This is a genomic window from Rhodococcus sp. DMU1 (genome assembly GCF_012272955.1).
In the GTDB taxonomy this organism is placed as follows: domain Bacteria; phylum Actinomycetota; class Actinomycetes; order Mycobacteriales; family Mycobacteriaceae; genus Rhodococcus; species Rhodococcus aetherivorans.
The window spans coordinates 4,391,403-4,505,298 of the sequence record NZ_CP050952.1; the positions used below are offsets into that span (position 1 = coordinate 4,391,403).

The 113,896-nt window shown below is 71.0% G+C and carries 113 protein-coding genes (2 of these 113 only partly in view); 63 read left to right on the forward strand and 50 right to left on the reverse strand.

Annotation, left to right across the window (positions count from 1 at the left end):
* The 3 genes from HFP48_RS20050 to HFP48_RS20060 form a co-directional block, all read left to right on the forward strand.
* On the forward strand, positions 1-240 hold the end of the coding sequence (locus HFP48_RS20050; protein ID WP_006946535.1) for a DUF2505 domain-containing protein. Its footprint begins 264 nt before the window's first position; the window shows 240 of its 504 coding nt (coding positions 265-504); its start codon lies beyond the left edge, outside the window; its stop codon occupies positions 238-240.
* Positions 241-304: 64 nt separating this feature from the next.
* Positions 305-811 (forward strand): DUF2505 domain-containing protein, encoded by a 507-nt coding sequence (locus tag HFP48_RS20055; protein ID WP_006946528.1) that lies wholly within the window; start codon positions 305-307, stop codon positions 809-811.
* Between the two features lie 6 nt (positions 812-817).
* Positions 818-1,651, forward strand: coding sequence for a hypothetical protein (locus HFP48_RS20060; protein WP_029545190.1), 834 nt, complete (start codon positions 818-820; stop codon positions 1,649-1,651).
* Here the strand turns inward: HFP48_RS20060 and HFP48_RS20065 are convergent.
* Entirely contained in the window at positions 1,597-2,214 is a 618-nt protein-coding gene (locus HFP48_RS20065) for a type IV toxin-antitoxin system AbiEi family antitoxin (protein WP_029545192.1), read from the reverse strand. The genes HFP48_RS20060 and HFP48_RS20065 overlap by 55 nt on opposite strands.
* 103 nt (positions 2,215-2,317) lie before the next feature.
* Between HFP48_RS20065 and HFP48_RS20070 the strand changes: the two genes are divergently transcribed.
* Positions 2,318-3,055: a DUF2993 domain-containing protein gene (locus HFP48_RS20070; protein ID WP_043803277.1), complete on the forward strand. Its 738-nt coding sequence runs from the start codon at positions 2,318-2,320 to the stop codon at positions 3,053-3,055.
* A 39-nt stretch (positions 3,056-3,094) separates the two neighbouring features.
* Here HFP48_RS20070 and deoC read toward each other — a convergent pair whose 3' ends face one another.
* Positions 3,095-3,760, reverse strand: a complete 666-nt coding sequence (gene deoC, locus HFP48_RS20075; RefSeq protein ID WP_006946525.1) for a deoxyribose-phosphate aldolase — start codon at positions 3,758-3,760, stop codon at positions 3,095-3,097.
* 64 nt (positions 3,761-3,824) lie between these two features.
* Here deoC and HFP48_RS20080 point away from each other — a divergent pair, with 64 nt between their 5' ends.
* Entirely contained in the window at positions 3,825-4,349 is a 525-nt protein-coding gene (locus tag HFP48_RS20080) for an N-acetyltransferase (RefSeq protein ID WP_072635778.1), read from the forward strand.
* Between the two features lie 74 nt (positions 4,350-4,423).
* Here HFP48_RS20080 and HFP48_RS20085 read toward each other — a convergent pair whose 3' ends face one another.
* A complete protein-coding gene (locus HFP48_RS20085) occupies positions 4,424-7,843 on the reverse strand; it encodes a serine/threonine-protein kinase (protein ID WP_168579920.1) in 3,420 nt (1,139 codons plus the stop codon).
* 488 nt (positions 7,844-8,331) lie between these two features.
* Between HFP48_RS20085 and HFP48_RS20090 the strand changes: the two genes are divergently transcribed.
* From HFP48_RS20090 to purU, 5 genes are all read left to right on the forward strand, one after another.
* Positions 8,332-8,949, forward strand: coding sequence for an MBL fold metallo-hydrolase (locus tag HFP48_RS20090; RefSeq protein ID WP_006946520.1), 618 nt, complete (start codon positions 8,332-8,334; stop codon positions 8,947-8,949).
* Complete coding sequence (locus tag HFP48_RS20095; RefSeq protein ID WP_246872441.1) at positions 8,946-11,357, forward strand: FdhF/YdeP family oxidoreductase; 2,412 nt, start codon at positions 8,946-8,948, stop codon at positions 11,355-11,357. Before HFP48_RS20090 ends, HFP48_RS20095 begins: the two co-directional genes overlap by 4 nt.
* Positions 11,345-12,169: a formate dehydrogenase accessory sulfurtransferase FdhD gene (gene fdhD / locus HFP48_RS20100; RefSeq protein WP_006946513.1), complete on the forward strand. Its 825-nt coding sequence runs from the start codon at positions 11,345-11,347 to the stop codon at positions 12,167-12,169. Before HFP48_RS20095 ends, fdhD begins: the two co-directional genes overlap by 13 nt.
* A 293-nt stretch (positions 12,170-12,462) precedes the next feature.
* Complete coding sequence (locus HFP48_RS20105; RefSeq protein WP_168579922.1) at positions 12,463-13,323, forward strand: class I SAM-dependent methyltransferase; 861 nt, start codon at positions 12,463-12,465, stop codon at positions 13,321-13,323.
* A gap of 43 nt (positions 13,324-13,366) precedes the next feature.
* The gene (purU, locus tag HFP48_RS20110) at positions 13,367-14,254 is read left to right on the forward strand and encodes a formyltetrahydrofolate deformylase (protein ID WP_006946510.1); all 888 of its coding nucleotides are present in this window, start codon (positions 13,367-13,369) and stop codon (positions 14,252-14,254) included.
* Positions 14,255-14,277: 23 nt separating this feature from the next.
* Here the strand turns inward: purU and HFP48_RS20115 are convergent, their stop codons facing one another.
* The 7 genes from HFP48_RS20115 to HFP48_RS20145 all read right to left on the reverse strand — a co-directional run bounded on the left by HFP48_RS20115 (position 14,278) and on the right by HFP48_RS20145 (position 21,059).
* Positions 14,278-15,822: a molybdopterin-dependent oxidoreductase gene (locus HFP48_RS20115; RefSeq protein ID WP_168579923.1), complete on the reverse strand. Its 1,545-nt coding sequence runs from the start codon at positions 15,820-15,822 to the stop codon at positions 14,278-14,280.
* Between the two features lie 61 nt (positions 15,823-15,883).
* Positions 15,884-16,921, reverse strand: coding sequence for an alpha/beta hydrolase (locus tag HFP48_RS20120; RefSeq protein WP_006946508.1), 1,038 nt, complete (start codon positions 16,919-16,921; stop codon positions 15,884-15,886).
* Positions 16,922-16,991: 70 nt separating this feature from the next.
* On the reverse strand, positions 16,992-17,894 hold the full coding sequence (locus HFP48_RS20125) for a diiron oxygenase (protein WP_050035632.1): 903 nt from the start codon (positions 17,892-17,894) through the stop codon (positions 16,992-16,994).
* A gap of 82 nt (positions 17,895-17,976) precedes the next feature.
* Complete coding sequence (locus HFP48_RS20130; RefSeq protein WP_006946506.1) at positions 17,977-18,270, reverse strand: DUF2516 family protein; 294 nt, start codon at positions 18,268-18,270, stop codon at positions 17,977-17,979.
* A gap of 76 nt (positions 18,271-18,346) precedes the next feature.
* Complete coding sequence (locus tag HFP48_RS20135) at positions 18,347-19,177, reverse strand: hypothetical protein (protein WP_006946505.1); 831 nt, start codon at positions 19,175-19,177, stop codon at positions 18,347-18,349.
* 1 nt (position 19,178) lies between these two features.
* Positions 19,179-19,727 (reverse strand): helix-turn-helix transcriptional regulator, encoded by a 549-nt coding sequence (locus HFP48_RS20140; RefSeq protein WP_006946504.1) that lies wholly within the window; start codon positions 19,725-19,727, stop codon positions 19,179-19,181.
* A gap of 60 nt (positions 19,728-19,787) precedes the next feature.
* Complete coding sequence (locus tag HFP48_RS20145) at positions 19,788-21,059, reverse strand: DUF445 domain-containing protein (protein ID WP_029545205.1); 1,272 nt, start codon at positions 21,057-21,059, stop codon at positions 19,788-19,790.
* A gap of 139 nt (positions 21,060-21,198) precedes the next feature.
* Between HFP48_RS20145 and HFP48_RS20150 the strand changes: the two genes are divergently transcribed.
* Genes HFP48_RS20150 through HFP48_RS20160 form a run of 3 tightly spaced genes read left to right on the forward strand, consistent with a single transcriptional unit; the run spans position 21,199 to position 23,220 of the window.
* The gene (locus HFP48_RS20150) at positions 21,199-21,939 is read left to right on the forward strand and encodes a TetR/AcrR family transcriptional regulator (RefSeq protein WP_006946502.1); all 741 of its coding nucleotides are present in this window, start codon (positions 21,199-21,201) and stop codon (positions 21,937-21,939) included.
* Positions 21,940-21,980: 41 nt separating this feature from the next.
* Complete coding sequence (locus HFP48_RS20155) at positions 21,981-22,328, forward strand: DUF4873 domain-containing protein (protein ID WP_029545207.1); 348 nt, start codon at positions 21,981-21,983, stop codon at positions 22,326-22,328.
* 31 nt (positions 22,329-22,359) lie between these two features.
* Positions 22,360-23,220: a PPK2 family polyphosphate kinase gene (locus tag HFP48_RS20160; protein WP_006946498.1), complete on the forward strand. Its 861-nt coding sequence runs from the start codon at positions 22,360-22,362 to the stop codon at positions 23,218-23,220.
* A gap of 21 nt (positions 23,221-23,241) precedes the next feature.
* On the opposite strand, the gene HFP48_RS20165 is transcribed toward HFP48_RS20160, so the two are convergent.
* Entirely contained in the window at positions 23,242-23,463 is a 222-nt protein-coding gene (locus HFP48_RS20165) for a hypothetical protein (protein ID WP_006946496.1), read from the reverse strand.
* A 133-nt stretch (positions 23,464-23,596) separates the two neighbouring features.
* Here HFP48_RS20165 and HFP48_RS20170 point away from each other — a divergent pair, with 133 nt between their 5' ends.
* On the forward strand, positions 23,597-24,088 hold the full coding sequence (locus HFP48_RS20170) for a DUF6328 family protein (protein ID WP_029545210.1): 492 nt from the start codon (positions 23,597-23,599) through the stop codon (positions 24,086-24,088).
* Between the two features lie 6 nt (positions 24,089-24,094).
* On the opposite strand, the gene HFP48_RS20175 is transcribed toward HFP48_RS20170, so the two are convergent.
* Positions 24,095-24,991: an SDR family oxidoreductase gene (locus HFP48_RS20175; protein ID WP_050035634.1), complete on the reverse strand. Its 897-nt coding sequence runs from the start codon at positions 24,989-24,991 to the stop codon at positions 24,095-24,097.
* 85 nt (positions 24,992-25,076) lie between these two features.
* Here HFP48_RS20175 and HFP48_RS20180 point away from each other — a divergent pair, with 85 nt between their 5' ends.
* Entirely contained in the window at positions 25,077-26,090 is a 1,014-nt protein-coding gene (locus HFP48_RS20180) for an iron-containing redox enzyme family protein (RefSeq protein WP_168579924.1), read from the forward strand.
* 60 nt (positions 26,091-26,150) lie between these two features.
* Here the strand turns inward: HFP48_RS20180 and HFP48_RS20185 are convergent, their stop codons facing one another.
* A complete protein-coding gene (locus tag HFP48_RS20185; protein ID WP_044476524.1) occupies positions 26,151-26,567 on the reverse strand; it encodes a DUF5709 domain-containing protein in 417 nt (138 codons plus the stop codon).
* 166 nt (positions 26,568-26,733) lie between these two features.
* On the opposite strand from HFP48_RS20185, the gene HFP48_RS20190 reads away from it, so the two are divergent.
* Positions 26,734-26,889 carry a DUF6131 family protein gene (locus HFP48_RS20190; protein ID WP_003937495.1) on the forward strand — a complete coding sequence of 52 codons (156 nt, stop codon included), beginning with the start codon at positions 26,734-26,736 and terminating at the stop codon, positions 26,887-26,889.
* A gap of 133 nt (positions 26,890-27,022) precedes the next feature.
* On the opposite strand, the gene HFP48_RS20195 is transcribed toward HFP48_RS20190, so the two are convergent.
* The 6 genes from HFP48_RS20195 to HFP48_RS20220 form a co-directional block, all read right to left on the reverse strand.
* Complete coding sequence (locus tag HFP48_RS20195) at positions 27,023-27,232, reverse strand: CDGSH iron-sulfur domain-containing protein (protein ID WP_210432841.1); 210 nt, start codon at positions 27,230-27,232, stop codon at positions 27,023-27,025.
* A gap of 76 nt (positions 27,233-27,308) precedes the next feature.
* A complete protein-coding gene (locus HFP48_RS20200; protein WP_072635791.1) occupies positions 27,309-27,950 on the reverse strand; it encodes a HemK2/MTQ2 family protein methyltransferase in 642 nt (213 codons plus the stop codon).
* A gap of 102 nt (positions 27,951-28,052) precedes the next feature.
* Entirely contained in the window at positions 28,053-28,433 is a 381-nt protein-coding gene (locus HFP48_RS20205; protein WP_006946487.1) for a hypothetical protein, read from the reverse strand.
* An 89-nt stretch (positions 28,434-28,522) separates the two neighbouring features.
* Positions 28,523-30,118 (reverse strand): NAD(P)/FAD-dependent oxidoreductase, encoded by a 1,596-nt coding sequence (locus HFP48_RS20210; protein ID WP_029545221.1) that lies wholly within the window; start codon positions 30,116-30,118, stop codon positions 28,523-28,525.
* Positions 30,115-30,573: an SRPBCC family protein gene (locus tag HFP48_RS20215; RefSeq protein WP_006946482.1), complete on the reverse strand. Its 459-nt coding sequence runs from the start codon at positions 30,571-30,573 to the stop codon at positions 30,115-30,117. Before HFP48_RS20215 ends, HFP48_RS20210 begins: the two co-directional genes overlap by 4 nt.
* A gap of 35 nt (positions 30,574-30,608) precedes the next feature.
* Positions 30,609-31,688: an NAD-dependent epimerase/dehydratase family protein gene (locus HFP48_RS20220; protein WP_168579925.1), complete on the reverse strand. Its 1,080-nt coding sequence runs from the start codon at positions 31,686-31,688 to the stop codon at positions 30,609-30,611.
* A gap of 71 nt (positions 31,689-31,759) precedes the next feature.
* Here HFP48_RS20220 and HFP48_RS20225 point away from each other — a divergent pair, with 71 nt between their 5' ends.
* The 3 genes from HFP48_RS20225 to HFP48_RS20235 all read left to right on the forward strand — a co-directional run bounded on the left by HFP48_RS20225 (position 31,760) and on the right by HFP48_RS20235 (position 34,244).
* Entirely contained in the window at positions 31,760-32,398 is a 639-nt protein-coding gene (locus tag HFP48_RS20225; RefSeq protein ID WP_152104020.1) for a DUF2231 domain-containing protein, read from the forward strand.
* Positions 32,399-32,473: 75 nt separating this feature from the next.
* Positions 32,474-33,448, forward strand: coding sequence for a PfkB family carbohydrate kinase (locus HFP48_RS20230; RefSeq protein WP_168579926.1), 975 nt, complete (start codon positions 32,474-32,476; stop codon positions 33,446-33,448).
* Between the two features lie 4 nt (positions 33,449-33,452).
* Positions 33,453-34,244, forward strand: coding sequence for a 5'/3'-nucleotidase SurE (locus HFP48_RS20235; protein WP_006946475.1), 792 nt, complete (start codon positions 33,453-33,455; stop codon positions 34,242-34,244).
* Between the two features lie 15 nt (positions 34,245-34,259).
* On the opposite strand, the gene HFP48_RS20240 is transcribed toward HFP48_RS20235, so the two are convergent.
* The gene (locus tag HFP48_RS20240) at positions 34,260-35,441 is read right to left on the reverse strand and encodes a zinc-dependent alcohol dehydrogenase (protein ID WP_102799235.1); all 1,182 of its coding nucleotides are present in this window, start codon (positions 35,439-35,441) and stop codon (positions 34,260-34,262) included.
* A 194-nt stretch (positions 35,442-35,635) separates the two neighbouring features.
* Between HFP48_RS20240 and HFP48_RS20245 the strand changes: the two genes are divergently transcribed.
* The 3 genes from HFP48_RS20245 to HFP48_RS20255 all read left to right on the forward strand — a co-directional run bounded on the left by HFP48_RS20245 (position 35,636) and on the right by HFP48_RS20255 (position 38,575).
* Positions 35,636-37,123 (forward strand): FAD-dependent oxidoreductase, encoded by a 1,488-nt coding sequence (locus HFP48_RS20245; protein WP_168579927.1) that lies wholly within the window; start codon positions 35,636-35,638, stop codon positions 37,121-37,123.
* A gap of 68 nt (positions 37,124-37,191) precedes the next feature.
* Positions 37,192-37,764, forward strand: coding sequence for a type 1 glutamine amidotransferase domain-containing protein (locus HFP48_RS20250; protein WP_043803302.1), 573 nt, complete (start codon positions 37,192-37,194; stop codon positions 37,762-37,764).
* A 61-nt stretch (positions 37,765-37,825) separates the two neighbouring features.
* A complete protein-coding gene (locus HFP48_RS20255) occupies positions 37,826-38,575 on the forward strand; it encodes a PAS and ANTAR domain-containing protein (protein WP_168579928.1) in 750 nt (249 codons plus the stop codon).
* Here HFP48_RS20255 and HFP48_RS20260 read toward each other — a convergent pair.
* The 3 genes from HFP48_RS20260 to HFP48_RS20270 all read right to left on the reverse strand — a co-directional run bounded on the left by HFP48_RS20260 (position 38,532) and on the right by HFP48_RS20270 (position 39,427).
* Positions 38,532-38,729, reverse strand: coding sequence for a hypothetical protein (locus HFP48_RS20260; protein WP_029545235.1), 198 nt, complete (start codon positions 38,727-38,729; stop codon positions 38,532-38,534). The two genes, HFP48_RS20255 and HFP48_RS20260, sit on opposite strands and share 44 nt — an antisense overlap.
* Positions 38,730-38,838: 109 nt before the next feature.
* On the reverse strand, positions 38,839-39,078 hold the full coding sequence (locus HFP48_RS20265; protein ID WP_006946464.1) for a CsbD family protein: 240 nt from the start codon (positions 39,076-39,078) through the stop codon (positions 38,839-38,841).
* Between the two features lie 85 nt (positions 39,079-39,163).
* Complete coding sequence (locus HFP48_RS20270) at positions 39,164-39,427, reverse strand: DUF6480 family protein (RefSeq protein WP_072635798.1); 264 nt, start codon at positions 39,425-39,427, stop codon at positions 39,164-39,166.
* 159 nt (positions 39,428-39,586) lie between these two features.
* On the opposite strand from HFP48_RS20270, the gene HFP48_RS20275 reads away from it, so the two are divergent.
* The 4 genes from HFP48_RS20275 (at position 39,587) to HFP48_RS20290 (ending at position 41,437) form a co-directional block, all read left to right on the forward strand.
* Positions 39,587-40,054 carry a DUF4383 domain-containing protein gene (locus HFP48_RS20275; RefSeq protein ID WP_161994999.1) on the forward strand — a complete coding sequence of 156 codons (468 nt, stop codon included), beginning with the start codon at positions 39,587-39,589 and terminating at the stop codon, positions 40,052-40,054.
* Between the two features lie 66 nt (positions 40,055-40,120).
* Complete coding sequence (locus HFP48_RS20280; protein ID WP_168579929.1) at positions 40,121-40,363, forward strand: hypothetical protein; 243 nt, start codon at positions 40,121-40,123, stop codon at positions 40,361-40,363.
* Positions 40,364-40,372: 9 nt separating this feature from the next.
* Positions 40,373-40,735, forward strand: a complete 363-nt coding sequence (locus HFP48_RS20285; RefSeq protein ID WP_006946456.1) for a hypothetical protein — start codon at positions 40,373-40,375, stop codon at positions 40,733-40,735.
* 240 nt (positions 40,736-40,975) lie between these two features.
* A complete protein-coding gene (locus tag HFP48_RS20290) occupies positions 40,976-41,437 on the forward strand; it encodes a DUF4383 domain-containing protein (RefSeq protein WP_168579930.1) in 462 nt (153 codons plus the stop codon).
* Positions 41,438-41,480: 43 nt separating this feature from the next.
* On the opposite strand, the gene HFP48_RS32120 is transcribed toward HFP48_RS20290, so the two are convergent.
* Positions 41,481-41,903: an STAS domain-containing protein gene (locus tag HFP48_RS32120; RefSeq protein WP_049904240.1), complete on the reverse strand. Its 423-nt coding sequence runs from the start codon at positions 41,901-41,903 to the stop codon at positions 41,481-41,483.
* Between the two features lie 282 nt (positions 41,904-42,185).
* On the opposite strand from HFP48_RS32120, the gene HFP48_RS20300 reads away from it, so the two are divergent.
* Positions 42,186-42,617, forward strand: coding sequence for an ATP-binding protein (locus HFP48_RS20300; RefSeq protein ID WP_006946452.1), 432 nt, complete (start codon positions 42,186-42,188; stop codon positions 42,615-42,617).
* The gene (locus HFP48_RS20305; RefSeq protein ID WP_006946451.1) at positions 42,614-43,411 is read left to right on the forward strand and encodes a SigB/SigF/SigG family RNA polymerase sigma factor; all 798 of its coding nucleotides are present in this window, start codon (positions 42,614-42,616) and stop codon (positions 43,409-43,411) included. The genes HFP48_RS20300 and HFP48_RS20305 overlap by 4 nt, the downstream gene beginning before the upstream one ends.
* Before the next feature lie 22 nt (positions 43,412-43,433).
* Here HFP48_RS20305 and HFP48_RS20310 read toward each other — a convergent pair whose 3' ends face one another.
* From HFP48_RS20310 to aceA, 5 genes are all read right to left on the reverse strand, one after another.
* The gene (locus HFP48_RS20310) at positions 43,434-43,700 is read right to left on the reverse strand and encodes a DUF4235 domain-containing protein (protein ID WP_006946450.1); all 267 of its coding nucleotides are present in this window, start codon (positions 43,698-43,700) and stop codon (positions 43,434-43,436) included.
* Between the two features lie 70 nt (positions 43,701-43,770).
* Positions 43,771-44,811, reverse strand: coding sequence for an NAD(P)-dependent alcohol dehydrogenase (locus tag HFP48_RS20315; protein WP_168579931.1), 1,041 nt, complete (start codon positions 44,809-44,811; stop codon positions 43,771-43,773).
* An 84-nt stretch (positions 44,812-44,895) separates the two neighbouring features.
* On the reverse strand, positions 44,896-47,181 hold the full coding sequence (metE, locus tag HFP48_RS20320) for a 5-methyltetrahydropteroyltriglutamate--homocysteine S-methyltransferase (protein WP_006932986.1): 2,286 nt from the start codon (positions 47,179-47,181) through the stop codon (positions 44,896-44,898).
* A 108-nt stretch (positions 47,182-47,289) separates the two neighbouring features.
* Positions 47,290-48,186: a 3-hydroxybutyryl-CoA dehydrogenase gene (locus HFP48_RS20325; RefSeq protein WP_006932984.1), complete on the reverse strand. Its 897-nt coding sequence runs from the start codon at positions 48,184-48,186 to the stop codon at positions 47,290-47,292.
* Between the two features lie 120 nt (positions 48,187-48,306).
* Positions 48,307-49,596 (reverse strand): isocitrate lyase, encoded by a 1,290-nt coding sequence (gene aceA / locus HFP48_RS20330; RefSeq protein ID WP_006932982.1) that lies wholly within the window; start codon positions 49,594-49,596, stop codon positions 48,307-48,309.
* Between the two features lie 533 nt (positions 49,597-50,129).
* Between aceA and HFP48_RS20335 the strand changes: the two genes are divergently transcribed.
* The 13 genes from HFP48_RS20335 (at position 50,130) to atzF (ending at position 66,271) form a co-directional block, all read left to right on the forward strand.
* Complete coding sequence (locus HFP48_RS20335; RefSeq protein WP_029545254.1) at positions 50,130-51,278, forward strand: globin domain-containing protein; 1,149 nt, start codon at positions 50,130-50,132, stop codon at positions 51,276-51,278.
* Positions 51,279-51,337: 59 nt separating this feature from the next.
* Positions 51,338-52,750, forward strand: a complete 1,413-nt coding sequence (ramB, locus tag HFP48_RS20340) for an acetate metabolism transcriptional regulator RamB (protein WP_006932979.1) — start codon at positions 51,338-51,340, stop codon at positions 52,748-52,750.
* 188 nt (positions 52,751-52,938) lie between these two features.
* Positions 52,939-53,853 (forward strand): hypothetical protein, encoded by a 915-nt coding sequence (locus tag HFP48_RS20345; RefSeq protein ID WP_168579932.1) that lies wholly within the window; start codon positions 52,939-52,941, stop codon positions 53,851-53,853.
* A gap of 262 nt (positions 53,854-54,115) precedes the next feature.
* Complete coding sequence (gene urtA, locus HFP48_RS20350; protein WP_006932975.1) at positions 54,116-55,384, forward strand: urea ABC transporter substrate-binding protein; 1,269 nt, start codon at positions 54,116-54,118, stop codon at positions 55,382-55,384.
* Positions 55,385-55,421: 37 nt separating this feature from the next.
* Entirely contained in the window at positions 55,422-56,306 is an 885-nt protein-coding gene (gene urtB / locus HFP48_RS20355) for an urea ABC transporter permease subunit UrtB (protein WP_006932965.1), read from the forward strand.
* On the forward strand, positions 56,306-57,424 hold the full coding sequence (gene urtC / locus HFP48_RS20360; RefSeq protein WP_006932963.1) for an urea ABC transporter permease subunit UrtC: 1,119 nt from the start codon (positions 56,306-56,308) through the stop codon (positions 57,422-57,424). The genes urtB and urtC overlap by 1 nt, the downstream gene beginning before the upstream one ends.
* The gene (urtD, locus tag HFP48_RS20365) at positions 57,421-58,203 is read left to right on the forward strand and encodes an urea ABC transporter ATP-binding protein UrtD (RefSeq protein ID WP_006932961.1); all 783 of its coding nucleotides are present in this window, start codon (positions 57,421-57,423) and stop codon (positions 58,201-58,203) included. The genes urtC and urtD overlap by 4 nt, the downstream gene beginning before the upstream one ends.
* A 1-nt stretch (position 58,204) precedes the next feature.
* Entirely contained in the window at positions 58,205-58,897 is a 693-nt protein-coding gene (urtE, locus tag HFP48_RS20370; protein WP_029545260.1) for an urea ABC transporter ATP-binding subunit UrtE, read from the forward strand.
* Positions 58,897-59,586, forward strand: coding sequence for a GntR family transcriptional regulator (locus HFP48_RS20375; protein ID WP_006932958.1), 690 nt, complete (start codon positions 58,897-58,899; stop codon positions 59,584-59,586). The genes urtE and HFP48_RS20375 overlap by 1 nt, the downstream gene beginning before the upstream one ends.
* Positions 59,587-59,591: 5 nt before the next feature.
* Complete coding sequence (locus tag HFP48_RS20380; protein ID WP_043803327.1) at positions 59,592-60,122, forward strand: carboxymuconolactone decarboxylase family protein; 531 nt, start codon at positions 59,592-59,594, stop codon at positions 60,120-60,122.
* Positions 60,123-60,192: 70 nt separating this feature from the next.
* Entirely contained in the window at positions 60,193-60,888 is a 696-nt protein-coding gene (locus tag HFP48_RS20385; protein ID WP_029545262.1) for a GntR family transcriptional regulator, read from the forward strand.
* Between the two features lie 53 nt (positions 60,889-60,941).
* Positions 60,942-64,547, forward strand: coding sequence for an urea carboxylase (gene uca / locus HFP48_RS20390; protein WP_168579933.1), 3,606 nt, complete (start codon positions 60,942-60,944; stop codon positions 64,545-64,547).
* Positions 64,544-66,271: an allophanate hydrolase gene (gene atzF, locus HFP48_RS20395; protein ID WP_168579934.1), complete on the forward strand. Its 1,728-nt coding sequence runs from the start codon at positions 64,544-64,546 to the stop codon at positions 66,269-66,271. The genes uca and atzF overlap by 4 nt, the downstream gene beginning before the upstream one ends.
* Before the next feature lie 53 nt (positions 66,272-66,324).
* Here atzF and HFP48_RS20400 read toward each other — a convergent pair whose 3' ends face one another.
* Together HFP48_RS20400 and HFP48_RS20405 are read right to left on the reverse strand one after the other, a co-directional pair.
* Positions 66,325-67,218, reverse strand: coding sequence for a hypothetical protein (locus tag HFP48_RS20400; protein WP_050035652.1), 894 nt, complete (start codon positions 67,216-67,218; stop codon positions 66,325-66,327).
* Positions 67,219-67,377: 159 nt separating this feature from the next.
* Entirely contained in the window at positions 67,378-68,226 is an 849-nt protein-coding gene (locus HFP48_RS20405; protein WP_050035653.1) for an SDR family oxidoreductase, read from the reverse strand.
* 115 nt (positions 68,227-68,341) lie between these two features.
* Here HFP48_RS20405 and HFP48_RS20410 point away from each other — a divergent pair, with 115 nt between their 5' ends.
* Positions 68,342-68,722, forward strand: a complete 381-nt coding sequence (locus HFP48_RS20410) for a helix-turn-helix domain-containing protein (protein WP_006932945.1) — start codon at positions 68,342-68,344, stop codon at positions 68,720-68,722.
* Positions 68,723-68,731: 9 nt separating this feature from the next.
* On the opposite strand, the gene HFP48_RS20415 is transcribed toward HFP48_RS20410, so the two are convergent.
* From HFP48_RS20415 to HFP48_RS20440, 6 genes are all read right to left on the reverse strand, one after another.
* The gene (locus HFP48_RS20415) at positions 68,732-70,141 is read right to left on the reverse strand and encodes an acyl-CoA desaturase (protein ID WP_006932943.1); all 1,410 of its coding nucleotides are present in this window, start codon (positions 70,139-70,141) and stop codon (positions 68,732-68,734) included.
* Positions 70,142-70,157: 16 nt separating this feature from the next.
* On the reverse strand, positions 70,158-71,255 hold the full coding sequence (locus tag HFP48_RS20420; RefSeq protein ID WP_050035655.1) for a ferredoxin reductase: 1,098 nt from the start codon (positions 71,253-71,255) through the stop codon (positions 70,158-70,160).
* 150 nt (positions 71,256-71,405) lie between these two features.
* Positions 71,406-72,809: a dihydrolipoyl dehydrogenase gene (lpdA, locus tag HFP48_RS20425; protein WP_044475707.1), complete on the reverse strand. Its 1,404-nt coding sequence runs from the start codon at positions 72,807-72,809 to the stop codon at positions 71,406-71,408.
* A gap of 214 nt (positions 72,810-73,023) precedes the next feature.
* On the reverse strand, positions 73,024-73,863 hold the full coding sequence (locus HFP48_RS20430) for an SDR family oxidoreductase (RefSeq protein ID WP_006932938.1): 840 nt from the start codon (positions 73,861-73,863) through the stop codon (positions 73,024-73,026).
* A gap of 105 nt (positions 73,864-73,968) precedes the next feature.
* Positions 73,969-75,285: a wax ester/triacylglycerol synthase domain-containing protein gene (locus HFP48_RS20435; protein ID WP_065922276.1), complete on the reverse strand. Its 1,317-nt coding sequence runs from the start codon at positions 75,283-75,285 to the stop codon at positions 73,969-73,971.
* A 123-nt stretch (positions 75,286-75,408) separates the two neighbouring features.
* Positions 75,409-76,569 carry an RNA-guided endonuclease TnpB family protein gene (locus HFP48_RS20440; protein WP_065922275.1) on the reverse strand — a complete coding sequence of 387 codons (1,161 nt, stop codon included), beginning with the start codon at positions 76,567-76,569 and terminating at the stop codon, positions 75,409-75,411.
* Between HFP48_RS20440 and HFP48_RS20445 the strand changes: the two genes are divergently transcribed.
* Positions 76,506-78,701 carry a prolyl oligopeptidase family serine peptidase gene (locus tag HFP48_RS20445; RefSeq protein ID WP_255326775.1) on the forward strand — a complete coding sequence of 732 codons (2,196 nt, stop codon included), beginning with the start codon at positions 76,506-76,508 and terminating at the stop codon, positions 78,699-78,701. The two genes, HFP48_RS20440 and HFP48_RS20445, sit on opposite strands and share 64 nt — an antisense overlap.
* Positions 78,702-78,711: 10 nt before the next feature.
* On the opposite strand, the gene HFP48_RS20450 is transcribed toward HFP48_RS20445, so the two are convergent.
* Both HFP48_RS20450 and HFP48_RS20455 read right to left on the reverse strand, forming a co-directional pair.
* Complete coding sequence (locus HFP48_RS20450) at positions 78,712-79,563, reverse strand: alpha/beta fold hydrolase (protein WP_006932928.1); 852 nt, start codon at positions 79,561-79,563, stop codon at positions 78,712-78,714.
* Positions 79,564-79,572: 9 nt separating this feature from the next.
* A complete protein-coding gene (locus tag HFP48_RS20455; RefSeq protein ID WP_029545286.1) occupies positions 79,573-80,604 on the reverse strand; it encodes a patatin-like phospholipase family protein in 1,032 nt (343 codons plus the stop codon).
* A gap of 174 nt (positions 80,605-80,778) precedes the next feature.
* Here HFP48_RS20455 and HFP48_RS20460 point away from each other — a divergent pair, with 174 nt between their 5' ends.
* The 3 genes from HFP48_RS20460 (at position 80,779) to HFP48_RS20470 (ending at position 81,890) form a co-directional block, all read left to right on the forward strand.
* On the forward strand, positions 80,779-81,102 hold the full coding sequence (locus HFP48_RS20460) for a PASTA domain-containing protein (protein ID WP_168580617.1): 324 nt from the start codon (positions 80,779-80,781) through the stop codon (positions 81,100-81,102).
* Between the two features lie 112 nt (positions 81,103-81,214).
* Positions 81,215-81,598, forward strand: a complete 384-nt coding sequence (locus tag HFP48_RS20465) for a phage holin family protein (RefSeq protein WP_029545290.1) — start codon at positions 81,215-81,217, stop codon at positions 81,596-81,598.
* Between the two features lie 85 nt (positions 81,599-81,683).
* A complete protein-coding gene (locus HFP48_RS20470) occupies positions 81,684-81,890 on the forward strand; it encodes a PspC domain-containing protein (RefSeq protein ID WP_029545293.1) in 207 nt (68 codons plus the stop codon).
* A gap of 81 nt (positions 81,891-81,971) precedes the next feature.
* On the opposite strand, the gene HFP48_RS20475 is transcribed toward HFP48_RS20470, so the two are convergent.
* Complete coding sequence (locus tag HFP48_RS20475; protein WP_029545295.1) at positions 81,972-82,829, reverse strand: LysR substrate-binding domain-containing protein; 858 nt, start codon at positions 82,827-82,829, stop codon at positions 81,972-81,974.
* 84 nt (positions 82,830-82,913) lie between these two features.
* Here HFP48_RS20475 and HFP48_RS20480 point away from each other — a divergent pair, with 84 nt between their 5' ends.
* Positions 82,914-83,903 (forward strand): bile acid:sodium symporter family protein, encoded by a 990-nt coding sequence (locus tag HFP48_RS20480; RefSeq protein WP_029545298.1) that lies wholly within the window; start codon positions 82,914-82,916, stop codon positions 83,901-83,903.
* 1,182 nt (positions 83,904-85,085) lie between these two features.
* Here HFP48_RS20480 and groL read toward each other — a convergent pair.
* The 4 genes from groL to htpG form a co-directional block, all read right to left on the reverse strand.
* Positions 85,086-86,711 carry a chaperonin GroEL gene (gene groL, locus HFP48_RS20485; RefSeq protein ID WP_006932397.1) on the reverse strand — a complete coding sequence of 542 codons (1,626 nt, stop codon included), beginning with the start codon at positions 86,709-86,711 and terminating at the stop codon, positions 85,086-85,088.
* 249 nt (positions 86,712-86,960) lie between these two features.
* Positions 86,961-87,488: a DUF6764 family protein gene (locus tag HFP48_RS20490; RefSeq protein WP_006932398.1), complete on the reverse strand. Its 528-nt coding sequence runs from the start codon at positions 87,486-87,488 to the stop codon at positions 86,961-86,963.
* Between the two features lie 109 nt (positions 87,489-87,597).
* Complete coding sequence (locus tag HFP48_RS20495; RefSeq protein ID WP_006932403.1) at positions 87,598-88,374, reverse strand: HAD-IIA family hydrolase; 777 nt, start codon at positions 88,372-88,374, stop codon at positions 87,598-87,600.
* A gap of 106 nt (positions 88,375-88,480) precedes the next feature.
* Positions 88,481-90,412, reverse strand: a complete 1,932-nt coding sequence (htpG, locus tag HFP48_RS20500) for a molecular chaperone HtpG (RefSeq protein WP_006932404.1) — start codon at positions 90,410-90,412, stop codon at positions 88,481-88,483.
* A gap of 211 nt (positions 90,413-90,623) precedes the next feature.
* On the opposite strand from htpG, the gene hutU reads away from it, so the two are divergent.
* The 4 genes from hutU to HFP48_RS20520 are packed head-to-tail and all read left to right on the forward strand — an operon-like array spanning position 90,624 to position 95,763.
* Positions 90,624-92,306 carry a urocanate hydratase gene (gene hutU, locus HFP48_RS20505; protein WP_168579935.1) on the forward strand — a complete coding sequence of 561 codons (1,683 nt, stop codon included), beginning with the start codon at positions 90,624-90,626 and terminating at the stop codon, positions 92,304-92,306.
* Positions 92,307-92,310: 4 nt separating this feature from the next.
* Positions 92,311-93,495 carry an imidazolonepropionase gene (hutI, locus tag HFP48_RS20510; protein ID WP_168579936.1) on the forward strand — a complete coding sequence of 395 codons (1,185 nt, stop codon included), beginning with the start codon at positions 92,311-92,313 and terminating at the stop codon, positions 93,493-93,495.
* The gene (hutG, locus tag HFP48_RS20515) at positions 93,492-94,487 is read left to right on the forward strand and encodes a formimidoylglutamase (protein ID WP_161995923.1); all 996 of its coding nucleotides are present in this window, start codon (positions 93,492-93,494) and stop codon (positions 94,485-94,487) included. Before hutI ends, hutG begins: the two co-directional genes overlap by 4 nt.
* Positions 94,488-94,524: 37 nt before the next feature.
* Positions 94,525-95,763: an FAD-dependent oxidoreductase gene (locus HFP48_RS20520; RefSeq protein WP_065922271.1), complete on the forward strand. Its 1,239-nt coding sequence runs from the start codon at positions 94,525-94,527 to the stop codon at positions 95,761-95,763.
* 3 nt (positions 95,764-95,766) lie between these two features.
* Here the strand turns inward: HFP48_RS20520 and hutH are convergent, their stop codons facing one another.
* Together hutH and HFP48_RS20530 are read right to left on the reverse strand one after the other, a co-directional pair.
* Positions 95,767-97,314, reverse strand: a complete 1,548-nt coding sequence (gene hutH, locus HFP48_RS20525; RefSeq protein ID WP_029545310.1) for a histidine ammonia-lyase — start codon at positions 97,312-97,314, stop codon at positions 95,767-95,769.
* 165 nt (positions 97,315-97,479) lie between these two features.
* Complete coding sequence (locus HFP48_RS20530) at positions 97,480-98,028, reverse strand: PadR family transcriptional regulator (RefSeq protein ID WP_029545315.1); 549 nt, start codon at positions 98,026-98,028, stop codon at positions 97,480-97,482.
* 111 nt (positions 98,029-98,139) lie between these two features.
* Here HFP48_RS20530 and HFP48_RS20535 point away from each other — a divergent pair, with 111 nt between their 5' ends.
* The 6 genes from HFP48_RS20535 to HFP48_RS20560 all read left to right on the forward strand — a co-directional run bounded on the left by HFP48_RS20535 (position 98,140) and on the right by HFP48_RS20560 (position 104,248).
* Positions 98,140-98,652 carry a DUF1707 domain-containing protein gene (locus HFP48_RS20535; RefSeq protein WP_029545317.1) on the forward strand — a complete coding sequence of 171 codons (513 nt, stop codon included), beginning with the start codon at positions 98,140-98,142 and terminating at the stop codon, positions 98,650-98,652.
* Positions 98,653-98,704: 52 nt separating this feature from the next.
* Complete coding sequence (locus HFP48_RS20540; RefSeq protein ID WP_006932414.1) at positions 98,705-99,172, forward strand: SRPBCC family protein; 468 nt, start codon at positions 98,705-98,707, stop codon at positions 99,170-99,172.
* 74 nt (positions 99,173-99,246) lie between these two features.
* Positions 99,247-99,960, forward strand: coding sequence for a phosphatidylserine decarboxylase (locus tag HFP48_RS20545; protein ID WP_006932415.1), 714 nt, complete (start codon positions 99,247-99,249; stop codon positions 99,958-99,960).
* Positions 99,961-100,019: 59 nt separating this feature from the next.
* Positions 100,020-100,871, forward strand: a complete 852-nt coding sequence (locus HFP48_RS20550; RefSeq protein WP_080688673.1) for a phosphatidylcholine/phosphatidylserine synthase — start codon at positions 100,020-100,022, stop codon at positions 100,869-100,871.
* A 21-nt stretch (positions 100,872-100,892) separates the two neighbouring features.
* Positions 100,893-103,073: an AAA family ATPase gene (locus HFP48_RS20555; RefSeq protein ID WP_006932419.1), complete on the forward strand. Its 2,181-nt coding sequence runs from the start codon at positions 100,893-100,895 to the stop codon at positions 103,071-103,073.
* A 2-nt stretch (positions 103,074-103,075) separates the two neighbouring features.
* A complete protein-coding gene (locus HFP48_RS20560) occupies positions 103,076-104,248 on the forward strand; it encodes a hypothetical protein (RefSeq protein WP_168579937.1) in 1,173 nt (390 codons plus the stop codon).
* Between the two features lie 11 nt (positions 104,249-104,259).
* On the opposite strand, the gene HFP48_RS20565 is transcribed toward HFP48_RS20560, so the two are convergent.
* Positions 104,260-104,682: an NUDIX domain-containing protein gene (locus HFP48_RS20565; RefSeq protein ID WP_006932425.1), complete on the reverse strand. Its 423-nt coding sequence runs from the start codon at positions 104,680-104,682 to the stop codon at positions 104,260-104,262.
* A gap of 229 nt (positions 104,683-104,911) precedes the next feature.
* Here HFP48_RS20565 and HFP48_RS20570 point away from each other — a divergent pair, with 229 nt between their 5' ends.
* From HFP48_RS20570 to mnhG, 6 genes are read left to right on the forward strand one after another with little or no spacing between them, the layout of a single operon-like run.
* On the forward strand, positions 104,912-107,749 hold the full coding sequence (locus HFP48_RS20570) for a Na+/H+ antiporter subunit A (RefSeq protein ID WP_168579938.1): 2,838 nt from the start codon (positions 104,912-104,914) through the stop codon (positions 107,747-107,749).
* A complete protein-coding gene (locus HFP48_RS20575) occupies positions 107,746-108,354 on the forward strand; it encodes a Na(+)/H(+) antiporter subunit C (protein ID WP_006932433.1) in 609 nt (202 codons plus the stop codon). The genes HFP48_RS20570 and HFP48_RS20575 overlap by 4 nt, the downstream gene beginning before the upstream one ends.
* Complete coding sequence (locus HFP48_RS20580; protein WP_168579939.1) at positions 108,351-109,937, forward strand: Na+/H+ antiporter subunit D; 1,587 nt, start codon at positions 108,351-108,353, stop codon at positions 109,935-109,937. Before HFP48_RS20575 ends, HFP48_RS20580 begins: the two co-directional genes overlap by 4 nt.
* A gap of 41 nt (positions 109,938-109,978) precedes the next feature.
* On the forward strand, positions 109,979-110,479 hold the full coding sequence (locus HFP48_RS20585; protein ID WP_044475672.1) for a Na+/H+ antiporter subunit E: 501 nt from the start codon (positions 109,979-109,981) through the stop codon (positions 110,477-110,479).
* Positions 110,479-110,739: a monovalent cation/H+ antiporter complex subunit F gene (locus HFP48_RS20590; protein WP_006932436.1), complete on the forward strand. Its 261-nt coding sequence runs from the start codon at positions 110,479-110,481 to the stop codon at positions 110,737-110,739. Before HFP48_RS20585 ends, HFP48_RS20590 begins: the two co-directional genes overlap by 1 nt.
* Positions 110,736-111,071, forward strand: a complete 336-nt coding sequence (gene mnhG, locus HFP48_RS20595; protein ID WP_006932437.1) for a monovalent cation/H(+) antiporter subunit G — start codon at positions 110,736-110,738, stop codon at positions 111,069-111,071. Before HFP48_RS20590 ends, mnhG begins: the two co-directional genes overlap by 4 nt.
* Here mnhG and HFP48_RS20600 read toward each other — a convergent pair.
* From HFP48_RS20600 to HFP48_RS20610, 3 genes are all read right to left on the reverse strand, one after another.
* On the reverse strand, positions 111,037-112,353 hold the full coding sequence (locus HFP48_RS20600; protein WP_029545326.1) for a phosphatase PAP2 family protein: 1,317 nt from the start codon (positions 112,351-112,353) through the stop codon (positions 111,037-111,039). The genes mnhG and HFP48_RS20600 overlap by 35 nt on opposite strands.
* Positions 112,354-112,417: 64 nt before the next feature.
* The gene (locus HFP48_RS20605) at positions 112,418-113,539 is read right to left on the reverse strand and encodes a glutamate--cysteine ligase (protein ID WP_102799057.1); all 1,122 of its coding nucleotides are present in this window, start codon (positions 113,537-113,539) and stop codon (positions 112,418-112,420) included.
* A gap of 78 nt (positions 113,540-113,617) precedes the next feature.
* Positions 113,618-113,896, reverse strand: partial view of a superoxide dismutase family protein gene (locus tag HFP48_RS20610; protein WP_006938245.1) — the final stretch only. Its footprint extends 369 nt past the window's final position; 279 of the gene's 648 nt are visible here — the last part of the coding sequence; its start codon lies off the right edge, out of view; the stop codon is at positions 113,618-113,620.

The window sequence follows — 113,896 nt, forward strand, 5'->3', positions numbered from 1 at the left end:
ACCGGGGACCGCGCGACGGGCCGCTTCTCCGCGCACGTGGACGGGCTGCCGGGGAAGGTGGACGGCACCTCCACGATGGCGCCGGACGGCGCGGGCACCATCGTCGAGATCGACGGCGAGGCCGAGGTGCGGATCCCGTTCCTCGGCGGCAAAATCGAGGGCATCATCGTCGAGCAGATCGTCGAACTGTTCGACGTGGAGCGCACCTTCACCGCGAAGTGGCTGTCCGAGCCGCACTGACGAGGCCGTTGCGGGACGGTGACGATTTCCGTCGTTCGGTAACGAACCGGTAACCTCGCGTGTCATGGCCCGGCGAATCGACTACTCCGCCCGCTATCCGTACAGCCCGGAGCAGGTGTACGAGGCGCTCTCGGACCGCGCGCACTGGGAGGCGCGCATCGTCGAGATGCGCAAGTACTCCGAGAACCACCTCGCGGAGTTCGAGGTGTCGGACGACGGCATCGACCTGGTACTGCACCACGTCCTGCCGCGCACGGAACTGCCCGAGATCGCCCAGACGGTGATGAAGAAGGACATGGTCATCACCCGTAAGGAGACGTACACCCCCTTCGGCGACACCATCACCGGCAGCTACCAGGCCTCGGTCCCCGCGGGTCCCGGCAGCCTCACCGGCACTATGGAACTGTTCGCCTCGGACGGCGGCAGCACCCTGCGCACCACCTCGGAGGCCAAGGTCTTCCTGCCGTTCATCGGCGGCAAGCTCGAGCAGCTCATGCTCGTCAACCTCGTCGACCTGTTCCGCACCGAGGCGGAGATCACCGCCGGCTGGCTCGCGCGCCGGTTCGGATAGTCCCCTGTGCGCGCCCCGCGCCCGGAAGGTGTCGTCACCCGCGGCACCACGGGCATCAACCGCCTGCGCCGCAGCGACCGCTGGCTGATGCACCACCCCGACGTCGCCCGCGTCCTGCACTCCCGGGACGACGCGCTCGTCGTCGACCTCGGCTACGGCGCGATGCCGGTGACCACCCTCGAGCTGGCCGCGCGGCTGCGCACGGTGCGTCGCCGCCTCCGGGTGGTGGGTCTCGAGATCGATCCCGACCGGGTGGTGCCGGGGCGGGACGGCGTGGAGTTCGCCCGCGGGGGCTTCGAGCTGGCCGGGCTCCGGCCGGTGCTGATCCGCGCGTTCAACGTGCTGCGCCAGTACCCGGAGGAGGCGGTGGCTCCCGCGTGGGATCGGCTGCGGTCCGGGCTCGCGCCCGGCGGGTTGCTGCTCGACGGCACGTGCGACGAACTGGGCCGGCGGTGCGCGTGGGTGCTGCTCGACGAGCACGGCCCGCGCACGCTCACGCTGGCGTGGAGCCCGTTCCACTCGGACACCCCGTCGGACCTGGCCGAGCGTCTGCCGAAGGCGCTGATCCACCGCAACGTGCCGGGGGAACGGATCCACGAGCTGCTGCAGGCGGCGGATCGGGCCTGGGCGTCGGCGGCACCGCACGCGGCGTTCGGACCGCGCGTGCGCTGGCGCGCGACGCTGGACCTGTTGCGCGCCCAGGGCGTGCCGGCGGCATCGCAACGCCGGCGGCTGCGGGACTGCGTGCTGACCGTGCCGTGGGACTTCGTCGCCCCGGCGCAGGCTCAGCCGGCCGCGAGCAGTGCCAGCTCGATGCGGTCCGCGACGGCCGCGGGCTGATCGGCGACCGCGGCGTGCAGCTGCGCCGAGGTCACCCGCCCGATGGCGATGGCGTCGCCGACGAGTTCGTCGAGGACCTCCTGGGAGACGCCACCCGCGGCGAGGTCGACGGCGGTCCGCGCGGGGGTGGTGATGCGGAAGCACCCGACCTGCTCGCAGTCCTGTGCGCGCAGCTGCCGGTGGTGCAGGGCGAGCCGGTTGCTCGGCACGGTTCGCTGGTCGGCCGTCGACAGGTGCAGGAAGCGGGGTTGCAGGTGCCCCATGCCGTGCAGGTCGGCGGCGCTCTGGTGCGAGACCACCGCCGCGCCCTCGTACCAGGCGCACCACTGCGCGAACTCGTCGAACTTCGTGTGCGGGCTGTCCCCGAGCCGGAACAGGTCCGATTCGATCCGGACCCAGTGCCCGGCCGCGATCCGGCCGACGAAGTCGATCGTGGCGATGCCGTGGGCAATGGCCTGTCGCGCGGTGAAGAAGCCCGCCTGCGCGAGCGCGGTATGTCGCAGGGCCTCGTCCGGATCCACCCGGCCGGAGGCGTCGTGTTCAGGTTCCGTCCAGCCCGTCATGCCGCCACAGTACCCGAACAACTGTGTCCCACCTCACACTTTCTGGTAGTGGGACCGCATCTTCACAGACCTTCCTCAGAGTTCTTCGGAACAATCCCGAACCATGACGAACCGGAAGCGCATCCCCTTCGCCACCATCGGCATCGCCCTCGCCGTCGCGCTGGTCGCGGTGCTCGTCGGCGCCGAGGTGTACGTCCGCAACCGTGCCACCAACTGCCTCGCGCAGTCGTTCGAGAGCGAACTCGGCACGAACGTCGACGTGGATCTCGGGTGGAAGCCGGTGCTGCTCTCGCTCGTGGACAAGCAGGTCTCGTCCGTCACGCTCGACAGCGACGACACGGCGTTCGGCCCCGCCCAGGAGATGCAGGTGCACGCCGTGGTCCGCGACGTGGATCTGCGGGAGAGCGCCGCCGGGGCCGGGACCATCGGCAGCTCGAGCGCCGACGTGGTGTGGCCGTCGTCGGGCATCCTCGCAACGGTGCAGACCCTGCCGCTCGGCTCGCTGATCACCGACGTCACCCCGGACGCGAACGCCGGCACCCTCCGCTTCACCGTGGGCGGCGCGGACCTGGTGGAGCTGACCGTGCGGCCGGAGGCCCGGAACGGGGCGATCGCCGTCGAGACGGTGGACGCGTCGCTGTTCGGCATCGGGTTGCCCACGGCACTGGTCGACGGCATCGTCCAGATCCTCACCGAGAGCCTGCAGCAGTACCCGCTGGACATGCAGGCGACGGCGGTGTCGGTCACCGACTCCGGTATCGCGGTGACGCTCGAGGGCGGCGCCTACACGATGCCGGAGGCCCCGGCCGGACAGCAGTCGCAGAACCAGCTCGACTGCTGAGGCCGCGGCCCGATACTCGCTGAGGCCGCGGCCCGGTGCTCACTCCGGCAGGTCGTCGAGCACCGCGCGGGTGCCGGACAGGCCGAGCCGGGTGGCGCCGGCCTCGATCATGGCCAGCGCCGCCTCGGCCGTGCGGATGCCGCCGCTGGCCTTGACGCCGAGCCGGCCGCCCACCGTCTCGGCCATCAGCCGCACCGCGTGCACCGACGCACCCCCGGCGGGATGGAACCCGGTGGACGTCTTGACGAAGTTCGCGCCGGCCCGCTCGGCGGACCGGCACGCCTCGACGATCGCCTCGTCCGACAGCGCCGCCGACTCGATGATCACCTTGAGCACGGGCTCGAACCCGATCGCCTCCCGGACGGTGAGGATGTCGGCGAGCACGGCGTTGAAGTCCCCGGCGACGGCCGCTCCGATGTCGATCACCATGTCGATCTCGGCGGCGCCCTGATCCACGGCGAGCCGGGCCTCGGCGCCCTTGATCAGCGAATGGTGCTTGCCCGACGGGAAGCCCGCCACGGTGGCGACGACGAGTCCGTCCGCCCGCAGCGGCAGCATCGACGGCGACACGCACACCGACCAGACGCCGAGCTCGCGGGCCTCGTCGACGAGCGCGCGCACGTCGGCCCCCGACGCCTCGGGCTTGAGCAGGGTGTGGTCGACCATCGCGGCGACCCGGGCACGGGTGAGGGTGGTCTCCGGCATACCCGTCAGCTTTCCACAGCGATATTCCGTTGCCCGGCCCGACGCCGGTGTCCACACTGCTCTCGTGTTCATCCGACGAGAACTTCCCGCCGACGTCCCCGCGATCGGCGACGTGCACCGCGCCGCATTCGCGCCGCTCACCCCCGCCGGCGCGGAGCCGGTCGAGCCCGGCCTGGTCGAGGCGCTGCGCGCCGGCCCGGCGTGGCTGCCCCGGCTGTCACTGGTCGCAACGGACGCCGAGGGCACGGTCGTCGGGCACGTGTGCGTCACCCGCGGCACGGTCGACGGCGAGCCGGCGCTGGCCCTCGGGCCGATCGGGGTGCTGCCGGAGTTGCAGCGCGCCGGCGTCGGGGGCGCTCTGATGCACGCGGTGCTCGGCGCGGCGGACGCCCTCGACGAACCGCTCGTGGTGCTGCTCGGGCACCTGGACTACTACCCCCGTTTCGGGTTCGTCCCGGCCGCCGAGCTCGGTGTCGAACCCGACGTGCCCGAATGGGCGTCACACCTGCAGGCCCGCGCGCTCACCGCCCATCGGCCGCAGCTGCGCGGGGTCTTCCGCTACGCGCCTCCGTTCTACGAGATCGGCTAGCCCGAGCGGGCCGTCGGGGCGGCAATCGCGGTGTCGCGATGCGCTCGATTCGGCGCTGCCCGGGGTGGGAGGACTCACGTGTTCTCCGGTGTTGCGGACGGCTGTGGTGCTGTGTGCAGCCGATCGAGGAAGTGGGCGAGGGCGGGGCTGATGCTGCGGCCGTGTCGTTCCGAACCGACCCGCCGAACGAGTTCTCGCACAACGGGTCCGGTATCGAGCACCGGCTGAACCAAACCCGACCGTGCACACTGCTCGAGGACGGGCAGTAACACTCGTTCCGCTTCCGGGAGTGAGCCGACCGTGACAAGGCACTCGGTCAGCAACAAGCGGGCATAGAGGGATGCTCTGGGCCGGTCGGTGGCGCTGATCGACTCGGTGAGGATTCGGGCGCGCCGGCACGCGTGTGTCCGGTCACTGTCGGAGCCGGCGGCGAGCAGCAGCCGGATTGCCGCCTCTTCCGTGGTCTCGGCCGTGACCTGGGCGATCCCGTCAGGAACGTCGCTCGGAAGCCCGGGAGGAAAGGTGTCCGGGGAGACCTGCGATATCTTGATGCCCGTCCGGATACGCTCGTTGGTGATGTACACCGCCAGGCGGGGCAGTTGCAGTGACAGCGCCAGCCGTTCCCCTTCAGCCAGTCGCTCGGCGGCCTGTTCGTGCTGCCCCAGGCGATGCTTCAGGCGAGCGCCGATGACGTACGTGGCGAGCATGAACTCGACGGTTCCGCCTTCGGCGCCGAGGCTGTAGCTCTCGTCGAGCAGGCCTTCGGCCTCGGCGAGGTTTCCCTGTTCGTACAGCAATTCCCCGAGGAGGGCACCGGTGAGCCGGGAGCTGTAGGAATTGTCTTCGTCGGAAGCGGTGGCCAGGTGCATGGCGTGGCGCAGGCTCGTCTCGGCGCCGTCGAGATCGAGTTGTTCCCGTGCGGCCACTGCATCGAGGCAATAGCCGTAGATGACACTGAACGGCCCGGAGGCGCGGCGGTGATGCGGGCGTGCCCATTGCTGCCAGCGCCGGGCCTCGTCGAAGTCGAACCGCTGGATCTCGCGGAACGAGGCCACATCCGCGACACCGCACAGAATCCACGGGCGGAGTCTGTCGGCGCGGGCGATACACGCCTCGAGTGCCTCGTCGAGGTGGTCGAGACGGTCGTCGAAGACGGTGATGGTGGCCCGGATGAGATCGGCCTCGGCTCGGGCGTCAGCCTCTTCGTCGCCGGGCACGGTCGGCAGCACTGCCTCGAGGCGGCTGAGGGCGTCGTTGGCCGCAGCGCGGTGGTGCAGCAGTGCGTGTGCCCAGGCCACCGCCAGCTGCAGGCGTGGCCGCATCGCGCCGGCGGTCGTCGGTAGCTTGGTCTCCAACCCGAGCAGAGTGTTCATCCGGGATTGTTCGAGCAGTGGGATTGCTTCCCGCTCGACCACGTCGATCGCTGCGTCGTCGTCGCCGGCAGCGTGGAAATGATCGACCGCCGCGCTCAACAGGTGTTGATCGGCGAACCATCGGGCCGCGGTCCGGTGCAGCTCGTGCAGGCGTTCCGGGTCGCCTCGTTCGAGCCGGCGGCGTAGATAGTCGGTGAACAGGTGGTGGTAGCGGAACCACTGTCCCTCCTCGTCGAGCCGGGTGAGGAACAGGTCCCGGTCTTCGATGTCTTCGAGCACGGCCTGGGCGTCCCGGCGGCCGGTGAGGGCGGTGGCCAGGGCAGCGCACGTGCGTTCGCTGACCGCGGTGGCCAGCAGGAAGTCGAGCAGGTCCGGTTCGAGACTGTCGAGGACGTTCTCGGCGAGGTACTCGCCGAGAACGCGATGCCGGCCCGACAGCTGGCGGATGACCGTCCGGGGGTCACGGTGTTCGCGTATTGCCAGCGAGGCCAGCTGCAGGGCCGCCGCCCACCCGTCGGTTGTTTCCTCGAGCTCGGCAACATCCTTGTCCTCCATGGTCAATCCGGTGGTACCGGTGAGCAGCTGGCGGGACTCGTCGACGTCGAAGCGCAGTGCGGCGGCGTCGATCTCGATCAGCTCGTTGTGCACGCGCAGGCCGCTCAGCGGCAGACCCTGCCGGGCCCGGCTGGTGACGACCAGCTGCAGGTGGTGGCACCCTTGCTCGAGCAGGAACCGGGCGATGGCCCGGCTGGCGGGGTTGGTCACTCGGTGCCAGTCGTCGAGGACCACCGCGATGTGCTGCCCGCCCGTGTGTGTCCGGTTGATCAGGGTGGTCAGCACGAACCGCTCGGCGCCCTCCCCGTGTGCCTCCAGGACACGGGTCAGCTCTCTGCCGAGCCGGGGCAGGGTCACCGTGACCGCATCGACGAGATGCGCGAGAAACCAGGCGGGGGTGTTGTCGTCTTCGTCGATCGACAACCAAGCGGTCTTGCCGCCGTCGTGCTCGAGCATCCGCACGTACTGGGTGGCCACGGTGGTCTTGCCGTATCCGGCCGGGCCGTGGATCAAGATCAGCCGTGCCCGGGTCGCGGTACTGAGCCGGTCGAGCAGCCGGGTGCGCTGCACCATCGCGTGAGCCGCGACCGGGGGGCGGTACTTGGTCGCCACGGCGGGCGGGCGAGCAGGCACGGACGCACCGGCCGAAGGGTCGAGGCGCAGATACGCCGCGGTCGCGGGGGATTCGCGACTTTCCGGCTGCGGTGGGCTCTCCTCGTCCCAGACCAACGGCAGCGGCAGGTCGGCAACGGTGTAACCGAGGTCCGCCCCGGCGCTGCGCAGCGCCTCCCCCAACCCCGCCGCCGTGCCGAAGCGGTGGGCGGGCTCACGGGCCATCGCCTGCTCGATCACCGCACACACACCCTCCGGAACATCCCGCTCGCGCAGATCCGGGATCGGTTCGGTGCTGATCCGCAGCAGCTGCGCCACCAGTTCCTCCCCGCGGCGCCGCGCGTAGGCCGGCCGGCCGGCCAGCGCGGTGAACAAGGTGGCGCCGAGTCCGTAGACGTCCGAGGCGACCGACGGAGACTGCCCGTGCAGCAGCTCCGGCGCGGTGTAGGCGGGAGAGCCCACCACCAAGCCTCGCGTGGTGTCCTGCCGATCCGACAGCCGGGCGATCCCGAAATCGGTCAGTTGCGGTTCGCCGTACTCGGAGATCAGGATGTTCGCCGGTTTGACGTCGCGGTGCAGGACACCCGCCCGGTGTGCCGTCTCGAGCGCCCCGGCCATCTTGATGCCGATGTCGAGAACTTCGGCAACCGTGCGGGCCCCGCGCCGGTTGATCCAGGCCTCGAGGGAGTCCCGGCGGTGGAACGGCATCACGATGTAGGGACGCCCGGTACGGGTGACGCCGGCCTCGAGCACGTGCACGATGTTCGGATGCCCCGACAGCCGGCCCATCGCCTGCTGCTCGCGCAGAAACCGCACCCGGTCGGTCTCGTCCGGACTGGGGCTCATCACCTTGACCGCGACCACCCGGTCGAGGGCGGGCTGACGACAGCGGTAGACGATGCCGAAACCTCCCTGCCCTGCCACCCGCGGCTCGACGAAACCGGCCGCGCTCAACTCGTCCGCAAGCTCCCTCGGAGGCGGATCAGCGGGACGTTCGGCGGCGTCACCGGACACCGTGCACCCGGTCTTCGGACCGAGTCCGGCACGGCAGCAGGTGCACCACGGCACTCCCGGGAGCCGGTTCTGCCGGCCGGTGCTCTGCGGACTTGATCATGACGCCACCTCGGATTGCTTCCGATTCTAGGCGCCACCCGCAGAAATTCACTGGCGGTGGGGAGCGCGAGGGCCTGGGCGCACTGCCCATCGGGACAGGCCGATCTGATCGTTCGGCCAGTTCGTCGGCAAGTCGGCGGACTTTACGGTGGATCCGGCAACGACCGTTGACGGTCGGGCAGGACCAGCTGTGTTCGATGAAGATGCGAGGGACCACGTGTGCGATCGGAAGGCCTACCGCGGTGCGCGTTCCTGTGGTGCAGGCTCACGCCCAGAGGTATTCGGGTCGGGGACACGTGCAGTGAGCCGACCGACGGTACGAGCCTGACGTGAGTGAGGGTTTTCGGATCGACCGCGTCTGCGTTCGACGAGCACGGCCCCCGGGGCCGTTCTTCGCCGATCCCGGAGAAACGAACGTCTGGCTGGTCGGCGACGACCGGGACGTGGTGGTCGTCGATGCGGGTGGTCGAGCCACCGACATCGCCGACGCGGTCGGTGACCGATGTGTCACCGCGGTGATCTGCACCCAGGGTGGCCGGGCCCACGTCTCGGCCGCGGTCGACGTGGGCGTGGGACTGTGTGCTCCGATCCTGCTGCATCCGGCCGACCACGCGTTGTGGCAGGCGGTGCACGGGCAGCGTCGCTATTGGCGACTCGACGACGGGCAGCGCATCGCCGTCGCCGGTGACGAGATCCGGGTGCTGCACACTCCGGTCGCCACGCCCGGGTCGGTGTCGTTGCATCTTCCGCACCTGGGCGTGGTGTTCACCGGCGACGTCCTCCGGCACGGGTGTGAAGCGCCCGGACACACCCCGACGCCGAGCACGGCGCCCGGGCCACTGTCGGCGTTACCGGCCGACACCCGAGTGCACCCCGGCCACGGCGACAGTTTCCTTCTCGGCGAGGCGTTCTCGTCGACCGATCGATGGGTGCGACACAGCGCATGACGAACACCACGGACCGGCACGTCTTCGACGAGAACGACATCCAGATCACCGACCCCAAGTCCTACGCGGCCGGGGTGCCCGCGGTGCTGGTGTCGCTGCGTCGTGGTCTCGAGCAGATGGGCCCGCTTCGCACCGCCCGCACCCTGGCCCGGCTGAACCAGCGGCACGGCTTCGACTGCCCGGGGTGCGCCTGGCCGGAGAGCCCGGGGCATCGCAAGGCCGCGGAGTTCTGCGAGAACGGCGCCAAGGCCGTCGCCGAGGAAGCCACCACCCGGAAAGTCGGCCCGGCGTTCTTCGCCGCCCATTCGATTCCGGAGCTGCTCGCGCAGACGGACTTCTGGCTCGGGCAGCAGGGCCGGCTGACGCATCCGATGATCATCCGACCGGGCGGGGCGCACTACGAGCCGATCGGCTGGGACGAAGCCTATGCGGTGATTGCCGAGCACCTGCGTGCCCTGCCGAGCCCGGACGAGGCGATCTTCTACACCTCCGGCCGCACCTCCAACGAGGCGGCATTCGTCTACCAGCTGATGATCCGGTCCTTCGGCACCAACAACATGCCGGACTGTTCGAACATGTGCCACGAATCCTCCGGCACCGCCCTGACCGAGACCATCGGCATCGGCAAGGGCTCGGTGTCGGTCACCGACCTCGAAGACGCCGACCTGATCCTCATCGCCGGCCAGAATCCCGGCACCAACCATCCCCGCATGCTCTCCGTGCTCGAGAAGGCCAAGGCCAACGGCGCCACGGTGATCGCGATCAACCCCCTGCCCGAGGCCGGGTTGCTGCGGTTCAAGGACCCGCAGAAGGTGAACGGCGTGCTCGGTGACGGCGCACAGATCGCGGACGAGTTCCTGCAGATCCGCATCGGCGGGGATCAGGCCCTGTTCCAAGGCCTGGCCAAGCTGCTGCTCGAGGAGGAGGACCGTCGGCCGGGCACCGTGCTCGACCGCGAGTTCCTCGACAGCCGGTGTGCCGGGTTCGAGCAGTGGGCCGAGCACATCCGGGCCGTCGACCTCGCCACGGTGCTCGAGGCGACCGGCCTGACGCGCGAGCAGATCGAACAGACCGCCCGCGCCCTGATCGCCTCGAACGCCACCATCGTGTGCTGGGCGATGGGCCTGACCCAGCAGACCCACGGTGTGGCCACCATCGAGGACGCGGTGGCCTTGTTGCTCATGCGGGGGATGATCGGCAAACCCGGAGCGGGGGTGTGCCCGGTGCGCGGGCACTCCAACGTCCAAGGCGACCGGACGATGGGGATCTGGGAGAAGATGCCCGAGTCCTTCCTGCAGGCTCTGGACGACGAGTTCGGCATCCGGAGTCCCCGCAGGCACGGCCTCGACGCGGTCGATTCGATCCGCGCCATGCGCGACGGCGCCGCGCACGTGTTCATGGCGATGGGTGGCAACTTCCTCTCCGCGACCCCGGACACCGACGTCACGGCCGCCGCGCTGCGCAACTGCGCGCTGACGGTGCAGATCTCGACCAAACTCAACCGCAGCCACCTCGTGCACGGGCGCACCGGGATCATCCTGCCCTCGCTCGGCCGCACCGACAAGGACGTCCGCAACGGCCGCAAACAACTGGTGTCGGTGGAGGATTCGATGTCGGTGGTGCATCTGTCCCGCGGTGGCCTGACGCCGGCCGGCGAACAGTTGCGCAGCGAGGTCGCCATCGTCTGCGAGCTCGCGCAGGCATTGTTCGGGCCGGATCACCCGGTGCCGTGGCGCGCGTTCGCCGACGACTACGACGCCATCCGCGACGCCATCGCCCGCGTCGTGCCCGGGTTCGAGAACTTCAACACCCGGGTCCGCCGACCGGACGGGTTCGTCCTGCCGCACCCACCCCGCGACGAGCGCCGCTTCCACACCGCCACCGGAAAGGCGAACTTCGTCGTCAACGACCTCGACTGGGTACCGGTGCCCGAGGGCCGGCTGATCCTGCAGACCCTGCGCTCCCACGATCAGTACAACACCACCATCTACGGCCTCGACGACCGCTACCGCGGCGTCAAGGGCGGCCGGCGGGTGCTGTTCGTCAACGACCGCGACCTCGAGTCGTTCGGCTTCGCGGCGGGCGACCGGGTGGACCTGATCTCCGAATGGCCCCGCCCCGACGGCACCGTCGAAGCGCGCCGCGCCGACGACTTCCGGCTCGTCCCCTACCCCACCCCGGTCGGCAACGTCGCCGCCTACTACCCCGAAACCAACCCCCTGATCCCGCTCGACCACGTCGCCCGCAAGTCCAACACCCCCGTGTCCAAGGCCGTCACCATCCGCCTCGAAGCCCACACCCCTCGGCACGAGGGCGCCGCGGCACCGGGCACGGCGCCCGGCCGGCCTTCCCCCGGATCACCCGGGCGAGGCGAACTGGTGCACCGGAGCGTCGCATGGGACGAGTAACCACCCGCACCCGCATCACCCGCATCCACGCGAACCGACAGTCGACACGCCCGGACACCGTGGTCGTCGAAGAACCCCTCGAACTCCGGGTGAACGGCACCGCGCTGGCGGTGACCATGCGCACCCCCGGCTCCGACATCGAACTCGCCCAAGGCTTCCTGCTCACCGAAGGCATCGTCGGCGACCGCGGCGACATCGCCGCGATCCGCTACTGCCACAGCACCGACGAAAACGGCCGCAACACCTACAACGTCCTCGACATCGACCTCGCCCCCGGCGTCGCCCTGCCCGAGACCGGCATCGAGCGCAACTTCTACACCACCTCCTCCTGCGGGGTGTGCGGCAAGGCCTCCCTCGACGCGATCCGCCAACGCACCCGCCACGCCCCGGCCGACGACCCCGTCGTCGTCGACCCCACCGCCCTGTCGGGCATGCCGCACACCCTGCGCGAGGCGCAGAAGGTGTTCGACCGCACCGGCGGCCTGCACGCCGCCGGCCTGTTCACCGCCACCGGTGACCTGCTCGCCCTGCGCGAGGACGTCGGCCGGCACAACGCCGTGGACAAGATCGTCGGCTGGGCCACCGAAAACCACCGCATCCCCGCCCGGGGAACGGTCCTGCTCGTCAGCGGCCGCGCCTCCTTCGAACTCGCCCAGAAGACGGTCATGGCCGGCATACCCGTCCTCGCCGCCGTCTCCGCACCGTCCTCACTCGCCATCGACCTGGCTGACGAATCCGGGCTGACCCTGGTCGGTTTCCTGCGCGAGGACACCATGAACATCTACACCCACCCTCATCGAATCGGGGTGTGAGCAATCCGCAGGGTGCCCGTCCCCTCCGGGGAGCACGTGAAGGCCGCCGCGCCGCGCTCGTCGCACGGGCGCGAGCGGGCTGTTGTGGTGGCGAGCGGGCGGTTCCTGAGCCCTCCCCTCGCGGTTCGCCGCGAAATCCACCCGCTCGACGCGGGATGTACCCGCTCGACGTCCCGGGTGCTCGCCATTCAGCATTCGGAACTGAAACGTTCGGAACTGCAATAAGGTATCGGCTGCACTCCCGCTGGGCATCCGAGGTTCCGTCCTCGGATTCGAGAACCCGAGGACGAGGCATGACCGACGCAGTGGACGAGACGGCACGGCTCGCGAGCACCTTCGACGACGCGAGCGGCGACTTCGACCGGCTCACCCCGACGGTGTGGGGCCCGGCGGGGCAGGCGCTGGTCTTCCAGCTCGGGCCCGGTCCCGGCGCGACGGTGCTGGACGTGTGCTGCGGCGCCGGCGCCTCGGCGCTGCCCGCCGCCGCGGCGGTGGGACCGACCGGCCGGGTCCACGCGATCGACGTCGCCGACGAACTGCTCGAGCTCGGCCGGCTCGTCGCCGCCGAGCGGGCGCTGCAGAACATCGACTTCGTGTGCGCCGACGCCACCACGTGGGAACCGCCGTCCGCGGTCCCGGAGGCCGGGTACGACGCGCTCGCCATCTCCTACGGCGTGTTCCTGCTGCCCCACATGGACGCCACGTTCGACCGCCTGGTCGGCCTGGTCCGGCACGGCGGCCGGATCGGCGTCACCGTGTGGCGGGCCGGCGCGATGGAGGAGATCAGCGCGACGCTGTTCGACGTCGTCGGCCGCCGCAACCCGGCGGTGGCGGGCCGGCCGTCGCTGCGCGACCGGACACCGCTGCACGCGATCGATCTGCCACGCACCCTCGAGGCGTGGCTCGCGGCCGCCGGCACCCACTCGGTGGAGGTACGCACCCTGTCGAATCTGCTGCCCGCCACCGAGGAACTGTGCTGGACGCTGGTGACCGCGACGGGCCTGCGGGCAGCCCTGGCCGGGCTCGACGCCGACGCGGTCGCCGCGGTGCGCGCCGAGTTCATGGCGGCCGTCACCGAGCGCGGCATCCACACGATCGACGCGACGACCCTCGTCGGGACCGCCACCGTCCGGCGGCCCCCGGCGACGGTGTGACCGGCCGGAACGACCCGGATGCACACCTGAGACACTGGACGGCATGACCTCCGCTGCCTCGTCCGACGACCGTCGGTATGTACTGTCACTGGGCTGCCCCGACGCCACCGGCATCGTCGCCCGCATCTCGACCTTCCTCGCGGACGTGGGCGGCTCGATCGTCGAAGCCGGCTACCACGCGGACCCCGACAGCGGCTGGTTCTTCACTCGTCAGGCGGTGCGCGCCTCCTCCATCCCGCTCGGCCTCGACGAACTGCGCGAGCGGTTCGCGACCGTCGCGGCGGAGCTGGGCCCGGAGACCGAGTGGACGCTGCAGGACACCGGCGAGACCAAGCGGGTGGTGCTCCTCGTCAGCAAGGAGGGCCACTGCCTGCACGACATCCTCGGCCGGGTGGCCGCCGGCGAGCTGAACGCGGAGATCTGCGCGGTCGTGGGGAACCACCCCGACCTCGAGCGGGTGACCCGCCGGCACGGCATCGACTTCCATTACGTGTCCTTCCCCAAGGACCCGGAACAGCGCGGGCCCGCGTTCGAGCAGGTGCGCAAGCTCGTCGACGTGCACGATCCGCACGCCGTCGTGCTGGCGCGGTTCATGCAGATCCTGCCGCCCGAGCTGTGCGAGCACTGGGCGGGCCGGGCGATCAACATCCACCACAGCTTCCTGCCGTCGTTCATCGGCGCACGCCCCTACCATCAGGCCTTCGCGCGCGGCGTGAAGCTGATCGGCGCGACGTGCCACTACGTGACCCCCGAGCTGGACGCCGGCCCGATCATCGAGCAGGACGTGGTGCGCGTCGGTCACGCCGACACGGTCGGCGACATGGTGCGCCTCGGCCGCGACGTCGAGAAGCTGGTGCTGGCCCGCGGTCTGCGCTGGCACCTCGAGGACCGGGTGCTGGTGCACGGCAGCAAGACCGTCGTCTTCAGCTGACGTCCCGTTCCGGGGCGCGCCCGTCACCCGACCGTGACGGTGCGGCTGTGCCAGCCGGTGGCGCCGTCGGGGATGGGCGGGCGACGCTGCTCGTCCTGCACCCGGCCCTCGCCGTCCGTCGCCCGCACCTCGAGCACGTGCGTACCGGGCGTCGCGTCCCACCGCCACGTCCACTGCCGCCACGTGTCGAGGGAGTACTCCTCGGCGAGCACGGCGTCGTTCCAGGGGCCGCCGTCGACCCGGACCTCGACGCGGTCGATGCCGCGATGCTGCGCCCACGCGGTACCGGCGACGATCACGGGCCCGGGTTCGAGCCGGCCGAACGCGGCGGGGACGTCGATGCGCGAGGCCGTCCGGACGGGGGCCTTCTCCGCCCAGCCGCGCCGCGTCCAGTAGGCCTCGGCCCGGTCGAAGCGGGTCAGTTCCCAGTCGACGACCCACTTGGTGGCGGAGACGTACCCGTACAGGCCCGGCACCACCTGCCGGGCCGGGTATCCGTGTTCGAACGGCAGCGGCTCGCCGTTCATCGCGACGGCGAGCAGGGCGTCGCGGCCGTCAAGGACCGCGTCGACGGGGGTGCCGCAGGTGAAGCCGTCGACGCTGGTGGACAGGAGCATGTCGGCGTCGGGGCGGACCCCGGCGCGCGCGAGCAGGTCGCTCATCCGGTATCCGATCCAGCGGGCGTTGCCGGCCAGGTCGCCGCCCACCTCGTTGGACACGCAGGTGAGCGTGAGGATCCGTTCGACGGGTTCGAACGCGGCCAGGTCGTCCCAGGTGAGCGTCACCTCCCGTTCCACCATCCCGTGGATGCGCAGGCGCCAGTCGGCGGTGCGCAACCGCGGCACCCGGAGCGCGGTGTCGATGCGGTAGAACTCCGCCGGTGAGGTGAGGAAAGGGGTGGCCCCGGGGACCGTCACCTCGGTGCCGGCCGGCACGGATGCGGCGGGCCGGGCGGGCCGCGGGATCAGGAACCGGGCGCGGTCCTCGACGGCCCGCGTCAGCCGGTCGGTGAGGTATCGGCCGGTCGCGCCGGCGGCCACGGCCACGGCGGCCGCGGAGCCGACCACCGTGAGGAACCGCCGGCGCGGCCACCGCGACGCCGGGGTCTCCGGCACGCCGTCGCGGACGTCGGATCGGGCGAGCAGCCGGATGGAGTACTGCAGCAGCGCCGCGCCCGCGACGGCGCCGGCGACCGTCGGCAGCGCGGCGACGGCCGTGGCGCCCGGCCGGCTCAGCGCCGCGTACACGCCCACCGCGGCCAGGGCGAGGATCACGAGGCCACCGCGCGGGCGGCCGGGCTGCTCGAGCAGCCCCGCCCCCACGGCGAGTACGGCCAGGATCACCGACATGCCGATGAACAGCGCCGGCTTGTCGGACGTGCCGAAGGTGTCGATCGCGAACTCGCGGGCCCACGCCGGGGCTCGGTCGACCGTGGTGGCGCCGACGGCGTAGAACGGCGACGAGGCGGGCCCGATCAGCACGGCCAGCAGTTCTCCGATGCCGAGGACCACTCCGAACGCGACGAGGCCGGCGAAGGCGCGGGCCGCGCGGTGGCGGGCCACTGTCATGGGTCTCCTCCCGGTGGACTACACCGAGGGTTCGGCGCCGCACCCGCCGCGGATGGGACCCTCAGGCGCCGGCCGGCATGCGATCGCGTTCGGCCAGGTGCAGCAGTTCGTCGTCGAAGGCGTCGATCGCCTCGACCGAGCTCATGTGCCCGATCCCGTCGAGCACCACGAGCCGCTCGAGGTGCCCGCAGGTCTTCAGGGTCTCGGCGAGCTTGCGGGCGTGCACCGGCGGTGTGAGCCGGTCCGCGGTGCCGACGAGCACGGTCGTCGGGACCGTGAGGTGGTCGAGCCCGTCGCGGATGTCGAAGGCGCTCAGCGCGGTGCCCCAGTTGCCGCGGGCCCGCGGCGTGCAGCCGAGCACGATCTTCTCGCAGAAGGCGACCTCGGCGGTGCTCGAACCGGGCGCGAGCGCGACGTACTTCAGGGCCCGGGTGGTGACGGGTGAGGCGACGAGCGGAAGGGCGGCGCCGAGGAGCCGGCGCGCGACGGGCTCCTGCACCCGCCCCAGCCGGGACGGCAGCAGCGCGGCCTCGGCGAGCAGGCTGTCGGTGCCGGTGCTCGCGAGCAGCACCCCGGAGGCCTTCTCCCGCACCTGATCGGGGTGGCGGCCGGCCCACGCGATGATGCTCATGCCGCCCATGCTGTGACCGGCGAGGACTGCCTTGCGGCCGGCCGGCACCGTCGCCTCGAGGACCGCGGCGAGGTCGTCGGCGAGGACGTCGGGGCCGAAGGTCCGGGTACCGAGGTCACTGCGGCCGTGTCCGCGCTGGTCGTAGGTGATCACCCGGTAGCGGCCGGCGAGGGCGTTGATCTGCGGGATCCAGTAGTCGGCGTTGCAGGTCCATCCGTGGCTGAGCACGATCGGGTCGGCGTCAGGGTCGCCGTACGCGCGGACGTTGAGGTGGGCACCGTCGTCGGTGGTGAGGTCGATGACGTCGGGTTCCACCGTCGGCGGCGCGAGCAGCGCGTGCGGTGGCCGGTCGGCGGCGCGCACCACGGCGCGGCGTCGGCGGGCGCGGTAGGCCACGAGGCCGGCAACGGCAGCGGCGCCGGCCACCCCGGCGATCGCCAGGGTGGTCCTGCGGGACGGCTTCTTCACCTGTGTTGTTCTCCTGGTTGCTGGAACGACGGCCGTCGCGACGTGCGGCGGCCGGGGGACGGTCGCGCGGTCACAGGACGTGGGCGCGGCGGAGCAGCAGGGTGGACGGTCCCCCGATCAGGCCGACGTCGTCGAGGAACTCGATCGTCCGTCGTGCGCCCTCGCGGAGCCGGTCGTGGTAGTGGGTGTTGGCGCGGACCGCGGCGGTGGCCTCGGCGACGTCGAGTCCCGCGGCGGCGTAGACGTCGTCGTGGACCAGGCTCGTGACGACGAAGTACGCGGAGATGCCCAGCTGCAGCCGGACGCGTGCGCGGTCGGCGCGGGAGAGGTGGCGCGTGCGGCGGATGATCTCCTCACGCGCGTACCGGATGTGGCGGGACTCCTCGATCACATGGATGCGGCTGACGGTGCGGGTGACGGGCTGGACCCGCTCGTCGCGCATGAAGTCGCGCTGCATCATGTCGAGGATCTCCTCGGCGAACAGGGTGCCGCCGAAGGCGAGCGCTCCGCTCGCGGTGGCCTTGAACAGCCGGCCGCTCTCCCGGATCCAGCGCTTCGGCCGGTAGGACGGGATCCCGAAGTGCTGTGCCGCGCGCGCGAACATCGTCGAGTGCCGGCACTCGTCGGCGATCTCGGTGAGCCCGAACTGGACGTAGGGGGTGGCGGGGTCGCGGCGGTAGAGGTCGCGCACGAGCATCTGCATCAGGATCATCTCGAACCAGATGCCGGTGCCGGCGATGCTGGCGGCCTCGTGCTGGGTCAGTACGATCCGCTGCCGCTCGGTCATCGACTCCCACAGGGCGGTGCCGTAGAGGCTGCTCCACTCGGGGGTCATGCCGTACTTGTCGGCAGGGACGGGGGCGTCCCAGTCGATCTCGAGGGCCGGGTCGTAGGAGGAGCGCGCCGCGGACGCCAGCAGGCGTTCGGCGGTGTCCTGACGGTCGGCGGTGCGGAAGGTCCGGGTGAGCGCCATCGTCGATCACCTCGTCTCGGTTGTTACCCGTTACTCGAAGTGTCACCAACCTGTCGGCGCTTGTCAAGGCTCCCGGGGAGAGCTACCACCGGCGCCGTTGCACCTCGTCCACCCGCGGCCGCACGTCGACGAGGTACACGCACACGGCGATGACCGCGATGATCCCGAGCATCATGAAGGTGCCCCAGAAGACGAAGATCACCAGCAGCGAGGCGGCGAGGATGCCGAGCCACACCGGCTTGGTGAGCTTGTCGACCGCGGGGAACGCCTCGGCCGGCTGCCGCACGGCATGCAGCAGCGCGAAGCCCGCCCCGGCGAGCGCGACGATCTGCAGAGCGAAGATGATCAGGGCGGCGAGAGAATCGACGTTGGGCACGTCCCCATGGTACGAGCAACGGCCCCCACGCGGAGGTCGCGTGGGGGCCGTCGGCGGTTCTACCGACCGGTCGAGATCAGGCGCCGGTGGTCTTGCGCGGCGCGGCCTTCTTGGCGGGCGCCTTGGCCGGAGTCTTGGCCGGAGCCTTGGCCGCAGCCGGGGCGGGCGCCTTGGCCGGGGTCTTCGGCGCGGCGGCCTTCTCCGCGGCCTCCTCGACCTTGGTGGCGGCCTCGTCGAGCTCGAGCGCGGCGGTCTCGACCCGGTCGGCGGCCTCCTCGGCGGCCTCCTGGGCCTGGCCACCGAGATCGAGCACCCGCATACCGGCCTCCTCACCGGCACCGGAGATGGCCTCGCCGACATCGCCGGCGGTCTCCTCGATCCGGCCGGCGGCGCGACCGGCGAGCTTGGCGGCCTGCTCGCCCACGGCGCGGGTCTGCCGCGCCACGGTGCCGAGAGCATCCTCGGTGAGCTCGACGGCGTCACCGAACGCGGCCTCGGCGCGGCCGATGCTCTCCTCGACGACCGGCTGCTTGCGCAGCCGCTCGATGGTCTCCTCGCCGCGCTCGGCGAGCGCGGTGTAGATGTCGGAGGCCACCTTCAGGTATGCCTCGGCCACCTTGCGCAGCTCCTCGGCAGTGAACTTCTCGCGCAGCTCGGCGAGATCCTCGGGCAGCTCGGCCGGCAGGCCCGCGAGACGCTCGCGCAGGGACTCGACGTTCTCGGTCAGGTCCTCCTGGAAGTCGGCGAGACGGCCCCGGGCGCTGTCGACCCGGTCGGTGACGTCGGTCTGGGTGGTCTCGGCGCGACGGCGGGTCCGGGCCACCACGTCGGCCACGGCCTGGACCACGGCGTCGCCGGCGCCGACGGCGGCATACAGCGGGGTGGCGAAGGTCTTCGGATCGGTCATGTCAGTTCTCCTGTTGGTCGGGGTCGGTCGCGCCCTTCGGGGCGGCGGCCTCGGATGCGGACGTCTCGGATGCGGATGCCTCGGGGGCAGATGTCCCCGGTGCGGATGCCGCCCCGGACGGGCGGGAACCGTTCTCGCGGCAGAACGATTCGTAGATGTCGAGCAGGACCTGCTTCTGCCGTTCGGTGAGGACGGCGTCGGCGAGCAGCGCGTCGCGCACCGCGCTCTGCGGACGTTGCTCCAGGATCCCGGCCCGGACGTAGAGGACCTCCGCGGACATCCGGAGACCCTTGGCAATCTGACCGAGCACCTCGGCCGAGGGCTTGCGCAGCCCTCGCTCGATCTGGCTCAGGTAGGGATTGCTGACGCCGGCGAGCTGGGACAGCTGACGCAGGGACACCTGCGCCGCCTCGCGTTGCGAGCGGATGAAACTGCCGATGTCCTGGGCGGCAGTGCTGACTACCCGGGTAGCGATCTCGGTGGCGCCGGACGCGTCGTCCTTGTCACCGTCCCCCCCGTCGGCGGGTTCACCCGATTCCTTCGTGGACACAACCTCAGCGTACGCGCAAGTGCTAGCTGTAGCAAGCACTCTGCTAGCAGGTGTGGCACGTCACGCGAACAGCAGGTTCGACAGGGTGTAGATGGCCAGGCCGGCGAGCGATCCGACCACCGTGCCGTTGATGCGGATGAACTGCAGATCGCGTCCCACCTGCAGCTCGATCTTGCGGCTCGCCTCCTCGGCGTCCCAGCGCTCGACCGTCTCCCGGATCACCGCGGTGATCTCGTCGGCGTAGTTGGCGGCGATGTACCGGGCCCCATCCAGCAGCCAGCGGTCGAACTTGCCGCGTAGCTCGTGGTCCTCCATCAGCCGCACGCCGAAGTGGATGACGTTCTCGGTGACCTTCGTCCGCAGCGTGCTGTGCGGATCATCGACCGACTCGAGGATCATCCGCTTGGCCGCCCGCCACGTCGCGGAAGCCAGCTGCGTGACCTCCTCGCGGCCCATGATCTCCGCCTTGACCTTCTCCGCCTTGGCGATGGTGACCGGGTCGTGCTGCAGGTCCCGCGCATAGTCGGCGAGGAACCGGTTCGCGGCCACGCGCACCTCGTGGTCGGGGTTGGAGCGCACCTTCCAGGTGAACTCGACGAGCTCGCGATGGATCCGCTCCCCGAGCAGCAGGTCCACGAACTTCGGCGACCACGACGGCGAGTCGCGGCTGATGATGCGGTCGATCGTCTCCTGGCTGCCGAGGGCCCATTGATGGGCCCGCTCGGCCAGCATGTCGATCAGCGGCATCTGCCGGTTCTCGGCGAGGAGCTCGGACAGCACCCGGCCGATGGGCGGCCCCCACTCCGGCTCGGCGATGCGCTTGACGATGGTGTTGTCGATGATCTGCTGGATGTCCTCCTCGCGCAGGACCGTCACGAGGCCCCGCAGCACCGTCGACGTCTCCTGCGCGATCCGCTCGGCGTGGTCGGGCTCGGCCATCCAGGTGCCCAGCCGCAGCGGGATCCGGGCGTTCTCGACCTTCTCCGACACCACCTCGGGGGCGAGGAAGTTGGCGCCGACGAACGAACTCAGGCTCGCCCCGAGCTGATCCTTCTTCCGCTTGATGATGGCCGTGTGCGGAATGGGGATCCCGAGCGGATGCCGGAACAGCGCGGTGACGGCGAACCAGTCCGCGAGCGCGCCGACCATCCCGGCCTCGGCGGCCGCCCGCACGTACCCCACCCATTCGCCGGCCCCGCGCGACTCCTGCCAGCGGCAGAACAGGTAGACCGCGGTCGCCGCGAGCAGAAAGCCGGTGGCGACCGCCTTCATCCGCCGCAGATCCCTGCGCTTGGCGTCATCGTCGATGCTCATCAGCTGCACCTCCACCATTGTGCCGAACCCGCGACCCGCAGGGGCGCGACGCGGGTTCGGCACACCGTCCCCCCTGGGAACGGGACATCCGCACGGGGTGCGGCACACCCCCTTATAAACTGGGCGGACGATCGACAGCGAACGGATGTGCCACCCAGTGCCGAACCACCGAGTTCCCCAGCCCCTGCCCCCGACCGACACGCCGGTCCCGACAGCCGCCGCGCCGACCAAGCAGGACGGGCGCAAGCGCCGCTGGCACGAGCACAAGATCGCCCGGCGCGAGGAACTGGTCGACGGCACGATCAAGGCGATCCGGTCCCGCGGGCGCGACGTCGGGATGGACGAGATCGCCGCCGAGATCGGCGTGTCCAAGACGGTTCTCTACCGGTACTTCACCGACAAGAACGACCTGACCACGGCGACGATGCTCCGGTACGTGGAGACGATCCTCGCTCCGCGCATCTACGCGGCGGTGGCGGAGGATCTCGACGAGTACGACCTGACCCGGGTCGCGATCGCCACGTACGTCGAGACCGTCGCCTCGGATCCCGAGGTGTACCTGTACGTGATGACCAACAGCGCCGCGGCCGGGCGCGATGTCGTGGCGAACTCGGAGCGGATGATCGCCGAACTCGTCGCGACGGTGATCGGCGAGCGGCTCCGGAATCTGGAGATGGACTCGGGCGGTTCCGTGCCGTGGGCGTACGCGATCGTGGGCGCGATCCAGCTCGCCACCCACTGGTGGATCTCCAACAAGTCGATGTCGGCGGAGGACCTGACCGACTACCTCACCATGATGACCTGGGGCGGGATCTCCGGGATCGCCGCCGTCGGCGGCTCGCCGGCGCGGTTCAAGAGCCGGCCGCACCCGCTGCTCCCGGAGGCCGGCACGCCGTGACCAGATTTATGTAACTGGCGTTTACATGTAAAGTCGCGGGCATGTCCGACCCACACGACGACGAACCCGACGGCTACCGCGGCCCCGCCGAGGTCACCGTCGGCGAGCAGCACGCCACCACGGAGGTGCAGCTGGCCGGAGCGTTCGACCCCATCAGCGGGCGCTACCGCTGGCGCGGCCGGATCCGCGGCCTCGCGGCAGCCCTGCCGCCGGGCACCGACCTCTCCCCCGGCACCGACCTCCACCTGACCGTGCCCGGGCCCGGCGGCCCCGCGCCGGCGACCGTCCGGATCAGCGAGACGGACCTGTGGGGCAGCCACATGGTCGACGGCGTCTCGGCCCCGCCCTATCCCACCCGCCCCGACGACACCGAGCTCGAACCCGGCTGATCCGGTCGCCGGATGTGGCACCCTCGGCATCATGACCGTCAAGAGCACCGACCCGTGGCAGACGCCGGCCGTCGAGGTGCTGCGCGCCCACGCCGGGACCAGGGTCGCCGAGATCGACACCAACGGCACCCCGGGCTTCTCCGGCGACAAGGCCACCGGCGAACTGCTCATCGAGGAACGCGGCGCGGTGCTCTCGCGGCTACAGGAGATGCTCTTCGCCAACGGGCGCTCGGGCGACCGCCGGTCGATCCTGCTGATCCTGCAGGGCATGGACACGGCCGGCAAGGGCGGCATGGTCCGCAACGTGATCGGCCACGTGGATCCGCAGGGCGTCGACCACACCTCGTTCGGCGTGCCCACCCCCGACGAGAGGCGCCACCACTACCTATGGCGCATCAACAAGGCACTGCCGCGGGCCGGGCAGCTCGGCGTGTTCGACCGCTCACACTACGAGGACGTCCTCATCGTACGGGTCCACAACCTCGTACCGGAGAGCGTGTGGAGCGCCCGGTACGACGAGATCAACCAGTTCGAGCGTGAGCTCGTCGACAACGGGACCACGCTGATCAAGGTCGCGATGTTCGTCTCGCTCGAGGAGCAGAAGCGGCGCCTGGCAGAACGGCTCGAGCGGCGGGACAAGCACTGGAAGTACAACCCGGGCGACGTCTCCGAACGCAAGCTGTGGCCGGCCTACCAGGAGGCGTACCAGGCGATGCTCGACAGAACGTCGACGGATCACGCCCCCTGGTACGTCGTGCCCTGCGACCGCAAGTGGTACAGCCGCATCGCCGTCATGGAACTGCTCATCGACGCGTTCGAAGGCCTCGACCTGGACTGGCCGCTCGCCGGGTTCGACGTGGAACTCGAGAAGCGGCGCCTGGCCGAGGCGTGAGGCGGCGGCGGGACCGGACCGTCAGAACAGGTGCGGCGTCTCGCGATGCAGACGGTGGTCGTGATGGACGGTCGTGCCGATCATCGCGATCGCCGACGCGACCGCGACGACGCATACTATGCCGGCGACAAGCGCCCACCCGCCGTTGCCGGAACCCGCGGCGTAGAGGAAGGCCGCAAGACTCACGATCGAGAGCAACGCGAGCATGTACCCGGTCCATGCGACGAACAGATTGAGCTTCATGACCGCTCTCCTTCCTCAGAGCGCCGTTGTCCCTGGTGGAGCCGACAGTACCCCCACAGTGACACAGGTCACAAGTGGGCTGCCGTCGTCGCCGCGGAGGTTTGACGGGCGCCGTACGGGGCATGTCACAACCGTGCAGCCCGCAGCGGTGCCGAACGAGGAGTGGAACAGGCAGGTCCGGCACGAGACCCCCGTGCAGCGGCTGGACCGGAACTGGTCGAGCCTGCTGCAGGAGCTGCGCGTAGTGCAGACCGGCGTCCAGCTCCTCACAGGCTTCCTGCTCACCCTGCCGTTCCAGAGCCGGTTCGACGCACTCACCGACTTCCAGCGCGGCGTCTACCTCGTCACCGTGCTCGCGTCGATCGCGGCCACCATCCTCCTCGTCGCTCCCGTGGGCATGCACCGCCTGCTCTTCCGGCAGCGCCGGCTCCCCGAGCTGGTGAACACCGCGCACCGCTTCGCCATGGCGGGCCTGCTCCTGCTGGGCGTCGCGATGACCGGCGTCGTCGTGCTCGTCGTCGGACTGGTGGTCAATACCGCCGCCGGCATCGCCGCGGGCGTCGTCACGGTCGTGCTGTTCCTGACCCTGTGGGTCGCCTACCCCTGGCGCTACCGGCGGCGGTGACCGGGCTCAGCCGGGCAGCGTCTCGCCACCGATCGGTGCGAGCACCTCACCGCTGTAGTACGACGACATCGTCTCGGAGGCGAAGAAGACGTACGAGGGCGCGATCTCGTCGGGCTGCGCGGCCCGGCCGAACGGGGCCTGCTGCCCGAACGTCGCGACCTTCTCCGCATCCATGGTGGCGGGGATCAGCGGCGTCCATACCGGCCCCGGCGCCACGCAGTTGATGCGGATTCCTCGATCCTGGAAGGACTGCGCCAGCGAGTACGTCAGCGCGAGCACCGCGCCCTTCGTCGCCGAATAGTCGATCAGCGACTTGTTACCCCGCAGACCGTTGATGGAGGCGGTGTTGATCACCGCGGAGCCGCGGGGCAGGTGAGCGAGCGCCGCCTTCGTCACGTGGAAGTAGCTGTCGATGTTCACCGCGAACGTCCGCCGCCACTGGGCGTCGTCGAGCTCGGCGAGGTCGTCCACCGGCTCCTGGTACGCGACGTTGTTCACCAGCAGATCCAGGCCGCCGAGCGCCGCGGCCGCGTCGGCGACCACCGCGCGACAGTGCTCCGCGGCGGCGAGATCGCCCGGGAGCAGATGGCATGCACGGCCTGCACGCCGCACCAGTTCCGCGGTGTGCTCGGCGTCGTCGTGCTCCTCCAGGTAGGCGATCGCGACGTCGGCTCCCTCCTTCGCGAAGGCCACCGCCACCGCGCGCCCGATGCCGGAGTCGCCGCCGGTGATCAGGGCCTTGCGTCCGGCGAGCAGGTCACGGCCCCGGTAGTCCCGCATCTCGTCGCGGGGCTGCTCGGCCATGTCGGCCGTCGCACCGGGATAGTCGATCGTGTGGGGCGGGCGCTCGACGTCCTCGCCCCCGGGCGCCGTGTTCTCGTTGTCGCTGTTGTCACCGTTCATGCCCGGGCGGATACCCGCGCGAACCCGTCCCACACCCGCGCGCCGCAGGGCGTTTCGCACGAATCGGGTCCGGGTATCCGCGCACATGCCTGCGAATTCGCCGACCGTCGTGATGCAGTCCTCCGCCCTTCCGCGGGCCCGGGGCCCTGTCTCCCGAGAGGTGATCGAGCGGCTCGCGCGTCCGGCCGATACCGCGATCTGGCCGATCGAGGTGGCCGGGATCGACCCCTACGGCGAGGACGCCCAGCTGGCCCTGACGGTGCTGTACGAACTGTCCTACCGCGGGTTCGACGGAGTCGACGCGGGCTGGGAATGGGCGCCGGGCCCGCTGACCGTCCGGGCCGGCCTCGAGGGGCTGTTCCTGGACCGGCTGCACGCCGACGTGCCCTCGGGCAACGATCCCCAGCGGGTGCTCGACGACCTGTGCCGCGAACCCGAGGACGCGTGGGGCGTGTCCCACCACATCTGCGAACGCGGCACCTGGGAGCAGGTGCGCGAGTTCTTCGTGCACCGGTCCGTCTACCACCTCAAGGAGGCCGACCCGCACTCGTTCGCCATCCCCCGGCTCACGGGCCGGGCGAAAGCGGCGCTCGTCGCGGTGGAGTTCGACGAGTACGGCGGCGGCCGGGCCGACCGCATGCACTCGACCCTCTACTTCGACCTGCTCGCCGCGGCCGGACTCGACCCGGGATACCTGGCGTATCTGGACCGGGTGCCGGCGGAGACGCTCGCGACGGTGAACTTCATGTCCCTGTGCGGGCTGCACCGCGCACACACCCCGAAGCTCGTGGGGTTGTTCGCCTCCGCGGAGATCACCTCCTCCCCGATGGCGCGCCGCATGGCACGCGGCCTCGAACGCCTCGGCGCGCCGAGCACCTGCATCCACTTCTACACCGAGCACATCGAGGCGGACGCGGTGCACGAGCAGGTGCTGCGCTACGACGTGGTGGGCGATCTGGTGGAACGGGATCCGCGCTGCGCGGGCGACATCGCGTTCGGCGCGGAGGCGATGGAATACCTCGAGGGCCGGCTCGCCGCCTACGTGCTCGAGCGGTGGAACGACGACAAGTCGTCCCTGCTCGGCGCCGGAGCCGTCTGAGCGTCCCTCCGGCCGATCGCCGCCCGGCATCCGAGGCCTCGGGTGCCGGGCGGCCGCCGTTCAGTCCTGCCGGTCGGCCTCCTCCTCCTCGATCAGATGGACGGCAGCTTCCTCGGCGGAGGCCGCGCCCCCGTCGATCCCTACGTCCGTGCCGAACAGCTCGGAATCCACGTCCTCCGCGGTGCCCTCGTCCGGCGCGACGAGGCGTCCCGCGCGCGCCCGGCCCGCCTCGGCGACGGAGCTGCGGAACTCGTTCTCCCCCTCGTCGTCCTCGCGTTCGGGCTCCTCCTCGCGGAGCCGTTCGTCCAAGGTCTCGTGGCGTTCGAGGCCGACGGGCCGTTCCATCGGCGAGAATCCCTCGTCGAGGACGTCGTCGACACCGCGGTCGATCAGGGAATCCTCCGGCTGCAACTGGTCCTCGTCGTCGACGCTGTACTCGCCGGGGACGCTGTCCCCGGGGTTCTCCGAAGTAGGCATGCACCCGACAATGCCACCGGCGCCGTCCGCGCGCCACGGATCGACGCGAAGTGCACATCCTTCCCACCACGAGCGGTTCGCGAGGTTTCGGCACATCCGATGCGGGTATCCCCTGTGCACGGCCCGGATCCGACCGGCAACGGGCACCGACAGCGAGGTGACACTCATGATCATTCTGGGTTTGATTCTGCTCGTGGTGGGTTTCCTCACCAACATCTCTATCCTGTGGACGCTCGGGATCATTCTCCTGGTGGTAGGCGCAATCCTGGCGATCCTCGGAGCGACGGGCCGGGCTGTCGGCGGCCGGAAGTACTGGTATTGACGCGTGATGACGCGTGACGACGCGTAAACGCGTTGCGGGGCGGGCGGTTCCTCTCGGGAACCGCCCGCCCCGCGTTGTCCCCCGGCGTCGTGCGCATCCGGCACGACCGGCACCCTGCCGGAACCGGCAGGTCTCAGCGTGGATCGCGCCGCGACCGGCGGTGACTGGTGTCGCACAGCGGGTACCGCTCGCTGCGCCGGCACCGGCAGATCGCGACGACGAACCGGTCCGATTCCATCTCGTCGCCGTCCTCGGTCACGATGCGCACCGGGCCCTCGACCAGGACGGGACCGCCGCGGACCAGGCGGACGACCCTGGGCTCCGCCCCCGCGGGACCCTCCACCCGCAGTCCCGGGCACAGGCCGGGCACAGCGACGCCCCCGGAAGACGTGTCCCGGGGGCTGCCGTCCGTGGCTACTTCACGGGCAGTGTGTTCGATCGGCACGGATCACCACCACTTCCTCGGTGTCGACGCCCGCGGGCAGTTCGTAACGCGCCCGCAGATACCCGGCGCGGCTGCGCATCACGGGCCCGAACGGGATCCGGCGACGCGCCACGACGGAGGCCTTGAGACCGCCGTCGCGCAACCGGACGAGCGTCTCGTCCACCCCGGAGAACTCCGAATGCACGACGAGAGCGAAACCGCCGGGAGACAACAGGTTCGGCAGGCTCCGGCACAGGGGGTCCAGCACCGCCCGCCCGTCGGCACCGGCATCCCAGCGGGCGTCACCGTCCCCGGCTGCGTGCGGTACGTAGGGCGGATTGGACAGCACCACGTCGAACGGTCCGTGCCGGTCGGCTTCGTCCAGTCCGCCGCGCAGGACCCGGATGGGAAGCTGCCGCGACCGCGCGTTTATACGCGCCGCGAGGACCGCCCGGGGAGCGATGTCCAGTGCCGTCACGGACCCGGCACCGGACATGGCCGCCGACACGGCGATGAACCCTGTGCCGGTGCAGAAGTCGAGCACCTTGGCGCCGGGGGGTGCCGCCGCACGATCGAGTGCGCCGGCGAGCAGATGCGAATCCTCCTGCGGGCGGTACACACCGGGCAGTCGCCACACCCTCCTGGGCGCCGGCACGTTACCGGACCCCGGCTGCGACGGCACGACCCCCGTGGGTGGACCGGGCGAGGGACACGTTGGACTCCGGGCGAGACGTCGTTGTCATACGTGGGAGTACCCCTCCAAGCGGCCGCCCGAAACGTGGTGCGGGCGGAAGGCGGTGACGGCGGTGCGCCGCGATGCGGGAGCCGCGGCGCCGTCCGGACGGTTGCGGAACAACGAGGGCCCGGCACGGTCGGGCTCCCGGCGCGCGCCGGCCGGCGCCGCCCCGGTCGGAGCCAGCGAACCGAGCATGAACGACAGTCCCGCCGCCACGGCGAGTCCGGCCCCGATGCCCGTGACGGCGGAAGCGGAGAGCACACCCACGCCGACGGCGGCGATCACGCAGATGCCCGCGGCGATTGCGGCGACTCCGCCTTCCACCTCGCGCAGCGCCCGCGGCACGAGGGAAGGGTTGTACACCTGCCGGATCGGTGTTCCCACTGGCGTTCCCATGACTTCTGATACCCCGTCGGCGAATCGCTCAACCCCGAAACGTGTGAATCTCCGCGTTCGGCAAGGGCACCGGGAATTCAGCTGCGCATCAGCACGTCCGAGATCGCCCCGTTCAGCCGCCGCCGAACCCTGCCGCCCACGCCGTGGTCGCGCAGGGCCGCCCGGGCCGCGTTCCACCCGCACATCCCGTGGACGCCACCGCCGGGATGGGTGGACGAGCCGGCCAGGTACACACCCTCGACCGGCGTGCGGGGACCACCGAAGCCGGGCAACGGCCGGAACACGAGCTGCTGATGGATCTGGGCGGTGCCGCCGTTGACCGCCCCCCCGACGAGGTTCGCGTTGGCGGCCTCGAGGTCGCGCGGGCGTTGCACGCTGCGGTGCACGACCGAGCTCAGCACCCCCGGCGCGTGCGCCTCTAGTTCGGCGTCGACGCGCCGGGCGAGTTCCTCCGCGGAGGCGTCGTCGGCGACACCGCGCGGCAGATGCGTGTACGCCCAGGCGCTTTCCGTTCCCTCCGGCGAGCGGGCGGGATCTGTGGTGGTCATCTGGCCGAAGATGATGAAGGGATGCTCCGGGACGCGGCCGGTCGCGAGGTCGGCCGACCAGTGCACGAGACCGTCGGCGTCGGCGCCGAGGTGGACGGTCCCGGCCGTCGCGAGCGCCGGCGAGCGCCACGGAATCGGCCGGTCGAACGCGTAGTTCACCTTCACCACGGGCGTGTCCCACTCGAAGCGCCGCAGGTCGTCGCGGACCGCGGCGGGCACGGCGTCCGCGGGCAGGAGCGAACCGAACAGTGCCGGCGCGGACACGTCGGCCAGTACCGCGCGCCGTACCCGGAACCGTTCCCCCTGCTCGGTGCGGACCTCGGTCGCCACACCGCCGCCGACCTCGATGCCGGTGACCTTCCGGCCGCACAGGATCCGGGCCCCGCTGCGTTCGCCGCGCCGCGCCAGGGCCGCCGCGAGCTCCCCGGCGCCGCCCTCGGGCACCGGATAGCCGACGTCCTGGGCGAGCATGGTCAGGACGTATCCCATGATTCCGCTGCCCGCCGAGTCCACGGGGGTGTCGGCGTGCATGGCGTTGCCCAGCAGCAGCAGCCGCGCGTGCTCACCGCCGAACAGTTCCTGGGCCATCCGGCGGGCGGGCAGCGCCAGCATCCGCATGAAGCGCAGTGCGTCCGCGGTGCCGAGCCGGCGGATCAGCCCCGCCGGGCCGCGCACCGGTGGGAACGGCTCGAAAAGGGTGCTCAGGAAGGGCTCACGGATGCCCTTCCACTGCTCGGCCAGGCGGATCCAGGTGGTCCCGTCGCCGGGGTGGCGCCGTTCGAGTTCCGCCGCGGTCTCGGTGACGTCCGGGTAGACCACCGCGGCGTCCTCGTCGTCCGGCCCGGCGGCGTGCCCGTACACCCGCGGCGCCCGCCGCAGCCGCAGCCCGTGCGACGCGAGGTCGAGCGCGCGGAACGCCGGGGACGCCGCCGCGAGGGGGTAGAAGGCGCTGAACAGGTCCATACGGAAGCCCGGATGCAGTTCCGCCGTGCGGACGGCGCCGCCGATCTCGTGCTGCTCCTCGAGCACCAGGACGTCCCAGCCGGCGTCGGCGAGCACGGCCGCCGCGGTCAGGCCGTTCTGGCCGGCGCCGACGACGACGGCGTCGACGGTCTCGGTGCTCACTCTCCGACGCCCTTCGGCTCCGTGGCGTGTTCGGCCATGAGCATGAGCCGGCGCAGGCACTCGACGTTGCGCGGCAGCACCAGCCGGGCCTGGATCGCACCGGGTACGAACTGAGCCGGGCCGGCGGCGGCCTTCTCGGCCATCTCGATCCGGCACCCCCCGGGCCGCTCGTGCAGGCGCATGGTGATCTCGGCCTGCCCGGCCGGCCACGCCCGCGCACGCAGCTTCAGCTCCCTGCCGGGGATCGATTCCACCACCTCGGTATGGTCGTTCAGCAGGGCGGGCCACACCCCCACCGAGTGGTGGATGCGGCTGCCCACCGCCGGCCACGCGTCGTCCACGGCCCGGATGCGGGAGGCGCCCACCACCCAGCCCGCGTACGACCAGCCGTCGGCGAGGACATCCCACACCTGTTGCGGCGTCGCCGTGGTGTCGCGCTGCGCTGTTTCGCTCATCCCGATACCCTCTCTCGTCGCTCCGCCGCGAGTGGTCACGGCGGCACGCGGCGCCCGACGGTCCCGCGGCCGAGGAGGACGCTCATCGTCTCGAGCGGCCCGCGACTGCGCAGGACCGGGCTGTCGGTGCCGGCCTCGGCCTGCATACCCGCGATGGCCTCGCGCCACACCTGGGGGCCCGGAACGGTCGGTGCCCAGTCCAGGTCTCGGCGGGCCCGGTCGCAGTCGAGCATCGGGGTGTTGTAGGCCAGGTCGATCCATCCGCCGGCGATCGGTTGCAGGTGGACCTGCCAGGTCGCCTCGACGACGGCCCGCAGCACCTGCCGCGGTACGGGGATCGCACGGGCCCCGAACGCCCCGGCGATGTCGCCCGCACGCAGCGGTTCGGGGGTCGCGAGGTTGAACACGCCCGGCACCCGCCGCTCCAGGGCGGCATCGAGCGCGGCGGCCACGTCGTCGGCGTGCACGGCGGGGATCGCAGTTCCGGGGTCCACGGGCAGCAACGGCAGGTGACGGAGCACGACGTCGGGCACGTATCCCGGCACCGCGTAGCGGCGCAGCGCGCTGCCGCCCGCGTACTGGCCGATGAAGCCCGGCCGGAAACGGGTGACGATCGGCGCCGCGGCCGCGCCCGCGATCCGCTCGTCGAGCAGCCGCTCCGCCGCGACCTTGTCGACGCTGTACGCGCACGATTCGATGCCGGTCGCGGGCCACGACTCGTCGACCGCCCGGCCGTAGGCCCCGGCCGCGTACACCGCGGCGGAGGACATGTGCACCAGGTGTCCGACGCCGGCGGCGAGGGTCGCCCCGATCACGGCGGCGGTGCCGTCCACTCCGGTCCGGCGCAGATAGTCCCGCCGGTGCGAGGGCTGGAAACCCCAGGCCAGGTGCACGACGGCGTCGGCCCCTTCGAGGAGGGGGCGCAGCCCGGTCTCGGCGCCGGGTGCGGCGAGGTCGACGCTGTGCCAGGTCACGCCGTCGTAGGGATCGGTGGGCGGTGGCACGCGCCGGGCGACGGCCACGATCTCCGGCGGCTCCGATCGCCGGGCGAGGCGCCGCAGCAGGGCGGTGCCGACGTTGCCGCTGGCGCCGGTGATCACGATGCGCTGTCTCATGATCGCAGGAGATACCCCGCCGATCTGCGTCGTACACCCGTCTGGCAGGTTTCACCCGGTCGGGGCGGGGTATGCCCGTGGGCATGACGGACTCGCAGATGGAGATCCTGTATTCCGGGACGGAGTCGGCGGCGTGGCTGGACGGTCCCGCCGAGGTGCTGCGGAAGCAGGTCGGGCGGCTGGCGGACAGCCCGATCGGGGCCGTGCTGCACGGCGCTCCCGTGGGCCACCCGCTGCACCCGGCGCTGGTGGCCGTCCCCATCGGGGCGTGGACCGCGGCCGGCGTCTTCGACGCCCTGCGACAACCCGAGACCGCGCGGCGGCTGATCGGGCTCGGTCTGCTGGCGACGCCGCCGACGGTTCTGGCCGGCTGGGTCGACTGGGTGCACACCGACACCGTGCAGCGCCGGGTGGGGTTGATCCACGCGGCCGTCAACGGCGCCGGAGCAGCCCTCATGGCCCTGTCCTACCGCCAGCGCCGCCGCAGTTCCGGTCCCGGCGCGGTGACGCGTAGCGCCGCCGGCGCGGTGACGCGTAGCGCCGCCGGCGCGGTGACGCTGAGCGCCGCCGGCACCGTACTGATCGGGCTGGGCGGCCTGCTGGGCGGGCACCTCGCGTACTCGCTCGGCGCCAATGTGCGCCCGCCCGAGGTGCCGAACGCCCCCGTCTACGATCCCGTCCTCGCCGACTCCCCCGGCGATACGGCCTGACCGAGGCCGCACCGCAACGCGAACCGCGCGTCCGCCACCGCGGGCGCCGTCTCCTCCCCATTTCGAAGGACATGCATGAACCCCGCTCCCCGAGACGGCAACGACGACAGCGCGCCCTCCGCCTTCGTCTTCGCACCCACTCCCCTGCTCACCGTCACCATCGAGTCGTCGCCGTCGGATGTCCCGGAACTGCACGTCCACGCCGGCGGGCAGGGCTTCTGGATCGCCCGCATGGCGGTCACACTCGGCCTGAAGGTGCGGCTGTGCGGCACCTTCGGCGGCGAGACCGGCCCCGTCGTCAGCGATCTCATCGCACGGGAAGGCGTATCGGTGCGATCGGTGTTCACCGCCGGCCAGAACGGCTCGTACGTGCACGACCGCCGCGGGGGTGAGCGTGAGGAGATCGTGGAGGTTCCGCCGCCGACGCTCAACCGGCACGAGGCCGACGACCTGTTCGGCGCGGCGCTGGCCGAGGGCCTCGAGGCGGACGTGGCGCTGCTCGGTGGCCCGCATTCCGACCGGGCGGTGCCGCACGACGTCTACACCCGGCTGGCGGCCGACCTGACCGCCCTGGGTGTTCCCGTCGTCGCCGACCTGTCCGGCCCCACCATGACCGCGGCGCTCGAGGGCGGTCTCGCCGTGCTCAAGGTCAGTCACGAGGATCTCCTCGAGGACGGCAGGGCGAAGTCCGACGACATCGACGACCTCACCGCGGCCATGAAGGAACTCGTCTCGCAGGGCGCCCGCAACGTGGTGCTGTCCCGCGCCGGCGACCCCGCCCTCGCCCTCGTCGACGGCGAGCTGTGGGAAGTCGTCGCGCCGCCGCTGAACATCGCCGACCACCGCGGCGCCGGCGACTCCATGACCGCCGGGATGGGCGCCGCGCTGGCCGCCGGAGCCACGATGGTCGAAGCCCTGCAGCTCGGTGCCGCGGCGGGCGCCGTCAACGTCACGCGGCACGGGTTGGCCACGGGGCAGCGAGAACTCGTCGACAAGGTCGCCGAGAGCGTCGAGGTCCGGCCGTTCGCGAAGGGGAAGAGCGGGAGGTAGGAACGTGAGAGCGCTGATCGTCAACGACGACGGGGTGGACAGCCACGGCATCTCGGTGCTCGCCCGGGTGGCGGTGGACGCCGGTCTCGACGTGGTGGTGGCCGCCCCCCATGCCGAGCGCAGCGGCGCCAGCGCGTCGCTCAGCGCACTCGAGGAGGACGGCCGGCTCGTCGTCGCGCCGCGGGCGTTCCCGGACCTGCCGGACACGACGGTGCTCGCCGTCGAGGCGTCGCCGGCCTTGATCGCCTTCGTCTCGATGTACGGGGCGTTCGGCCCCAAACCCGACATCGTCCTGTCGGGAATCAACCACGGCCCCAACACCGGCCACGCGATCCTGCACTCCGGCACGGTCGGCGCGGCGCTCACCGGAGCCAACCACGGCAGCCTGGCCCTGGCGGTCTCGCTGTCCGGTTCGGTCCACGAGCACTGGGAGGGTGCCGAGGTCGTCGCCCGGCACGCCCTGCAGTGGGTGCTGACGCAGGGCACGCCCGGCACGGTGCTCAACGTCAACGTGCCCGACATCCCGCTGAGCGAACTGCGCGGCCTGCGCACGGCACCGCTCGCGGCGTTCGGCGCCGTGCAGGCCGACATCGGCGAAACCGACCAGGACCCGGACGACGGGGAGCGCCAGTACGTCACCGTGACCTTCAGCGACATCCGGGCCGACGAGGCCGAGGACACCGACGCGGGCCTGCTCGCCCAGGGCTGGGCGACCGCGACGGCGTTGCGCTCCCCATTCGAGGCCGCCGACGTCGACACCGCGGATCTGCCGCGTACCGCGGCCGATCTGGTGTGACGCCGGCGGCACCGGTCAGGGCTCGAGCTGGATCTTGATCGCGCCCTCCTGCTTGCGCTGGAAGATCTCGTACGCGTGCGGGGCGTCCGACAGCGGCAACCGGTGCGTGGCGAAGGTGTCCACTCCGAGCGGATCGTCGTCGGTGAGCAGCGGCATGATCTGCGGCACCCAGTGGTTGACGTTCGCCTGACCCATCCGCAGCCGGATCTGCTTGTCGAACAGGGTCATCATCGGCATCGGGTCGGTCATGCCGCCGTACACGCCGCTGAGCGAGAGGGTGCCGCCCCGGCGCACCACGTCGATCGCGGTGTAGAGGGCGTGCAGCCGGTCGACACCGACGTGGGTCATCAGCGGCGCGGACAACGCGGACGGCAGCAGCCCCGTCGCGGTCTGCAGTGCGGTGGCGACGGGTGACCCGTGCGCTTCCATGCCGACCGCGTCGATCACCGAGTCGGTGCCGCGGCCGCCGGTGCGGTCGCGGATCATCTCGCCCAGCGAGTTCCCGGCCTCCTTCAGGTCGATGGTCTCGATGCCGCGGGTGGCGGCGCGCGCGAGCCGCTCGGGCACCATGTCGACACCGATCACCCGGTGGCCGCGGTGCACGGCGATCCGTCCGGCCATCTCGCCGATGGGCCCGAGGCCGAGCACCGTCACCGAACCCCCGTCGGGTACATGCGCGTACTCCACGGCCTGCCAGGCGGTGGGCAGCACGTCGGACAGGTAGACGAACCGCGAGTCCGGCGGCCCCTCCGGAACCGAGATGTGGGTCGAATCCGCATGCGGCACACGCAGATACTGCGCCTGGCCACCGGGCACGCTCCCGTACAGCTTCGAATACCCGAACAGCGCCGCGCCGGTGCCCTGCTCGGTGACCTGGGTGGTCTCGCACTGGGAGAACAGGCCGTCCCCGCACATGAAACAACTGCCGCACGAGATCTGGAACGGAATGACCACGCGGTCGCCGGGTTTGATCGAGGTGACCTCGGAACCGACCTCCTCCACGATCCCCATGGGCTCGTGGCCGAGGATGTCCCCCGGCGACATGAACGGTCCGAGCACTTCGTACAGGTGCAGATCCGAACCGCAGATGTTGGTGGTGGTGACGCGGATGATCGCATCGGTGGGCTGCTCGATCCTCGGGTCGGGGACCGTATCGACACTCACCTTCCGCTTGCCCTGCCATGTCACTGCTTTCATCGCCGATCCTCCCGCCCGGTGGTCCGGGCACCTCTCGTCGTGGACTGCGCGGCGCACTGCCGGACCGGCACCATGACGCACTGCCGGCTCGGTACCGCCTACCCCGCACGGCGGGGCGCAAACCTCGACCGGCCCGGCGCACGACCGGTGACCGGCGCGGGTTTCCCGGGCGCGGCACGGGGCATCCCTCACAGGTGACCTCACTGTGGCTCTCCCGCCCCGACACCGCCCGCACCGACGACACGCCGTGGCCCGAGGGCCCGGCCCGCTTCGACACCGTGGTGGTCGGCGCCGGCCTCACCGGCATGGCCACCGCCCTCCTGCTCGCGCGCGCCGGCCACCGCGTGGCCGTCCTCGAGGCCCGCACGGTCGGCGCCGTCACCACCGGCAACACCACCGGCAAGATCAGCCTGCTGCAGGGCAGCACCCTCTCCAGCATCGCCCGGGGCCATTCCCGCGACGTCCTGCAAAACTACGTGGCCGGCAACCTCGAGGCGCAACGGTGGGTGGTGCAGCTGTGCCGGGAGCGGGGCCTGCCGATCGAATCCGCGGCCGCCTTCACCTACAGCGCCGGCGAGGAGGGCGTGGCCACGGTGCGCGCCGAGCACGAGGCCTGCCGCGCGGCCGGTCTCGACGCCCGCATGACGACGGAGACGGAACTGCCGTACCCCGTGGCCGCGGCGGTGACGCTGCCGGATCAGGCGCAGATCGATCCGATGCCGTTGCTGCACGAACTGGCCCGCGAACTGCGGGAGCGCGGCGGCGCCCTGTTCACCGGCTGCCGGGTCCGGAAGGTCCGCTCGGACCGGAACGGATGCGTCGCGGTCACCGATCACGGCGAGGTGCGGGCCGGGCACATCGTGCTGGGGACGGGGACTCCGATCCTCGACCGCGGCGGGTTCTTCGCCCGGCTCGAGCCCCAGCGGTCGTACGCGGCCGCGTTCGAGGTACCGGGCGACATTCCGAGCGGGATGTATCTGTCGGTGGATTCGCCGACGCGGTCGTTGCGCACGGCCTACGGGGGGCGGTACTTCCTCGTCGGCGGCAACGGCCACACCGTCGGGCGGGCACACGACCATCGGGGCGCCGCGGACGATCTCGTGGCGTGGACGGGCCGTCACTTCCCGGGTGCGAAGACCGTGGCGCGCTGGTCGGCGCAGGACTATGCGACGCTCGATCACCTGCCGTACGTGGGCCCGCTGCTGCCCGGCAACGATCGGCTGCTCGTGGGCACCGGCTACGGCAAGTGGGGCATGACGAACGCGGTGGCGGCGGCGCGGTTGCTGTCGGCCCGCATTCTCGGCGAGACGGCTCCGGAATGGGAGTCGGCGTTCCAGGCCTGGAGTCCCACACAGCTTTTCGATCTTCCGGCAGCCACCCGGCTCAATGCCGCGGTCGCGGTGGAGATGACGCGCGGATGGGTGCGGGCCGAGTTGTCCGGCGACGGCGCGTCCCCGCCGGAGGGCCGCGGCACGGTACGCCGGGAGAAGCTCCGCCCGGTCGGGGTGTGCACCGTCGACGGCACCACGCACCGGGTGTCCGCGGTGTGTCCCCACCTCGGTGGCGTGCTGCGATGGAACGACGCGGAAGCCTCCTGGGACTGCCCGCTGCACGGCTCCCGCTTCGCCGCGGACGGGCGCCTGCTCGAAGGCCCTGCCACCCGGGATCTGGCACCGGAGTGACGTTTCCCGGTCGCCGGCCTCGGGTACGCGATCGGGGAACCTTCCCACGACGAAAGGACGACTTCGCGATGAGCGCTTCAGGGAACGGCCGGCTGGCGGGACGCACGGTCGCCGTCCTCGCCACGAACGGCGTCGAGGAGGTCGAGCTGGTGGAGCCGCGCCGGGCAGTCGAGGAGGCGGGCGGCACGGTGCGCCTGCTGTCGCTCGAACCCGGCGAGATCCAGGCCATGAAGTCCGACGTGCACGCGGCCGGCCGGCACCCGGTCGACCAGGTGGTGTCGGAAGCGTCGGTGTCGGACTTCGACGCGCTGATCCTGCCCGGCGGTACCACGAACCCCGATCATCTGCGCCAGGATCCCGCCGCCGTGGCGTTCGTGCGGGACTTCGTCGAGTCGGGCCGGCCCGTCGGGGTGATCTGTCACGGCCCCTGGACACTGGTCGAGGCCGACGTGGTCCGGGGTCGGACGCTGACGTCCTACCCCAGCGTCCGCACGGACATCCGCAACGCGGGCGGGAACGTGGTCGACGAGGAAGTGGTCGTCGACGGGAACCTGGTGTCGAGCCGCAATCCGAGGGATCTGCCCGCCTTCTGCGCCACCCTCGTCGAAGTGTTCGCGAACGCCGAGCAACACGCCGGCTAGATCACCTCACCTCACGCGATCCCGCAGCGGTAGGGCCCGTCACCGGAGGCATAATCGTTGCATGAGGGAACCGATCGTGGACGCCGGCGACACGCCGGTGGACGACGCCTTCGAACGGGTCTTCGCGAGCGGGAAGCCGCAGCGGGTCGGGAGTTTCCGCTACCTGATCGACGACGACAGGTGGGAATGGTCGGACGACGTGGCGCGGATGCACGGGTACGCCCCGGGGACCGTACGGCCGACCACCGACCTGCTGCTCAAGCACAAGCATCCCGAGGACAAGGCCCACGTCGCGGCCATGCTGGGCGCCCTGCAGCGCAACGGCGAGCCGTTCAGCAGCCGGCACCGCATCATCGACACGCACGGCACGGTCCGGCCCGTCGTCGTGATCGGCGACCGCCTGCTCGACGAGCGAGGACGGGTGATCGGCACGGCCGGTTTCTACCTGGACCTGTCCGACGCGTACGACGACGAGGTCCGGCACAGCGTCGACGAGGCGGTCTCGGCGCTCGCGCACCACCGTGCGGTCATCGAACAGGCCAAGGGCATGCTCATGGCGGTCTACGGGATTCCGGCGGACCGCGCCTTCGAGATCCTCGCCTGGCGGTCCCAGGAGTCGAACGTCAAGCTCCGCACGCTCGCCGAGCAACTCGTCCGGGACGTCACCACCGGACTCGACGCACCGGCAACGCTTCGCACCGCCTTCGACCATCTGCTCATGACCGCGCACGAGCGGATCTCGGCGCCGCGGCAGCCCGCGGGTCCGGTCACGGACTCGGCTGGGGAAGCTCGCACTCCACCTTCGGATTGACTCCGGCGTAGTTGAGGGGCCCCGCGATCACCGTCACCGCGACGGTGGCGAAGTCGGCGCAGCTCTGCTCGGCTTCCGTGAAGTACCCCCGCTGCCCGGCGGCGATCGCACCGATCACCAGCCACACCAGCACAACGAACGTCAGGATACGCATCGCTCCTCCTCCGGGGCGAAGACCCGGGAGCCGAACGGCCCCCGGGTCGTGGACGAACGACGGCGCGACCGCCTGCGCGGCCGGTCACCGATTCACTGCTGATGCGGATTCACTGCTGATGCGAGCGCTGGCGCGCCTCGTCGACCTCGGCGTCGGCGCGTGCCTTCTCCGCCTCGGCTTCCTTCTTCGCGGCCTCGCGCTGGCTGTCGGCCTTGTCCTGCTGGGCCCGTCCCTCGCGGGTGAGTTCGTCGCTGCCGACGACGGCGCCGGTCGCCTCCTTGGCCTTTCCCTTGACGTCTTCGACGACGCCCTTGACGCCTTCGCTCGGACCGCTCGTGTTCTCTGCCATGCGACTCTCCCTCAGTCGGCGTTCCTCACTTGCGAACCATGGGTACCCCGCCGGCACCCCGACAAATCGTGCAGGACTGCGCCACCTACATCAGAATCCCCACGATCACCACGAGAAAGAGGACGACGATCAGCACGATCGCACCGATCGTCAGAATCCCCGTGGGCGGGAATCGGTTCCGCGTCCGCGGCTCGGGGGCCGACAGACCGGAGGTCGAGCCCGAGTCGGGTGGTGTCGAGCCCGGTGCCACACCCCCGCCGGGTTCGAGATCGGGGGTGCGGGCAGGCTCGGGATCGGTGCCGGGATGCGCCTGTGGGTCAGGGACGTTCCGCGGATCGGGGGTATTCATCGCCCACTCCTTTCTCTCGGCGGACTGCAGCCCCGGGGACCTCGCCGAGGGGCGCGGCCGGAGCATGCGGCCCACCGCCGATCGAGTTCCCGGCGTAGTCTTCGGCCAAACCGCCGCACCGCCCGGGTTGAAGCGGACAGTACGGGGTATGCGCGGATCATGACCGAACCACTCGAGCCCGCCCAGCGCGCCGGCCAGCCGGAGAGCACCCGCTCGATCGTCCAGCTCGGCGCACTGTCGGCAGGCACGCTCTTCCTGGTCGTCGGGATCGCCGGCTTCGTCCCCGGGGTGACGGGCAACTACGACGAACTGGCCTTCGGCCACGAGTCCGGCGCCCTGCTCCTGGGCGTGTTCGCCGTGTCCGTCCTGCACAACGTGGTGCATCTGGTCTTCGGTCTGGCGGGCGTGGTCGCGGCGCGGCGCGCAGATCTGGCGCGCTGGTACCTGATCGTCGGCGGCCTGATCTACCTCGCACTGTTCCTGTACGGGCTGATCGTCCGGCCGGAGGGCAGCGCCAACGTCCTGCCGGTCAACGACGCGGACAACTGGCTCCACCTCGGCGTGGCGGTGACCATGCTCGGCCTCGGTCTGGCGGCACCGCGGATCCGGCCGGCGACGACGGTGTGAGCCGTTTGACGTGACCGAGGGTGGGGCACCCGATCCGGAGGACAGATATCGGAGAGGAGGACCGTGATGACCACGTGCGACACCTGTGGCAACGACTACGACAAGACCTTCACCGTCACCCGCGGCGACATCTCGGGCACGTTCGACAGTTTCGAGTGCGCCGCACAGGCAATGGCTCCGCAGTGCGCCCACTGCGGTTGCCGCATTCTCGGGCACGGGGTCGAGGCCGACGGCACTATGTACTGCTGCGCGCACTGCGCCCGGCAATCGGGTCAGGCTGCGCTCACCGACCGCGCCGACCGGGCGTAGGGAGGTGCTGTGACGCAGGATGTGGAGAAGCGATGGCGGGACCCGCGCGCCGCCCGCGCGGCGGTGCGGTACGCGGCCGTGATCGTCGCCGCCGCCCTGCTGCTGATGGCGGCGGTCGTGATCTGGGCCGCCGCGAGCGGTGACCGATGCGCCGACGAGGAATTCCTCGTGTGCACCGACCCTGCGCGGCTCGTCCTGGCCGTCGGCCCCACGGCGATCCTGCTCCTCGGGGCCGTCGGTGCATTCGTGCAGACCTACCGGGTGTGGCGCTCGGGCGGGACGTGGCCGATCTGGCACGGCACCGGCTGGGGGCTGATGGTTCTGACCCTGGTGTACGGGTCGATCTCGTCCGGCGTCCTCGTCGGGGGCTGAGCCGCTCAGACGAAGGTCGGACGGGGTTTCGAGGGCGACCCGCCCGGGGGTTTCGAGGGCGACCCGCCCGGGGGTTTCGAGGGCGACCCGCCCGGGGGTTTCGAGGGCGACCCGCCCGGGGGTTTCGGGGCGACCCGCCCGGGGGTTTCGGGGCGACCCGCCCGGGGGTTTCGGGGCGACCCGCCCGGGCTATCCCTGCGTCCCGGGGCGCGGTGCCCCGCGCACCCCGATGGAGGAACGATGATCCGATCCAGCCCGTATCCCAGGGTGCAGCGCACCCGGATCCAGGGTTACGCCTTCGCGATCGGCATCGTGTTCCTCCTCATCGGGGTGCTCGGATTCGTGCCCGGACTGACCAGCGGGTACGGCTCGATGGCCCTCGCGGGGCAGGAGTCGAATGCGCATCTGCTGGGCCTGTTCCGGGTCTCGATCGCCCACAACGTGCTGCACCTCGCCTACGGGGCGGCGGGGATCCTCGCCGCCCGAAGGATCCGCGCGTCGCGGATCTACCTGATCGCGGGCGGCGCCGGGTACCTCGCGTTGTCGGCCTTCGGCATGGTCCTCGGCCACGACAGCCACGCCAACATGGTGCCGGTCAACGCGGCCGACAACTGGCTGCACCTGGTGCTGGGTGTGCTGCTGCTCGTCCTGGCGGTCGATCCCCGCGGCAACCGCCCGCCGAAGCTGCCGAAGCCGGTGTGATCCGCGCCCCGCCCCGACGGGGGTTCGCTTCGGGAGAGCCGGATCAGGCCGGAACTCGCAGGGCGTGGATCGCACTCTCGAGCGAGGCGTGCGCGTGGACGGGGTCGCCGAGCACCCGCAACAGCCGGTGTACCGGCCGTCCGCCCACGAGGGCCCACCGGGAACTTCGGCGCCGGGCCAAGGTGTCGAGCTCGTCGAACACGATCAGGCCCGCCGACCCGAAGAACTCCACGTCGGAAAGATCGAGCACCAGGCGCGACGACGGGTGCATCTGGTCGCCGGCGTAGCTGCGCAACGCCGGGGCGTTGCGCATGTCGAGCTCGCCCGCCACGGCGACCCGAACGAGGCCGGAACTGATTCTCTCCGTGGAGAAATCGGCACCCGCGGACGTATGGAAGGAGACCGGTGAGCGATCCGATCGGGTGACCCACAGCGATGTGACTTTGCGCTGAGAAACGACAGACATGAGCTTCCCATCGTGGAAAGAGGATGGAAGCGTCGACAGAGCGGGGACCGCACCGACACCGGTCACCGCGGATGTGCGGCGCCTCCGAGTCAGGCTGTGTGCTCAACCTCACCCATACCCTACGGCAGCCCCTGGGGCACCGCAAAGGGCGGATCGACCTGGCGCGGCGCCGCCCCGGCGGCGCGCGTTTCCGCATGATTGAGAACCCCGCGCCGCGGGTAGTCTCGCCAGGAACACCCGCTCGCCCGGGCCCCCACCTGCCGCAACGGAGAAACGACACACATGGCGAACACGGCATCGATCGATTCGGCCCTCGAACGCACCCACCCCGTAGTGGAGTTGCGGGTACGGGCGGAACCAGGCCAGCTCCCCGTCCTGCGCGCGGTCGCTGCCGCCATCGCTCTGCAGCAGGGCTTCGACCTCGACGCGGTGGCCGACGTCAAGCTCGCGATCGACGAGGCGGGCACCCGGCTGATCACCCGGGCCCCGCAGGGCGCAACGTTGTCGTGCCGGTTCCAGGCCATGCCGCCGGCACTGCGGATCAGCGCGTCCGCTCCGACGGTGGACGGCGGCCTGACGGCGGACTCGCGGACCTTCGGCTGGCATGTGCTCAACGCACTCGCCGACTCGGTCGAGGTGAACGTGGACGAGACCGACGAGGGCTCCGTCACCACGATCGACGTGTCCCTGACCGACGGCAGCGCTGTTCTGTGACGGGGACCGGCGCCCAACGGCGCAGCGGCCGAGCCGCCGACGAATACGCCGACGTCATCCCCCTCTTCGAGGAAATGGTGACGTTCGACGAGGACGATCCCGCGCGCGGAGTCTTGCGGGACAGCCTGGTCGAACGATGCCTGCCCCTCGCGGAACACATCGCCCGCCGGTTCGACGGCCGCGGCGAGGCATTCGACGACCTCCTGCAGGTCGCCCGCCTCGGCCTGGTCAACGCCGTGGACCGTTTCGACCCCGAGCGGGGCTCGGACTTCGTGTCCTTCGCGGTTCCGACCATCATGGGCGAGGTGCGCCGGCACTTCCGCGACGCCGGTTGGGCGGTGCGGGTGCCGCGCCGGATGAAGGAGATGCATCTGGCGCTGAGCAAGGCGACCGGGGAACTGTCACAGCGCCTGGGCCGCGCCCCCACGGCTGCCGAACTCGCCGCCGAGCTGGACCTCGATCCGGAGGAGGTGGCGGAGGGCCTCGTCGCCGGCAACGCGTACCAGGCGGTCTCGGTCGACCGTCCGGCCCCGGCCGGGGACGACGGCGTCACCCTGGCGGACACTCTCGGCGACTACGACGCCGCGCTCGCGCACGTGGAGAACCACGAGGCACTGCGCCCGTTGCTGGCTGCGCTGCCGGAACGTGAGCGCACGGTCGTGCTGCTGCGGTTCTTCGGGAACATGACCCAGACCCAGATCGCCGAACGTGTCGGCGTGTCCCAGATGCACGTGTCCCGGCTGCTGACGAAAACCCTCGCCCAGCTGCGCGAACAACTGGGCGAGGGCTTCTAAGACCCGCAGGCCCCGGGCGTCGTCATTCCTTCCCGGGCCAGGTGCCGGTGACGCGGCGGAAGCCCACCGCGCTCGCGCGGTTCGCCGCCGCGCTCACCGCGCCGAAGATCGCTCCCTGCACGGCGGCGGAGACCAGCACCTCCCGCCACCCGAAGCGGCTGTCCATGGCCTCCGGCGGATCGTCCTGGCCGGCGCCGAGCGCCCACACCTTCCGGAACACCATGCCGGCGGCAACGCCCGCCAGGGAACTCACCACGAGGCTCACGGGCCGGTACAACGCCTTTTTCACATTTCCTCCACGTCTCGAGATACGTGGCGGGAGTACCCGGCCGCCGCGGTCTCACACCTGCCCGCCCGGCTCAGATGGTGGCGGCGTCGATCACGAACCGATAGCGCACGTCGCTCGCGACGACGCGGTCGTACGCCTCGTTGATCCGGTCGGCCGAGACGACCTCGATCTCCGCGCCGATGCCGTGCTCGGCGCAGAAGTCGAGCATCTCCTGCGTCTGCGGGATGCCGCCGACCATGGAACCGGCGAGGCTGCGCCGGTTCTGCGCGAGCGAGAACGCCCGGACCGTGAGGGGGTGTTCGGGCAGGCCCAGCTCGACGAGGGTGCCGTTGCGGGCGAGCAGCGACAGGTAGGCATCCAGGTCGAGGTTCACCGAAACGGTGTTGACGATCAGGTCGAACGTGCCCCGCAGATCCTTGAAGGTCTGCGGATCGGTCGTGGCGCGGTAGGCGACGGCACCGAAGCGCAGCCCGTCCTCCCGCTTGGCCGGCGAGTGCCCCAGCACGGTCACGTCGGCACCCATCGCCGCGGCGATCTTCACGCCGACGTGGCCGAGCCCGCCCATCCCGATCACGGCGACCTTCCTGCCCGGTCCGGCGCCCCAGTGCCGGAGCGGGGAGAACAGGGTGATGCCCGCGCAGAGCAGCGGCGCCGCGGCGTCGAGCGCAAGACCGTCGGGGATCTTCAGGACGAAGTGCTCGGTGACGACGATGTGGGTGGAGTAGCCGCCCTGGGTCACCTCGCCGTCGCGGCCGACGGCGTTGTAGGTGCCGGTGACCCGGTTGGTGCAGTACTGCTCGTCGCCGCTGGTGCAGGCCTCACACGCGAGGCACGAGTCGACGAAGCAGCCGACGCCGACGCGATCGCCGACGGCATGCCTGGTCACCTCGGCGCCGACGGCGCTCACCACCCCGACGATCTCGTGCCCGGGAACGACGGGGTAGCGGGTGCCGCCCCACTCGTTGCGGGCGGTGTGGATGTCGGAATGGCAGATCCCGGCGTACCTGATCTCGATGAGCACGTCGAGCGGACCGAGCTCACGCCGCTCGATGGTGGTCTTGACGAGGGGGCTGTCCGCCGCGGTGGCGGCGTACGCGGCAACGGTAGTCATGCAGACATGCCTACCGGCCGGCGGCGCGACGCGCACCCGCGGGGGCTGTCCGCGGGTGCGCGTCGACGGAGGCGGCCTGCCGGCCTACTGCCCGGCCGCGCGTCGCCGCAGACGACGTGCGGCGGCGACGAGGTTGCGCAGCGACGGCTCGAGCTGCCAGTAGTGCCGGGTCTTGAGCCCGCCGTCCGGATTCGCCCACAAGCGGTCGAGTTCGACGGATTCCGCTGCGGTGCTGAGCAGTTCGTCGAGTTCGTCGATGTCGGGGATGCGCGCCGATCGGCTCTCGTAGACGCCGGGGCCGACACCGTGCGTGAGGGCCTTGTCCTTGATGGCCTCGAGCACCCAGCGGATCGAGCGGGTCGCGACGATCGCCGTGACGTCCGCGTCGAGCCGTTCGATCGCGTCGACCACCGACGCCTGACCGGAGTAGGTCAGGTGCGTGTGGATCTGCGTCTCGGGCTTGGCGCCCCCGGTCGCGAGCCGGAACGCGTCGACCGCCCAGTCCAGGTACTCGGCCCGGCCGTCCTGCCGCAACGGCAGCAGTTCCCGGATGGCGGGCTCGTCGACCTGGATGATGGCGATGCCCGCCCGCTCGAGGTCGGCGATCTCGTCGCGGATGGCGAGCGCCAACTGGTCGGCCGTCTCGTGCAGGGGCTGGTCCTGACGCACATACGACCGCGCCAGCATCGTGACCGGGCCCGTGAGCATGCCCTTGACCGGCTTGTCGGTCAGCGACTGCGCGAACGCGATCCACTCCACCGTCATCGGCTTCGGCCGCACGATGTCGCCGTAGAGGATCGGCGGGCGCGTGCACCGCGACCCGTACGCCTGCACCCAGCCGAAGTGCGTCGTGGCGAAGCCCTCGAGCAGCTCGGCGAAGTACTGGATCATGTCGTTGCGCTCGTGCTCACCGTGGACGAGCACGTCGAGGCCGATGTCCTCCTGCAGCCGGACGGTGGACTCGATCTCCTCCTGGATGCGCTTGACGTAGTCGTCCCACGACATGCGGCCCTCGCCCAGCTCGTAGCGGGCCTTGCGGATCTCGTCCGTCTGCGGGAACGACCCCAGCGTGGTCGCCGGCACCGGCGGCAGCTTCAGCCGCTCCTGCTGCGCGGCGCGCCGCTCCTCGTACGGGACGCGGCGCCGGTGCTCGGGCCGCAGGGCGTTGACGCGGGCGCGGATCGCGTGCTTCTGCTTGAAGTGCACCGACGTCGGCGGCTTGCGCCACCGCTCCTCCGCACCGGTGGTCAGCGCCTTGGCGAGCGAGACCACCTCGCCCACCTTCTGCTTGGCGAAGGCCAGCCGGTCCGCCACGTCGCCGGGGATGTCGTACTCGGCGAGCACGTCGTAGGGCACGTGCAGCAGCGAGCACGACGTGGAGACCACCAGGTCGGGCGTCACGGCCGCGAGGCTGCTCAGGTACTCGAGCGTGCGGTGCCGGTCGGCCTTCCACACGTTGCGGCCGTCGACGACCCCCGCGTAGATGCGCTTGCGCTTGAGGCCCGGCACCGCGGCCAGCTCCTCCGCGCTCATCCGGCCGTTGACCAGGTCGAGACCGATGGCCTCGACCTTGGTGGCGGCCAGGATGGGCAACGCCTCGCCGAGGTGACCGTAGGGGCCGGTGACGAGGAGGCGCGGGCGCAGCGGCGCGTGGGAGAGCGTGTCGTAGGCGCGCGCGAAGGCCGCGAGCTCCTCCGGGGTGCGGTCCTCGGTGAAGGAGGGCTCGTCGAGCTGCACGCACCAGGCGCCGGCGCGCGCGAGCTCCGCGAACAGCTTCTCGTACTCGGGCAGCAGCCGGTCGAGCAGCTCGAGGGTGGAGAACCCGTCCTGCTCCGACGTCTGCGAGACCTTGGACAGCAGCAGCAGCGACACCGGACCGAGTACGACCGGGCGCAGGTCGATGCCGCGGGCCTTGGCGCGCTCGAACTCGTCGAGCACCGCCGCCGAGTTCAGCGCGAAGGTGGTGTTCTCGTCGAGCTCGGGCTGCCGGTAGTGGTAGTTGCTGCCGAACCAGCGGACCAGCTCGAGCGGCGGGAAGTCCTCGCGGCCCCGGCACAGCGTGAAGTAGAAGTCGAGCGGGTCGAGCTCGCCGACGAGCGGGCGGAACCGCTCGGGGATCGCACCGAACAGCAGCGCGTTGTCGAGCACGTGATCGTAGTAGGAGAACGTGTTACCGGGCACCTGGGTGAGCCCGGTGGCGGCGAGCTCGCTCCAGGTGGACTCCTGGATCTCGCGGGCCACCGCGACGAGCTCGTCGCGGGTGCCGGTGCCGTGCCAGTAGGCCTCGAGGGCACGCTTGAGTTCACGACGGGGTCCGATGCGCGGATACCCGAGGATGCTCGAGCCGTATCCGTCTGCAGTGCTGGCCATTCGGGGTCGACCTTTCCCTCGATGCACCTCGCGCCCGTGTCCCGACAGTCAGCGCGACGGCTGTGCTGTCGGCACACGGGCGCCGAGGTGCGGTGTGGTGCTACCTACCTAGCTGACTTTCTTGGCGGCACGACCGTTGTCGGCATATTCGTAGAAGCCGGCGCCCGACTTCTTGCCGACGAGGCCGGCCTCGACCATACGCAGCAGGAGCGGCGGAGCCGAGTACAGCGGCTCCTTGAACTCCCCGTACATCGAGTCGGCGATCGACTTGACCGTGTCCAGGCCCACCAGATCGGTGAGCGCGAGCGGACCCATCGGGTGGGCACACCCGAGGACCATCGCCTTGTCGATGTCCTCCTTGGTGGCAAAGCCGGACTCGACCATCCGGATAGCCGACAGCAGGTAGGGCACGAGAAGCGCGTTGGCGATGAAGCCGGCCCGGTCGGAGGACCGGACGACCTGCTTGCCGAGCACCTCGGAGGCGAAAGCCTCCGCGCGCTGGGAGACCGCGGGGCCGGTCTTGAGCGTGGTGACCAGCTCGACCAGCGGCAGCACCGGAACCGGATTGAAGAAGTGCATGCCGATGACCCGCTCGGGCCGGGTGGTGGCGATGCCCAGCTTCATGATCGGGATCGACGAGGTGTTGGACGCCAGCACCGCGTTCGGATCCGTGACGATCTTGTCGAGTTCCGCGAAGATCTCGGCCTTGACCTTCTCGTCCTCGACGACCGCCTCCACGACGAGCTGGCGATCGGCGAAGTCGCCGAGGTCGGAGGTGAAGCGCAGCCGCCAGGCGGCCTGCTCACGCTCCCGTTCGGTGATCTTGCCGCTGCTGACACCGCGGTCGAGGGACCGGAGGATGCGGGCACGCCCGGCAGCCGCGAGCTCGCGGGTCTGCTCGTACACAAGTACGTCGACATGAGCGCGTGCGCACACCTCGGCGATACCTGCGCCCATGATCCCGGCGCCGATCACGCCGACGCGCTGAATCTTTTCGCTGGTCACGTCAGCTCCTACTCGTCATGTGGGGGGTCGTGAAAGGGGTTCTGACAGGGGGTGGATACGGCGGCGGCGGGACCTGGTCGTCCGAGATCCCGCCGCGCACCTACATCCGGTTGCCGGTTCCTAGTGGAACTGGCCCTCCTCGGTGGAGCCCTTGAGGGCTGCCGTGGAGGTGTTCGGGTCGACGGTGGTGGCGATGGCGTCGAAGTAGCCGGCGCCGACCTCACGCTGGTGCTTGACGGCGGTGAAGCCACGCTCCGCGGCGGCCTTGAACTCGCGCTCCTGCAGGTCGACGAACGCGGTCATCCCCTGGCGGGCGTAGCCGTGGGCCAGGTCGAACATGCCATAGTTGAGCGAGTGGAAGCCGGCGAGGGTGATGAACTGGAACTTGAAGCCCATCGCGCCGAGCTCCTTCTGGAACTTCGCGATGGTCGCGTCGTCCAGGTGCGCCTTCCAGTTGAAGGACGGCGAGCAGTTGTAGGCGAGCAGCTGGTCCGGGAACTCGCTGCGGACGGCCTCGGCGAACTTCTTGGCGACCTCGAGGTCCGGCACGCCGGTCTCCATCCAGATCAGATCGGAGTACGGCGCGTAGGCCTTGGCACGCGCGATGCAGGGCTCGATGCCGTTCTTGACGCCGTAGAAGCCCTCGGCGGTGCGGGTGCCGTCGAGGAACTCACGGTCACGCTCGTCGACGTCGGAGGTCAGCAGCGTCGCCGCCTCGGCGTCGGTGCGGGCGATGACGACCGTCGGGACGTCGGCGACGTCGGCCGCGAGGCGAGCCGAGGTCAGGGTGCGGATGTGCTGCTGGGTCGGGATGAGCACCTTGCCACCGAGGTGACCGCACTTCTTCTCCGACGCGAGCTGGTCCTCCCAGTGCGAGCCGGCGACACCGGCCGCGATCATGGCCTTCTGCAGCTCGTAGACGTTGAGCGCGCCACCGAAGCCGGCCTCACCGTCGGCGACGATCGGGGCGAGCCAGTTGTCGACCGAGGTGTCGCCCTCGATCTTGGCGATCTCGTCGGCGCGCAGCAGCGCGTTGTTGATGCGGCGGACGACCTGCGGCACCGAGTTCGCCGGGTACAGCGACTGGTCCGGGTAGGTGTGGCCGGACAGGTTCGCGTCACCGGCGACCTGCCAGCCGGACAGGTAGATGGCCTTGAGACCGGCGCGGACCTGCTGCACGGCCTGGTTGCCGGTGAGGGCGCCCAGCGAGTTGATGTAGTCCTCGTTGTTCACGAGGTCCCACAGAATCTCCGAGCCGCGACGGGCGAGGGTGGCTTCCTCGACGACGGTGCCCTGCAGCTTGACGACCTGCTCGGCCGTGTAGTTGCGGGTGATCCCCTTCCAGCGCGGGTTGGTGTCCCAATCCTTCTGGATTTCCTCAGCGGTCCTCGGGGTGCCGGTGGTCGACATCTAAGCTCCACTCTCTAGATCGGATCCGCGCCGAACGCTCTGCAGTACGTGCGTACTACTTCACATCCTTCGCGAACCTTTCGGATGTACCACTCGACAATGACACACCCGGAAAGTGCCGTCTACCTGTTGCTAGTGCCAATCTTCGCTAGTTTTTCCCGAGGCTTTGCAAAGGTTGTAAACCTTTGGCGCGTCCAACGAACCCGGCCCGGACCCCGATAGCTACCCGTCGGTAGCAATCACCTCGGCATTGTTCCCCGGCGGGCGCGCCGCCCGGCGGCCGACGACACTGCCCCGCACCCGCGGCCCACCAGCGACGGAGCCGCGGATCACCACGAAGATTGTGACGAGTTTCACACCCGGAGGTCCGGCAAATCGGGAAGTCGCCCCGGTCGAATCGGGGGTCGGCCAGGATCGCTCGACTACCATGTGCGCGTTGACCAGTCGGGGCCGGTCACGCCGCCCGGGCGTGCCCACTCCCCACTCGCACACGAGTCGAGGAGGGCGCCATCCTTTCCGCCACGTCGAAGCCGGTGATCGAGGCCACCCTCCCGGTCGTCGGCGCCCACATCGGCCAGATCTCCGAACTGTTCTACGAAAAGCTCTTCGCGGCCGCGCCGTCGCTGCGGACCGACCTGTTCAACCGCACCAACCAGGAGAACCGGGAGCAGCAGAAGGCGCTCGCGAGCTCGGTCGCCGCCTTCGCGACGCTGCTCGTCACCGAGGACGCCGCCGACATCGACGCGATCATGGCCCGGATCGCCGCCAAGCACGCCTCGCTCGGCGTCCAGGCCCCCCACTACGACGTGGTCCGGCACCAGCTGTTCGCCGCGATCGGCGAGGTGCTCGGCGACGCGGTCACCCCCGACGTCGCCGCGGCCTGGCGCGAGGTCTACACGCTGATGGCCAACTCGCTCATCGAGCAGGAGTCGGCACTCTACGACAAGGCCGGCGTCCGGCCCGGTCAGATCTGGCGCGTCGTCGTGGTCACCGACGTCCAGTTCGACGGCGCGGAGGTCGCGACCCTGACCCTGCGCTCCCTCGACGGCAGCCCGCTTCCGGATTTCCTTCCCGGACAGTACATCTCCGTCGCGACCACCCTGGGAGACGGCACCCGGCAGATCCGCCAGTACACCCTCGTGCGCAGCCACGTCCCGGGGGAGTGGGCCGTCACCGTCAAGCGGGTCCCGGGCGGGATCGTCTCCCAGCTCCTCGTCGGCGGCGTCGGCATCGGCACCGAACTCGTCGTCTCGCATCCGTTCGGCAGCCTCGTCGTCGAGGACGCCGACGCTCCCCTGGTGCTGATCTCCGCCGGCATCGGCGTCACCCCGACGCTCGCGGCGCTGCAGCACCTGGCGGCGCACCGCTCCGAGCGCGAGGTCCTGGTCGTGCACGTCGACCGGTCCAGCTACGACCATGCGCGGCGCGCCGAGACGCAGGCCCTGGTCGACCGTCTGCCGCGGGCCCGCATGCTGACCCGCTACTCCGAGTTCGAAGAGCTCCGCGAGGACGGCCACACCCCGCTCGACGGGGTCGAGCTGCCGAAGGATCCGCAGGTGTACGTGTGCGGTCCCGTCCCGTTCATGCGGTCGATCCGGCAGACGTTGCTCGGCGCGGGAGTATCGCCCGACGCCGTCCACTACGAGGCCTTCGCGCCGGGGTCCTGGCTGGGACTCGAGTAGAGCGCTAACGTTGCGAACCTGTCGTTGCGAAGCTGCGTAGACGCTCGTACGCTGGGCTGATGCCAAAGACGTTCGTCGGCGCCCGCCTGCGCCAGCTGCGCACCGAGCGGGGACTCAGCCAAGCGGCGCTGGCCAAGACCCTGGAGATCTCGGCCAGCTACCTCAACCAGATCGAGCACGACGTGCGGCCGCTCACCGTACCGGTCCTGCTGCGCATCAGCGAGGTCTTCGGTGTCGACACCACGTTCTTCTCGTCCCAGGACGACACCCGGCTCATCGCCGAGATGCGGGAGGTGGCCCTCGATCAGGAGATGGGCATCGACGCCGACGCCCAGGAGATCGCCGCGATGGTGTCGGCGCACCCCGGGCTGGCGCGGGCCATGGTCAACATGCACCGGCGGTTCCGCAACACCACCGCCCAGCTCGCCGCCGCCACCGAGGACCGCTACAGCGACGGCAGCGGCAGCGGCACCATCACCATGCCGCACGAAGAGGTCCGCGACTACTTCTACCAGCGGCAGAACTACCTGCACGATCTCGACACCGCCGCCGAGGAACTCGCCACCCGGATCCGCTTCCACCGCGGCGACATCTCCGGCGGCATCATCAAGCGCATGGAGACGGTGCACGACGTACAGCTCGTCCGTCGCGTCGACCTCGGCGAGAACGTCCTGCACCGGTTCGACCCCGCCACGCGCGTCCTCGAGATCTCCGCGCGGCTGTCGGGCGGCCAGCAGGTCTTCAAGCTCGCCACCGAGCTCGCCTACCTCGAGTGCGGGGAGCTGATCGAGAAGCTGGTCGCCGAGGGCGCGTTCACCAGCGAGGCCTCCCTCGCCCTGGCCCGCCACGGCCTCGCCAACTACTTCGCCGCGGCGATCATGCTGCCCTACGCGCAGTTCCACGAGATGGCCGAGGACTTCCGATACGACGTCGAGCGGCTCTCCGCCTTCTACGCCGTCAGCTACGAGACCATCGCCCACCGGATGTCGACCCTGCAGCGGCCGAAGCTGCGCGGCGTGCCGTTCTCGTTCGTCCGCGTCGACCGGGCGGGCAACATGTCCAAGCGCCAGTCCGCCACCGGCTTCCACTTCTCCACCAGCGGCGGGACCTGTCCCCTGTGGAACGTGTACGAGACCTTCGCGTACCCGGGCAAGATCATGACCCAGCTCGCGCAGATGCCCGACGGGCGTCGCTACCTGTGGGTCGCCCGCACGGTCGAGCGCCGCGCCGCCCGCTACGGCCAGCCGTCGAAGACGTTCGCGATCGGCCTCGGCTGCGAGCTGCGCCACGCGCACCGCCTCGTCTACGCCGACGGCCTCGACCTCGACGACAGCAACCCCGGTACCCCCATCGGCTCCGGCTGCCGCGTGTGCGAGCGGCTGAACTGCCCCCAGCGCGCGTTCCCGCCCCTCGGGAAGGAACTCGTCATCAACGAGCACCAGAGCTCCGTGTCCCCCTACCTCATCAAGTGACACCCGCGCGACGGCCGGACAGCCGCGCGCCCAACCCCGCTGATTGCCAGGATGGTCGTGAGACACCTCGGGGACGGCGCGGCAGTGCGTCATCGATTTTCTCCACAACCGGACGATCGCTCCCCAGATCCGGTCCGGAGCGCGGAGTTCACGCCGAAGGGCACCTCCGTCGGGGCACCGTGTTCGCCATGACCGACCACACCCCGATCATGCGGCGCGACGCTGTCCGCTCCGGGCTCATCGAGGACAAGATCCGCCGAGCACTGCGCACCGGCGCCCTCGAGCGTCTCGACGCAGGCGTCTACCTGCCCAGGGAGATCGCAGCCGACCTCGACGACGCCGGCCGGCACCTGGTGCGCGTACGCGCGGCCGCCGCCAAGCTCGGCCCCGAGGCCGTGATGAGCCACACCTCCGCCGCCGTCGTGCACGGGTTCGCTCTGTGGCGTCCGGACCTCACGCTGGTCCACGTCAGTCGGAATCGACCCTCCGGCGGCCGTCGCACCTCCCAACTACACGTGCACGCAACACCTTTCGCACCAAGCGATGTGGAGATCGTGGACGGGATACGGGTGACCTCGGCGGCGCGCACGATCGTCGACACGGCACGCTGCCTGGATGCCGACCGTGCAGTGGTGCTGGGCGACTCTGCACTGAGGCTGCGGCCTGCGGCCCACGCCGCACTCCCGGCCGCCTTGACAGCAGCCGACACGCGAACCGGAATTGCGGCGGCTCGACGAATGTGCGCATTCCTGGACGGACGAAGCGAGAGCCCGGGCGAGTCGATCAGCCGCCTCCGCATTCGGGCGACAGGTCTGCCCGACCCGGTCCTGCAATTCGAGATACGGACAGCCGGTGGCGCATTCGTCGCGCGCACCGACTTCTTCCGGGAAGAGTTCGGCGTCGTCGGCGAGTTCGACGGCATGGGCAAGTACCGGTCTGCGGATCCCGGCGCAAGCGCCGAGACTGTGCGTCGCGAGAAGCTTCGTGAAGACGCGATCCGGGCACAGGGATACGAAGTGGTGCGCTGGACGTGGTCGGAACTCTTCCACTTCGACGACGTTCGTGCGCGAATCGACGCCGCCACCCGTCGTCGCTGGCGGTAGGTCGTCCGGAAACCCGCACGGCGGCAGGACAGCCGCGCGATGAAAGGAGCGCGCCGCTGTCCTGCGGAGGCGCGGATACATCCGGACCTCGGCGTGTGCGCGTTCGGAAATCGAGCCGTAACACGGGTCACGAACTCGTCACCGCAGGACATTCCCATGCAACACCGGCCGCCTACTCTTCGGTCCACGGATACAGCGCTGTATACGCAGCCCGGATACACCGGGCCCCGTCCGGCTCCCACCTTCGAAGAAGGGCACCTCCATGCCAGTTGCCACGTCCAAGTTCGCCAAGCGCGCCGTCGCCGCGCCGGCCGCGCTGGCCGCCGTCGGTCTCGTGCTCAGCGCGTGCGGCAGCAAGGCCACCGACAGTACCGACGCTGCCGGGTCCGCCTCGTGCGTCGACACCTCCGGCGACACGATCAAGGTCGGTTCGCTGAACTCGCTGTCCGGCACCATGGCAATCTCCGAGGTCACGGTGCGTGACTCGATCGCACTGGCCGTCGAGGAGATCAATGCGAACGGCGGCGTTCTCGGCAAGCAGATCCGGATCGTGGCCGAGGACGGCGCGTCGGAGCCGACGGTGTTCGCCGAGAAGGCCGAGAAGCTGATCAGCTCCGACTGTGTGGCCGCGGTGTTCGGTGGGTGGACGTCGTCGAGCCGCAAGGCGATGCTGCCGGTGTTCGAGGACAACAACGCGCTGCTGTACTACCCCGTGCAGTACGAGGGCCTCGAGTCGTCGCCGAACATCTTCTACACCGGCGCGACCACCAACCAGCAGATCGTGCCGGCGCTGGACTACCTGAAGGAGAAGGGCGTCAAGTCCCTCTACCTCGTCGGCAGCGACTACGTCTTCCCGCAGACCGCGAACCGCATCATCCGCGCGTACGCCGAGGCCAACGGCATCGAGATCAAGGGTGAGGACTACACCCCGCTCGGGTCCACCGACTTCTCCACGATCGTCAACAAGGTCCGCACCGCCGACGCGGACGCGGTGTTCAACACCCTCAACGGCGACTCGAACGTCGCCTTCTTCCGCGAGTACTCCAACGTCGGCCTCACCGCCGCCGACATGCCGGTGATCTCGGTGTCGATCGCCGAGGAGGAAGTGGTCGGAATCGGCGCGCAGAACATCACCGGCCAGCTCACCGCCTGGAACTACTACCAGACCGTGGACGGCCCCGAGAACACGGCGTTCGTCGACGCGTACAAGGCGAAGTACGGTGCGAACAAGCCCACCTCCGACCCGATGGAGGCCGCGTACGCGTCGGTGTACCTGTGGAAGAACACCGTCGAGAAGGCGGACTCGTTCGCCGTCGCCGACGTGCAGGCCGCGGCCGACGGCGTCTCGTTCGACGCACCGGAGGGCACCGTCACGATCGACGGGGACAACCACCACATCACCAAGACGGCTCGCATCGGCGAGATCCGGGGCGACGGACTGATCTACACGGTGTGGGAGTCGAACGGGGCGATCGAGCCGGACCCGTACCTCGAGAGCTACGACTGGGCCGCCGGCCTGTCCGGCAGCTGACCACCGTGACCGGGAAGCCGACGAGAAGGGAGGCGACATGGATGTCGTTGTAGGACAGTTGTTCACGGGCCTGAGCATCGGTTCGATCCTGCTGCTGGCGGCGCTGGGCCTGTCGCTGACGTTCGGGCAGATGGGCGTGATCAACATGGCCCACGGCGAGTTCATCATGGCCGGCTCCTACACCGCGTACGTGGTCCAGCAGGTGGTCTCGGCCGCCGGGGTGTCCCTGCTGGTGTCGCTGCTCGTCGGTTTCCTGGTCGGCGGCGTGATGGGGGTGCTGCTCGAGGTCACCCTCATCCGCCGCATGTACCACCGCCCGCTCGACACCCTGCTGGTGACCTTCGGCGTGGGCCTGCTGCTGCAACAGGCCGCCCGCGACATCTTCGGCGCACCCGCCGTCAACGTGGTTGCGCCGCAGTGGCTCTCCGGTGGCGTGGAGATCCTCGGGGCGGTGGTGCCCAGGACCCGGCTGTTCATCCTCGCGCTGGCCGTGGTGTGTGTGGTGATCCTGATCGCGGCGATGAAGTTCACCCCGATGGGCCGGCGCATCCGGGCCGTCGTGCAGAACCGCGATCTCGCCGAGACCGTGGGCATCTCGTCGCGGCGCACCGACATCACCACCTTCTTCCTCGGCTCCGGCCTGGCCGGCCTGGCCGGAGTGGCGCTGACCCTGATCGGCTCCACGAGTCCCACCATCGGCCAGTCCTACCTGATCGACGCGTTCCTGGTGGTCGTCATCGGCGGCCTCGGACGGATCGAGGGCGCCGTCATCGCGGCCGTCGCGCTCGGCCTGCTCAACTCGTTCATCGAATACTCCACCACCGCATCGATCGCGAAGGTGATCGTCTTCGTGCTCATCGTGATCTTCCTGCAGGTCCGGCCGCAGGGCCTGTTCGCGGTCAAGACAAGGAGCCTGGTCTGATGCCTGCCCCGACACGTCTGCCGGCGCTCACCCGACCCGGACCGGCCCGCACGTGGGCCGGGTTCGCCCTCGCCGCACTCGTTCTGTTCGCCCTCGCCCCCGCCGTGCTGTCGGACTTCCGCCTGAACCTGCTCGCGAAGTTCCTGTGCTTCGCGATCGTCGCCGTCGGCATCGGTCTCGCGTGGGGCCGCGGCGGCATGCTCACCCTCGGCCAGGGCGTCTTCTTCGGCCTCGGCGCCTACCTCATGGCGATGCACCTGAAGATCGCCGACGCCGGGCTGCGCGGCGACACCGTCCCGGACTTCATGCAGATCGCCGGCATCCGCGAATTGCCCGGCTACTGGGCGCCGTTCGCCTCTCCGCTGGTGACGATCGTCGCGATCCTGGTGCTGCCCGCCCTGGTGGCGGTGCTGCTCGGGCTCGGCGTGTTCAAACGCCGCGTCAAGGGCGCCTACTTCGCGATCCTGTCCCAGGCCCTGACCGCCGCCTTCGCGATCCTGCTGATCGGCCAGCAGTCGATCGGAGGATCGAACGGGCTCAACCGCTTCCGCAGCTTCTTCGGCCTGTCCCTCGCCGACCCGGCCAACAAGCGGATGCTGTTCTTCGTCGCCGCGGGCGTCCTGCTCGCCGTCGTCGCGCTCACCCGGCAGCTGATGTTCTCCCGCTACGGGGAGCTGCTCGTGGCCGTGCGCGACCAGGAGGAGCGGGTCCGCTTCCTCGGCTACGACCCCGCCAACGTCAAGGTCGTCGCCTACGCCGCGGCGGCCTTCTTCGCCGGCATCGCCGGGGCGCTGTTCGTGCCCATCGTCGGCATCATCTCCCCCGCCGATGTCGGCATCGTCCCCTCCATCGCATTCCTCATCGGCGTCGCCATCGGCGGACGCACGACCCTGCTCGGCCCGGTCCTCGGCGCCATCGGCGTCGCGTGGGCCCAGACCGCCCTGTCGGAGAACTTCCCCTCCGCGTGGACCTACGCCCAGGGCCTGCTGTTCATCGTCGTCATCGGGTTCTTCCCCGCCGGCCTGGCCGGGCTGGCGACGTTGCGCCGGCGACGCACCCGCACCGGCCCGGCGCAGCCGATTCCCGAACCGACCACGACGATGGAGCCGGTGAGATGACCGAACCCCACTACGGCGGCAACGCCGGCATGTCCAGCGAGTACCTCGAGATCCGCGACCTGCGGGTCAGCTTCGACGGCTTCACCGCCGTCGACGGGGTGGACCTGACCCTGCTGCAGGGCGACCTGCGCTTCCTCATCGGCCCCAACGGCGCCGGCAAGACCACCCTCGTCGACGCCGTCACCGGCCTGGTGCCGGCCACCGGGTCGGTCACCAAGTCCGGCATCGAACTGCTCGGCAAGAAGGTGCACAAGATCGCCCGCCTCGGTGTGGGCCGCACCTTCCAGACCGCGTCGGTGTTCGAACAACTCACCGTGCTGCAGAACCTCGACATCGCCGCCGGCTCCGGCCGCTCCCCGTGGTCGCTGCTGCGCCGCCGCACGACGGTGCTGCCGCAGATCGAGGAAGCCCTCGAGACGATCGGCCTGACCGACCTGCGCGACGTGCCCGCCGGCATCCTCGCGCACGGGCAGAAGCAGTGGCTCGAGATCGGCATGCTGCTCGTGCAGAACTCCGACGTGCTGCTGCTCGACGAGCCGGTCGCCGGGATGAGCCACGACGAACGCGAGGAGACCGGCCAGCTGCTGCGCCGGATCGGGGCGCAGCGCACCGTCGTCGTCGTCGAACACGACATGGACTTCATGCGCGCCTTCGCCACCTCCGTCACCGTCCTGGCCCGGGGCCGGGTCATCGCCGACGGCACCGTCGAAGAGGTGCAGAACAACCCCCAGGTCCAGGAGGTCTACCTGGGCACCGCGACCGCCGCGCAGGAGGCCTGACATGCTCGAGCTCGTCGACGTGCGCACCGGCTACGGCCGCACCGAGATCATCCACGGGGCCACCCTCACCGTTCCCGCCGACGGCGTCGTCGCCGTCATGGGCCACAACGGGGCCGGCAAGACCACCCTGCTGCGCGCCGCGGTCGGCCTGCTGCCCACCACCTTCGGCCGGATCGTGTTCGACGGCGAGGACGTCACCGCGCTGCGGCCGTCCGCGCGCGTCGCCCGCGGCCTGGCCTACGTCCCCCAGGGACAGCAATCCTTCGGCCAGCTCACCTGCGCCGAGAACCTGCAGGTCGTCGCCGACGGGCGCAGACGCGGCAAGCGGCTCGTCGCCGAGATGCTCGACCTGTTCCCCGCCCTCGTGCCGCTGCTGGACCGACGCGCCGGCCTGCTCTCCGGCGGCCAGCGCCAGCAGCTGGCGATCGCCCGCGCCCTGATCACCGAGCCCCGCATGCTCATCCTCGACGAACCCACCGAGGGCATCCAACCGTCGGTCGTCGCCGAGATCGAGAACACCGTCGTCGAACTCAGCCGGCGCGGCGACCTCGGGGTGCTGCTCGTCGAGCAGCACATCGGCTTCGCCCTGCACGCCGCCCAGCGGTACTACGTCCTCGAATCCGGTCGCATCACCGCCACCGGCGACGGCGGCACGGATGCCGCCGGCACCGTCCGCGCGGCCATGGCGATCTGATGAGCACCGGTGGCACGCGGCGCGACCGGGTCTACCGGGCGCTGCGTTCGGACCTGATGACGGGCGTCCTGCCGCCGGACGCACGGCTCGGCGAGGAACGCCTCGCCGAGCAGTACGGGGTCTCCCGCACGCCGGTGCGGGAGGCGCTGGCGCGGCTGGTGTCCGACGGGCTGGTCGAGCGGCGCGAGCAGGGCCTGTTCCCGTACCGGCCGCGCTTCGACGACCTCGCCGATCTGTACGAGCTGCGGACCACGTTGGAGCTGCGCGGGATCCGTCGCGCGCTGGCCGATCCGTCGATCCGGCACGATCCCCACGTGCTCGGTGCCGAGCTCGACCGGTGGTATGCGCTGCGCCGTGACCTGCCCGAGCCGGATGCGGGCTTCGTCGGGCTCGACGAACAGTTCCACCTGGCGTTGCTGGCCTCCGCCGGCAACCCGGCCCTGTGCGACGCGCTGGCCACCGTGAACGCGAAGGTGCGGCCCGTGCGCATGTTCGACTACCTGACGCACGACCGGATCACGGCGACCGTCGACGAGCACATCTGCGTGGCGGAGTCGGTGCTCGCGGGCCGTCTCGAGGACGCCCACGCCCAGCTCCTCGCCCACATCGACACGTCCCGGGCGGTGGTGGTGCAGCGCGCCGAGCAGGCCCGGACGATGGCCCGATTGGCGCGCGCCGTGCGAGACTGACCGGCATGTCACCTCGCATCCGGCCCGGACGGTTCAGGGAGCTCGGCCCTCTCAACTGGGCGGCCTGGCGCGTGCTCTCGACGGTGGCCGGCACGAAGGACGCGCAGCTGTTCAGCACCCTGGGCCGCACCGGTGGCCTGTTCCGCGGCTGGCTGTACTACTCCGGGAAGCTCATGCCGTTCGGGCGGTTGCCCCGGTTCGAATCCGAACTGGTCATCCTCCGCGTGGCGCACCTGCGCGAGTGCGGCTACGAGCTGGACCACCACACCCGGCTCGGCCGCCGCGCCGGGATCACGCCGGAGATCCTGCAGCGCATCCTCGACGGGCCCGGGGCCCCCGGCTGGAGCCCGCGGCACCGGGCGATGCTCGCGGCGGTCGACGAGCTGGTCACCACCAGGGACCTCGCCGACGGGACGTGGAAGGCGCTGGCCGCTCACCTCGACGACCGGCGGATGGTCGAATTCTGCCTGCTGGTAGCGCAATACGACGGACTTGCCACCACCATCGGCGTGCTGCGCATCGAGCGGGACTTCTGAGAGTTCTTCCTAACCGCCGCTTTACCGCGGGCAATCTCGGCGAAACACGACGTCCATAGCGTATACAGCTATGTCGACACGTACGGATACAGCCACGGCGCAACCGCTCCGGACGCGGGTGTACCGGGAACTGCGCACCGAGCTGATGAACGGCTCGATCCCGGTCGGTGAGCGGCTGACCGAGCCGAAACTGTCCGCGCGCTTCGGCATCTCCCGCACCCCGGTCCGGGAAGCCCTCGCGATGCTGTGCGCGGACGGCCTGCTGCGCCGCGAGGAGTACGGATTCTCGCCGGTGCCGCCGAGCATCCCCCGCATCCGCGACCTCTACGAGCTGCGGATCACCCTGGAACTGCAGGGCATTGCGCGGGCGATCGACAATCCCGATGTGCGGCACGACCGCGCCGCCCTCACCGCCGAACGCGAACGGTGGTTGCGCCTGTCCGCCGACCCGCCGCAGCAGGAACCGGGCTTCGTGGTGCTCGACGAGGAGTTCCACGTCGCACTGCTCGCCGCATCGGGCAACGCGGAACTGGCGGGCTCGCTCGAGTCGGTCAACTCCCGGATCCGGCACGTGCGGATGTACGACTTCATGGTCAACAGCCGGATCGAGACGTCGATCGCCGAGCACCTCGCCATCGTCGACGCCGTGCTCGGCGACGAGCTCGAGCGTGCCCACCGGTTGCTGCACCGGCACATCGGTGAATCCCTCGCGGTGGTGCTCGACCGGGTGACCCGCGCCGTCACCGCGATGTCGTTCGCGCGCTGACATCCGGTTCCGCCCCCATACCTTCCTCTTCCCCGTCACCGAAGGAGCCTGTCGTGACGTTCGCTTTCGACACCCTGCTCGTCGCCAACCGTGGCGAGATCGCCTGCCGGATCATGCGTTCGGCGCACACACTGGGGCTGAAGACCGTCGCCGTGTACTCGGATGCGGACGCGTCCGCCGCCCACGTCGAAATGGCGGACATGGCCGTGCGCCTCGGTCCCGCCCCGGCCGCGGAGTCGTACCTGCGGGCGGATCTGGTGATCGAGGCCGCCCTCGCGACCGGTGCCGGCGCGGTCCACCCCGGGTACGGGTTCCTCTCGGAGAACGCGGAATTCGCGGCCGCCTGCGAGGCGGCGGGCATCGCGTTCATCGGGCCCACGCCCGAGCAGCTGCGGGTCTTCGGCGACAAGCACACCGCTCGCGAGGCGGCGCGCGCCGTCGGCGTCCCGCTCGTCGAGGGCAGCGGCCTGCTCGCGTCCGTCGACGCCGCCGTCGCCGCGGCCGAAACCGTCGGATACCCCGTGATGCTCAAGGCCGTCGGCGGCGGGGGTGGCATCGGCATGCAGGCCTGTCACACCCCCGACGAGCTGCGGGACGCGTACGAGCGGGTGCAGCGCCTCGCGTCCGCGAACTTCTCCTCGTCGGGCGTGTTCCTCGAACGGTTCGTCGCCCACGCCCGCCACATCGAGGTGCAGGTGTTCGGCGACGGCTGCGGCCGCACGATCAGCCTCGGCACGCGCGACTGCTCGCTGCAGCGTCGCAACCAGAAGGTCGTCGAGGAGGCGCCCGCCCCGAACCTGCCCGACGCGGTCGTCGAGGAACTGCTCGCGGCGTCGCGCCGGCTCGCCTCGTCGGTGAGCTACCGCTCCGCCGGGACCGTCGAATTCGTCTACGACGTCGAACGCGGCGAGGCGTCGTTCCTCGAGATGAACACCCGCCTGCAGGTCGAGCACCCGGTCACCGAGGAGGTCACCGGTGTGGACCTGGTCGAGTGGATGCTGCGGCTGGGCCGGGGCGAGACCGAGATGCTCGACGCGCTGCCCGACGGCGGACCGCGGATCACCGGTCACGCCGTGGAGGCGCGCGTGTACGCGGAGGACCCGGGGCACGACTACCGGCCCAGCGCCGGACTGCTCACCGCCGTGGAGTTCCCGGCCCACACCCGCGTCGAGACGTGGGTGGACACCGGCACGGAGGTGAGCTCGTTCTACGATCCGATGCTCGCCAAGATCATCGTGCGCGGCGAGTCCCGGCGCACCGCGTTCGCGGCGCTCGCCGAGGCGCTCGACGACACCCACCTGTACGGCGTGCAGACGAACCTGCCGCAGCTGCGGCGCATCTGCACCGCCGAGCCGGTGCTCGAGGCCGCACACACCACCGCGACGCTGCGGGACGTGCGGGCGACGGGCCACCGCATCGACGTGCTGCGCGCGGGCACCATGACCACGGTGCAGGACTTCCCCGGCCGGATCGGCCTGTGGGAGGTCGGCATTCCGCCGTCGGGCCCGATGGACGACCTGTCGATGCGCGCGGCCAACGGCGCCGTCGGCAACCCGGAGGGGGCACCGGCGCTGGAATGCACGCTGCAGGGCCCGCGCCTGAAGTTCTCCGACCCGACGCTCGTGTGCGTCACCGGCGCCCCGGTCGTCGCCACCGTGGACGGGGTGCCCGTGCCGATGTGGGAGCCCGTGGAGGTGCCGGCCGGCGGCGTGCTCGACGTCGGCGCCCCGGCCGAGCAGGGCCTGCGCACCTACGTCGCGGTGCGGGGCGGGCTCGACGCCCCGCTCTACCACGGCAGCGCCGCGACGTTCACCCTCGGCGGCTTCGGCGGCGTCACCGGTAGAGCCGTGGCCACGGGTGATGTGCTCGGCGTGGCGGAGTCGCCCGCCCCTGCCGGCCCGGCACCCGTACCCGTGGACCGTCGCCCGGAGTTCACCCACACGTGGCATCTCGCCGTCACCGAGGGTCCGCAGCCCGCCCCGGCCTACTTCACCGAGGACGACCTGGCCCAGTTCTACGACACCACGTGGACGGTGCAGTCCCACGCGAACCGCACCGGCATCCGCCTGGACGGCCCCAAGCCCACCTGGTCGCGGACGGACGGCGGCGAGGCCGGGCTGCACCCGTCGAACCTGCACGACAACCCCTACTCGGTGGGCGCGCTCAACGTCTCCGGCGACACCCCGATCCTGCTCGGTCCGGACGGCCCGAGCCTGGGCGGGTTCGCGTGCCCGCTCACGGTCGTCTCCGGTCACCGCTGGAAGATGGGGCAGATCCGGCCCGGGGATTCGGTGCGGTTCGTTCCCGTGACCGACGAGGCGGCGGTCGAGCTGCGCGGCGCGGCGGCCCGCGCCCGCGACGTCCCGCCCGTGGCGCAGCCCGCCGCGCTCGACGGCGGCCGGCTGGCCGGTACCCCGGCGTTCCTGGACCGTCCCGAGGTGGTGTACCTGCGCGGCGGCGACGACAACATCCTCGTCGAGTACGGCGACATGGTGCTCGACCTGGGGTTGCGGATGCGGGTGCACGCCCTGTCCGAGGCGCTCGCGGCCGTGCGCCTGCCGGGGATCGTCGACGTCACGCCGGGGGTGCGGTCGCTGCACGTGCACTTCGACCCGGAGGTGCTGCCCCAGCACCGGCTGCTCGGGACCCTGCAGGACCTCGAGACGGAACTGCCGGCCACCCACGATCTGGTGGTGCCCAGCCGCACCGTCCGGCTGCCGCTCTCGTTCGACGACCCGTCGATCTCCGAGGCGATCTCCCGCTACCACAGCGGTGTGCGCGACTCGGCGCCGTGGCTGCCGTCGAACACCGAGTTCATCCGGCGCATCAACGGACTCGACTCGGTCGAGCAGGTCCGCGACACGGTGTTCGACGCCGAGTACCTCGTCCTCGGCCTCGGCGACGTGTATCTCGGTGCGCCCCTGGCCGTTCCGCTCGATCCCCGGCACCGGCTCGTGACGACGAAGTACAACCCGGCGCGCACGTGGACCCCGTCGGACGCCGTGGGCATCGGCGGGAAGTACCTGTGCGTCTACGGCATGGAGTCCCCCGGCGGCTACCAGCTGATCGGGCGGACGGTGCCGATCTGGTCGGGGTACCGGCAGGCCGGCCCGTTCGAGGACGGCAAGCCGTGGCTGTTCCGCTTCTTCGACCGGATCGTGTGGGAACCGGTGAGCCCGGAGCAGCTGCTCGAGTACCGCGCCGCGTCCCTGGCGGGCCGGTTCGACGCCGAGGTCTCCGAGGGCACGTTCGCCCTCGCCGACCACCTGCGGTTCCTGGCGGAGAATGCCGAGTCCATCGACGCGTTCCACGAGCGTCAGTCCGCGGCGTTCGAAACCGAGAAGCAGGCGTGGCACGCGGCCGGTGAGTTCGACCGCACCGAGCCGGCGCCGATCGAGGTGGTCGAGCCCGTCGACCCGCTCGCCGGGATGCCGGCGGGATCGGTCGTCGTCGAGGCCCCCATGGTCGGCAACGTGTGGCGGGTCGAGGTGGCAGAGGGCGAACGGGTCGCCGCCGACGACACCGCCGTCATCCTCGAGGCCATGAAGCTGGAAATGCCCGTGCCGGCAGCCGTCGAGGGGACCGTCCTGAAGGTCCTCGTCGGGCCGGGCGCGAAAGTCGCCCCCGGCACCCCCCTTCTCGTGATCGGAGCAGCATGAGCATCGTTGTGGAAAATGGACTTTCGGCTGCGCCGTCGTCGAGCAGGGCCCGGGCGGAGGCGGCGCTGCGCCGCCTCGGCGAGGTGGACCGGCCCGAGGTGTGGATCGCGCTGCGGCCGGCCGCGGATGTGCTCGCCGACGCCGACGCCGTGGACGCGCGCGTCGCGGCGGGCGAGGACCTGCCGCTCGCGGGCCTGCTTCTGGCGGTGAAGGACAACGTGGACGTCGCCGGACTACCCACCACGGCCGGCTGCCCCGAGTTCGCCTACACCCCCACGGACACCGCGTCGGGCGTCGAGCGCCTCGTCGCTGCCGGTGCGGTGATCCTGGGCAAGACCAACCTCGACCAGTTCGCCACCGGACTCGTCGGCACCCGCAGCCCGTACGGGGCGGTGCGCTGTTCCTGGGATCCCGAACGCGTATCGGGCGGATCGAGTTCGGGCTCGGCGACCGCGGTCGCGCTGGGCATCGCGGACATCGGGATCGGCACGGACACCGCGGGATCCGGCCGGGTCCCGGCCGCGCTGCAGGGACTGGTGGGCATCAAGGCCACGCTCGGCGTGATCCCGGCCCACGGCGTGGTGCCGGCGTGCGTGGACTACGACTGCCTCACCGTGTTCGCCACGTCGCTCGACCTGGCCGTGACGGCGGCGAAGGTGATGGCCGGGCCGGAACCGCGCGACCCGCGCTCCCGGAGGTGGCCGTCGGACGTGCCGTTCGCCGCGCCGTCCACGCCGCGTGTGGCGGTGCCGCGCGCGGAGGACCTCGTCGAGTTGTGCGACGAGTATCGAGAGGCGTTCGCGCGCACCGTCGCCGCAGGGCGTGCGGCGGGACTCGACGTGACCGAGGTCGACGTCTCGCCGCTGCTGGACGCGGCGACACTGCTCTACGACGGTGCCGTCGTCGCGCAGCGGTACGCGGCCGTCGGAGAGTTCCTGGCGACGAACCCCGCCGGGGCGGATCCGACGGTCGCGGCGATCGTCGCGGCCGCGGAGCGCCCCGCGGCGCACGAACTGGTGGCCGATCTCGACACCCTGACCCAGACCAAGGCGTTCGCGGCGGACCTCCTCGACGGATTCGCCGGGTTGCTGCTGCCCACCACCACCGAGCATCCCACGATCGCGGCGGTACAGTCCGACCCGATCGGGATCAACCGGCGGATGGGCACATTCACGAACTTCTGCAATCTGCTCGACATGGCCGCGGTCGCGGTACCGGGTGCACCGACCGCCGAGGGCCATCCCTTCGGGGTGATGGTCGTGGTGCCGGCCTTCGCCGACCAGGTCGCCGTGGATCTCGCGGCGCGGTTGACGGGTGTCGCCGCGCCGGGATTCGCCTCCGGCGGGGTCGAGCTGGCGGTGTTCGGGGCGCACCTGCGCGACCAGCCGTTGCACTTCCAGCTCGAGGAGATCGGTGCCCGGTTCGTCGAGGAGGTCCACACGTCCGACGCGTACCGCCTGACGGCGCTGAACACCACTCCCCCGAAGCCCGGTCTCGTCCGCCACGGCGCCGGCCGGGGCGCGCCGATCGCCGGCGAGGTGTTCCGGGTCTCGGAGGCCGGCCTGGGCCGGTTCCTGGCCGCGCTGCCCGCGCCGATGACGCTGACCAGCGTCGAACTCTCGGACGGGCGGTGGGTCGTCGGATTCGGTTGCACGCACGACGCCGCGGTGGACGCCGTCGACATCACCGAGTTCGGCGGCTGGGTGGCCTACCGGACTCGCTGAATTCCCGCGCTGAACCGGAATCCGCTCAGGCTGTGTCGTGGGCGGATTCCGGTTCAGCGCGTGGATCTTCGAGCGACGGCCCGGGCGAACCTCCGGGCGACGACCTCGAACCGATCCAGGTCGGCCCATGTCCACCGCACAACCTCGAAGCCGAGGTCACGCAGAGCGTCCTCGCGGTGCTTCTCGGCGACGAGGTCGCGGCGGTCCGCGTACTTCCCGGCACCGTCGAATTCGCCGACGACGCCCTGCGATTCCCAGAAGAAGTCGACGCGGTACCGGCGCCCGTCCCGAGCCACGACCTCGTGTTGCAGGGCAGGTACCGGCAGGCCGAATCGCGCCATGCGCAGGCGCGACACCGACTCCCCGACGCTCTCGCTCCGTCCGTCGAGCAGGTCCACGACGGCGGCGGCCCGGGACACCCCGGTGCGGTGACGGGCCGCGGCGAGAACTGCGGGCAACCGGTCGCGGGCGGACGCATCGGCACGCAGTCCGGAGTCCCCGGCGACGACCGCCTCCTCGAGTGGCAGCGACCGGCCGAGGTCGACGATGGTGCGCGCCACCGAGGTGACGCGGACACCGTCGAGCGTGACGACATCGCCGTCGCACCAGTCGGTTGCGTGGACGTGGAGGTACGTGACCCTGCGCCCACTCGCGGACGTCCGCGAGACGTGTACGCGGCGCAGATCCGCGTTCCACATGTCCAGGCCCAGCAGGACGGCGGCGGACACGTGGCTGAGCGCATCCCCCGGGCGGAGACCCGAGCCGACGTGCCGTGCCAGGACCCGGTGCCGGCCGGTGTCGTCGAGCGGGCCGTCGTCCGCCCGCCGCAGATACACGCCCCGTTTCAGCGCGACGAGGTCGCCTGTCCGCAGCGCGGCGCGGAGCCGGTCGTCGGTGACACCCTGCGCCAGCAGATCCCGTCTGGTCAGGGCTGTGGGATCGGTCATGGACCGAGCGTGGCGCATGTGCCGCGTCGAGCCGGCGCAGATCGGGACGCACCGGCACATCTGGGGATGAAGCGGCCGCCTGTGGACAACCTGGATCCGCTCGCGGAGCCGGAATCTGCCCATGCTGTGTCGTGGGCGGATTCCGGTTCGCCGCGTGGATTACCGGCTCAGCGCCGTGGCCACCGGCGTGCTCGGGCGTCCGATGAGTCGCTGCAGGTCGCCGCTGTCGGTGTCGAGGGCGCCGACGGCGATGCCCGCGTCGGAGTCCGCGAGGATAGCGGCCATCGGAGCGGGCACCCCGGCGCTCTCGAGGACCTTCGTGTACTCGTCCCGGGGCAGGTCCTTGTAGGCGACGGGCGCGCCGACGATCCCGGACAGGACGTCGGCGAGTTCCACGTAGGTGAGGCGCTCGTCGCCGCCGAGTTCGTAGATCCGGCCGGCCTGGTCGTCGGCGAGCAGCACGGCGGCGGCGGCCTCCGCGTAGTCCTTGCGGGCGGCACCGGCGACGCGGCCGGTGCCGGCGGCGCCGAACAGGGCGCCGGTCGCCTTCGCCGTGTCGACAGCGGCGGCATAGTTCTCCCAGTACCAGCCGTTGCGCAGCAGCACGACGTCCAGGCCGGAGGCGGCGAGCAGGTCCTCGGTGGTCTTGTGCTCGGCGGCCAGGGCCAGGGGGCTGCGCTGCGCGTCGAGGACGCTGGTGTAGGCCACGAGGCCGGCCCCTGCGGCCTTCGCGGCCTCGATGACGTTGGTGTGCTGCGCAATCCGCCGGCCGACCTCGCTTCCGGAGATCAGCAGGAGCTTGTCGACGCCGGCCAGAGCGGCGACGAGTGCGTCCCGGTCGCCATAGTCGGCGACGCGCACCTGCACGCCCCGGGCGGCGAGGTCGGCAGCCTTCGCGGCGTCGCGGACGATCGCGACGACGTCGGACGGCTCGGCACCGCGGTCGAGCAGAGCGGTGACGACGTGGTGGCCGAGGTGGCCGGTGGCACCGGTGACGGCGATGGTCATGAGATCTCCTCGAGAACGGAAGTCGGGAACACTGCCATCAAATCACTTACTAATCGTAAGTGCAACCCATCAAGTAAGTACGCCACGAAGTGTTCGCACATGTACGCTGAGGGGCGTGACGACGGATCCCGCACTCGAAGCGAACGTGTTCGCCCGCGCGTGCACGTCCCGGCAGGTCCTGCAGAACGCGACCGGCCGCTGGGGCGTGCTCGCCCTGGCCGCCCTGGGCGAGGGCCCGCACCGGTTCGGTGAACTGCGCCGCCACGTCGACGGGGTGAGCGAGCGCATGCTGTCCCAGACGCTGCAGCAGCTCGAGCGCGACGGCCTCGTCCACCGGCGGGTGGAAACGACCATTCCGCCCAAGGTCGAGTACAGCCTCACGCCGCTCGGCGCGCAGGTCGCCGAGCACCTGCGCGCCCTCATCGGGCTACTCGAGTCGAGCATGCCGGAAGTGCTTGCGGCACAAGCGGAGTACGACCGAACCCATCGGCCGTAGCAACGATCGTCAGCGCGGCGGCGGTTCGACCTCCACACCACCGTGCTCGTGCTCCGGGCCTGCTGCGGGATGGTCCGCGGGCAGTCGGCTGCGGAACCGGGCGGCCTCGCTCGTCGCCGGCTTCCGTGACGACGGATCGTCCGCGCTGCGATACGGACCGGGCTTCGGCCGCGGCTTGCCGCCGGGGAACGCGAGGCGCAGGATCGTCCGGTGCACGGTGCCCCACTGCCTGGACAGGGGCCCGGTGTTGTACGGCAGTCCGTACCGCTCGCAGATGTCCTTCACCTCGGGCGCCACCTCGGAGTACCGGGTGCTCGGCATGTCGGGGTAGAGGTGGTGTTCGACCTGGTAGCCGAGGTTCCCGCTGATCACGTGGAACAGCGGACTGCCCTCGATGTTGGCCGCACCGACCAGCTGGCGGACGTACCATCCGCCGCGGCTCTCGTTCTCGACCTCCTTCCGGCTGAAGGTGTACGTCTGGTCCGGGAAGTGGCCGCAGAAGATGATCGCGTGCGACCACACGTTGCGGATGATGTTGGCGGTGAAGTCCGCCGCCAGGGTGGCGAGGAACGTCTTCTCCACGCCCGGCAGGACCTTGTCGAGCACGTCGGCGACGAGGTCGGCCCGGCGGCCGGCCGCGCGGCCACCCCCGAGGCGGCCGAGTCCGCGCAGGCGGCGCCCGATCCGGGAGGTGGCCGGCTGCGGAATCCGTCCGCCCGACAGCAGCTGCACGGCGGCGAACGCGCCGGCGGAGACCAGAGGCCAGCCCACGTAGTCCTTGACGAATTGCCGCCGCGCCTTGCCTGCGATGCCCTTCAGTTCGCCGAGCACCTGCGCCGGGGTCTTCTCCCCCGCCCACAGCGCATCGAGATCGAGGTCGTGCAGCGCTACGCCCCACTCGAAGAACGCCATGAGCAGCACGTTGTAGAACGGCTGCGCAAGGTAGACCGGATGCCACTTCTGGTGCGGGTCGATCCGCATGATCTCGTACCCGAGATCCTTGTCCTTGCCGCGGATGTTGGTGAAGGTGTGGTGAATGTAGTTGTGCGAGTGTTTCCAGCCCGCCGCGGTCGACGCGGTGTCCCAGTCCCACACCGACGAGTGGATGTCCGGATCGTTCATCCAGTCCCACTGCCCGTGCATGACGTTGTGGCCGATCTCCATGTTCTCGAGGATCTTGGCCATGCCGAGGCATGCGGTGCCCGCGACCCACGCCGACTTGGACGCCGAGCCGAGCAGCAGGGCACGGCCGGCGACGGCGAGCTGTCGCTGCGTCGCGATCACCGTCTTGATGTAGCGGCGGTCGCGCTCCCCCAGGTCGGCGTAGACCCGGTCGTGGATGGCGTCGAACTCCTTCGCCAATGCCTCGAGCGTTTCCTGGCTCAGATGCGCGAGCGGACTTTCGATCTCCGTCGTCATCTCGCGTTCCTTTCGTTCACAGCTCGATTTCGATGTCGCCTTCGGCGGTGTGGATGCATGTGCGGACCGCGGCGCCGACGGGTTCGGCGACCTCGTCCGTGCGCAGGTCCCGCACCCTGCCCGACCGCAGGGTGCCCACGCAGGTATGGCAGATTCCGATCCGGCATCCGTACGGAAGCTGCAGGCCGGCCTTCTCGCCCGCCACCAGGATCGGCGTGCCGCCGTCGCATTCGACGTCGGCCTCGCTGTCGAGGAAGTGAACCGTGCCGCCCTCACCCGACCCCGCATTCCCGCCGATGATCGGCTGGAAACGCTCCATGTGGAGTTTTTTCGGATCCCCGTGGTCGTTCCAGTGCTCGACGAACGCATCGAGCATCTCGCCGGGTCCGGAGCAGAACGCCTCCCGCTCCCGCCAGTCGGGGCACAGCTCGTCCAGATCGGCCGGCGTCATGCGGCCCTGCTCCGCGGTGAGCCGCAGCACCAGGCGGAACCCGGGACGACGCGCATCGAGGTCACGCAGCACGGACGCGAAGATGACCTCGTCGGCGGTACGGGCCGAGTGCACCAGGACGACGTCGTCGAGGGCGTCGCGGTGGTCCAGGCTGCGCAGCATGCTCATGATCGGCGTGATACCGCTACCGGCACTGACGAACAGCATCTTCCCCGGCAGCGGGTCGGGCAGGGTGAACACACCCTCGACCTCGCCGAGCCGCACCACGTCGCCGGGCCGGATCCGGCGCACCAGGTGCGGCGAGACCACGCCGGTCTCGACGACCTTCGGGGTGACGCTGATCAGCCCGTCCTCGGGCTCGGGATCGGAGGTCAGCGAATAGGCGCGCCAGTGGTAGACGCCGTCGATGATCACCCCCAACCGCACGTACTGGCCGGGACGGTGCCCCCGCCACTCGTACGCGGGACGGATCAGCACGGACGCCGCCCGGGAACCTTCGGGCACCACCCGCTCGACCCGGCCCCGCAGCTCCCTGGTGGTCCACAGGGGATTGATCATCTCGAGGTAGTCGTCGGGACGAAGGGGGGTGAACAGGTGGCGCACGGCACGCAACATCATCCTGCGAATCGGATGTACCTCGGGTCGCGCGCCGCGTTCCGCCATGGGGGGAAGGTACCCCGCGTCACGGGTATCGAATCAGGTTTCGTCTCCGAAGACGACGACAGCCCGCGGCGACGTTTCGGTCGCCACGGGCTGAGGCCGGTACATCCGAACGGGGATCTGCCCGTGCGGAGGATCTTCGACGCGCTGGGATCAGAAGTTGATCATGTGCCCTGCGAGGCCGTGGATGGCCTCCTGCAGCGCCTCGCTCAGCGTCGGGTGGGTGTGGACGTTGCGGGCCAGTTCGTTGACCGTCAGGTCCCACTTCTGCGCGAGGGTCAGCTCGGGCAGAAGTTCGGAGACGTCGGGGCCGATCAGGTGGCCGCCGAGCAGTTCCCCGTGCTTGTTGTCGGAGATCAGCTTGACGAAGCCGTTGGGGTCGCCGAGGCCGTGGGCCTTGCCGTTCGCGGTGAAGGGGAAGGTCGCGACCTTGACGTCGTAACCCTCGTCGCGCGCCTGCTCCTCGGTCAGGCCGAAGCTGGCGACCTGCGGCTGGCAGAACGTCGCGCGCGGCATCATCCGGTAGTCGTCGAAGGTGAGGGTCTCGGCGCCGCCGATGGTCTCGGCCGCGACCACGCCCATCGCCTCGGCGACGTGCGCCAGCATGAGCTTGGCGGTGACGTCACCGATGGCGTAGATGTGCGGCACGTTCGTGCGCATCACGTCGTCGATGGCGATGGCGCCGCGGTCGGTGAGGGCGACACCGGTGTTCTCGAGGCCGAAGCCCTCCACGCGCGGGGCGAACCCGACCGACTGCATGACCTTGTCGACGACGACGGACTCGACGTTGCCGGACTTGTTGTCCTTGATCGCGACGGTCACCTTGTTGCCGTCGTCGTCGATGGACTGCACCGCGGCACCGGTCATGATCTTCACGCCGAGCTTCTTGTACGCCTTCGCGATCTCCTTGGAGATGTCGGCGTCCTCGTTGGGCAGCGCACGGTCGAGGAACTCGACGATGGTGACGTCCACGCCGTAGTTGGCCAGCACGTAGCCGAACTCCATACCGATGGCGCCGGCACCGACGATCAGGATCGAGCCCGGCAGCTCACGGGTGAGGATCTGCTCCTCGTAGGTGACCACGTTCTTGCTCAGCTCGGTGCCGGGCAGCAGCTTGGTGACCGAACCGGTCGCGATGATCGCGTTGTCGAAGGTCACCGTCTCGGTCCCGCCCTTGTTGAGCTCGACGGAGATGGTGTTGGCATCGACGAAGGAACCCGCACCGTCGTATTCGGTGATCTTGTTCTTCTTCATCAGGAAGTGCACGCCCTTGACGCGGCCGTCCGCGACCTTGCGGCTGCGGTCCACGGCGGCGCCGAAGTCGAAGGACACGTCCCCGGACATGCCGAACGTCTTGGCCTCTTTCGTGAAGAGATGCGCCAGTTCGGCATTGCGGAGAAGCGCCTTGGAGGGAATGCAGCCCACGTTCAGGCAGACACCACCCCAGTACTTCTTCTCGATGATGGCGGTACTCAGTCCCAGCTGTGCCGCGCGGATAGCAGCGACGTACCCACCGGGACCGGCTCCGAGGACAACGACGTCATAGTGTGAGGTCACGAACAAACAGGGTAGACCTGCCGCTCCGGCGTGTCTGCGGATGGTCCGGTTACTTGCCGGTAGCCCCGACATGAGGCACGAATCGGGCAGGCGCACGGCGTCGAGCGGGTGATCACCGAGGCCGAGGGGACGCTGCCGCGGGCGGGGGGGACGCTGCCGCGACGAACATCGAGAGCCACCCGCGACAACCGCCCCCTCGGGCGCAAGCACTTCCTCAGCGGCGGAAGCTCCGCATCCGCTGCACGTACCGCAGCACCTTCCGCACCGGCACCGGTCGCGGCCAGTCGACGGCACGGAACCACGCCTCGCTGCCGCCGTCGACCACCACGACGGAGCCCACGAGGAAGTCCGCGGCCGGCGAGAGCATGAACTCCACCCACTCGGCGATCCGGTCGGGATCACCGAACCCGCCGATCGGAACCGGAAAACTCCTGACCCGCTTACCTTCCGGGCTCGCGAGCTGAGTCTCGAGCAACGGCGTCGCCACCGCGCCCGGCGCGAGGACGTTCAGCCGGATCCCCGACCCCGCCCAGTCCGGGGTCACCGCATTCCGGCGTGCCCAGTGGGTGACGGCGATCTTCGACGCGGCGTAGGTGAACGGGGCGGCCGCCGGCCGGATCCGGCCCGCCCGCCGCACGCCCTTCTCCAGGTCGCCCGCGAGAAACGCCCGCACCGCCGACATCGGGACGGCCGGGGTGGTGGTCGTCGAATTCGACCCGAACACGACGACCTTGCTGTTGCCGGTCGCGGCGAGCGCCGGCCGCCACCCCTCGAGCAGCTCGATCACGCCCCGGACGTTGACCTGGGCGATGGCCTGTTCCTTGCCGGGCACCGGACCGAGGCCCGCGGCGAGGACCGCACCGTCGAGCCGGTTCCCGGCCCGCTCGAGGGTCTGCCGCACCGCGTCGGAACGTCCCGCCGGGGTCGAGAGGTCGGCGACGACGTCGCCCTCCTTCAGGTCGATCCCGATCACCGTGTGACCGGCTGCCCGCAGCCGATCCGCGGCGGCCCGGCCCATCCCCGACGCCGCACCGGTCACCGCATACACACCCATCGTCACTCCCTCGTCGATCCGGTTCCGACCGGCACGCTACAGTCGCAACCGTCCCGAACCAAGCAGTTGCTCGACAGCGCCCGGGGCGGTTCGGGCACACCTTCCCTACGCGCGCGCCACCTGCGCGACGGCGGCACGCAGCACGGTCTCGTACCGGTCCAGTTCCCCGGGCTCGAGCACCTGCGGACTGGTCGTGACCGACAGCGTGACCACGTCGCCGATCCCGTGCACGCCGTGGGTCAGTCCCATGACGGGCGACAGGCCCGGGAACCCGGCGGTGAAGCGCACGACGGCGCCACCGAGCACCAGATCGCCCGCGCCGCGGTACACGCTCGACACGACCGTAGTGCCGGTGACGGTCCGCGGCACCGCGCCGAAGTCGGCGCGGGCGAGCCCGAACCGCAGCAGCGGGGCCGGGACGTGCGCGAGCGGACGATCCCGCAGATCCATGGCCGGATGCGTGATCCGTCGCCGCCGCTGCGCCAGGTCGTCCGCGATGGCCGCGGCGCGTTCACGGAGATCGCGCACGTGCGCGAACAGCCGGACGCCGGTGCTGCGGTAGGCATTGCGCGACAACCTGTTTCCGGCGAGGGAGACGGGCACCTCCGCGCCGAGCCGGTCGGCCGGGAAGTCGCCGAGGAACTCGGCGAGCGCGGACCCGATCGCGGTCAGCGCACCGACGGTCACGGTCCCCACCGTGCGCAGGTCCGTCGCCGGGCACACGATCGTCCGCACGGCACGCCGCGGGCCGGGATCGGTGTTCACGGCGCTCGGCGGGCAGCCCGGGGCCGGCGGCGGGACGGCCGGATCGGCCAGTTCCCGTTCGGCGCGACCCGCGCGTGCCCCCGTCACCAGCAGCGAGCCCAGCTGGAGCGGCACCCGGGCCGCGGCCCGCAGCAGCATTACCGGCACCGCCGGCGCCTCCGGCCCGGCCGGGGCCCCGTCGCCGGCGGGGGCGGTGCCGGACAGCAACGCCCGGGCCAGGGCGGACGCGCGGGCCCCGTCCGCGAAGGCGTGCGAAACCTGCAGCACGACAACGGTTGCGGCCGCGGCGCAACGCGGTGCCCCCGTCACGCCGGGCAACAGGTGCAGCCGCCACGGCGAGGCCCGGATGTCGAGCCGGTCGGTGAGCAGCTCACCGAGGGCCTCCTGCACGCCCGGCCAGGACGGATCCGGCAGCCGGTGCACGACGAACCGGTCGGCGCCGACGGGCCCGGTCGCCCAGTACGGATAGTCCAGATCGCCCGGCACCGCCACGGCGTGCAGCCGCAGCTCGACGACGGCCGACGCCCGTCGCCGCAGCTCCGCCACCAGGTGGCCGGGGTCGCCGGCCGGCTCCTCGAAGCAGAACAGCAGGAACTGGTCGCTGCGGACGCGGTCGTCGAGCCAGTCCCGCTGGGCGTCGGAGGGGTGGAGCTGCATGCCGCCAGTGTGGCGGGTGCGGCGTTTGCGTCGCGCGCCGCGGTCCCCACCGGGTCGCCCGGGGCCGGATGAGTAACAATTGCGCTCAACGCCTCTCCTGCCTGAAGGCAGGAGATTCCCAGCTCAGACCGCAACCGCAGCACCGACCCGAAGGAGGTGATCCGATTGACTGACGTCGTCGACACCGGTGTGGCCACGCTCCGCCACAGCCAGAACCACTCTGGCAGCGTTCCGGTCCCGGCATGCGATATAGCCGCAGCCCTGGCACCGGAAGATCCGTTCCGCGAGTTCGAGACGCTGCTTGGTTCTCGCGAAACACCTCGAACACGTCATGGTCGTGTACGCGGGCCGCACCATCACCACCTTCCGGTCGGCCCGGCTGCCCCGCTCGATCAACTCCCGTTTCGCCGACCCGATCGCCGCGTCCGCGGCCTGACGAGCCATCGTCGACCTCGCCATAAACCGCGGCCGGAAATCCTCCACCGCAATCAACTCCTGGTTGTCGACCACACGTTTCGCCCACACCCGCGCCTCGTGCCGGTTCCGGCACGCGGCCTTCGTCACGATCTTCGCCGCGTGTGTGCGGGCGCGCCGGTAGCCCTTCGACGGCGGGTGGCCCTTCCCGCGGCGGCGCGCCGTCTTCCGTTGGGCTTTCGCCGGCTCCGCCGCGCAGCGTTTCCGATGCCCACCGTAGGACAGGTCGAATCTCTCGTCGGTGGTCGTCGCGGTCCGGGCCCCACCCCAATCCACACCGATCCCGGAACCGCTCGGGGCTCCCGGTGCCGGTTCCACCTCGCGGGTCACCACGAACGAGGCGTACCAGTGCCCCGGCGAATCGCGGGTGATGCGCACACTCGACGGCTCCGACGGCAACTCCCGCGACCACACCACCGGGATGCTGACACCCTTGGCGAGCACCAACCGCCCGTCCCGGATCCGGAAGCCGCGCCGGGTGTACTCGAGCGACGGCGACGTCGTCTTCCACGACTTGCCTCTGGGGCGGCCACGCCCTTTCACCGTGAAGGATGCCTCCAACGCTTGTGCATAGGTTCGCAGCGTCTGCTGCTGCGCCACCTGGGAACCGTCCCGCAACCACGACGAGCGTTTCCGCGCTTCGGTCAACTGCGTGGCCAGCTTCCCGAACGTCGGCCTGCCACCGGCCTTGTGTTGGTGCACCGCCTCGTTCCACAAGAATCGGCAACGATGCCACTCCTGCATCAGTGCATGTTCGGCGATACTGCCCGGCCGCAACCGGTAGTTGTAGCGCACCACCTCGACCCCCATACCGGGCACGCCAACCGGACCCACCGACAGGTTTCCCCGACACCCTCACACCCCTCGAGAGGAGGACGGCGCCTTCTCTCCCCCGTGCACGAGGGAGTATCCGCGCCGAACACCAGATGACCGACGACACGAACGACCCGTACCTCTGGCTCGAGGACGTCACCGGCGACCAGCAACTCGGGTGGGTGCGCGCGCACAACGACCGCACCGTCGACGAGTACACCCGCACCGAGGCGTTCGAGACGCTGCAGTCCCGGATCCGGGAGGTCCTCGACACCGACGCGCGCATTCCGTACGCGCGGCGTCGCGGCGAGTACCTGTACAACTACTGGCGCGACGCTCGGCACGTGCGCGGTCTGTGGCGGCGCACCACCATGGAGCAGTACCTGCGCGACGCCCCGGACTGGGACGTGCTGGTCGACCTCGATGCGGTCGCCGAGGCGGAGGGCGAGAACTGGGTGTGGTCGGGCGCGCAGGTGCTGCGGCCCGACCAGTCCCGGGCCCTGATCGGCCTGTCGCGCGGCGGCGCCGACGCCACCGTGATCCGCGAGTTCGATGTGGAATCACGGAAGTTCGTCGACGGGCCGGACAGTTTCACGGTGCCGGAGGCGAAGACCGACATCGGCTGGATCGATGCGGACACCGTGTACGTCGGCACCGATTTCGGCGACGGCTCGCTCACGGACTCCGGATATCCGCGCCTGGCCAAGCGCTGGCGCCGCGGTACCCCGCTGTCCGCGGCCGAGACGGTGTACGAGGGCGACAAGTCCGACGTCGCCGTCTCCGCCTGGTACGACCGCACCCCCGGCTTCGAGCGCAGTTTCGTCGAGCGCGCGATCGACTTCTACACGTCGCACCGTTTCGAGTTGCGGCCCGACGGGGAGCTCGTCCGGATCGAGGCCCCCGACGACGCGAAGGTCTCCGTGTACCGCGACCACCTGCTGATCAGGACCCGGTCGCCGTGGCTCGGACATCCGGCGGGCACCCTGCTGGCCGCGAACTACCCCGAGTTCCTGGCCGGGTCGCGCGAGATGACGGTGCTGTTCGCCCCGGACGCGCACACCTCGCTGGAACAGTACGCCTGGACGCGGAACCACCTGCTGGTGGTCGCGCTGCGCGACGTGCAGACCGAGGTGCGGATGCTCACCCCGGGAGCGGACGGGTGGACCGATCGGCCCCTCGAGGACGTGCCGGCCGCGACCTCCACCTCCGTGATCGACGTCGACCCGCTCGAGAGCGACGAATTCTTCCTCAACTCCAGCGGTTTCACCGTGCCCGCGACGCTGCTGTCCGGCACGGTCGGCAGCCCGCTGGAGCCGATCAAGCAGGCCCCGGCGTTCTTCGACGCCGAGAACGTGACCGTCACACAGTATTTCGCCACCTCGGACGACGGAACCCAGGTTCCGTACTTCGTGGTGGGCCGCAACACCTCGTCCCCGGCGCCGACCCTGCTGTACGGCTACGGCGGATTCGAGAACTCGATGGTGCCGGCGTACAGCGGCGGCGTGGGCCTGGCGTGGCTCGAACGCGGGTACACCTACGTGATCGCCAACATCCGCGGCGGCGGAGAGTACGGGCCGCAGTGGCACACCCAGGCGCTGAAGGAGAACCGGCCCCGGGTGTTCGAGGACTTCGCCGCGGTGGCGCGGGATCTGGTCGCGCGCGGCATCACCACCGCCGACCGGCTCGGCATCCAGGGTGGCAGCAACGGCGGTCTGCTCATGGGCGTGATGCTCACCCGCTACCCCGAACTGTTCGGGACGATCGTGTGCCAGGTGCCGCTGCTGGACATGAAGCGGTATCACCTGCTGCTCGCCGGGGCGTCGTGGATGGCCGAGTACGGCGACCCCGACGACCCCGACGAATGGGCCTTCCTGCGCGAGTACTCGCCGTACCAGAACACCGACCCGGACGCGGCGTACCCGCCGATCCTGATCACCACCTCGACCCGGGACGACCGGGTGCATCCCGGTCACGCCCGGAAGATGGTGGCCCGGCTCGAGGAACAGGGGCACGAGGTCTGGTACTACGAGAACATCGAGGGCGGGCACGGCGGTGCCGCGGACAACGCCCAGGCCGCGTTCAAGGCGGCACTGACGTTCACGTTCCTCGAGCGCATGCTGTCCCGGTAGGAGGCCGCGCTCACCGGTCCTTCAACCAGGCGGAGATGCGGTCGACGGTGTCCGCGTTGTCGCGGATCCACCCGTTGTGCCCCAGCGGCCGGGACTGGTGCCACGTCGTCACGTCCGCGGCGGGCATCTTCTCGAGCAGGTGCCGGGCGGCGGGGACGGGCGTCATGTCGTCGCCCTCGACGGTGACGGACAGGACCGGCAGGCTCAGCTCGGCCAGCCGCTGCTCGTAGTCGACGTCGGCGCCGCGGGGCTCGAAACGTCCGCTGCGGGCCAGGCGCGCCCAGTCCGAGATGAGCAGCCGGGACTGGCGGCCGAAACCGGCGACGTCGAGCCGATCGCCGGGCCAGAACCCGGCCACGCTCGCGGTGATCGACATCGCCGCGGACCCGAGGAGCAGACCCGGCCCGCGGATGCCCGCGTGGTGACGGTAGTAGGGGGTGCCCGCGGCGACGAGGATCAGCCCGCCGAGGCGTCCGGGATTGCGGGAGGCATAGAGCACCCCGAGCTGACCGCCCATCGAATGCCCCAGGAGGTACGGGGTGGAGTCGAGGAACCGTTCGTGCACCACCTCGAACATCGCCGGCAGGTCGACGGCCACCAGTTCCTGGTAGCCGTAGTCGCTGTCGGGTCCGGGACGGGGGCGGCTGTCGCCCTGCCCGGGCAGCTCGCAGAGCGCGGCGTCGAACCCGTGCCCGGTGAGCGCCTCGGCGACGGGCTCGTAGTAGCCCGCCGGGATGCCGAGGCCGGGCAGGATCACCACCACGGGCCGTGGCGCGTCGATGCGGGCCGGGTGTTCCGGACCGGGAAACAGGCGGACCGGCGTCGTCGTGCCGCCCGGCAGCTGGATCGGTACGGTCTCCACCGGCTCAGCCTAGGCGGTTCCGGTGTCCGGGTCAGCCGGTTCGGCGACCGGCGCGACGCCGAGCCCCGCGGCGTCGAGGGCGGACTCCGTGAGGCTGCGGCCGAGCGCGATCATCTCGGCCGCACGGTGGAAGTCGAGGCTGCGTCCCGACTTGCGAGGGACGCGGATGAGCACGTCCGGCGGGTACCCGGCGAGCTGATACCGGGCGAGGGCCGACTGCATCAGATCGAGCGAACGGTTCATCACCTCGAAGCGGCTGAGCTTCGGGACCGGTACCGGATCGTCGACGACCTCGGTCTCCTCGGGCGCCACGTCCTCCACGGCATCGCTGCGTGCCACCTGCCCGCTGCCGAAGCGACCGACCACCGAGCGGACGACGTCGCGCTCGAGCAGTTGCGCGGCGCTGCGGCGGAAGCGGCCGATCCACTCGTCGACCGGTCGCGGCTCCGCACTCGCGTGGGCCGGGGCGCCGCCCTCGACGTCGCGCTCCTCCGCCCCGAGACTGACACCGATGGTGACGTCGGCACCGGCGGCGAGGATCGGGGCGAGTGGCAGCGGATCGAGGATTCCGCCGTCCGCGAGCACCCGCCCGTTGAGCACGTACGGGGTGATCACGCCGGGGATCGCGATGGAGGCGCGGATCGCCACGTCGACGGGGCCGCGCTGGAACCACACGGACCGGCCGGCGGCCAGGTCCGTCGCGACCGCCGTATACGGGATCCGCAGCCCCTCGATGGGGGTGTCGCCGAGGATCTCGCGCACCTTGTCGAGGATCTTCTCGGCGTGGATGGCGCCCGGCGCGGACAGCGACACGTCGAGCAGGCGCAGCACGTCGAGCTGGGTCAACGACGTCGCCCAGCGGGTGTAGTCGTCGAGCTTGCCCGCCGCGTACAGCCCGCCGACGAGCGCGCCCATGGACGAGCCCGCCACCCCGGTGATGTCGAAGCCGCGTTCCTCGAGCACCTCGATCACGCCGATGTGGGCGTAGCCGCGGGCACCCCCGCTGCCCAGGGCGAGCGCCACACGCGTCGGTCCGGCCATGCACAGATCCTACGGAGCACACGGCGCGCGAACCCCGAGACGAAAGATCAGGGTAGGGATCGGGGCGTCACCCGATGTGGAGCCGGCCCGCCGGTCGGCACGCTGAAAGGCATGACATCCACCACGAGCAGTTCCCACTCCGTTCCCGAAAGATCCCGCCGTGGAAGGGTTTTGCTGCACACCTCCGTCACCGCGGCCGTGTGCGCGGCGGCCGCGTCGGTGCCGCTGGGCACCGGCACCGCGGCGGCGGCCCAGCCGGCTCCGAACGTGGTCGGCATGAGCGAACACAGCGCCCGGGCCGCGCTCGAGGCGCAGGGCGTGCCGTACGGCGTGGTCAACCGCGCCGGCACGGCATCCGGCGACTGCCACGTCACCGAACAGCGCGACAGGGGCTACCGCACCGAGATCGACATGCGGTACAACCACGACAAGGACGAGTTCGAGCGCGTCGAGACGCAGGTCTGGCGGGGCGTGGGCCTGGCGGTGGTCTGCATCTGACGAGTTCTCGCGCCGCGCCGACGATCCGGCGCCTCGAGGCGGGCCGGGATTCCGGCCCGCCTCGTCGGCTTGTCGGTTCACCCTCCCGGCCGGTGGGGGCTAGTCTCCTGGCATGGTCCGTCTGCTCGCGTCCGCGGTCGTCGCACTGCTCGCCAACGCTCTGGCGCTGCTCGTCGGTGCCTGGGTCCTGCCCGGCATGACGCTCGACGGCGTCGCCTTCGTCATCGCCGTCGTCCTGTTCACCGTGGCCGCGATGCTCGTCGACCCCCTGCTGCGTCAGCTGGCGGTGACCAAGACCCCCGCGCTCCTGGGCAGCAGCGCGCTCATCTCGACGCTGGTGGCGCTGATCGTCACCTCGCTCGTCAGCGACGGCCTGCAGATCCGGGGCGCGGCGACCTGGATCCTCGCGACGGTGATCGTGTGGGCCGTCGCGCTGATCGCCCGGATGCTGCTGCCCCTGGTGATCTTCAAGAAGACGCTCGCCAAGCGCCGCTGAGGACGAACCCCGAGACGAAAGATCAGGGTAGGAATCGGGGCGTCACCCGATGTGGCCGGCAGGCCCGCGGCGGCACGCTTGTCGCATGACATTCGAGAACAGCACCCCCGGTCCCCGTCCCTTCGCCCGTTCCCGCTCGCAGCGCATGCTCGGTGGCGTGTGCGGCGGTCTCGCCGAATACTTCGGCATCGACGTCAACCTCGTCCGCGCCGGTGTGGTGGTCGCCGCGTTCGTCACCGGAGGCGGTGCGGCGCTGGTCTACCTGGCGCTGTGGATGCTGCTGCCCGAGTGAGAGGGACGAGCTCACCGCTCTCCCCCGCGGCGTGCGCCCGCTCCGCCGGCCGGAACGGGCGCACGCCGCGCACAACGACGGTCAGCCGTCCCGGCCGAGCCGGTCGGCGTTCGCGAGGATCACGGCACGCAGTGCCCGCTCGGGTTCGTTGAGGACCGAACGCCGCGACAGCAGCACGAACTCGACCTCCCCCGCGTCGGGCAGTCGTCCCGCGCGCACGGGAACGAGCCCCGCCGGCGGCAGCCGGGCAGCGTGGAGCACGACGCCGAGCCCGGCGAGGACGGCTGCGCGCAGGCCGTTGAGGCTGTCGGTGGTGCAGGTGATGCGCGCCCCGAGTCCGGCGCGCCGGAGCGTGTCGAGGGCGATCTCGCGGGTCAACGCCGGCGGCGGATACGTCACCAGCGGGATCGGCCCGTCGGGCTCGACCACGAAGTCCGGTGCGGCGTGGAACACCAGCCGGTCCCGGAAGATCAGCTCCCCGTGTCGTTCCCCCGGCCGGCGCTTGCCGAAGACCAGGTCGAGGTCCCCGTCGTCGAGGCGCCGATGCAGGTCCTCGCTCAGCGCGACGGTGAGCTCGAAATCCACCCGCGGATGACTGCGCCGGAACTCCGCGAGGATGGCGGGCAGTTCGTGCAGCACCAGGTCCTCCGAGGCCCCGAAGCGCAGCCGCCCGCTGATCGGCGACTCCGAGAAGTACCGCCGGGCCGCGTCGTGCCGATCGAGGATGTCCCGGGCGAAGCCCAGCATGGCTGCGCCGTCGGCGGTGAGATCGACCGCGTGCGTGTCCCGCAGGAACAGCCGGCGGCCGGCGGCCTGCTCGAGCTTGCCGACGTGCTGACTGACCGTGGACTGGCGCAGGCCGAGCCGTCTCGCGGCGAGCGTGAAGCTGCGGGCGCGTTCCACGGCCAGGAAGCTGCGCAGGTGGACGGGATCGAACACCACGGTATTCAATCACGATTCGTGATGACAGTAATCGCGGTGATCGGTTTCCTGGATGGGCGTGCGGTGGCCTAGCGTCGACTCATGTTCTCCAGGATCCCCGTGCTCGGACGCCTCGACCCCTTCCTCGTCGGCATCCTCGCCACCGTCGCGATCGCGGCGCTGCTGCCGGCCGAGGGCACGGCCCTGACCGCCGTCACGTGGGCCTCGAAGATCGCCATCGGCCTGCTGTTCTTTCTCTACGGAGCTCGCCTGTCCACGCACGAGGCCCTCGAAGGCCTCAAGCACTGGCGCCTGCACCTGACGATCCTCGCCACCACGTTCGCGGTGTTCCCGCTGCTCGGTCTGGCGACGAAGGTCCTCGTGCCGGCGGTCCTGACCGAGCCGTTGTATCTCGGCGTCCTCTACCTGTGCCTGCTGCCCTCGACGGTGCAGTCGTCGATCGCGCTGGTCTCGGTGGCCCGGGGCAACATCCCGGGGGCGGTCGTCTCCGCCAGCGCGTCGAGCCTGCTCGGCATCTTCGTCACGCCGCTGCTCGTCGCGCTGACGATGACCACGCAGGGCGTGACGTTCAGCGCCTCTGCGGTGCTCGACATCGTGCTCATGCTGCTGGTTCCGTTCCTCGCGGGCCAGCTCGTGCGCCGCTGGATCGGCGGGTGGGTCAAGGCCCACGGCAGGCCGCTGAAGATCGTCGACCGCGGTTCGATCCTGCTCGTCGTGTACGTCGCGTTCAGCCGCGGCATGAACGAGGGCATCTGGTCGAGCCTGTCGCCCGCGCGGCTGCTCGCCCTCGTGGGCGTGTGCCTCGTGCTGCTCGCGCTGGTCCTGGCGATCACGTGGTTCGGCGCACCGCGCCTGGGCTTCTCCTACGAGGACCGCGCGACGATCCTGTTCTGCGGCTCGACGAAGTCGCTCGCCACGGGCCTGCCGATGGCGACGGTGCTGTTCCCGGGCCAGCCGATCGGGCTGATCGTCCTGCCGCTCATGTTGTTCCACCAGATCCAGCTGCTGGTGTGTGCCGCGATCGCGGCGCGGCTGGCGAAGCGTGCGGTCGCCGCGGCCGTGGCGGTGTGAACCGGCCGGACACCTCACGACCGCAGCCACAGCGGCAGGAGATCCTGCGGCTGCGGCTGCGATTCGACTGCGGTCTCGGGCCCGGGACTAGTCCGTGCTGCCGGAGCCGAGGTCGGCGATCAGTTCGAGGATGGGCGTGATGAGGTCGAGCAGGCTGCCGATCATGATCTTCTCCGTCCAGGTGGTGGGTGGCTGCTAGTCGTCGCCGGCGCTCAGCGAGTCCAGAACCTCCAGCAGATCGAAATTCTCGAGTACCCAGCCGATGATGTCCGCGAGAGACCCCATGGCGACTCCTCCTTGATTTCGTCGGTGTCACGGATGCGCGGCCTGGAACTGCGACCGCGACGCCATTGTTACAACATGTCACGAGTCGAGAACGCAGAAATCCGAAAAATCACCCCTCGATGGGAACGGGCCGGTCACACCGGAAACCCCGGACGGCACTCGGCCGCAGCGACGACGTGTGCCGCTGCGGCCGAGTGCTGTGGATCGAGGCAGCTCGAGAAGGGAAACCCTCCGACTCCCTCTCGGGCCGACGATCAGCTCACGGCCTGCTGGGTGGTCTCACCGGCCTCCGCGCTGCCCGTGCCGAGGATGTCGGCGAAGTCACCGAAGGTCTCCAGCAGGAGGTTGAGAATGTCCTGAACGGATCCGAGCATTGTCCGACTCCTTTGTCTCGTGTTTCTCGACCGGCCGGAATTTCCGGCCCGCCGCTTCTGCACGCGACCGGATCGTTCCCGATCACAATTCCGAGTGTGGCACGGGCCCCGCGAATTGTGCGCTGCGAGCCGGCGAATTCAGGGCGTGAGACAATTCACACCCCGGAAATGCGGCCTTGTTCTCGATGCATTTCCGCGGCATTTATGCAGGTGCAGAGCGGAAAATTCCGGAACGCGAAGATTTCCGCATTGTGAGTGCGGAAAAACGGAATGTTTAACGAAAAGAATTGCGTCCCCGGCCGCCCGGGAAGCGCCGCGCGGCCGCCCCGAACTGCACTTCAGCACTCGGCGCGGCGGAACATTTCCCCGATTTCCCGGCGGCGGCAGGCATTCCTGCACCCGTCGGAACTTCGCGCACGCCGGGGCCTGCGCTCCCCGCCGCTCGGCCCGGGCCGAGCCCTCGACGCCACGAGGCCCGGCCCCACCGAAGTGGAACCGGGCCTCGAAGACGGTCGGGCGTGGATCAGAAGTCCATGCCACCCATGCCGCCGGTCGGGTCGCCGGCGGGAGCGGCGGCCTTCTCCGGCTTGTCGGCGACGACAGCCTCGGTGGTCAGGAACAGGGCCGCGATGGACGCCGCGTTCTGCAGCGCCGAGCGGGTGACCTTGACCGGGTCGTTGATGCCGGCAGCCAGCAGGTCCTCGTACTCGCCGGTGGCAGCGTTGAGGCCGTGGCCGGCGGGCAGGTTGCGGACCTTCTCGGCGACGACGCCGGGCTCGAGGCCGGCGTTGAAGGCGATCTGCTTCAGCGGGGCCTCGAGGGCAACCTTGACGATGTTGGCACCGGTGGCCTCGTCACCCTCGAGCTTCAGGTCGTCCAGAACCGGCGCGGCCTGCAGCAGCGCGACGCCACCACCGGCGACGATGCCCTCCTCGACCGCAGCCTTGGCGTTGCGGACGGCATCCTCGATGCGGTGCTTGCGCTCCTTGAGCTCGACCTCGGTGGCGGCACCGGCCTTGATGACCGCAACGCCGCCGGCCAGCTTGGCCAGACGCTCCTGCAGCTTCTCGCGGTCGTAGTCCGAGTCCGACGCCTCGATCTCGGCGCGGATCTGGTTCACGCGACCGGCGATGGCGTCGGCGTCGCCGGCACCGTCGACGATGGTGGTCTCGTCCTTGGTGACGACGACCTTGCGCGCACGGCCGAGCAGCTCGAGACCGGCGGTCTCGAGGGAGAGACCGACCTCTTCGCTGATGACCTCGCCACCGGTGAGGATGGCGATATCGGCGAGCTGGGCCTTGCGGCGGTCACCGAAGCCGGGGGCCTTGATGGCGACCGACTTGAAGGTGCCACGGATCTTGTTGACGACCAGGGTGGACAGAGCCTCACCCTCGACGTCCTCGGCGATGATCGCCAGCGGCTTGCCGGACTGGATGACCTTCTCCAGCAGCGGCAGCAGGTCCTTGACGGTCGAGATCTTGCCCGACACGAGCAGGATGTAGGCGTCCTCGAGCACGGCCTCCTGACGCTCGGCGTCGGTGGCGAAGTACAGCGAGATGTAGCCCTTGTCGAAGCGCATGCCCTCGGTCAGCTCGAGCTGCAGGCCGAAGGTGTTGGACTCCTCGACGGTGATGACGCCTTCCTTGCCCACCTTGTCGATGGCCTCGGCGATCAGCTCACCGATCGCGGGGTCGCCCGCGGAGATGCCGGCGGTGGCGCCGATCTGCTCCTTGGTCTCGACCTCCTTGGCGGTGTCGAGCAGCTTGGCAGTGACGGCCTCGACGGCCTTCTCGATGCCGCGCTTGAGGCCGAGGGGGTTCGCACCGGCGGCGACGTTGCGCAGACCCTCGCGCACCAGCGCCTGGGCGAGCACGGTGGCGGTGGTGGTGCCGTCACCCGCGACGTCGTCCGTCTTCTTGGCAACTTCCTTGACCAGCTCGGCGCCGATCTTCTCGTACGGGTCCTCGAGCTCGATCTCCTTGGCGATGGACACACCATCGTTGGTGATCGTGGGGGCGCCCCACTTCTTCTCGAGCACGACGTTGCGACCCTTGGGCCCCAACGTCACCTTGACAGCGTCGGCGAGGCTGTTCAGGCCCCGCTCGAGGCCGCGACGGGCCTCTTCGTCGAACGCGATGATCTTGGCCATTGCGAAGTGATCCTCCGGATATGGGGGTGACACGCAGGGCGACCGCTCGTCGGGTCGCCCCATGTACGCCTTCGGCCGGAAGCAGTGCCCGCGACGGACGACCAGGGGTGTCGATATTCCCGGCCTCACCGTCCCGACCTGGCACTCACGTGTTGCGAGTGCCAAGAGCATTCTTAGCACTCGAGGGTGGCGAGTGCAAGGTCTGGAGCACCCGCCACCCCCGTCGCGCAAGACCGCTGCGGTGTGTTCTCAGCGACGCGTGGAACCGACGCCGACGGCGCACCACTGACCGGTGGCCGTGTTGACGGCGAACGACTGCGGGCCGACGCAGGTCACCCCGGTCGGATCGGCCGTCGCCCCCGACCCCCAGCCCGCGACCGACACCGTCGTCACCGGGCCCTGCGCCGAGGAATGGCTCAGTCCGCCGCCGAGGGCGTACGCGTAGGAGCGGCCACCGTTCTGGGCGCCGCTCAGGGCGGTCCCGAACCCCGTCGCGTGGGCCTCGGCCGCGCCGGCCGTCTGCGCCGCCGACACCGCGGTGCCGCTCTCGGAGGCGAAGGAGTGGGCCGTGCCGCCCTCGGCGGCCGTCGCGCCGCAGCTGGCGGCGTCGGAGACCAGGATCTCGTTGGCCGACGGCGGCGACACGCACGTCACCGGCGCCGCCGTCGCGGTACCCACGCCGAGCAGGGCGGCCGACGCGACGCCGAGAGCGGCGACGACACCGGCCCGGAGGAGGCGGCGGGGGACTACGACGGCACGGATGGATCGGATGGACAACAAGGTCTCCTCTGCGCTGGGCCGGGACTCGCTGGGCTCGGATGCCCGGACGGGGGCGACTCCCCCGGCGGCGAGGGTACCGGTCACACCCGCCCGGGGCGAGACGGCGTCACAGCGTGTCGAGGAGCTCCGGCAGGGCGGCGACCGAATCGATCACCCGATCGGGACGCTCGACCGCGAGGTCGAGCACCGACTGCCGAAACTTGCCGGTGCGCACCAGGATTCCCGTCATGCCGAGGCGCTGGCCGGGGATGACCTCCGCGTGGAGATCGTCGCCCACCACGGCCATCCGGTCCGGTTCGGTGCCCATCAGCTCGGCCGCGGCGAGGAAGCCCCGCATCGACGGCTTGCCGACCGCGACGACGGTCTGCCCGGTGAGTTCCTCGAGACCGGGCAGGTACACGCCGGTGTCGATGCGCAGGCCGTCCGCGGACTGCCACGTGGAGCCGCGGTGCATCGCGACCACCGGCACCCCGTCAAGCATGAGCTCGGCGACGCGGCTGAGGGCGCGGTGGCTGAACTCCGGCCCGGCCCCGCCGAGCACGACCACCTCGGGATCGTCCTCGTCGCGCACGATGCCCTCGAGGTCCGCCTCCACGTCGCCGTGGTTGAGCACCCAGCAGCGCCGGTCCGGGTAGGTCTGGCGCAGGTACTCGGCGGTGAGGGACGCGGCCGTCACGATCTCGGCGGGCTCGACCGGCATGCCCAGCCCGGTGAGGCTCTCGGCGATCTGCGCGCAGGTCCGCGACGTGGTGTTGGTCAGGAAGGCCCGATGCACCCCGCGCTCGCGGAGCCCGGCAAGCACCTCGGCGGCGCCCGGCACGGGTTCCCACGACGTCACGATCACGCCCTCGATATCGAACAACACCCCGTCCACGCCGGCCATGGTGTGAGCCTATCGGGTCGCCGCACCCCCACCACGCACGGACCGAATGTCACACCACGTCGATCGAATCGACGCGATGTGACATTCGGCCGGAAGGGGTGAGCGGTTACAGCGTGCGCGCGAGGCGATCGGCGAGCAGACGGGCGAACGCCGCCGGGTCCTCGAGTTCGCCGCCCTCGGCGAGCAGCGCGGTGCCGTACAGCAACTCGGCGGTCTCGCCGAGCGTCGGGTCGTCGGCGTGCCGGGCGTGCGCGTCGCGCAGCGCCGTGACCAACGGGTGGTCCGGGTTGAGCTCGAGGATGCGCTTGGTGTGCGGGACGGGCTGGCCCGACGCCCGGTACATCCGTTCGAGGGCGGGCGACATGGCGAACGTGTCGCCGACGAGGCACGCGGGCGACGTGGTCAGCCGCGACGACAGCCGCACCTGCTTCACGTGCTCGTCGAGCGTCTCGCCGAGCCACGACAGCAGGTCGGCGTACTCCTTCTCCCGCTCCTCACGCTCGGCCTCGGCGGCCTTCTTCTCGTCCTCGGTACCGAGATCCACCTCGCCCTTGGCGATCGACTGGAACGGCTTGCCCTCGAACTCGGGCACGGACCCCACCCACATCTCGTCGACCGGGTCGGTGAGCAGCAGCACCTCGAAGCCCTTGGCGCGGAAGGCCTCCATGTGCGGGGAGCTCTCGATCTGCTGCCGGGACTCGCCGGTCATGTAGAAGATCTCGTCCTGGCCTTCCTTCATCCGCGAGACGTACTCGGCGAGCGTCGTCGTCGAGTCCTCGCTGTGCGTGGACTCGAAGGAGGACACGGCGAGCAGGGTGTCGCGGTTGTCGAAATCCGAGAGCAGACCCTCCTTGAGGACCCGGCCGAACTGCGACCAGAAGGTCCGGTACTTCTCCTTCTCGGTGGTCGCCATGTCCTGGATCGTGGACAGCACCTTCTTGGTGAGCCGCCGGCGGATCGCGCGGATCTGCCTGTCCTGCTGCAGGATCTCGCGCGAGACGTTGAGCGACAGGTCCTGGGCGTCGACCACGCCCTTGACGAACCGCAGGTACTCCGGGATCAGCTCCTCGCAGTCGTCCATGATGAACACGCGCTTGACGTAGAGGTGGATCCCGGTCTTGCGCTCGCGCATGAACAGGTCGAACGGCGCCTGCGACGGGATGAACAGCAGCGCCTGGTATTCGAATGTGCCCTCGGCCTTCATCGGGACGACCTCGAGCGGCTCGTCCCACGCGTGGCTGACGTGCTTGTAGAACTCGCTGTACTCCTCCGCGGAGACGTCGTCCTTCGAGCGCGCCCACAGCGCCTTCATCGAGTTCAGGGTCTCCGTCTCGCGGACCACTTCGGCGACGGACCCCTCCCCCTCGGCGGGCTTGGTGCGTTCGACCTGCATCCGGATCGGCCAGGCGATGAAATCCGAGTAGCGCTTGACGATCTCCTTGATCTTCCACTCGGCCGTGTAGTCGAACAGGTGATCCTCGGTGTCCTCCGGCTTGAGGTGCAGCGTCACCGACGTGCCCTGGGGTGCGCCCTCGACCGTCTCGATCGTGTAGGTCGACTCGCCGCTCGACTCCCACCGGGTGCCGTCGTGCTCGCCGGCCTTGCGGGTCAGCAGGGTCACCTTGTCGGCCACCATGAAGGTCGAGTAGAAGCCGACCCCGAACTGGCCGATGAGTTCCTCCGGCGCGGCCGACTCCTGAGCCTCGCGCAGCTTGCGCCGCAGTTCCGCGGTGCCCGACTTCGCGAGGGTGCCGATCAGGTCGACCACCTCGTCCCGGGACATGCCGATGCCGTTGTCGCGGACGGTGAGGGTGCGCTGCTCCTTGTCGACCTCGATCTCGATGTGCAGATCCGACGTGTCGACCTGCAGGTCCTTGTTGCGGAACGCCTCGAGCTTGAGCTTGTCCAGCGCGTCCGACGAGTTGGAGACGAGTTCCCGGAGGAAGGTGTCCTTGTTCGAATACACCGAATGGATCAGCAGATCCAGCAGCTGACGCGTCTCCGCCTGAAACTCGAGCTGTTCGATACCCGTGGTCATGGATGGTTCCCTTCGACAGCAGAACGTTCGACGAAATCGTACGACCGCGCCGCCCCGCTGTTCCAAGGGGCCGCCGGGCGGGCCGCGGCCGGCCGCTCGGTCTCGGATCCGACACATCCGCCCGGACCGGTTGTCGCGGGGCGGTCCGCCGCAGTGTCATGGGATGGAGTCGCGGCGCCGGCGCGCCTCGCCGGTTTCGAGAGGAGGCCCCATGGCCACCGGAACGACCCCCTCCGCCCTCCCGGGCCCGCGGCCCGTGCGCGCCCCGCGCGGTCCCGGGCTGCGGTGCCGGGGCTGGCAACAGGAGGGCGCGTTGCGCCTGCTGATGAACAACCTCGATCCCGACGTCGCCGAACGGCCGGACGACCTGGTGGTCTACGGCGGCACCGGCCGGGCGGCCCGCAACTGGGCCGCATTCGACGCGATCGTGCGGACCCTCGAGACCCTCGGCGGCGACGAGACGCTGCTCGTGCAGTCCGGCAAGCCCGTCGGGGTGCTGCGCACCCACGAGTGGGCACCGCGCGTGCTGCTGGCCAACTCGAATCTGGTCGGCGACTGGGCGAACTGGGAGGAGTTCCGCCGCCTGGAGGCGCTGGGGCTGACGATGTACGGGCAGATGACCGCCGGATCCTGGATCTACATCGGCTCGCAGGGCATCCTGCAGGGCACCTACGAGACGTTCGGGGCCGTCGCCCGCAAGCGGTTCGGCGGCAGCCTCGCCGGCACCGTCACCCTGACCGCGGGCCTGGGCGGCATGGGCGGGGCGCAGCCCCTGGCGATCACGATGAACGAGGGCGTCGCGATCTGCGTCGAGGTCGACGAGGCCCGGGTCGACCGCCGGCTCGCGCAGGGTTTCCTCGACGCCAAGGCCGACAGCGTCGAGGCGGCGCTGGCCTCGGCGCTCGCGGCACGGGATGCGCGCGAGCCCCGCTCGATCGGGGTGGTCGGCAACGCCGCCGACGTCGTGCCGGCGCTGCTCGCGCTGCAGGCCCCCATCGACATCGTCACCGACCAGACCTCCGCCCACGACCCGCTGTCCTACCTGCCGCTCGGGGTGACGGTCGAGGAGTGGCACACCCTCGCGGCGAAGGACCCCGTGTGGTTCACCGAGCAGGCCCGCCGGTCGATGGCCCGGCACGTGGAGGCCATGGTCGGGTTCCTCGATCGCGGCGCCGAGGCGTTCGACTACGGCAACTCCATCCGCGACGAGGCCCGCAAGGGCGGCTTCGACCGGGCGTTCGCGTTCCCCGGCTTCGTACCCGCCTACATCCGTCCGCTGTTCGAGGAGGGCCGCGGGCCGTTCCGCTGGGTCGCGCTGTCGGGAGATCCCGCGGACATCGCGGCCACCGACCGTGCCGTCCTCGAGCTGTTCCCCGAGAACGAGCATCTCGCCCGATGGCTCACCCTGGCCGGGCGCGCGGTGCCGTTCCAGGGGCTGCCGGCCCGCATCTGCTGGCTCGGCTACGGCGAACGGGACCGGGCCGGGCTGAGGTTCAACGAGATGGTCGCCGCCGGAGAGGTCGCCGCTCCGATCGCCATCGGCCGCGACCACCTCGACGCCGGGTCGGTGGCCTCGCCGTACCGCGAGACCGAGGCGATGGCCGACGGTTCGGACGCGATCGCCGACTGGCCGCTGCTCAACGCCCTGGTCAACACGGCGTCCGGCGCGTCGTGGGTGTCGATCCACCACGGTGGCGGGGTCGGCATCGGCCGGTCGCTACACGCCGGGCAGGTGTGCATCGCCGACGGCACCGACCTCGCCGCGCGCAAGCTCGAGCGGGTGCTGACGAACGACCCCGGCACCGGCGTCCTCCGGCACGTCGACGCCGGCTACCCCCGTGCCGCCGAGGTCGCCGCGCGCCGCGGACTGCGCATCCCGATGCGGGAGGGCTGACGCCGTGTCGCCCGGGCGGAACTGGACACTGCTCGACAACATCGGCTGCCTCGTCACGAACGACCCGGAACTCGACCGGGGCCCGCTGGGGGTGCTCGTGGACGCCGCGGTGGTCGTCGGCGAGGGTCTGATCCGGTGGGTGGGGCCGCGCGACCGGGTCCCCGAGGGGGCCGCCGCGGACCGGCACGACCTGCAGGGCCGCGCCGTGCTGCCCGGATTCGTCGACAGTCATACGCATCTCGTGTTCGCCGGGGAGCGCGCCGAGGAATTCGCCGCCCGCATGGCCGGTGCCCCCTACACCGCCGGCGGCATCGCCACGACGATCGCGCCGACCCGCGCGGCGACCGATCGCGCGCTGGGGGCGACGGTGTCGCGGCTCGTCGCCGAGGGGTGGCAGTCCGGGACGACCACGGTCGAGTGCAAGTCCGGGTACGGCCAGTCCGTCGCCGACGAGCTGCGTTGCCTGCGGGTGGCCGAGGTGTTCACGCCGGAGACGACGCTGCTCGCCGCGCACGCCGTGCCGCCGGAGTTCGCGGGCCGCCCCGACGACTACGTCCGGCTGGTGTGCGAGGAGATGGTCCCCGTGTGCGCGCCGCACGCGAAGTGGATCGACGTGTTCTGTGAGCGGGGCGCGTTCGACGCCGACCAGTGCCGGGCCGTGCTGCAGGCAGGGATGGCGCACGGCCTCACCCCGCGGGTGCACGGCAATCAGCTCGGTCCCGGGCCGGGCGTGCAGCTGGCGGTGGAGGTCGGTGCGGCATCGGTGGACCACGTCACCTACACGACGGCGGCGGACGTGGCGGCGCTCGCCGGCTCGGGCACGGTGGCGACGCTGCTGCCGGGCGCCGACTTCTGCACGCGCAACCGGTATCCGGACGCGCGGGCACTGCTGGACGCGGATGTCACCGTCGCGCTGGCCACCGACTGCAACCCCGGCACCTCTTACACCACGAGCATGCCGTTCTGCATCGCGCTGGCGGTGCGCGAGATGCACATGAGCCCGGAGGAGGCGGTCCACGCGGCGACCGCCGGGGGCGCCGCGGCGTTGCGCCGGGACGACGTCGGCGTCGTCCGGGAGGGCGCACGGGCAGATCTGATCGCGTTGGACGCGCCGTCGTACCTGCACCTGGCGTACCGGCCGGGAGTGCAGCTGGTCCGGGAGGTCTGGCAGGAAGGACTGCGGATGTGAGGATTCCGGTCGACGTGCCGCCGGCGCCGTGGACAGGCCGCGACGACGGCCCCGGTCCCGAGCACCTGCGCTGGCACGACGTGGTGGCGCCGCTGCCCGCGGACGCCGCGCGGGCGCAGGTCCTGATCGGATTCCGCAGCGACGAGGGCGTGCGCCGCAACCAGGGGCGGCCCGGCGCGGCGGACGGGCCGGTCGCGTTGCGGCGCGCCCTGGCGTCGCTGGCGCTGCCGGCGCCGGCGACGATCCACGACGCGGGCGACGTCGCGGTGCGCGGCGGCGCCCTCGAGGACGGGCAGCGCCGCCTCGGCGCGGCGGTTACCGCGCTGCTCGACGCGGGGCATGCGGTGGTGGTGCTCGGCGGCGGGCACGAGGTGGCCTTCGGCAGCTACCTGGGCTGGGCCGGGTCCGCGGCCGCGCGGGCCGGGACCCGCTGGGGCGTGCTGAACCTGGACGCGCACTTCGACCTGCGGGCGGCGCCCGTCGCCACGTCGGGCACCCCGTTCCGGCAGATGGCCGAACGCGAACGCGAACAGGGCAGGTCGCTGCGCTACGCGGTGCTGGGCATCGCGCAGCCGAGCAACACGGCCGCGCTGTTCGCTGCCGCGGACGAGTTCGGGGTGCGGTACCTGCTGGACGACGAGTGCCGCGCGACGAACCTGCCCGTCGTGGAGACGTTCGTCGAGGAGTTCGTCCGCGCGGTGGACGCGGTGCACCTGACGATCGACCTCGATGTGCTGCCCGGCTGGGTGGCGCCCGGGGTGAGCGCCCCGGCGGCCTGCGGGGTCGCGTTCGAGGTGGTGCAGCACGTGTGCGACGTCGTGGCGCGCAGCGGCAGGCTCGCGCTCGTCGACGTCGCCGAGCTGGCGCCGGCCGTCGACGACGACGGGCGCACGGCCCGGGCGGCGGCCCGGCTGATCCACCGGATCGTCACGGGGCGGCCGGCGGGCGACCACCCCCGGTTCGCGGGCACCGAGCCCGGCGACGGTCCATGATGGAGGTGATGGGGTACCTCGAGATCGGGAGTGCGTCATGGCGATTCGTCGGGTGGTCGTCGTCGGGGCGGGCTTCGTCGGGTTGTCGGCGGCCTGGTTCCTGCAGGAGCGCGGCGTCGAGGTCACGGTGCTCGACCGCACCGGGGTGGCCGCCGATGCGTCGTGGGGCAATGCGGGCTGGCTGGCCCCCGCGCTGACCCTGCCACTGCCGGAACCGGCGGTGCTGCGGTACGGGATCCGTTCGATGCTCACGCCGTCGTCCCCGGTGTACGTGCCGCCCGCGGTCGACCTGCGGTTGTGGCGGTTCCTGGCGGGATTCGCGCGGCACTGCACCGCCCGCCGGTGGCGCGCGGCGATGGCGGTGTTCGCCGAGGTGAACCGGATGGCGCTGGGCGCCTACGACGATCTGGCCCGCGGCGGTGTCGTCGAACAGACCCGCCCGGCGGATCCGTTCCTGGCAGCGTTCGCGTCCGAGGACGACCGTCGCGTGCTCGTCGAGGAGTTCCGGCAGGTGGTCGCGGCGGGCGGCGAGGTGGATTTCGACCTGCTCGACGGCGACACGATCCGCACCCTGGAGCCGCTGCTCGGCGACGGGGTGCGGGCCGGGATCCGGCTGCGGGGGCAGCGGTTCGTCGACCCGCCGCGGTTCGTCGCCGCGCTGGCGGAGTCGGTGCGCGACCGTGGCGGTGAGGTCGTCACCGGGTTCGAGGTGCAGGCGGTCCGGGACGGCCCGCGGGACGTGCGCGTGGTGGGCACCGGCGGCGGGGACCGGGCGGCGGATGCGGTGGTGCTGGCCACCGGGGCCCGGCTGAACGACCTGGCCCGGCCGTTCGGGGTCCGGATGCCGGTGCAGGCCGGTCGCGGCTACAGCTTCAGCGTGCGCCCGGCGCACCTGCCGAAGAACCCGATCTACTTCCCGGCCCAGCGGGTCGCGTGCACGCCGCTGCACGATCGGTTCCGCATCGCCGGGATGATGGAGTTCCGCCGGCCCGACGCCCCGCTCGACCCGCGGCGGATCCAGGCCATCGTCGACGCGGCGCGGCCGCTGCTGACCGGCGTCGACTGGGCCGCCCGGGCGGAGGAGTGGGTGGGCTCGCGTCCCTGCACCCCGGACGGTCTGCCGCTGGTCGGCGGCACCCGCTCCGCGCGCGTGTTCGTCGCCGGCGGTCACGGCATGTGGGGCGTGGCGCTGGGCCCGCTGACCGGCCGCCTGCTGGCCGGCGCGATGACCGGTGCGCGGGCGGCGGTGCCGCGGCAGTTCGACCCGCTCCGCTGACGATCAGTCCAGGGCCCCGATCGCGGATTCCGCCGCGGCGACGAGTTCTCCGCTCGCGGCGAGCCGGGCCGCGGCGTCGATCTCCGGGGCGAGATGCCGGTCCGGGCCGGGCCCGGCCACGTGCCGGCGGAGCGCGGCGACCACCGCGCCGGTGCCGGGGGCCGGGGTGAGCGGGGCGCGCAGGTCCAGTGCGCGTGCCGCGGTGAGTGCCTCGATGGCCAGGACACGGGTCAGCGCGGCGAGGCCGCGGCGCAGCTTGCGGGCGGCGGACCAGCCCATCGAGACGTGGTCCTCCTGCATGGCCGACGACGGGATCGAGTCGACGGCGGCGGGCACGGCGAGGCGCTTGAGGTCGGCGACGAGCGCGGCCTGGGTGTACTGGGCGATCATGTGCCCGCTGTCGACGCCGGGATCGTGGGCGAGGAACGGCGGCAGGCCGTGGCTGCGGGCCACGTCGAGCAGCCGGTCGGTGCGGCGCTCGCTGATGTTCGCGACGTCGGCGACGACGACGGCGAGGAAGTCGAGGACGTACGCCAGCGGGGCGCCGTGGAAGTTGCCGTTCGACTCGATCCGGCCGTCGCGGGTGACGACCGGGTTGTCGATCGCGGCCGCGAGTTCGCGTCCGGCGACCTGCTCGGCGTGGGTCAGGGTGTCGCGCGCGGCGCCCGCGACCTGCGGGGCACACCGCAGCGAGTAGGCATCCTGCACCACCGGGCAGTCCGGGGTCCGGTGGCTGGCCACGACGGCGGAGCCGGCGAGGAGCCGGGTCATGTTGGCGGCGGCCACGGCCTGGCCGGGGTGCGGCCGCAGGGCGTGCAGGTCGGCGGCGAAGACCCGGTCGGTGCCGAGCAGGGCCTCGACGCTCATCGCGGCCGTGACGTCGGCGAGCCGCAGCAGGGCGCGCAGGTCGTGGCAGGCAAGGACCAGCATGCCCAGCATCCCGTCGGTGCCGTTGATGAGGGCGAGCCCTTCCTTCTCGGCGAGCACGACGGGCGCGAGGCCCGCCGCGGCGAGGGCCTGCGCGGCCGGCACGAGCGTGCCGGCGGCGTCGCGGGCCTCGCCCTCGCCGGTGAGGACGAGGGCCACGTGGGCGAGCGGCGCGAGGTCCCCGGAACAGCCGAGGCTGCCGTGCTCGGGCACCACCGGCGTGATTCCCGCGCTCAGCATCGCGGCGTAGGCCGTGGCGGTCCCGGGGCGGACCCCGGTGTGCCCGGTGGCGAAGGTGGACAGGCGCAGCAGCATCATCGCGCGGACCACCTCCCGTTCCACCTCGGGACCGGTCCCGGCGGCGTGAGAGCGGATCACGCTGCGCTGCAGATCGATTCGCGATTCCGGGGGAATGTGGCGGGTGGCGAGCGCCCCGAACCCGGTGGTGATGCCGTACGCGGGCCGGGGGTCGCGGGCGAGCGCGTCGACCACGGCACGGGCCGCGCCGATGAGGGCGAGCGCGTCCGCGGAGAGCCGGACCGGCGCGCCGGACCGCGCCACGCGCAGGACCTCGTCCGTCGAGACGGGACCGACCCCGACGACGACCTCCTCGGCCACGGCCACCTCCCGATCGATACGCGCTATCCGGATTGTGTCCCCGGCACCGGCCGGCGCGCCGCCGAATCGGGGTCGAGAAGGCCGGCTTCGCGCCGGATCGTGGTGACCGCATCGTCGGGACCGGCCACAGCCGTGTCGATCGTCAGGTGGGGACGGCCCCACGCCTCCGGTTCACGAGGCCGGCCCCAGCGTGTCCGCCACCCGGCCGAACCACTCGAGCACGGCCCGTTCGTAGACGATGCCGAAGTCCAGGGTCGCCGACGAGTACGGGTCCGCGCAGTGCTCGGCGGCGGCGCGCTCGTAGTCGGCGAGCCGGCGTTCGTGGGCGGCGCGGTGGACGGCGAGCATCTCGGCCAGCCTGCCGGGCGGCAGGTGCCTGCCGAACGCGACGGTGAGCAGCAGCGGGTAGCGGATGTTCTCCGGTCCGGGTTCGCGTTCGATCCACTCGGCGAATGCGGCGCGGCCGGAGGCGGTGAGCGCGAAGGGCTTGCGGTCGCGCGGGCCCACCTCGCCCGCCTCGACGAGACCGGCCCGTTCCATGGCGGCGAGTTCGCGATACACCTGACTGGTCGTGATCGACCAGAATTTCCCGATCCGCTCCTGCGCGGTCACCACCAGATCCCACCCGGTCTTCGGACCCTCGTGCAGGAATCCCAGCAGCGACGCCGCGGTGGCGTTGAGCGGACGAGCCGCGGGGGCATCGAGCGGACGGTCGACCATGGCGGACACCTTTCCCGGGGGCTTGACATTCCACTGTGGCATATCCACCATAGTGGTATCGACATTCCACTGTGGAACCTCAGTGGTCTCGACCCTCCGCAGGAGGCAGCGATGGAATACGTCAACGGTGTCCGGATCTCCGACCCCGAACGCGAGCGGCTCGTCGACGAGCTGGGCCGGCATCTCACCGCCGGCCGGCTCACGATCGGCGAGTTCGACCAGCGGGTCGGCGAGGTGTACCGGTCCGTCACCACCGACGAGGCGCACCGGGTACTGAGCGACCTTCCGGCGGCACCCCCGGCCTCACCCGCACCCCCGCCCGCCCCGGCCCGCACCGCGGACCGCCGGCTCCCCCTGCATCAGCGGATCGAGTGGGGAGCCTGGGCCGCAGCCGGGACGATCAACCTCGTGATCTGGGCGATCGTGTCGATCGCCGTCGGCGCGGCCGTGTACCCGTGGCCGGTCTGGGTGATCGGGCCGTGGGGCCTGGTACTGCTCGGCCGGACCCTCGCCGGACGGGAAGGCGCCGGCCACCGGGCGCACCCCGGCCGCGGCTCGTCGCGGGCCCTCCCCGCCGGCGGGTGGTGCACGTCCGGGTGGCGGGCGTCACAGACTCGGCTATGATCGACGGGCTGTATTTGTAACTCGCGGTTACGCGAAGAATCAGGGAGGCCCCGTGTCGAAGACCCTCGAAGCCACCGTCGAGATCGCCGCATCGCCACAGCAGGTGTGGCATGTGATCTCCGACCTGAAGCGGATGGGCGAGTGGAGCCCGCAGTGCCGGAAGATGGCCGTGCTCGGCGGACCCGTCGGAGTCGGGACCAAGACGATCAATGTCAACCGCAAGGGCCTGCTCGTGTGGCCCACCACCGCCAAGGTGCTCGCCTTCGAGCCGGGGCGCCTGCTCCGCTTCCGGGTCAACGAGAACCGCACCGTCTGGTCGTTCACCCTCGAGCCCACCGACACCGGCACCCGGGTGATCCAGCGACGGGAGGCGCCCACCGGGACCAGCAAGGTCTCGCAGTTCCTCATCGACAAGGTCCTCGGTGGCGCGACCGCCTTCGACGACGACATGGTGGTCGGCATGAACGCCACCCTCGCGCGCATCAGGAACGAGGCCGAGGGCGCGGCCCTCGCACGGTGACCCTCCTCGCGTAGGCTGTGTTAGCCCGCGGGCCGCACGCCCGCGGGTCACACCGCGCGACACTAAGAGGAGCCGTGGCCCGAAAGCCCACACCCCCCGGAACCCCACCGCCCACCAGCGTCGAGCACGTTCTCGAACTGGTCCGCAAGACGATTCCACCGCTCCACCCGGCAGGCATCCCCTTCGTCGCCGCCCCGCTCGCCGTCGCGGCGCTCGGCCGCAACCGCAAGTGGGTCCGTCGCGCCGGCCTCGTCTCGGCCGCCGCCACCGCAGGATTCTTCCGCCACCCCCACCGGGTGCCGCCCAACCGGGTCGGCGTCGTCGTGGCCCCGGCGGACGGCGAGGTGGCCCTCGTCGACACCGCGGTGCCGCCCGCCGAACTCGAGATGGGCACCGAGCCGCGGCCGCGGGTGAGCATCTTCCTGTCCGTGCTCGACGTGCACGTCCAGCGCAGCCCCGTCGGCGGCACCGTCACCAAGGTCGTGCACCGCCCCGGGCAGTTCCTCTCGGCCGACCTCGCCGATGCCAGCGAGGTCAACGAACGCAACAGCATGCTCCTCGAGACCCGCGACGGCGCCGACGTGGCCGTCGTCCAGATCGCCGGGCTGCTCGCCCGCCGCATCGTGTGCGACGCGAAGGCGGGCGACACGCTGCCGATCGGCGACACCTACGGCCTGATCCGCTTCGGTTCCCGTGTCGACACCTACCTGCCCCCGGGCAGCACCCTCCTCGTCGAACGCGGGCAGAAGACGATCGGCGCCGAGACCGTCATCGCCCAGCTGCCGTGAGCCCGTCCGCCGCCTCCCCGGCAGCCCCGGAACGCAAACGCCGCGGTCGCCCGCAGGCCGTGCGGCTGCTGCCGAGTGTCATCACGATCCTCGCGCTCTCCGCCGGCCTGTCCGCGGTGAAGTTCGCCCTCGACGGCCAGCTGGGCACCGCCCTCGGCATGATCGGCGCGGCAGCGGTGCTGGACTCCCTCGACGGGCGCATCGCCCGCCTGCTGGACGCCACGACCAAGATCGGCGCCGAGCTGGACTCGCTGTCCGACGCGGTGGCGTTCGGCGTGGCCCCGGCCCTCGTGCTGTACGTGACGCTGCTGGACGGCAGCCCGTTCGGCTGGATCATCTCCCTGCTGTACGCGGTCAGCATCGTCCTGCGCCTCGCCCGGTTCAACACCCTGCTCGAGGACGACACGGTGCCCGCGTACGCCCGCGAGTACTTCGTCGGCGTGCCGTCCCCCGCCGGCGCCCTCGTCGCCCTGGCGCCGGTCGCCGCGCACATCCAGTGGGGTGAGGGCTGGTGGGACTCCTACCCCGTCGTGGCCGCCTGGACGCTGCTCACCGCCGCCCTCGTCGTCAGTCAGATACCGACCCTGGCGATGAAGTCGGTGTCCGTGCCGCCCCGCTACGCGGTGATCCTCCTGGTACTCGTGGCGGTCGCGGCGGCCGCGCTGGTCACCTACCCGTACGTGCTCATGCTCGTCCTCATCGGCCTGTACCTGGCGCACATCCCGTTCGCGATCCGCTCCAAGCGCTGGGTGGCGGCGCGGCCGGAGACATGGAACATCAAGCCGTCCGAGCGGCGCGCCCTGCGCGCCGAGCACCGCGCCCTCAGGCCACGGCGGGTCGCGATCCGGCGCGCCCCGCAACCCCGGCAGTCCGCCGCGCGACTCGGTCTGCGCCGCCCCCGCGGACGCTGACGACGCTCTAGGCTCGGCGGGGTGAGCAGCCCCGAACTCGCGTTGACCGTCCGCCTCAACACCTCCGCGGCCGATGCGCGCCGCGGCGTCGTCCGCGTGCACCCGGAGGTGCTCACCGCGCTGGGCCTGCGCGAATGGGACGCGATCGCGCTGATCGGGGGGCGCCGCACCGCGGCCGTCGCCGGCCTCGCCCCCGCCGGCACGCCGACCGGCACGATCCTGCTCGACGACGTGACGCTCTCCAACGTGGGGCTGCGCGAGGACGCCACCGTCCTCGTCGGCCCGGTCGTCGTCCACGGCGCCCGCACGGTCGCGGTCACCGGATCGGCACTCGCCACCCACACGATCGACGACGTCACCCTGCGCCAGGCACTGCTGGGCAAGGTCCTCACCGTCGGCGACGCGGTGTCGCTGCTGCCCCGCGATCTCGGACCGGGCACGAGCACCGCCCCCACCACGCGCACCCTGTCCCGCACGTTCGGGATCGCCTGGACCACGGAACTGCTCACCGTCACCGCCGTCGACCCCGCCGCACCGGTGAGCGTGCAACCGAACACCGCGGTGAGCTGGGGCACCACCCCGGCCGGGCGGGCCGTCGCCGGCCCCCGCCCGGCCGCCGCCCCGTCGGCCCGGCCCGCGATCCCCGCACCGCCGCCACCACCGGTGGAGGACCTGGTCGGCGTGCAGACCCAGGCCGGCAGGCTCACCGAGTGGCTGAAGCTGGCCCTCGACGAGCCCGAACTGCTGCGCACCCTCGGCGCCTCCCCCCACCTCGGAGTGCTGATCACCGGGCCCGCCGGCGTCGGCAAGGCCACCCTCGCCCGCGCAGTCCTCGCCGGCCGTCGCGTCGTCGAGCTCGACGGGCCGAGCGTGGGCGCCACTGCCGCCGACGATCGGCTGCGCCGCGTGACCACCGCCGTCGCCGACCTGGCCCCCGGCGGGGTCCTGCTCGTCACCGACATCGACGCCCTGCTGCCCGCCGACCCCGAACCGGTGTCGGCGCTGATCCTCGACCAGCTGCGCCGCGCCGTCGACACCGTCGGGGTCGCGCTCGTCGCGACCACGGCGCACCCCACCGAGGTGGACTCGCGGGTCCGCTCCCCCGAGATCTGCGACCGGGAACTGGCCCTGCCCCTGCCCGACGGCGCCACCCGTCGCGCCCTGCTCGACGTGCTGCTGCGCCGGGTGCCCACCGACACCCTCTCGCTCGACGCCGTCGCCGCCCGCGCGCCCGGCTTCGTCGTCGCCGACCTGGCCGCCCTGTGCCGGGAGGCGGCGCTGCGGGCGGCGGCGCGGGCGAGCCGCGACGACACCGAGCCGAGGCTCACTCAGGATGACCTGCTCGGTGCGCTCGAGGTGATCCGCCCGCTGTCGCGATCGGGCACCGAGGAGCTGGCCATCGGCAGCGTCACCCTCGACGACGTCGGCGACATGGTCGACACCAAACAGTCGCTCACGGAGGCGGTGCTGTGGCCGTTGCACCACCCCGACTCGTTCGCCCGCCTCGGCGTCGAGCCGCCGCGCGGTGTACTGCTCTACGGGCCACCGGGTTGCGGCAAGACCTTCCTGGTGCGCGCGCTGGCCAGCTCGGGACAGCTGAGCGTGCACGCCGTCAAGGGCGCCGAGCTGATGGACAAATGGGTGGGCGCCTCGGAGAAGGCTGTGCGGGAGCTGTTCCAGCGGGCCCGCAACTCCGCACCGGCGCTGGTGTTCCTCGACGAGATCGACGCGCTCGCCCCGCGCCGCGGGCAGAGCTCCGACTCCGGCGTCACCGACCGGGTGGTGGCCGCCCTGCTCACCGAACTCGACGGGGTCGAACCGCTGCGCGACGTCGTGGTGCTCGGCGCCACCAACCGGCCCGACCTGATCGATCCGGCCCTGCTGCGCCCCGGCCGGCTCGAGCGGCTGGTGTTCGTGCCGCCGCCGGACGCCGAGGCGCGCGCCGCGATCCTGCGCACCGCGGGCAAGTCGGTGCCGCTGGCCGACGACGTGGACCTCGGCGCCCTCGCCGCGGACCTCGACGGCTACTCCGCGGCGGACTGCTCGGCGCTCCTGCGGGAGGCCGCGCTCGCGGCGATGCGCCGCAGCGTCGACGCCGCGGCCGTCACCGCCGACGACGTCGCGGCGGCGCGGAAGGCGGTGCGCCCGTCGCTGGAGGCCGCGCAGGTCGAACACCTGCGGGCCTACGCCGAGGGGCGCTGACGATGCCGGCGGCGACAGTGCGGTTGGACGAGCCGGTCGCGGGTCTCGCGGCGTTGTGCGCGGGCGCCCTCGCCGGCTTCGCCGTAGCGGTGGACGGGGTGGCGCTCCCCGCCGCGACGGGCAGCGCCACCGGGCCGATCGTGTTCGCGGTGGCGGCGGTGCTGGCGGTCGCGGGCCTGCAACGCTCGGGGTCGCGCCGTACGGCGTGGTTGCTGGCGGCCGGCTGCACGGTGGTGCTGGGGACGGTGCGGTTCGCGGTACCTGCCGCCGACCCCGACACCCTCACCGTGCTGCCCCTGATCAGTGCGGGAGCCGCCGGGATCCTGCTCGGGGCGGCGGTCGCCGCGGCGTGGGGCGAACCGATCGGGCAGTGGGCGGTGGTCGTCGGGGCGTGGGCGGTGTTCCTGCTCGCCGGCCCGATGGGGACGTCCCTGCAGTCGTCGGCGCTGCCGTCGCCGCTGCAGTGGCCGCTCGCCGTCGCAGCCGGGGCCGTGGTGCTCGCCGCATTCGTCGCGGGGGCCGGGGCCCGGGTGCAGCGGCCGGAGGCGCGGCTGCCGATCGTCGCGGTCGGGGCGACGGCGGCGCTGACCGTCGGCATGCACGTGCTCGCCGGCTGGGTGGGCGAGCAGGCCACCTCGGCTGCGGCGTGGATGTGGCTGGCCGCCGCGGCCGTGCTCGCCGCGACGGTGCTCGGTGCGGAGGCCGTCGGCCGTTTCCTGCCCTTCGCAGACGGCCGGTTCCCCGTCGCCGCGATCGGGGCGACGGCCGCGGCGTACCCGCTGGTCGACGACCTGGCCGGGAGGGAGGTGTCCGCGTGGGTTCCCGCGGCCGGGGTGCTGGCGGTCGCGGCGGGAGCCGCGCTCGCGTGGCGGGTCCCGCGGGTCGAGCTGGGCCTGGGGGTGGCCCTGGTCGTCACGCTGACCGCGGCGCTGTGGCCCGACACCGCGGCGGACGGCCCGCAGTTGCTGGTGCGCGTGGCGCTGGTCGCCGCGGGCACCGGCCTGGCGCTGGGGGCGGCGCTGCCGGGTGCGGCACCGATCGCCGCGATGGGCCTGGTGCTGCCGGTCGCGGCCGCCACGGTGGCCGCGGTCTGGGCGCTACCCGCCGACCCGCGGCTGCTCACCGGTGCGCTGGCGGCGATGGGCGCGGTATGCGCGTGGCGCTGCCGGAGCTGACGTGGCCGGTCTCACTCGGCCCGGACGAGACCGAGGGCGTGCAGGTGCTCGAACACCAGCATCGAACCCGGCGCGACCTCGGGCAGGGCAGCGTACTCGGCGACGGTGAACCAGCCGAGTTCGGCGATCTCCGCCGCCGGGCGCGGTTCCCCGGCCAGCTCGGCCGTGAAGCAGGTCATGTGCAGGCGAGTGCCGACCGGATGGCCGAAGGCCTCGGCCTCGAAGATCCCGACCTCGGCGACGGTGCCGTCGACGAGGCCGACGCCGAGTTCCTCGCGGATCTCCCGGTGCAGGGCCTGCTCGGGGGTCTCGCCGGGATCGATCTTGCCGCCCGCCATGTAGAAGGCGGTCTTGCCGGCGGAACGGGTCTGCAACAGGCGTCCGTCGCGGACGTACGCGAGCGCGGCGGTACGGATCGGTCCGGTCTCGGGCATGGGGGCACTCTACGATGGGAATCGGACATCGGAGCGTCGGCGGCCGATTCGCAACCGTGCGAATGCTGCCGGTAAGCTGACACCGAATCCGATTTGTCCATTTGCAGAGCAGCACGTGCATCGGGATTTCCCGGGTCCGCGCGGCTCGGGCATCGCCCCCTGTGGGTGCTGCACAACACTTGCAAGCCTGTTACACCCCGCCGCCAGGCCCGACCCCGACGGAGTGCCTTTGCTCGCCATACTCATCGCCCACGCGGTCGCCGCTCTCGTTGCGCCGCCTCTGGTCAGAGTCATGGGGAGAAATGCGTTCCTACCGCTGGCGCTCGTGCCACTGGCGAGCCTCGGCTGGGTGATCGGCAACTGGGGCACGGAACGCACGCTGCACATCGCGTGGGCGCCGGGCCTGTCGATGAACATCGACATGCGCTTCGACTCCCTCGCGGCGATCATGTCGGCGCTGGTGCTGGGCATCGGCGCGCTCATCCTGCTCTACTGCGCCCGGTACTTCACCGACGACGAGCCCCGCCTGGGGATCTTCGCCGCCGAGATGGTCGCCTTCGCCGGCGCCATGTTCGGCCTGGTGACCAGCGACAACATGCTGGTCCTCTACACGTTCTGGGAACTGACCACCGTGCTGTCGTTCCTGCTGGTCGGCCACTACGCGGAGCGGGCGTCGAGCCGCCGCGCCGCCACCCAGGCCCTGCTCGTCACCACCGCGGGTGGCCTCGCGATGCTCGTCGGCATCATCGTGCTCGGGCAGCTGGTGGGCAGCTACAACCTCTCCGACGTGATCGCGGCCGCCCCGAGCGGCTGGCTGGCCGGGGTGGGCGTCGCCCTGGTGCTGGTCGGCGCCCTGTCGAAGTCCGCGGTGGTGCCGCTGCACTTCTGGCTGCCCGGCGCGATGGCAGCCCCGACCCCCGTCTCCGCGTACCTGCACGCCGCCGCGATGGTGAAGGCGGGCATCTATCTGGTGGCGCGGCTGGCTCCGGCGTTCGCCGATGCGGCGCCGTGGCGGCCCATCGTCGTCACCCTCGGCCTGGCGTCGATGCTGCTCGCCGGCTGGCGCGCGTTCCGGGCCTTCGACCTGAAGCTGATCCTGGCGTTCGGCACCGTCAGCCAGCTCGGTTTCCTCATCGCCCTGGTGGGGATCGGCAGCCGGGAGGCGGCGCTGGCCGGCATGGCCATGGTCGTGGCCCATGCGATGTTCAAGGCCTGCCTGTTCATGGTGGTCGGCATCGTCGACCACGGCGCCGGCACCCGCGACATCCGCAAGCTCGCGCACCTCGGGAAGCGGGCGCCGTTCCTCGCGGCCGTCGCGGCCGTCGCCGCGATGAGCATGGGCGGCCTGCCCGTGTTCATCGGGTTCGTCGGCAAGGAGGCCGCCCTCGAGGCCGTGCAGGTGACGACCCTGCTGAGCCCGTGGGCCCGGATCGCGGTACTCACCGCTATCGTCGCCGGGTCGATTCTCACCCTGGCGTACAGCATCCGGTTCGTGTGGGGCGCCTTCGGACGCAAGCAGCTCAAGCGCCCGAGTCCGGCCGTGCAGAACTTCCACGCCGCCGGCCCGCTGCTGCTGTTCTCCCCGACCGTCCTGGCCTTCGGCGGGTTGGCCGCCGGACTCGCGGCGCCGTGGCTCGACACGCTGCTGTCCCCCTACGCGGACACGCTGCCCAGCACCCTGGACAAGCCCTACCACCTCGCGCTGTGGCACGGCGTCGGCCTCCCCCTCGTGCAGACCGCCGTCGTCGTGGTCGGTGGCACCGCGCTGTACTTCGCCCACCGCGCGATCTCCCGCGTGAAGTTCGAGCGTCAGCTGTTCGGCAACGCCGACCGCATGTACGACGCGACGCTGCGCTTCATGGACACCGTGTCGATACGGCTGACCGGTTCCACCCAGCGGGGCTCGCTGCCGCTGACCCAGGGCATCATCCTGGTCACCCTGGTGGTGCTGCCCACCACGCTGCTGCTGGTGTTCGGCCCCGAGCGGGACATGGCGGTGCGGTGGTGGGACTCGTCCGTCCAGTTCGCGGCGGCGGCCATCATCATGTGCGGCGCCCTGGCCGCGACGGTGATGCGCAACCGCCTCGCCGGCGTGCTGCTCGTGGGCCTGACCGGCTACGGGTGCGGATTCCTGTTCGCCCTGCAGGGCGCCCCGGACCTCGCGCTCACGCAGTTCCTCGTCGAAACGCTGACCCTCGTCATCTTCGTGCTGGTGCTGCGCAAGCTCCCCGCCGAGTCCCGTCCCGAACACGTGGTGGGCCGGAAGCTGCCGCGTGCCCTGCTCGGCATCGCCGTCGGCGTCGCGGTCACGACGATCGGGGTGTTCGCCACGAACGCCCGCACCGCCGACCCGATCGCGCTGCTGCTGCCGGAGGCGGCCTACGAACTCGGCAACGGCAAGAACGTGGTCAACGTGCTGCTCGTCGACATCCGGGCATGGGACACCCTCGGGGAGATCTCCGTGCTGCTCGTCGCGGCGACGGGCGTGGCGAGCCTGGTGTTCCGCACCCGCCGCTTCGGTTCGGCGCCGCGCGTCTCGGACGCCCCCGCGGCGCAGCTCGACGCGATGTCGTCGAGCACCGAGACGACGTGGCTGCGCGGCGGGGACCTCATCGACCCGCGGCACCGCTCGCTGGTCCTCGAGGTCACGACCCGCCTGGTGTTCCCGACGATGATGGTGCTGTCGGTCTACTTCTTCTTCGCCGGGCACAACGCGCCCGGCGGCGGCTTCGCCGGCGGCCTGATCGCGGGACTTGCGCTGGTGCTGAGGTATCTGGCCGGTGGCCGTTACGAGCTCGGCGAGGCGGTGCCCATCGACGCGGGCAAGATCCTCGGCCTGGGTCTGACGTTCTCGGCGGGCACCGCCCTGGTCTCCCTGTTCCTCGGTGCGCCGCCGCTGTCGTCGGCGACCGTCGAGATGACTCTGCCGCTGCTCGGCGACATCAAGCTCGTCACCGCACTGTTCTTCGACCTGGGGGTGTATCTGATCGTCGTCGGCCTGGTACTCGACGTGCTCCGCAGTCTCGGCGCGCGTCTCGATGCGGAGATCGTGGGTGAGAAGCGATGAGCGCGAATCTGACCATGCTCGCTCTGGTCGGGGTGCTGGTCGCCTCCGGGGTGTACCTGCTGCTCGAGCGCAGCATCATCAAGATGCTGCTGGGGTTGCTGCTGATCGGCAACGGCATCAACCTGCTGATCCTCACCCTCGCCGGCCCGGCCGGCGGCCCGCCCGTGGTCGGTGCCCGCAACGACCTGCACGAGAACATGGCCGACCCGCTGGCACAGGCGATGATCCTCACGGCGATCGTCATCACCATGGGCGTGGCCGGCTTCGTGCTGGCGCTCACGTACCGGTCGTTCACGCTCAGTGCCCGCGACGAGGTCGAGAACGACCCCGAGGACACCAAGGTGTCGCAGCGGCGCTCGCCCGCCGAGGCCCCCGACCGCGACCGTTCGGACGATCCGCTCACCGGCCTGCCGAGCCGCAGCGGCGACGCGTTCGACGCGGCCGGCAACCCGATCCCCCTGGAGGAACTCGTCAACCTGGAGGACCTCGAATCCTACGAGGACCTGCACGACGGCGACTTCGACGACGAGACGGATTCGGCCTACAGCGACGGTGAGACGGCCCGCGGGGACGACGCACCGTCCCGGGGAGGAAGGACCCGATGATCCTGTCCGCGACGGCGCTGACCCCGCTGCCCGTCCTCATCCCGATGCTGGCGGCGGCCGCGACGCTGATCCTCGGGCGCCGGCCCCGCGCTCAGCGGGCCGTGACCCTCGTTGCGCTCGTCGCCGTGCTGGTGGTCTCGGGCCTGCTGCTGTACCTCGCCGACCGGGACGGCATCGCGGTCATGCAGGTCGGCGGATGGGACTCCCCCATCGGGATCTCCCTGGTGGTCGACCGGCTCGCGGCGCTGATGCTGGTGGTGTCGGCGATCGTGCTGCTCGCCGTCATGCTGTACGCGGTCGGACAGGGCATCCACGACGGCAACGACCAGCAGCCCGTGTCGATCTTCCTGCCGACGTACCTGGCACTGACCGCGGGCGTGTGCAACGCATTCCTCGCCGGCGACCTGTTCAACCTCTTCGTCGGGTTCGAGGTGCTGCTCGCGGCGTCGTTCGTGCTGCTCACCCTGGGGGCGAGCGCGGACCGGGTCCGCGCCGGCGTCTCCTACGTGATGGTCTCGATGGTCTCGTCGCTGATCTTCCTGGCCGGCATGGGGTTCGCGTACGCCGCCACCGGCACCCTGAACCTGGCGCAGATGGCGGTGCGGATGGACGACGTGCCGGAGGGCACCCGCGCCGCGATCTTCGGCGTGCTCCTCGTCGCGTTCGGCATCAAGGCGGCGGTGTTCCCGCTGTCGACGTGGCTGCCGGACTCGTACCCCACCGCTCCGGCGCCGGTCACCGCCGTGTTCGCCGGCCTGCTCACGAAGGTCGGCGTCTATGCCATCATCCGGGCGCACACGCTGCTGTTCCCGGGCGGCGAGCTCGACAACGTGCTCCTGGTGGCCGGCCTGCTGACGATGGTGATCGGCATCCTCGGCGCCATCGCCCAGAACGACATCAAGCGCCTGCTGTCGTTCACCCTCGTCAGCCACATCGGCTACATGGTGTTCGGGATCGCCCTCTCGACGCAGGCGGGGTTGTCCGGCGCCGTGTACTACGTCGCCCATCACATCCTGGTCCAGACGACGCTGTTCCTCGTGGTCGGCCTGATCGAGCGGCAGGCCGGCTCGGCGTCGCTGCGGCGGCTCGGCGGACTCGCCCTCGCCAGCCCGGTCCTCGCGATCGCGTTCCTCGTCCCGGCGCTGAACCTCGGGGGCATCCCCCCGTTCTCCGGGTTCATCGGGAAGGTGGCCCTGCTGCAGGCCGGCGCCGCCGACGGATCCGTCCTGGCGTGGGTGCTGGTTGCGGGCGGCACCGTCACGAGCCTCCTCACCCTGTACGTCGTCGCCCGGGTGTGGACCAAGGCCTTCTGGCGGGCCCGCGCCGACGCCCCCGAGGGCGGCCTCGCCGACGCCGCCCCGTCCGCGCTGATCGACGAATCCGGGATGGAGGTCGCCTTCTCGGACCGGGCCGACGTCGGGCGCATGCCCCCGGCAATGCTGGTTCCGACGATCGGTCTCGTCGTCGTCGGCCTGGCCCTGACCGTGTTCGCCGGCCCGCTCGTCGACATCAGCGACCGTGCCGCCGAGAACCTGCGGGATCGGTCCGTCTACATCGAAGCCGTGCTGGGAGGTCAGCCGTGACGAGCCGGTCGAATCTGCTCCGCCTGTTCGTCCTGGGCTGGATGACGCTGGTGTGGGTGCTGTTGTGGGGCACCTTCAGCGCCGCGAACCTGCTCGGCGGGATCGCCGTCGCGGTGATCGTCACAGTGATGCTGCCGCTGCCGCGCGTGCCCGTCGAGGGCCGCCTGCACGTGCTGTCCGCCGTGCGCCTGGCCGCCGTGATCTTCGTGGATACGATGAAGTCCACGGTCTCGGTCGGGTGGCTCGCGATCCGGCCGGCGCCGCCGCCGGTGACCGGTGTGCTGCGGTGCCGGCTCACCATCAAGTCCGACCTGGTGCTCACCCTGTGGGCGGACATCATGAACAACATCCCCGGCACGATGGTCCTCGAGATCGACCAGGCCCGCCGGATCGTCCACGTCCACGTCCTGGACGTGGGCACCGACCGGAAGGTCGCGGACTTCTACCGCTCCGCGCGGCGCATCGAACGCCTGCTGATCTCGACGTTCGAACGCAACAACGAATGGCAGCCCAGCCCCTGGGTCGTCCGGGAGGAGGCGTGATGACGGTGATACTGGCGCTCTCGGGCGCTCTGCTGGTGGTCGCGGCCGCGCTCATCACCTACCGGGTGCTGGCCGGCCCCACCTCGCTGGACCGGCTGATCGCCCTCGACGCACTGTTGGCCATCGCGATGTGCGGGCTCGCCGCGTGGGCGGTGCACAGCCGGGATACGACGATCGTGCCGGCCGTCGTCGCTCTGGCCCTCGTCGGATTCATCGGCTCGGTGTCGGTGGCACGATTCCGGGTGCGTGACGACCAGTGACCACCGTGCTGGAACTCGTCGGCCACGTCCTCATCCTGATCGGCTCGGTCATCTCCCTCACCGCAGCGGTCGGCATCGTGCGCTTCCGCGACACCCTCTCGCGCATGCATCCGGCAACGAAACCGCAGGTGGTCGGCCTGCTGTTCGTGCTCGGCGGCGCGATGCTCATCCTGCGGGGCAACGTCGACATCTGGATGCTGGCGCTGGCGGGCATGTTCATGGTGCTGACCGCTCCCGTCATCGCCCACCGGGTGGGCCGGCTCGCCTACCGGGAGCAGCTCGGCCGCGACGGTCTGCTCAGCGGCGACGAGCAGTCGCCGGACGGGAGCTGACCGCATCCGGCCGGCGATCGCCGTCGGCCGCATGGAACGTGACGTGGAAGGCCACCGCCACCACCACCAGCGAACCGAGCAGGAGGGGCCCGGCGAGCGGAGCGTGCTCCGCCATGAGACCCGGCAGGTACCGGTAGGCCGCCAGCTGCGCGGCCAGCACCGCCGTGCCGCCCGCGACGAGGCGGATGCGGAACCAGCCCCAGCCGCGGTCCGGGTCGCGCAGCGCGGCCTCGAGCGTCAGGCACAGCACCGCGCCGGAGACGAGGTCCACGCCGTAGTGGTAGCCGAAGCCCAGCGTGGCGGCGAGGGTGCAGCCGAGCCACCCGGTGCCGAGCAGCCGCAGCCAACCGGGGCCGCCCCGGGTGTGCAGGAACAGCGCCAGCGCCCACGCGGTGTGCAGGCTCGGCATGCAGTTGCGCGGGGTGACCGCGTCGAACGGGATCGGCTGCGGGTCGGGATTCCACGGCACCGCAGCCGGCCAGAAGGTCCCCACCTGCCAGCCCGCGCCGTGGTCGCCGAACGCGAAGATCGGGCCCACCACCGGGAACAGCATGTAGACCAGCGGCCCCACCAGGCCGATGAGCAGGAAGGTGCGCACCAGGTGGTGTGCGGGCCAGGGGCGGCCGCCGCCGACGTTGCGGAGCTGGTACACGGCGACGACGATCGCCGCGACGGGCAGCTCGATGTACACCCAGTGCAGCACCGCGTACACGCCGGGCCCGAGCCATTCGAGAGCCCGGCCCGCCAGCCACGACGGATTGCCCAGGGCGTGGTCGGCGAGCTGGACGTACTCGTCGAGCACGTCCGGCCGGGTCCGTGCGGTCAGTTCGAGCCACGTGTCGCCGATCTTGACCGAGAGCACCAGCAGAACCCCGAGCGCGATGCCGCGCAGCGCACCGCGGCGCGGGCCGCCCTGCAACGCGACCGCGGCGTATCCGGCCAGCAGCACGAGCACGATCGTCGGCCCGTTCCCCACCGTCAGGGGCCCGCCGGTGAGGTACCGCTCGGCCGCGAACGCCCCGTCGAGCAGCACCGCGGCACCGACCGCCACGTACCGCAGGCGCGCGGTCAGGCCCACCATCGCCAGCGCGAGACCGGCCCACGGCACGGACGCCGACTTCGGGATCGCGACGACGTCGCCGACGAGTCCGGGGAGCGGCCCGGGGAACCCGCTGTACCGCGCGACCGCCTCGGCCACGAGGACACCGAGGATCGCGCCGGTCAGAGCGAGGGGAACGAACAATTGCGGCACATGCGCCGGCTGCGCCTTCGGGCGCTCCACCCCTCGGATCGACACCGGTACATGGTAAACAGCGTGTGAACTGTGCGGGAACGCGGCCGATCGTTCAGGCGCGCAGTTCCTCCACCAGCGAGTCCACCACCGCGACGAGGTCGCCGCCGGTCTGCTCCGCGATCCGGCGCTGCCGCTGGTAGGAGGCTCCCCGCACGGGGATCTGCGCCACCTGGGCGAGTTCGTCCGCACAGCCGAGCCGCGCCGCCGTGGGAGTGAGCTGCTCGAGCAGGTCGTTCAGGTCGTCGGTGACGAGGCGCTCGTGGCACACCGGGTCGAGGATCACCTCGGCCTCGAGGCCGTAGCGGGCGGCGCGCCACTTGTTCTCCTTGACGTGCCACGGCTGCAGGGTGGGCAGCTGCTCGCCCCGCTCGAGCCGCTCGTCGTAGTACACGACGAGCGAGTGCACGAGGGCGACGAGGGCGGCCAGCTCGGCCTTGTTGGTGATGCCGTCGAAGACCCGGACCTCGATGGTGCCCCACCGCGGCGACGGGCGGATGTCCCAGTGCATGCCGCCCGGCTTCGTGATGACCCCGGACTTGAGCTGGTCCTCGATGAAGCTCTCGTACTGGGCCCAGCTCTCGAAGTGGTACGGCAGTCCGGCCGTCGGCAGCTGCTGGAACATCAGGGCACGGTTGCTCGCGTAGCCGGTGTCCACGCCCGCCCAGATCGGTGAGGAGGCCGACAGCGCCAGCATGTGCGGGTACTTCACCAGCAACGCGTTGAGGATCGGGATGACCTTCTCCGCGGACGAGACACCGACGTGGACGTGCACGCCCCAGATGAGCATCTGCCGGCCCCACCAGCGGGTGCGCTCGATCATCTCGTCGTAGTCCGGGGACCGGGTGACGACCTGGTCGGTCCACTGCCCGAACGGATGGGTGCCGGCGCAGATCAGATCCACCCCCGCGGGATCGGCGGCGGTGCGCAGCAGGTCGAGGGATTCGGCCAGGTCGCCGACGGCCTCGGCGACGGTGTCGTGCACGTCGGTGACGAGTTCGACGGTGTTGCGGAGGAACTCCTTGGTGAGCCGCGGGGTCTGCCCGGCGCGCTGCTCGACCGCGTCGAAGACGACTGCGGCGGTGTTCGACAGGTCGCGCGTCTTCTTGTCCACCAGCGCGATCTCCCACTCGACGCCGAGAGTCGGGCGGGGTGAACCGGGAAACGGTACAGGCACGAATCGATCCAACCACAGGGCCCCGGCGACCGTCGCCGGTCGCCGGGGCCCTGCAAGTAGAGTTTCGGGAGGTGGCCGTCAGGAGACGACGCCGCAGGCGAGACGCTCGCCGCCGGCGGTTTCCTGGTGGACGACGACGGACGTGCCGTCCCCGCCCTGCAGGTCGTCGAGGGTGAACGCCTCGGTGGTGACGGTCAGCGATCCGGAGCCGCCCTCGCGCACCACGACCGCACCGAGGTCACCGCTCTCGGGGATGCTGGTGTTGCCGCCGGCCTGCAGGTGCCCGCCCGCGGACAGGAAGTTGCCGGGCTCGCCGCCGGTCGGGGCGGTGGAGTTGGTCTCGCACTTGCCGACCTC

Coding starts and splice junctions, on each gene's coding strand:
- HFP48_RS20240 (WP_102799235.1), bottom strand. CDS start 35,441: ATGAAAGCAGTGACATGGCAGGGCAAGCGGAAGGTGAGTGTCGATACG.
- HFP48_RS20175 (WP_050035634.1), bottom strand. CDS start 24,991: ATGAACGGTGACAACAGCGACAACGAGAACACGGCGCCCGGGGGCGAG.
- deoC (WP_006946525.1), bottom strand. CDS start 3,760: ATGCCGGAGACCACCCTCACCCGTGCCCGGGTCGCCGCGATGGTCGAC.
- HFP48_RS20405 (WP_050035653.1), bottom strand. CDS start 68,226: ATGACCATCGCCGTCACCGGTGCCACCGGCCACCTCGGCCACCACGTC.
- atzF (WP_168579934.1), top strand. CDS start 64,544: ATGAGCATCGTTGTGGAAAATGGACTTTCGGCTGCGCCGTCGTCGAGC.
- HFP48_RS20070 (WP_043803277.1), top strand. CDS start 2,318: ATGACGAACCGGAAGCGCATCCCCTTCGCCACCATCGGCATCGCCCTC.
- HFP48_RS20180 (WP_168579924.1), top strand. CDS start 25,077: ATGCCTGCGAATTCGCCGACCGTCGTGATGCAGTCCTCCGCCCTTCCG.
- metE (WP_006932986.1), bottom strand. CDS start 47,181: ATGGCCAGCACTGCAGACGGATACGGCTCGAGCATCCTCGGGTATCCG.
- urtB (WP_006932965.1), top strand. CDS start 55,422: ATGGATGTCGTTGTAGGACAGTTGTTCACGGGCCTGAGCATCGGTTCG.
- HFP48_RS20155 (WP_029545207.1), top strand. CDS start 21,981: ATGTCCGACCCACACGACGACGAACCCGACGGCTACCGCGGCCCCGCC.
- HFP48_RS20375 (WP_006932958.1), top strand. CDS start 58,897: ATGAGCACCGGTGGCACGCGGCGCGACCGGGTCTACCGGGCGCTGCGT.
- HFP48_RS20380 (WP_043803327.1), top strand. CDS start 59,592: ATGTCACCTCGCATCCGGCCCGGACGGTTCAGGGAGCTCGGCCCTCTC.
- HFP48_RS20495 (WP_006932403.1), bottom strand. CDS start 88,374: ATGGCCGGCGTGGACGGGGTGTTGTTCGATATCGAGGGCGTGATCGTG.
- HFP48_RS20190 (WP_003937495.1), top strand. CDS start 26,734: ATGATCATTCTGGGTTTGATTCTGCTCGTGGTGGGTTTCCTCACCAAC.
- HFP48_RS20430 (WP_006932938.1), bottom strand. CDS start 73,863: ATGGGTGTGTATGCGGTGACCGGTGCGGCGTCGGGGATGGGCCGGGCC.
- HFP48_RS20565 (WP_006932425.1), bottom strand. CDS start 104,682: ATGCCCGAGACCGGACCGATCCGTACCGCCGCGCTCGCGTACGTCCGC.
- HFP48_RS20055 (WP_006946528.1), top strand. CDS start 305: ATGGCCCGGCGAATCGACTACTCCGCCCGCTATCCGTACAGCCCGGAG.
- HFP48_RS20300 (WP_006946452.1), top strand. CDS start 42,186: ATGGCGAACACGGCATCGATCGATTCGGCCCTCGAACGCACCCACCCC.
- urtC (WP_006932963.1), top strand. CDS start 56,306: ATGCCTGCCCCGACACGTCTGCCGGCGCTCACCCGACCCGGACCGGCC.
- HFP48_RS20420 (WP_050035655.1), bottom strand. CDS start 71,255: ATGGCGGAACGCGGCGCGCGACCCGAGGTACATCCGATTCGCAGGATG.
- HFP48_RS20520 (WP_065922271.1), top strand. CDS start 94,525: ATGGCGATTCGTCGGGTGGTCGTCGTCGGGGCGGGCTTCGTCGGGTTG.
- groL (WP_006932397.1), bottom strand. CDS start 86,711: ATGGCCAAGATCATCGCGTTCGACGAAGAGGCCCGTCGCGGCCTCGAG.
- HFP48_RS20290 (WP_168579930.1), top strand. CDS start 40,976: ATGATCCGATCCAGCCCGTATCCCAGGGTGCAGCGCACCCGGATCCAG.
- HFP48_RS20220 (WP_168579925.1), bottom strand. CDS start 31,688: ATGAGACAGCGCATCGTGATCACCGGCGCCAGCGGCAACGTCGGCACC.
- HFP48_RS20280 (WP_168579929.1), top strand. CDS start 40,121: ATGACCACGTGCGACACCTGTGGCAACGACTACGACAAGACCTTCACC.
- htpG (WP_006932404.1), bottom strand. CDS start 90,412: ATGACCACGGGTATCGAACAGCTCGAGTTTCAGGCGGAGACGCGTCAG.
- HFP48_RS20260 (WP_029545235.1), bottom strand. CDS start 38,729: ATGCGTATCCTGACGTTCGTTGTGCTGGTGTGGCTGGTGATCGGTGCG.
- HFP48_RS20225 (WP_152104020.1), top strand. CDS start 31,760: ATGCCCGTGGGCATGACGGACTCGCAGATGGAGATCCTGTATTCCGGG.
- HFP48_RS20125 (WP_050035632.1), bottom strand. CDS start 17,894: ATGGCGCTCACCCGGACCTTCCGCACCGCCGACCGTCAGGACACCGCC.
- HFP48_RS20275 (WP_161994999.1), top strand. CDS start 39,587: ATGACCGAACCACTCGAGCCCGCCCAGCGCGCCGGCCAGCCGGAGAGC.
- HFP48_RS20315 (WP_168579931.1), bottom strand. CDS start 44,811: ATGACTACCGTTGCCGCGTACGCCGCCACCGCGGCGGACAGCCCCCTC.
- HFP48_RS20465 (WP_029545290.1), top strand. CDS start 81,215: ATGGTCCGTCTGCTCGCGTCCGCGGTCGTCGCACTGCTCGCCAACGCT.
- HFP48_RS20135 (WP_006946505.1), bottom strand. CDS start 19,177: ATGACCGATCCGAAGACCTTCGCCACCCCGCTGTATGCCGCCGTCGGC.
- HFP48_RS20535 (WP_029545317.1), top strand. CDS start 98,140: ATGGAATACGTCAACGGTGTCCGGATCTCCGACCCCGAACGCGAGCGG.
- HFP48_RS20415 (WP_006932943.1), bottom strand. CDS start 70,141: ATGACGACGGAGATCGAAAGTCCGCTCGCGCATCTGAGCCAGGAAACG.
- HFP48_RS20265 (WP_006946464.1), bottom strand. CDS start 39,078: ATGGCAGAGAACACGAGCGGTCCGAGCGAAGGCGTCAAGGGCGTCGTC.
- HFP48_RS20560 (WP_168579937.1), top strand. CDS start 103,076: ATGCCGGCGGCGACAGTGCGGTTGGACGAGCCGGTCGCGGGTCTCGCG.
- urtE (WP_029545260.1), top strand. CDS start 58,205: ATGCTCGAGCTCGTCGACGTGCGCACCGGCTACGGCCGCACCGAGATC.
- HFP48_RS20470 (WP_029545293.1), top strand. CDS start 81,684: ATGACATTCGAGAACAGCACCCCCGGTCCCCGTCCCTTCGCCCGTTCC.
- HFP48_RS20530 (WP_029545315.1), bottom strand. CDS start 98,028: ATGGTCGACCGTCCGCTCGATGCCCCCGCGGCTCGTCCGCTCAACGCC.
- HFP48_RS20115 (WP_168579923.1), bottom strand. CDS start 15,822: ATGACAGTGGCCCGCCACCGCGCGGCCCGCGCCTTCGCCGGCCTCGTC.
- HFP48_RS20345 (WP_168579932.1), top strand. CDS start 52,939: ATGACCGACCACACCCCGATCATGCGGCGCGACGCTGTCCGCTCCGGG.
- HFP48_RS20480 (WP_029545298.1), top strand. CDS start 82,914: ATGTTCTCCAGGATCCCCGTGCTCGGACGCCTCGACCCCTTCCTCGTC.
- HFP48_RS20215 (WP_006946482.1), bottom strand. CDS start 30,573: ATGAGCGAAACAGCGCAGCGCGACACCACGGCGACGCCGCAACAGGTG.
- HFP48_RS20585 (WP_044475672.1), top strand. CDS start 109,979: ATGACGCTGGTGTGGGTGCTGTTGTGGGGCACCTTCAGCGCCGCGAAC.
- ramB (WP_006932979.1), top strand. CDS start 51,338: ATGCCAAAGACGTTCGTCGGCGCCCGCCTGCGCCAGCTGCGCACCGAG.
- HFP48_RS20385 (WP_029545262.1), top strand. CDS start 60,193: ATGTCGACACGTACGGATACAGCCACGGCGCAACCGCTCCGGACGCGG.
- HFP48_RS20165 (WP_006946496.1), bottom strand. CDS start 23,463: ATGAAGCTCAATCTGTTCGTCGCATGGACCGGGTACATGCTCGCGTTG.
- HFP48_RS20270 (WP_072635798.1), bottom strand. CDS start 39,427: ATGAATACCCCCGATCCGCGGAACGTCCCTGACCCACAGGCGCATCCC.
- HFP48_RS20440 (WP_065922275.1), bottom strand. CDS start 76,569: ATGGGGGTCGAGGTGGTGCGCTACAACTACCGGTTGCGGCCGGGCAGT.
- HFP48_RS32120 (WP_049904240.1), bottom strand. CDS start 41,903: ATGTCTGTCGTTTCTCAGCGCAAAGTCACATCGCTGTGGGTCACCCGA.
- HFP48_RS20160 (WP_006946498.1), top strand. CDS start 22,360: ATGACCGTCAAGAGCACCGACCCGTGGCAGACGCCGGCCGTCGAGGTG.
- HFP48_RS20575 (WP_006932433.1), top strand. CDS start 107,746: ATGAGCGCGAATCTGACCATGCTCGCTCTGGTCGGGGTGCTGGTCGCC.
- HFP48_RS20105 (WP_168579922.1), top strand. CDS start 12,463: ATGACCGACGCAGTGGACGAGACGGCACGGCTCGCGAGCACCTTCGAC.
- HFP48_RS20065 (WP_029545192.1), bottom strand. CDS start 2,214: ATGACGGGCTGGACGGAACCTGAACACGACGCCTCCGGCCGGGTGGAT.
- hutU (WP_168579935.1), top strand. CDS start 90,624: ATGGCCACCGGAACGACCCCCTCCGCCCTCCCGGGCCCGCGGCCCGTG.
- HFP48_RS20580 (WP_168579939.1), top strand. CDS start 108,351: ATGATCCTGTCCGCGACGGCGCTGACCCCGCTGCCCGTCCTCATCCCG.
- urtD (WP_006932961.1), top strand. CDS start 57,421: ATGACCGAACCCCACTACGGCGGCAACGCCGGCATGTCCAGCGAGTAC.
- HFP48_RS20590 (WP_006932436.1), top strand. CDS start 110,479: ATGACGGTGATACTGGCGCTCTCGGGCGCTCTGCTGGTGGTCGCGGCC.
- HFP48_RS20400 (WP_050035652.1), bottom strand. CDS start 67,218: ATGACCGATCCCACAGCCCTGACCAGACGGGATCTGCTGGCGCAGGGT.
- HFP48_RS20095 (WP_246872441.1), top strand. CDS start 8,946: ATGACGAACACCACGGACCGGCACGTCTTCGACGAGAACGACATCCAG.
- purU (WP_006946510.1), top strand. CDS start 13,367: ATGACCTCCGCTGCCTCGTCCGACGACCGTCGGTATGTACTGTCACTG.
- HFP48_RS20455 (WP_029545286.1), bottom strand. CDS start 80,604: ATGGCCGGACCGACGCGTGTGGCGCTCGCCCTGGGCAGCGGGGGTGCC.
- urtA (WP_006932975.1), top strand. CDS start 54,116: ATGCCAGTTGCCACGTCCAAGTTCGCCAAGCGCGCCGTCGCCGCGCCG.
- HFP48_RS20250 (WP_043803302.1), top strand. CDS start 37,192: ATGAGCGCTTCAGGGAACGGCCGGCTGGCGGGACGCACGGTCGCCGTC.
- HFP48_RS20145 (WP_029545205.1), bottom strand. CDS start 21,059: ATGGTGGAGGTGCAGCTGATGAGCATCGACGATGACGCCAAGCGCAGG.
- HFP48_RS20435 (WP_065922276.1), bottom strand. CDS start 75,285: ATGCAGCTCCACCCCTCCGACGCCCAGCGGGACTGGCTCGACGACCGC.
- HFP48_RS20230 (WP_168579926.1), top strand. CDS start 32,474: ATGAACCCCGCTCCCCGAGACGGCAACGACGACAGCGCGCCCTCCGCC.
- HFP48_RS20185 (WP_044476524.1), bottom strand. CDS start 26,567: ATGCCTACTTCGGAGAACCCCGGGGACAGCGTCCCCGGCGAGTACAGC.
- aceA (WP_006932982.1), bottom strand. CDS start 49,596: ATGTCGACCACCGGCACCCCGAGGACCGCTGAGGAAATCCAGAAGGAT.
- fdhD (WP_006946513.1), top strand. CDS start 11,345: ATGGGACGAGTAACCACCCGCACCCGCATCACCCGCATCCACGCGAAC.
- HFP48_RS20255 (WP_168579928.1), top strand. CDS start 37,826: ATGAGGGAACCGATCGTGGACGCCGGCGACACGCCGGTGGACGACGCC.